This window comes from Fodinicurvata sp. EGI_FJ10296, assembly GCF_040712075.1.
Classification (GTDB): domain Bacteria; phylum Pseudomonadota; class Alphaproteobacteria; order DSM-16000; family Inquilinaceae; genus JBFCVL01.
On record NZ_JBFCVL010000001.1, the window covers coordinates 466,434 to 581,776 of the forward strand.

At 62.9% G+C, this 115,343-nt stretch carries 100 protein-coding genes (2 of these 100 cut by a window edge); 45 read left to right on the forward strand and 55 right to left on the reverse strand.

The window, feature by feature from the left end:
* The 4 genes from ABZ728_RS02120 to ABZ728_RS02135 all read right to left on the reverse strand — a co-directional run.
* Window positions 1-21: the start of a hypothetical protein gene (locus ABZ728_RS02120; protein WP_366653977.1), read on the reverse strand. Its footprint begins 453 nt before the window's first position; 21 of the gene's 474 nt are visible here — the first part of the coding sequence; it begins with the start codon at window positions 19-21; its stop codon lies beyond the left edge, outside the window.
* Window positions 2-490 carry a hypothetical protein gene (locus tag ABZ728_RS02125; protein ID WP_366653978.1) on the reverse strand — a complete coding sequence of 163 codons (489 nt, stop codon included), beginning with the start codon at window positions 488-490 and terminating at the stop codon, window positions 2-4. The genes ABZ728_RS02120 and ABZ728_RS02125 overlap by 20 nt, the downstream gene beginning before the upstream one ends.
* 177 nt (window positions 491-667) lie before the next feature.
* Window positions 668-1,777 carry a hypothetical protein gene (locus ABZ728_RS02130; RefSeq protein WP_366653979.1) on the reverse strand — a complete coding sequence of 370 codons (1,110 nt, stop codon included), beginning with the start codon at window positions 1,775-1,777 and terminating at the stop codon, window positions 668-670.
* Between the two features lie 3 nt (window positions 1,778-1,780).
* Window positions 1,781-2,440, reverse strand: a complete 660-nt coding sequence (locus ABZ728_RS02135; RefSeq protein WP_366653981.1) for a CsgG/HfaB family protein — start codon at window positions 2,438-2,440, stop codon at window positions 1,781-1,783.
* An 898-nt stretch (window positions 2,441-3,338) separates the two neighbouring features.
* Between ABZ728_RS02135 and ABZ728_RS02140 the strand changes: the two genes are divergently transcribed.
* A complete protein-coding gene (locus ABZ728_RS02140; protein ID WP_366653982.1) occupies window positions 3,339-3,983 on the forward strand; it encodes a LuxR C-terminal-related transcriptional regulator in 645 nt (214 codons plus the stop codon).
* Between the two features lie 52 nt (window positions 3,984-4,035).
* On the opposite strand, the gene ABZ728_RS02145 is transcribed toward ABZ728_RS02140, so the two are convergent.
* Window positions 4,036-4,593: a response regulator transcription factor gene (locus tag ABZ728_RS02145; RefSeq protein WP_366653983.1), complete on the reverse strand. Its 558-nt coding sequence runs from the start codon at window positions 4,591-4,593 to the stop codon at window positions 4,036-4,038.
* 664 nt (window positions 4,594-5,257) lie between these two features.
* Between ABZ728_RS02145 and ABZ728_RS02150 the strand changes: the two genes are divergently transcribed.
* Window positions 5,258-5,770 carry a hypothetical protein gene (locus ABZ728_RS02150; protein ID WP_366653984.1) on the forward strand — a complete coding sequence of 171 codons (513 nt, stop codon included), beginning with the start codon at window positions 5,258-5,260 and terminating at the stop codon, window positions 5,768-5,770.
* A 32-nt stretch (window positions 5,771-5,802) separates the two neighbouring features.
* Here the strand turns inward: ABZ728_RS02150 and ABZ728_RS02155 are convergent, their stop codons facing one another.
* From ABZ728_RS02155 to hslV, 5 genes are all read right to left on the reverse strand, one after another.
* Entirely contained in the window at window positions 5,803-6,477 is a 675-nt protein-coding gene (locus ABZ728_RS02155; RefSeq protein WP_366653985.1) for a response regulator transcription factor, read from the reverse strand.
* A gap of 390 nt (window positions 6,478-6,867) precedes the next feature.
* On the reverse strand, window positions 6,868-8,412 hold the full coding sequence (locus ABZ728_RS02160; RefSeq protein WP_366653986.1) for a PAS domain-containing sensor histidine kinase: 1,545 nt from the start codon (window positions 8,410-8,412) through the stop codon (window positions 6,868-6,870).
* Window positions 8,413-8,417: 5 nt separating this feature from the next.
* Window positions 8,418-9,452: an EAL domain-containing protein gene (locus ABZ728_RS02165; RefSeq protein ID WP_366653987.1), complete on the reverse strand. Its 1,035-nt coding sequence runs from the start codon at window positions 9,450-9,452 to the stop codon at window positions 8,418-8,420.
* A 175-nt stretch (window positions 9,453-9,627) separates the two neighbouring features.
* Window positions 9,628-10,935, reverse strand: a complete 1,308-nt coding sequence (gene hslU, locus ABZ728_RS02170; protein ID WP_366653988.1) for an ATP-dependent protease ATPase subunit HslU — start codon at window positions 10,933-10,935, stop codon at window positions 9,628-9,630.
* 1 nt (window position 10,936) lies between these two features.
* A complete protein-coding gene (gene hslV / locus ABZ728_RS02175; protein WP_366653989.1) occupies window positions 10,937-11,497 on the reverse strand; it encodes an ATP-dependent protease subunit HslV in 561 nt (186 codons plus the stop codon).
* 320 nt (window positions 11,498-11,817) lie between these two features.
* Between hslV and hisB the strand changes: the two genes are divergently transcribed.
* Genes hisB through ABZ728_RS02210 form a run of 7 tightly spaced genes read left to right on the forward strand, consistent with a single transcriptional unit; the run spans window position 11,818 to window position 15,948 of the window.
* The gene (hisB, locus tag ABZ728_RS02180; RefSeq protein WP_366653990.1) at window positions 11,818-12,438 is read left to right on the forward strand and encodes an imidazoleglycerol-phosphate dehydratase HisB; all 621 of its coding nucleotides are present in this window, start codon (window positions 11,818-11,820) and stop codon (window positions 12,436-12,438) included.
* Window positions 12,435-13,094 (forward strand): imidazole glycerol phosphate synthase subunit HisH, encoded by a 660-nt coding sequence (gene hisH, locus ABZ728_RS02185; RefSeq protein ID WP_366653992.1) that lies wholly within the window; start codon window positions 12,435-12,437, stop codon window positions 13,092-13,094. Before hisB ends, hisH begins: the two co-directional genes overlap by 4 nt.
* Entirely contained in the window at window positions 13,091-13,678 is a 588-nt protein-coding gene (locus ABZ728_RS02190; RefSeq protein WP_366653994.1) for a GNAT family N-acetyltransferase, read from the forward strand. Before hisH ends, ABZ728_RS02190 begins: the two co-directional genes overlap by 4 nt.
* The gene (hisA, locus tag ABZ728_RS02195) at window positions 13,675-14,412 is read left to right on the forward strand and encodes a 1-(5-phosphoribosyl)-5-[(5-phosphoribosylamino)methylideneamino]imidazole-4-carboxamide isomerase (protein ID WP_366653996.1); all 738 of its coding nucleotides are present in this window, start codon (window positions 13,675-13,677) and stop codon (window positions 14,410-14,412) included. The genes ABZ728_RS02190 and hisA overlap by 4 nt, the downstream gene beginning before the upstream one ends.
* Before the next feature lie 13 nt (window positions 14,413-14,425).
* Window positions 14,426-15,196: an imidazole glycerol phosphate synthase subunit HisF gene (gene hisF / locus ABZ728_RS02200; protein WP_366653998.1), complete on the forward strand. Its 771-nt coding sequence runs from the start codon at window positions 14,426-14,428 to the stop codon at window positions 15,194-15,196.
* Between the two features lie 15 nt (window positions 15,197-15,211).
* Entirely contained in the window at window positions 15,212-15,580 is a 369-nt protein-coding gene (locus ABZ728_RS02205; protein ID WP_366654000.1) for a phosphoribosyl-ATP diphosphatase, read from the forward strand.
* Complete coding sequence (locus ABZ728_RS02210) at window positions 15,577-15,948, forward strand: histidine triad nucleotide-binding protein (protein ID WP_366654002.1); 372 nt, start codon at window positions 15,577-15,579, stop codon at window positions 15,946-15,948. Before ABZ728_RS02205 ends, ABZ728_RS02210 begins: the two co-directional genes overlap by 4 nt.
* A gap of 91 nt (window positions 15,949-16,039) precedes the next feature.
* Here the strand turns inward: ABZ728_RS02210 and pnp are convergent, their stop codons facing one another.
* From pnp to ABZ728_RS02305, 19 genes are all read right to left on the reverse strand, one after another.
* On the reverse strand, window positions 16,040-18,151 hold the full coding sequence (gene pnp / locus ABZ728_RS02215; RefSeq protein ID WP_366654003.1) for a polyribonucleotide nucleotidyltransferase: 2,112 nt from the start codon (window positions 18,149-18,151) through the stop codon (window positions 16,040-16,042).
* A gap of 244 nt (window positions 18,152-18,395) precedes the next feature.
* Entirely contained in the window at window positions 18,396-18,665 is a 270-nt protein-coding gene (rpsO, locus tag ABZ728_RS02220; RefSeq protein WP_366654004.1) for a 30S ribosomal protein S15, read from the reverse strand.
* Window positions 18,666-18,678: 13 nt separating this feature from the next.
* Window positions 18,679-19,611, reverse strand: a complete 933-nt coding sequence (truB, locus tag ABZ728_RS02225) for a tRNA pseudouridine(55) synthase TruB (RefSeq protein WP_366654005.1) — start codon at window positions 19,609-19,611, stop codon at window positions 18,679-18,681.
* Window positions 19,611-20,123 (reverse strand): 30S ribosome-binding factor RbfA, encoded by a 513-nt coding sequence (gene rbfA, locus ABZ728_RS02230; protein ID WP_366654007.1) that lies wholly within the window; start codon window positions 20,121-20,123, stop codon window positions 19,611-19,613. The genes truB and rbfA overlap by 1 nt, the downstream gene beginning before the upstream one ends.
* A gap of 212 nt (window positions 20,124-20,335) precedes the next feature.
* Window positions 20,336-23,050 (reverse strand): translation initiation factor IF-2, encoded by a 2,715-nt coding sequence (infB, locus tag ABZ728_RS02235; RefSeq protein ID WP_366654008.1) that lies wholly within the window; start codon window positions 23,048-23,050, stop codon window positions 20,336-20,338.
* A gap of 127 nt (window positions 23,051-23,177) precedes the next feature.
* Window positions 23,178-23,834 (reverse strand): RNA-binding protein, encoded by a 657-nt coding sequence (locus ABZ728_RS02240; RefSeq protein WP_366654010.1) that lies wholly within the window; start codon window positions 23,832-23,834, stop codon window positions 23,178-23,180.
* A gap of 176 nt (window positions 23,835-24,010) precedes the next feature.
* On the reverse strand, window positions 24,011-25,513 hold the full coding sequence (nusA, locus tag ABZ728_RS02245) for a transcription termination factor NusA (RefSeq protein WP_366654011.1): 1,503 nt from the start codon (window positions 25,511-25,513) through the stop codon (window positions 24,011-24,013).
* 62 nt (window positions 25,514-25,575) lie between these two features.
* Window positions 25,576-26,145, reverse strand: coding sequence for a ribosome maturation factor RimP (rimP, locus tag ABZ728_RS02250; RefSeq protein WP_366654013.1), 570 nt, complete (start codon window positions 26,143-26,145; stop codon window positions 25,576-25,578).
* A 181-nt stretch (window positions 26,146-26,326) separates the two neighbouring features.
* A complete protein-coding gene (locus ABZ728_RS02255) occupies window positions 26,327-27,592 on the reverse strand; it encodes an MFS transporter (protein WP_366654014.1) in 1,266 nt (421 codons plus the stop codon).
* Complete coding sequence (locus ABZ728_RS02260) at window positions 27,589-28,338, reverse strand: tRNA (guanine(46)-N(7))-methyltransferase TrmB (RefSeq protein WP_366654016.1); 750 nt, start codon at window positions 28,336-28,338, stop codon at window positions 27,589-27,591. Before ABZ728_RS02260 ends, ABZ728_RS02255 begins: the two co-directional genes overlap by 4 nt.
* A gap of 230 nt (window positions 28,339-28,568) precedes the next feature.
* Window positions 28,569-29,072 carry a helix-turn-helix transcriptional regulator gene (locus ABZ728_RS02265; RefSeq protein ID WP_366654017.1) on the reverse strand — a complete coding sequence of 168 codons (504 nt, stop codon included), beginning with the start codon at window positions 29,070-29,072 and terminating at the stop codon, window positions 28,569-28,571.
* Window positions 29,073-29,189: 117 nt separating this feature from the next.
* Window positions 29,190-30,734 carry an apolipoprotein N-acyltransferase gene (gene lnt, locus ABZ728_RS02270; RefSeq protein WP_366654019.1) on the reverse strand — a complete coding sequence of 515 codons (1,545 nt, stop codon included), beginning with the start codon at window positions 30,732-30,734 and terminating at the stop codon, window positions 29,190-29,192.
* A complete protein-coding gene (locus ABZ728_RS02275; protein WP_366654021.1) occupies window positions 30,731-31,873 on the reverse strand; it encodes a hemolysin family protein in 1,143 nt (380 codons plus the stop codon). Before ABZ728_RS02275 ends, lnt begins: the two co-directional genes overlap by 4 nt.
* 23 nt (window positions 31,874-31,896) lie before the next feature.
* Window positions 31,897-32,454, reverse strand: a complete 558-nt coding sequence (gene ybeY, locus ABZ728_RS02280; protein ID WP_366654023.1) for an rRNA maturation RNase YbeY — start codon at window positions 32,452-32,454, stop codon at window positions 31,897-31,899.
* On the reverse strand, window positions 32,441-33,616 hold the full coding sequence (locus ABZ728_RS02285) for a PhoH family protein (protein WP_366654025.1): 1,176 nt from the start codon (window positions 33,614-33,616) through the stop codon (window positions 32,441-32,443). Before ABZ728_RS02285 ends, ybeY begins: the two co-directional genes overlap by 14 nt.
* A 17-nt stretch (window positions 33,617-33,633) precedes the next feature.
* Window positions 33,634-35,088: a tRNA (N6-isopentenyl adenosine(37)-C2)-methylthiotransferase MiaB gene (gene miaB / locus ABZ728_RS02290; protein ID WP_366654026.1), complete on the reverse strand. Its 1,455-nt coding sequence runs from the start codon at window positions 35,086-35,088 to the stop codon at window positions 33,634-33,636.
* Window positions 35,089-35,173: 85 nt separating this feature from the next.
* Entirely contained in the window at window positions 35,174-36,049 is an 876-nt protein-coding gene (locus ABZ728_RS02295; protein WP_366654028.1) for a lysophospholipid acyltransferase family protein, read from the reverse strand.
* Window positions 36,046-36,897 carry a GNAT family N-acyltransferase gene (locus ABZ728_RS02300; RefSeq protein WP_366654030.1) on the reverse strand — a complete coding sequence of 284 codons (852 nt, stop codon included), beginning with the start codon at window positions 36,895-36,897 and terminating at the stop codon, window positions 36,046-36,048. Before ABZ728_RS02300 ends, ABZ728_RS02295 begins: the two co-directional genes overlap by 4 nt.
* Window positions 36,898-37,155: 258 nt before the next feature.
* A complete protein-coding gene (locus ABZ728_RS02305; protein WP_366654032.1) occupies window positions 37,156-37,569 on the reverse strand; it encodes a MucR family transcriptional regulator in 414 nt (137 codons plus the stop codon).
* Window positions 37,570-37,754: 185 nt separating this feature from the next.
* Here ABZ728_RS02305 and ABZ728_RS02310 point away from each other — a divergent pair, with 185 nt between their 5' ends.
* Complete coding sequence (locus ABZ728_RS02310) at window positions 37,755-38,012, forward strand: sulfurtransferase TusA family protein (RefSeq protein ID WP_366654034.1); 258 nt, start codon at window positions 37,755-37,757, stop codon at window positions 38,010-38,012.
* 22 nt (window positions 38,013-38,034) lie between these two features.
* Here the strand turns inward: ABZ728_RS02310 and ABZ728_RS02315 are convergent, their stop codons facing one another.
* The 11 genes from ABZ728_RS02315 to ABZ728_RS02365 form a co-directional block, all read right to left on the reverse strand.
* On the reverse strand, window positions 38,035-38,556 hold the full coding sequence (locus tag ABZ728_RS02315; protein ID WP_366654036.1) for a GNAT family N-acetyltransferase: 522 nt from the start codon (window positions 38,554-38,556) through the stop codon (window positions 38,035-38,037).
* A complete protein-coding gene (gene tsaB / locus ABZ728_RS02320; RefSeq protein ID WP_366654038.1) occupies window positions 38,553-39,308 on the reverse strand; it encodes a tRNA (adenosine(37)-N6)-threonylcarbamoyltransferase complex dimerization subunit type 1 TsaB in 756 nt (251 codons plus the stop codon). Before tsaB ends, ABZ728_RS02315 begins: the two co-directional genes overlap by 4 nt.
* 52 nt (window positions 39,309-39,360) lie before the next feature.
* Window positions 39,361-40,236: a glucosaminidase domain-containing protein gene (locus ABZ728_RS02325; protein ID WP_366654040.1), complete on the reverse strand. Its 876-nt coding sequence runs from the start codon at window positions 40,234-40,236 to the stop codon at window positions 39,361-39,363.
* A 392-nt stretch (window positions 40,237-40,628) separates the two neighbouring features.
* A complete protein-coding gene (locus ABZ728_RS02330; protein ID WP_366654042.1) occupies window positions 40,629-41,201 on the reverse strand; it encodes a NifU family protein in 573 nt (190 codons plus the stop codon).
* Window positions 41,202-41,327: 126 nt separating this feature from the next.
* Window positions 41,328-41,867, reverse strand: coding sequence for a universal stress protein (locus ABZ728_RS02335; RefSeq protein WP_366654044.1), 540 nt, complete (start codon window positions 41,865-41,867; stop codon window positions 41,328-41,330).
* Window positions 41,868-41,934: 67 nt separating this feature from the next.
* Window positions 41,935-42,687: a TIGR02186 family protein gene (locus ABZ728_RS02340; protein ID WP_366654045.1), complete on the reverse strand. Its 753-nt coding sequence runs from the start codon at window positions 42,685-42,687 to the stop codon at window positions 41,935-41,937.
* A complete protein-coding gene (locus ABZ728_RS02345) occupies window positions 42,684-43,607 on the reverse strand; it encodes a sulfite exporter TauE/SafE family protein (RefSeq protein ID WP_366654046.1) in 924 nt (307 codons plus the stop codon). The genes ABZ728_RS02340 and ABZ728_RS02345 overlap by 4 nt, the downstream gene beginning before the upstream one ends.
* A gap of 62 nt (window positions 43,608-43,669) precedes the next feature.
* Window positions 43,670-44,674 carry a tryptophan--tRNA ligase gene (gene trpS, locus ABZ728_RS02350; protein WP_366654048.1) on the reverse strand — a complete coding sequence of 335 codons (1,005 nt, stop codon included), beginning with the start codon at window positions 44,672-44,674 and terminating at the stop codon, window positions 43,670-43,672.
* A 114-nt stretch (window positions 44,675-44,788) separates the two neighbouring features.
* Entirely contained in the window at window positions 44,789-46,426 is a 1,638-nt protein-coding gene (gene murJ, locus ABZ728_RS02355; RefSeq protein ID WP_366654050.1) for a murein biosynthesis integral membrane protein MurJ, read from the reverse strand.
* Window positions 46,423-49,365 (reverse strand): [protein-PII] uridylyltransferase, encoded by a 2,943-nt coding sequence (locus ABZ728_RS02360; protein ID WP_366654051.1) that lies wholly within the window; start codon window positions 49,363-49,365, stop codon window positions 46,423-46,425. The genes murJ and ABZ728_RS02360 overlap by 4 nt, the downstream gene beginning before the upstream one ends.
* A 40-nt stretch (window positions 49,366-49,405) precedes the next feature.
* Complete coding sequence (locus ABZ728_RS02365; protein ID WP_366654052.1) at window positions 49,406-50,194, reverse strand: hypothetical protein; 789 nt, start codon at window positions 50,192-50,194, stop codon at window positions 49,406-49,408.
* A gap of 153 nt (window positions 50,195-50,347) precedes the next feature.
* On the opposite strand from ABZ728_RS02365, the gene ABZ728_RS02370 reads away from it, so the two are divergent.
* On the forward strand, window positions 50,348-50,752 hold the full coding sequence (locus ABZ728_RS02370) for a hypothetical protein (protein WP_366654053.1): 405 nt from the start codon (window positions 50,348-50,350) through the stop codon (window positions 50,750-50,752).
* Here the strand turns inward: ABZ728_RS02370 and mutS are convergent.
* Window positions 50,749-53,556 carry a DNA mismatch repair protein MutS gene (mutS, locus tag ABZ728_RS02375; RefSeq protein ID WP_366654055.1) on the reverse strand — a complete coding sequence of 936 codons (2,808 nt, stop codon included), beginning with the start codon at window positions 53,554-53,556 and terminating at the stop codon, window positions 50,749-50,751. The genes ABZ728_RS02370 and mutS overlap by 4 nt on opposite strands.
* Before the next feature lie 329 nt (window positions 53,557-53,885).
* Between mutS and ABZ728_RS02380 the strand changes: the two genes are divergently transcribed.
* Together ABZ728_RS02380 and ABZ728_RS02385 are read left to right on the forward strand one after the other, a co-directional pair.
* On the forward strand, window positions 53,886-56,162 hold the full coding sequence (locus ABZ728_RS02380; protein WP_366654057.1) for an NADP-dependent malic enzyme: 2,277 nt from the start codon (window positions 53,886-53,888) through the stop codon (window positions 56,160-56,162).
* Between the two features lie 104 nt (window positions 56,163-56,266).
* A complete protein-coding gene (locus ABZ728_RS02385; RefSeq protein ID WP_366654058.1) occupies window positions 56,267-57,811 on the forward strand; it encodes an ATP-binding protein in 1,545 nt (514 codons plus the stop codon).
* Window positions 57,812-58,083: 272 nt separating this feature from the next.
* Here the strand turns inward: ABZ728_RS02385 and ABZ728_RS02390 are convergent, their stop codons facing one another.
* Window positions 58,084-59,970 (reverse strand): extracellular solute-binding protein, encoded by a 1,887-nt coding sequence (locus ABZ728_RS02390; RefSeq protein ID WP_366654059.1) that lies wholly within the window; start codon window positions 59,968-59,970, stop codon window positions 58,084-58,086.
* Between the two features lie 247 nt (window positions 59,971-60,217).
* Here ABZ728_RS02390 and ppa point away from each other — a divergent pair, with 247 nt between their 5' ends.
* The 8 genes from ppa to ABZ728_RS02430 all read left to right on the forward strand — a co-directional run bounded on the left by ppa (window position 60,218) and on the right by ABZ728_RS02430 (window position 70,898).
* Window positions 60,218-60,742, forward strand: coding sequence for an inorganic diphosphatase (gene ppa / locus ABZ728_RS02395; RefSeq protein WP_366654061.1), 525 nt, complete (start codon window positions 60,218-60,220; stop codon window positions 60,740-60,742).
* A gap of 136 nt (window positions 60,743-60,878) precedes the next feature.
* Window positions 60,879-63,617 (forward strand): bifunctional acetate--CoA ligase family protein/GNAT family N-acetyltransferase, encoded by a 2,739-nt coding sequence (locus ABZ728_RS02400; RefSeq protein ID WP_366654062.1) that lies wholly within the window; start codon window positions 60,879-60,881, stop codon window positions 63,615-63,617.
* A gap of 72 nt (window positions 63,618-63,689) precedes the next feature.
* Window positions 63,690-64,598, forward strand: a complete 909-nt coding sequence (locus ABZ728_RS02405; protein ID WP_366654063.1) for a LysR family transcriptional regulator — start codon at window positions 63,690-63,692, stop codon at window positions 64,596-64,598.
* A 230-nt stretch (window positions 64,599-64,828) separates the two neighbouring features.
* Window positions 64,829-65,302 (forward strand): formate dehydrogenase subunit gamma, encoded by a 474-nt coding sequence (locus tag ABZ728_RS02410; RefSeq protein ID WP_366654065.1) that lies wholly within the window; start codon window positions 64,829-64,831, stop codon window positions 65,300-65,302.
* Window positions 65,299-66,906, forward strand: coding sequence for an NADH-quinone oxidoreductase subunit NuoF (locus ABZ728_RS02415; RefSeq protein ID WP_366654067.1), 1,608 nt, complete (start codon window positions 65,299-65,301; stop codon window positions 66,904-66,906). The genes ABZ728_RS02410 and ABZ728_RS02415 overlap by 4 nt, the downstream gene beginning before the upstream one ends.
* 9 nt (window positions 66,907-66,915) lie before the next feature.
* Window positions 66,916-69,795 carry a formate dehydrogenase subunit alpha gene (gene fdhF / locus ABZ728_RS02420; RefSeq protein ID WP_366654068.1) on the forward strand — a complete coding sequence of 960 codons (2,880 nt, stop codon included), beginning with the start codon at window positions 66,916-66,918 and terminating at the stop codon, window positions 69,793-69,795.
* 7 nt (window positions 69,796-69,802) lie between these two features.
* The gene (gene fdhD, locus ABZ728_RS02425) at window positions 69,803-70,669 is read left to right on the forward strand and encodes a formate dehydrogenase accessory sulfurtransferase FdhD (protein WP_366654069.1); all 867 of its coding nucleotides are present in this window, start codon (window positions 69,803-69,805) and stop codon (window positions 70,667-70,669) included.
* A complete protein-coding gene (locus tag ABZ728_RS02430; RefSeq protein WP_366654071.1) occupies window positions 70,659-70,898 on the forward strand; it encodes a formate dehydrogenase subunit delta in 240 nt (79 codons plus the stop codon). The genes fdhD and ABZ728_RS02430 overlap by 11 nt, the downstream gene beginning before the upstream one ends.
* A 93-nt stretch (window positions 70,899-70,991) precedes the next feature.
* On the opposite strand, the gene ABZ728_RS02435 is transcribed toward ABZ728_RS02430, so the two are convergent.
* On the reverse strand, window positions 70,992-71,978 hold the full coding sequence (locus ABZ728_RS02435; protein ID WP_366654072.1) for an adenosine kinase: 987 nt from the start codon (window positions 71,976-71,978) through the stop codon (window positions 70,992-70,994).
* 224 nt (window positions 71,979-72,202) lie between these two features.
* On the opposite strand from ABZ728_RS02435, the gene ABZ728_RS02440 reads away from it, so the two are divergent.
* Together ABZ728_RS02440 and ABZ728_RS02445 are read left to right on the forward strand one after the other, a co-directional pair.
* The gene (locus ABZ728_RS02440) at window positions 72,203-72,877 is read left to right on the forward strand and encodes an EI24 domain-containing protein (protein ID WP_366654074.1); all 675 of its coding nucleotides are present in this window, start codon (window positions 72,203-72,205) and stop codon (window positions 72,875-72,877) included.
* Between the two features lie 267 nt (window positions 72,878-73,144).
* Complete coding sequence (locus tag ABZ728_RS02445) at window positions 73,145-73,741, forward strand: polymer-forming cytoskeletal protein (protein ID WP_366654075.1); 597 nt, start codon at window positions 73,145-73,147, stop codon at window positions 73,739-73,741.
* 17 nt (window positions 73,742-73,758) lie between these two features.
* On the opposite strand, the gene nth is transcribed toward ABZ728_RS02445, so the two are convergent.
* Window positions 73,759-74,430, reverse strand: coding sequence for an endonuclease III (gene nth / locus ABZ728_RS02450; RefSeq protein WP_366654076.1), 672 nt, complete (start codon window positions 74,428-74,430; stop codon window positions 73,759-73,761).
* Window positions 74,431-74,638: 208 nt separating this feature from the next.
* Here nth and ABZ728_RS02455 point away from each other — a divergent pair, with 208 nt between their 5' ends.
* Window positions 74,639-75,187, forward strand: a complete 549-nt coding sequence (locus ABZ728_RS02455) for a DUF2244 domain-containing protein (RefSeq protein WP_366654079.1) — start codon at window positions 74,639-74,641, stop codon at window positions 75,185-75,187.
* Window positions 75,188-75,219: 32 nt separating this feature from the next.
* Here ABZ728_RS02455 and dapB read toward each other — a convergent pair whose 3' ends face one another.
* The 6 genes from dapB to ABZ728_RS02485 all read right to left on the reverse strand — a co-directional run bounded on the left by dapB (window position 75,220) and on the right by ABZ728_RS02485 (window position 82,749).
* Entirely contained in the window at window positions 75,220-76,026 is an 807-nt protein-coding gene (gene dapB, locus ABZ728_RS02460) for a 4-hydroxy-tetrahydrodipicolinate reductase (RefSeq protein WP_366654082.1), read from the reverse strand.
* Window positions 76,027-76,110: 84 nt separating this feature from the next.
* A complete protein-coding gene (gene mdoH, locus ABZ728_RS02465) occupies window positions 76,111-78,180 on the reverse strand; it encodes a glucans biosynthesis glucosyltransferase MdoH (protein WP_366654084.1) in 2,070 nt (689 codons plus the stop codon).
* 17 nt (window positions 78,181-78,197) lie between these two features.
* Window positions 78,198-78,344, reverse strand: coding sequence for a hypothetical protein (locus tag ABZ728_RS02470; protein WP_366654085.1), 147 nt, complete (start codon window positions 78,342-78,344; stop codon window positions 78,198-78,200).
* 344 nt (window positions 78,345-78,688) lie between these two features.
* Window positions 78,689-79,819, reverse strand: coding sequence for a molecular chaperone DnaJ (gene dnaJ, locus ABZ728_RS02475; protein WP_366654086.1), 1,131 nt, complete (start codon window positions 79,817-79,819; stop codon window positions 78,689-78,691).
* Between the two features lie 137 nt (window positions 79,820-79,956).
* Window positions 79,957-81,882 (reverse strand): molecular chaperone DnaK, encoded by a 1,926-nt coding sequence (gene dnaK / locus ABZ728_RS02480; protein ID WP_366654087.1) that lies wholly within the window; start codon window positions 81,880-81,882, stop codon window positions 79,957-79,959.
* A gap of 222 nt (window positions 81,883-82,104) precedes the next feature.
* Window positions 82,105-82,749 (reverse strand): rhomboid family intramembrane serine protease, encoded by a 645-nt coding sequence (locus ABZ728_RS02485; protein WP_366654089.1) that lies wholly within the window; start codon window positions 82,747-82,749, stop codon window positions 82,105-82,107.
* 127 nt (window positions 82,750-82,876) lie between these two features.
* On the opposite strand from ABZ728_RS02485, the gene ABZ728_RS02490 reads away from it, so the two are divergent.
* On the forward strand, window positions 82,877-83,752 hold the full coding sequence (locus tag ABZ728_RS02490; RefSeq protein WP_366654091.1) for a DUF1848 domain-containing protein: 876 nt from the start codon (window positions 82,877-82,879) through the stop codon (window positions 83,750-83,752).
* Window positions 83,753-83,784: 32 nt separating this feature from the next.
* Here the strand turns inward: ABZ728_RS02490 and ABZ728_RS02495 are convergent, their stop codons facing one another.
* From ABZ728_RS02495 to hrcA, 3 genes are read right to left on the reverse strand one after another with little or no spacing between them, the layout of a single operon-like run.
* Window positions 83,785-84,054, reverse strand: coding sequence for a hypothetical protein (locus ABZ728_RS02495; protein WP_366654092.1), 270 nt, complete (start codon window positions 84,052-84,054; stop codon window positions 83,785-83,787).
* A gap of 10 nt (window positions 84,055-84,064) precedes the next feature.
* Entirely contained in the window at window positions 84,065-84,733 is a 669-nt protein-coding gene (grpE, locus tag ABZ728_RS02500; protein ID WP_366654093.1) for a nucleotide exchange factor GrpE, read from the reverse strand.
* On the reverse strand, window positions 84,730-85,788 hold the full coding sequence (hrcA, locus tag ABZ728_RS02505) for a heat-inducible transcriptional repressor HrcA (protein WP_366654346.1): 1,059 nt from the start codon (window positions 85,786-85,788) through the stop codon (window positions 84,730-84,732). The genes grpE and hrcA overlap by 4 nt, the downstream gene beginning before the upstream one ends.
* Window positions 85,789-86,008: 220 nt before the next feature.
* Between hrcA and rph the strand changes: the two genes are divergently transcribed.
* Window positions 86,009-86,746, forward strand: a complete 738-nt coding sequence (gene rph, locus ABZ728_RS02510; protein ID WP_366654094.1) for a ribonuclease PH — start codon at window positions 86,009-86,011, stop codon at window positions 86,744-86,746.
* Between the two features lie 29 nt (window positions 86,747-86,775).
* Here rph and ABZ728_RS02515 read toward each other — a convergent pair whose 3' ends face one another.
* Window positions 86,776-87,645 carry an NAD(P)-dependent oxidoreductase gene (locus ABZ728_RS02515; protein ID WP_366654095.1) on the reverse strand — a complete coding sequence of 290 codons (870 nt, stop codon included), beginning with the start codon at window positions 87,643-87,645 and terminating at the stop codon, window positions 86,776-86,778.
* A gap of 274 nt (window positions 87,646-87,919) precedes the next feature.
* Between ABZ728_RS02515 and rdgB the strand changes: the two genes are divergently transcribed.
* Together rdgB and hemW are read left to right on the forward strand one after the other, a co-directional pair.
* Entirely contained in the window at window positions 87,920-88,558 is a 639-nt protein-coding gene (gene rdgB / locus ABZ728_RS02520; RefSeq protein WP_366654096.1) for an RdgB/HAM1 family non-canonical purine NTP pyrophosphatase, read from the forward strand.
* 1 nt (window position 88,559) lies between these two features.
* Window positions 88,560-89,798 carry a radical SAM family heme chaperone HemW gene (gene hemW, locus ABZ728_RS02525; RefSeq protein WP_366654098.1) on the forward strand — a complete coding sequence of 413 codons (1,239 nt, stop codon included), beginning with the start codon at window positions 88,560-88,562 and terminating at the stop codon, window positions 89,796-89,798.
* Between the two features lie 72 nt (window positions 89,799-89,870).
* Here the strand turns inward: hemW and ABZ728_RS02530 are convergent, their stop codons facing one another.
* Complete coding sequence (locus ABZ728_RS02530; protein ID WP_366654099.1) at window positions 89,871-91,106, reverse strand: penicillin-binding protein activator; 1,236 nt, start codon at window positions 91,104-91,106, stop codon at window positions 89,871-89,873.
* An 89-nt stretch (window positions 91,107-91,195) separates the two neighbouring features.
* On the opposite strand from ABZ728_RS02530, the gene rsmI reads away from it, so the two are divergent.
* From rsmI to ABZ728_RS02615, 17 genes are all read left to right on the forward strand, one after another.
* A complete protein-coding gene (rsmI, locus tag ABZ728_RS02535) occupies window positions 91,196-92,182 on the forward strand; it encodes a 16S rRNA (cytidine(1402)-2'-O)-methyltransferase (protein WP_366654100.1) in 987 nt (328 codons plus the stop codon).
* Window positions 92,179-92,562, forward strand: a complete 384-nt coding sequence (locus ABZ728_RS02540; protein ID WP_366654101.1) for a YraN family protein — start codon at window positions 92,179-92,181, stop codon at window positions 92,560-92,562. The genes rsmI and ABZ728_RS02540 overlap by 4 nt, the downstream gene beginning before the upstream one ends.
* 86 nt (window positions 92,563-92,648) lie before the next feature.
* A complete protein-coding gene (locus ABZ728_RS02545) occupies window positions 92,649-93,284 on the forward strand; it encodes a BON domain-containing protein (RefSeq protein ID WP_366654103.1) in 636 nt (211 codons plus the stop codon).
* A 48-nt stretch (window positions 93,285-93,332) separates the two neighbouring features.
* On the forward strand, window positions 93,333-94,205 hold the full coding sequence (locus tag ABZ728_RS02550; protein WP_366654104.1) for a tetratricopeptide repeat protein: 873 nt from the start codon (window positions 93,333-93,335) through the stop codon (window positions 94,203-94,205).
* A gap of 71 nt (window positions 94,206-94,276) precedes the next feature.
* The gene (gene gshB, locus ABZ728_RS02555) at window positions 94,277-95,233 is read left to right on the forward strand and encodes a glutathione synthase (RefSeq protein ID WP_366654105.1); all 957 of its coding nucleotides are present in this window, start codon (window positions 94,277-94,279) and stop codon (window positions 95,231-95,233) included.
* Window positions 95,234-95,345: 112 nt separating this feature from the next.
* A complete protein-coding gene (locus tag ABZ728_RS02560; RefSeq protein WP_366654106.1) occupies window positions 95,346-96,893 on the forward strand; it encodes a YifB family Mg chelatase-like AAA ATPase in 1,548 nt (515 codons plus the stop codon).
* A gap of 121 nt (window positions 96,894-97,014) precedes the next feature.
* The gene (locus ABZ728_RS02565) at window positions 97,015-98,265 is read left to right on the forward strand and encodes an NYN domain-containing protein (RefSeq protein ID WP_366654108.1); all 1,251 of its coding nucleotides are present in this window, start codon (window positions 97,015-97,017) and stop codon (window positions 98,263-98,265) included.
* 156 nt (window positions 98,266-98,421) lie between these two features.
* Window positions 98,422-99,246 (forward strand): inositol monophosphatase, encoded by an 825-nt coding sequence (locus ABZ728_RS02570; RefSeq protein ID WP_366654110.1) that lies wholly within the window; start codon window positions 98,422-98,424, stop codon window positions 99,244-99,246.
* A 97-nt stretch (window positions 99,247-99,343) separates the two neighbouring features.
* Window positions 99,344-100,276, forward strand: a complete 933-nt coding sequence (locus ABZ728_RS02575) for an ion transporter (protein ID WP_366654112.1) — start codon at window positions 99,344-99,346, stop codon at window positions 100,274-100,276.
* A 72-nt stretch (window positions 100,277-100,348) separates the two neighbouring features.
* Complete coding sequence (ugpQ, locus tag ABZ728_RS02580) at window positions 100,349-101,086, forward strand: glycerophosphodiester phosphodiesterase (RefSeq protein WP_366654113.1); 738 nt, start codon at window positions 100,349-100,351, stop codon at window positions 101,084-101,086.
* A 194-nt stretch (window positions 101,087-101,280) separates the two neighbouring features.
* A complete protein-coding gene (locus ABZ728_RS02585; RefSeq protein ID WP_366654115.1) occupies window positions 101,281-102,543 on the forward strand; it encodes a hypothetical protein in 1,263 nt (420 codons plus the stop codon).
* Between the two features lie 113 nt (window positions 102,544-102,656).
* Window positions 102,657-104,852, forward strand: a complete 2,196-nt coding sequence (locus ABZ728_RS02590) for an alpha-1,4-glucan--maltose-1-phosphate maltosyltransferase (protein WP_366654116.1) — start codon at window positions 102,657-102,659, stop codon at window positions 104,850-104,852.
* A gap of 204 nt (window positions 104,853-105,056) precedes the next feature.
* Window positions 105,057-108,353: a maltose alpha-D-glucosyltransferase gene (gene treS, locus ABZ728_RS02595; protein WP_366654348.1), complete on the forward strand. Its 3,297-nt coding sequence runs from the start codon at window positions 105,057-105,059 to the stop codon at window positions 108,351-108,353.
* Window positions 108,354-108,434: 81 nt separating this feature from the next.
* On the forward strand, window positions 108,435-110,681 hold the full coding sequence (gene glgB / locus ABZ728_RS02600; RefSeq protein WP_366654117.1) for a 1,4-alpha-glucan branching protein GlgB: 2,247 nt from the start codon (window positions 108,435-108,437) through the stop codon (window positions 110,679-110,681).
* Window positions 110,681-112,888 (forward strand): glycogen debranching protein GlgX, encoded by a 2,208-nt coding sequence (gene glgX / locus ABZ728_RS02605; protein WP_366654118.1) that lies wholly within the window; start codon window positions 110,681-110,683, stop codon window positions 112,886-112,888. The genes glgB and glgX overlap by 1 nt, the downstream gene beginning before the upstream one ends.
* Complete coding sequence (malQ, locus tag ABZ728_RS02610) at window positions 112,878-115,124, forward strand: 4-alpha-glucanotransferase (RefSeq protein WP_366654119.1); 2,247 nt, start codon at window positions 112,878-112,880, stop codon at window positions 115,122-115,124. The genes glgX and malQ overlap by 11 nt, the downstream gene beginning before the upstream one ends.
* A gap of 66 nt (window positions 115,125-115,190) precedes the next feature.
* Window positions 115,191-115,343, forward strand: partial view of an ankyrin repeat domain-containing protein gene (locus ABZ728_RS02615; protein WP_366654120.1) — the 5' portion only. It continues 723 nt past the right edge of the window; only the first 153 of its 876 coding nucleotides appear in the window; its start codon is at window positions 115,191-115,193; its stop codon lies beyond the right edge, outside the window.

Sequence of the window (115,343 nt, forward strand, 5' to 3'; positions counted from 1 at the left end):
CTCAGTCAGTGCCAGCGTCATCTTCATCGACGTCGGGGCTGGTATTTGATGCCGCGCTGCTGGATCCGGTTGTTTCGCTGTCGACTGCTACCTGTGTGTTTGCTGCCGATCCCTGATTTCCCTGACTGTCCTGATCGGTGGTCTGCTGAACCGTACCGGTCGAGCCGTCGGAAAGGATCTGGCTGATCTCGTTCAGATTGCCGATCGAGGTCGACGAACTGTTATAGGTGTACGTCTCTACAAATTGTTCCAGGGCGCCCATGCCGCTGCCGCCGCCATTGCCGTTGATGCTGCTTTGGCGCTCGGCGTGCTGGAACTGTGCGGCGAGGCTGCGGTTGCGGGGTGTTGCACTCCAGGGCTGTTTGCCCATCTGCTGTGCGTGCGCTTCCTGCATGGCGAAGGGCGACGGTATATCCAGCCCGGTGGCGCCGGCCTCCAACAGGAAGAACCCCGAGACGGTGCCGCATAGTATCAAGGCCGTACGTTTCATGATCGTGTCTCCTGGCCGTTCGGCAATCATGGCCAAAGGCGCTCGTATGCGGTTGGCTGTCCGTTCGATGAACGCTGTCTGGCGTTAAACGTTGGCCATGCGGGGCGGGTCTCCCCACCCCGCAGGCCTGCCGCCACCCGATAAAGCCGCTCATCCGGTGGCGGACCTCGTTCCGGCTCAGTCGTCGATGGACGGTACGGAGACGGTGATGGACTTGTTGTTGCCGACAGCCGTGGCGACCGAGTTGGCGATCGGGCGGCCGAGTTCACCGAGGTTGGTGTAGCTGTTCAGGTAAACACCGCGGACATCCGACAAGGCGTTGGTGTTGGCGTAGGAGAACTGAACCACGTCGCCGATGAGCAGGCGGTCATCGCCTTCCGCCGCGACATCCACCGTCAGGTTGTTGACGACCGCGGTGGCGGTGCTGTCGACCGTCGCATTGTGGATATTACCAACCTGGGAGTCGGCATCGATTTCGGCTTGCTCAAGGATGCCGAGGATCGCGGCCGTGCCGAGTCCAGCGGCGACGACCAGGTTCGAGTTCACCCCGCTGTTCGCCAGATCGGCGGCAACACCATAGCTGGCGAGAGCGGCGATGGCGCCTTCGAGACTGTCGACATTGCCGTCACCAAAGGCGAACTGGCCTTCATGCAACTGCACCGACGTGTCGGTTTCGATCGCCGTGTTGTTGGCGACCGCCGTGGCGGCACTGATGACTTCCGGCAGCTCGGTCAGCGAGTCGAAGGAGTCGAGCGGGATCATGTCGCCGATGTCGAACTGTGACAGGTCGATGGTGATGCCCAGGGAGTTGAGCTGTGTCTCACAGCCGCTGACACCGATTCCATCGTCATCGCAATCAAGTGTGGCCGTTGTGCCGTCGGTCGCGGTGAATTTGACACCAGCATCCGTCAGTTCGAGCATCACGCCGCCTTCGGCACTCGCCAGGACTCCCGCGATACCTTCGAACTCGCCAAACGCCTGCCAGTCGACCATGATCTCGATCTCGCCTGGATCGAAGCCGTCGCTGGGCTGGTAATTGAAGATGTCGTTGACGTTGGACCGCGCCGTTTGGTCGCCGATCGACACCTGGAGGTCTTCCAGCATGGTCATGCCGGTCGGGTCCAGATCGATATTGATATCGACAACCTTGGTGATGTCTTCGTCGATATGGGCGTCCCAGGTCCAGTTCACTTCGTTGAACGCGGAGGCCGGAGCGGCGATCAGTGCCAGACCCAGGGCGGCGGCGGAAACGCCGGCATACAGACCCACTTTTTTGGAAATAATCATTGGTTAGCTCTCCCGAGTACGATTGCGATTGAGGGTGGCCGTGAAGAACTCGGTCTCTGCCAGTTCGCATTCGGGACTGGACGGGAGGCCGAGGAAGTCCGTCATGATCTGATGGGTGGCCATCTCCACGACGGACCGCACGCCGAGTTGAAGCGGTTCGTTTTCGATGCGACCGGCATCGAACTCGACGAGTTGGTCTCCGAAGAAGCGGAAGACGTTGGCTTCCACTTCGTATCCGGAAATCTGTTTCTGCAGGGTGGTCACATAGGGGACGTCGAAGGTGACGGGGTTCACGACCCGGAGGTCGAGGCCGACATTGATCACCACCGAGCGTCCGCCCAGACCGGCGCCGCCGACGTAAAGTCCGGCGCCCTGGCTGACGATGTTGTAGTTGAGCTCTGTCAGGGCCCCGAGCACGACGAAGTTGGAAGGTCTGACGGTCGGGCCCTGAGGATAAGTCCGGGGCATGAGGCCCTGGTTCACCATCTCGCGTTCGGCGAGCGGGATGCGCAGATCGAAGCGTTCGACGAGGCGCACCTTGCCGGTTCGCCACAGGGCGCTCATGACCATCTCGGTCACACCCTGGGTCATCACCATGCTGTCGCTCTCGGTGTCGCGCTGACCCGTCTTGTCCAGGATCTCTCCAACCGTAAAGGTCGGCACGTTGTCTCCCGGCAGCTCGGCGAGCTGCGACAGACATTGCGTATATGGCGTATAATTAGAAGTAACGGGATATGAAAAGCTTGGTTCAAAGCCGTTATCTTGAGTCGAAGCTACACCGGCGCATCCGGAAAGAAGCGTAGCCGATAGCAACGACACGGAAATGAATTTCGTGTTCATGATAACCTCTGTGCGGCTTCTATCATCGAGGATGTGGTCTTTCTGTGACAGTCAAACAGTACCAGCATAAATGACGATCCGGTAAGGAACGTACGGAATATTATTTGTTGCAAAGGTAATAGACGGCGTACTTCGAATAGCCCGGTCAGGGGCATCCGCGTCGAAGGCTATTCCGTGCATTCCGCTAATGGAGCGAACGCACCCGAAAGGACGCTCTCGGGTAGGGGCCATGAACCGCTGCGCCGCGACTGACTGCCTTTCGGAATAGTCAGGGGCGCAACAGTGCGCGCGGATTGACGATCGCGCCGCCCCCGTTGCCGTTTGGTCCGGCAATGTGGCTTCGGGCAGTGGGGGGCGGACGTTGCCGTTCGTTCGCCGGTCGTGAAATCCGGACGGCGAACGGAACAAGCCGAATTCGGTGGATCGGTATGGCGATCTGTATGACGCCTGGTCGACTGTTCGGATCGTCGATAATTCGAAAGAGTGGCGCCGCGCTATTTTCATCGTCGCCACCCGCCGGATGCGTCCTTGGATAGCAAGCGTGGTCCGCTACGATATATTCGATCTCCAAGCGCCTGATTGGGTTCGGATGAGCCCCCGTTCGACACCGATTGGCACTATCAGGCGTCGGATTGCCGATGCTCCCGTATGGCGCCCGACCCGCTCAATTTCCGCCGCATTGCAAGGAAATCGTGGGTCCGGCCAACAGTCGTGTCATTTGATGGACAATGAAACGGAACCGAGACTGTTTCTGGCCAGCCGGGATCCGATGATTGGCGGCTGGTTCGTTCATCGGTTGGCAGCTGCCGGCGTCAAGGTTTCGGTGGAGAAGCACGATTGGTGTACCCAGGGCGCCGAAATACCCGGCGCCGGGGACATGATCGTTCTCGGCCAGGCCGATATTCGAAGGCTGATGTCGAAGCCGGGCGCTGCAACGTTCGATGTGCGCATTCTGTTGGGGGTTTCGGCGCTGAATATCGGGAGCGTATTGTCGGCTCTGGCCCGGTTGGGCCGCCCCCGGCCCGGTGACGCGATCGTCGTCCTGGACAATCGCAATCAACCCCTCGGTCCCGTTGTCGCAGTGGCAACGGAAGGCTATCTGTCGCTACCCGCCGAAATTCTGGGACCTTTGGTCGAGGAAGCCGCATTCAGGCGCCTCGCCCTGACGCTTGAGCCGGACGAAGCGCGACTACTTTCGCTGCTGGCGCGCGGATTCAGCAACGCCAGAATCGCCGAGGCCGTCGGATGGCATCAAAGTCAGGTCAAGTCGCGGCTGCGGACTCTGATGCGGCGCCTCAACGTGGCGAATCGGACGGCCGCGGCTGTTGCTGCGTTCCGGTTGGGGCTGGACACGTTCCCGGACTAGCCAGATGAGGTCCGCGGTCGCGGCCGGTCACAGGGTTTCACGAGAAATGGCCTCAGCGCCGGGATGGCGATCGATCCGACATCCCGTTGCCTGAAAATCCGTTTCCGGGGACTCCGTGTCCCGAGACTCCGTGATTAAGGCCCCAGATCGCTGCCTGGGTGCGGTTGCGCGCCTTGATCTTGCGCAACAGGCTCTTCAGATGAACCTTTACCGTGCCCTCTGCGACGTCCAGCTTTCGGGCGATCGATTTGTTCGATTGGCCCTCAATCAGCCCGTGCAGGATTTCTGTTTCCCGCCGGGATAGCGTTTGCCCCAGTGGGTCCTCCCGGAGCGTGTCGAAGGCTTGCCGTGGGAATAGCGGGGCATCCGGCGCCTGATCGAGAGTCTCGGTGGCATCGGCGTCCAGGCCGGTGCTGACGAGGATGCTGGCGAGTTCGCTTGGGAACACCATTTCCCCCGTTTCCATCAGCAGCAGCGAATGTAGCAACGCATCAGGTGAAATGTCTTTGAGAAGATAGCCGCGAACGCCGCTGCGAAGGGCATCAGCCAGAGCATGAGGATCGACGGTATTCGCCAGCGCGACGATCCGCAGCCTCGGGGCATTCCGCACAATGGAAGAAACGGCATCCGACAGGGCCGGATCGACCCTCGCCCATTCGATCAGCAGAAAATCAGGATGTCGGCCTGCTTCTTCCCCCCTCAGAGAAAATCCCGTTAAATCCGCGGATTCCGCGACTACCGAGAATGGCCCCGACTCAAACAGTCGTTTGAGTCCTTCTCGAAACAATCGGCTGGGGTCGACTATATGGACACTGAACTGCTGCATTGTCGGCCTCCGGCGGGACTTAGCTTCTTGTCATTGTTGCATGAATGATTCCATGGCACCTATGCCGAGAAACTTTCATATCCGGAGTGTAATTATTTCGTATGATGTTAATCGGTGTCAAATCGTATTGCGAGTTTCGGTAAATTTTGGGTCAGATTCTTCGCGTCATCGGCGCAGGACTGGCTACGAGCCCAAACCTCGGCGGCTACCGGGTACTTTTGTGCTATTGGCTACCCCCTTTGGTACGTGATGTCGAGGAAGGGCGGCAAATACTACCTCTTTTGAACATGGCATAACGCAAAGGTATGCGGGTACTCCATCTCATAGACCCCGTTAACCATCTCCTTGGTAGAGTCTCGACCCATCGGCAAGACCGATTACCCGTTGGGGCTAGGCCAGTGGCATTCGTCACCGGTCTGCCGACAACCAGAACATCGATGAGGATGCTATGAAGAAACTTGCGCTAATTCTCGGGTCGGCCCTGATCGCAGCTTTGCCGGCGGGCGAAACCCTTGCACAGTGGAACAACGCGCCGTATGGGGCCGGTGCCGGGACGTCTAGCTTCTCGATGAGCAATGCCCACCGCCAGGTCATACTGGACGAGCGCGCCGGTACCTTGCCATCGGGTCAGGTCTATCGCGACCGCACCGGCAATCTGCTGGTTATCGAGCGGGGGGATGACAATCAGGCGATCGTGCGTGATCGTGCCGGCGTCGAAGTTCGGATCCCGCGGGGCCGGACGTGGCAGGGTCGCGGTTTCGGTTATGGGGGCCGTGACAGCAGCGGGTTCCGGTCCAGGTCATCGATCGGCGGAGGCCTGATCTTCTCCAGCTACGTGGCGTCCACCGATGTCGGGAACGCGTCGCTTGACATGTCCCAGATGCGTTCGGGGTCGTCATGGCAACCCGGCGTTTCGTCGGTTGCCATCTGGACGGAACAACTGGCGGCCATGGCCAACTAGGCCGCCCGTGCTGTCCCGGACCAGATAAGGTGTCAGCGCAGATCGTGCTCCAGGGCGGTGGCCATGCCGTGATTCATTGCCCAGATGGCTGCCTGCGTACGATTGGCGGCTTTGATCTTTCGCAGCAGCGCCTTGAGATGGACCTTCACCGTGCCCTCGGCGAGGTTGAGGTTGCTGGCGATGACCTTGTTGGGCTGTCCCTGAACGAGACAGTGCAGAATCTGCATTTCCCTGTCGGACAAGCCGTATTGCCGGACATCGGCCATCTCGATGTCCGGTCCATTTTGTTTGACCGTTGCGATCAGATAGGCTGCCAACTCGGTCGGAAATACGACCTCTCCCGTCCTGACCAGCATCAGTGACTGAATCAGCGCTTCGGGCGACATGTCACGCAACAGAAAGGCGTGGACACCCGTCCGCAAGGCGCTGATCAGCGCTTCGGAATTCATCTGGTCGCTCAATGCGACGATGCGCAACGCGCCGTGCTTTTTCAGCAAATCAATTTCTGCAAAGAAATCCGGATCGCCCGGAAGCCACTCCACGAGCACGAAGGCCTCATGGGCGCTGGTATCCTGGAGGCTGGGCAGAAGGTCCGAGAGCGTCCGCGCTTCGCTGAGGATTCTGAATGGTGTCGCTTCGAAAAGCCGGCGCATGCCCTCCCTGAAAAGGCGGCTCCGGTCAACGAGAATGATGCCTGGTCCTGACATTTCGATGCCCCTCATTATCTTGATTTTCCACTACGCTTAACCGTTTCTTAACCAATGCGACCATCATACTGTCTCAGGTGATGAATGAAAATTCCACTTTGGGGTGGTTTTCCGTCCTTTTTAATCTCACCTTATCCGAGATGTTGCTCCATTCGGGCCAGCAGGGTCGAACATCCGCTCGAAAGAGGTAGGAGAGTCAGGTGGGCCGACGGGTAATGCCATACTGAATTTCCCGGCCTGCGACTTGATCTGTCGAATCAGCCACTGCGAACGATTTTTACCAGCCGATTCTGTTCCGAGTCGCCCACCCGGTGTGCCTGCCGACGTCCAGTATCGACGGGGAAACGACTGGAAAACCTGCTGCCGTACGTTGTGCCGGCGGCGGTGTGTTCAGGTCGGATCCACGCGGTCGGCCGGAAAAACCAGCCGGACCGTCGTCCCGACGCCAAGCGCGCTGTCGATTTCGAGCCTTCCGCCATGCAACTCTATCAGTGAACGGGTGAGCGGAAGGCCCAGTCCCGTTCCTTCGAATGATCGGCTCAGGCGGTCGTCGGCTTGCTTGAAGGGCTGCAGCAAGGATTCGATGTTGGCGCTATCGATGCCGATTCCATTGTCCGTGACCGTCACCACGGCTTCGCCCTGCGGCGACCGGTGGCCGGAAATGGTCACGCGACCCCCTTTGTTCGTGAATTTCACCGCATTTGACAACAGGTTGATGATCATCTGGCGAAGTTTCTGCTCGTCCGCGAACAGGACCGGGAAATCCTCTGCGATGTCCTGATCGAGAGAGATCTGTTTGTTCTCCGCTTGCAGGGACAGCAGACGAATGCCGGCGCTGATCGTTTCCGACGGATCGAACCGGTCAGCCTGGACCATCATCTCTCCGGCTTCGAGCTTTACGACATCGAGAATGTCGTTGATGATCGACAGCAAGTGGCGGCCGCTCTGCAGCACGTCGGCGGCATAGTCCTTGTATTCCGGGCGCCCGATCGGCCCGAACAACTCGTCGCTCATGACTTCGGAGAAGCCGATGATCGCGTTCAACGGGGTGCGCAGTTCATGGCCGATCATGCCCAGGAATAGGCTCTTGGCACGATCCGCGTCGCGTGCCTGGGCGAGCGCGCCGTCCAGGCGCGCGTTCGTGGCCGTCAATTCCGTCAGTGCTTGCTCCAGTTCCAGCCTGTAGGCACCGGCCCGTTCCTCGGCGGCAAGCCTTTCGGTGACATCGGTGCCAGAGCCGCGAAAACCCTGGAACCCGCCCGCTTCGGCATCAAAGACCGGTATCCCGGACAACAGGTAGATGCGCTCCCCGCCCGCCGGACGCTCCAGCACGAACAGGACGTCCCGAAAGGGCGCCCGGGTCCGCAGTGTCGGTGGCCGGCGTCCGGAAGCGGGTCGGAATTGGCCGATGTCGAACAGCGATCTGCCGGTTAGCTCTGCGCAGGTTTCGATGTCGGTTCCAATGTCCCGCGTGACCGAGTGAACGATCGTCCAGTCTGTGTCCGTTTGCCATACCCAGTCGGAAACAGTTGATAGAAGCTCGTCGGACCGTTCCTTGACGGTGCCGAGTGCGGCCCGGAGTTCGGTTTCTATCGTCTGATCGTCGTAAACGCCCACCAGCGTGTCGCCACCATGGCCGGCAAGTTTCACATGCCGCCCGGACAGCGTCCGCTTTCGGCCGTCGATCTCGACCGACTCCCTTTGCCGGATCGGCGCCGAGGATCGGCGCAGGGCCGACAGCAAACGCGGGCTGATCCGCCGAAGGGGGTGGCCGTCCGAGCGGCGAAATATGTCGTTGAAGGCTTTGTTGGAATAGCGAATGACGCCGTCGGTGCCGGCTATGTAGACAGGGCTGCACAGTCCCAGCGCCATGGTGGCGATGTCGGCAGGAGGAAAGGTGTCAGAACCGTTGTCGTCTGCTTCGAAATCGGACATTCGGGCTATGCTTCGCCCGTTCTGGATGCGCGTGCCTGCCCGGCCGTCTCTGCGGCGCCGACGAGCGGCCCCTCAAGAAAGGTGGTCCCATGCTCATAGAGAAATATGGCATCGGGTTCGCCAGCGATGCCGCAGGCGACCGTATCGATCCGCAGCCGTTGCGCCATCTCCAGAAGCTTGCGGACCACGATGCTCTTGTACGGGTCGTCGGCGACACCTGTGGCGACCCGCGGAGAGATCCGGATCATGTCCGGCTTGACCTGGGAGAGCAGGTCCAGCGACGCCGCGCCGGACCCGACATCGTTCAGCGCCACCTGGAACCCGGCGTTGCGATAATATCTGAGAATTCCGCGCAAATGGTCGATGTCGACCGGATTGTCGTTCATGACCATGGTAAAAATGATCATCCCGGGGTCCAGATCGGCTTCCTTGACCGCGGCAACGGTGGTCCGCAGACAGAATTCCGGGTCGTAGATGGATGACGGCGAAAACGGGATGAAGGTCGGCTGTGTTGCTTTCGTGCGGCCGATCTCGCGGATTGCGGTGACGCGGGCTGCCCGGTCCACGGGGGCGAGAATGCAGGCATTGGCCGCGGTCCGGTAAATCTGGTCCGCGCCAATCAAATTGCCGCCAGAATCGGTGCCATGGAGGGTGGCGTTCAATGCGAACACATCGCTCCATTCCTCGGCGTGGACAACGGGGGACAGCGCGATCTGCAGCTGGGCCTGATCGACCATCGAAAGCAGCCAGCCGGCGTCGACGAAACTTGAAACGGCTTCCAGGCTGCGGGCGTCGGGAATGTCGGCCACGCCGGGCTCCACGCCCTGTTCCTTGACCAGAACGGTCGTTGCGCGCCGTTCTTCGCTGGAAAGAACGCCGGTTAACGCGACACTGGTGCGTTTGAACAGATCGACCGGGGCATCGAACGTAATCGCCCCGGTCTCATCGTCGATGACGAAGGGGGTGTCCAGTCCCGTCAGGACATCCCGGATCTTCGTGCCGCTGTGGCCGATCGGGGGCCAGACAAAATAACGGCGCACGCCGCTAATAACCGCCGGCGTAACCTCGCATTTCTGGCAGACCACCGTATTTCCCCTTGTGAGACGGCCTCGCGCTGCTGGTCGGGAAGGCCGTCATGCCCGATCAGGAAATCTTGATCGCACAAGGGAATTAACAAGCTCTTTCCATTCGCCTGTTTCGGCTGGAATTCGACGACTACAGGATGAACCGGCTGAGATCGCTGTCCTTGCTGAGATCGCCCACCCGCTGTTCGACCATGGCCGCATCGATCGTCACCGTTTCGCCCGTGCGATCGCTGGCTGTGTAGCTGATGTCGTCAAGAAGCCTCTCCAGCACCGTGTGCAGCCGCCGTGCCCCGATATTCTCAACCGACCGGTTGATCTCGGCCGCCAGCCGGGCCAGCGTGTCGATCGCGTCGTCGGTGAACTCAAGGATAACCCCCTCGGTATCGAGCAGGGCAATGTACTGCTTGATCAGACTGTAATCGGGTTCGACCAGGATCCGGCGCAGATCGGCCTCGGCCAATGCCTGCAGTTCCACCCGGATCGGCAGTCGGCCCTGCAGTTCCGGCAGCATGTCGGCCGGTTTGGACACATGAAAGGCCCCCGACGCGATGAACAGGATGTGATCGGTCGAAACGGTGCCGTGCTTCGTTGTGACCTGGGTGCCCTCGATCAGTGGCAGCAGATCGCGCTGAACGCCCTCGCGGCTGACATCCGCCCCGCCGCGATCGGAACGCGCCGTGATCTTGTCGATTTCGTCGAGGAAAACGATTCCGTTCTGTTCGACGGCCGAAATCGCTTCGCGCGTCACCTGCTCCTGATCGAGCAACTTGTCGGCTTCTTCCGCAATCAGAGGTTCGTAGCATTCGCCGACGGTCACCGAGCGGGTCTTGTTCCGGCCGCCCATCGCCTTGCCGAAAAGGTCGCCGAGATTGATCATGCCCATCTGGCCGCCCTGGCCGCCAGGCAGTTCCATGGTGGGGAACGGATTACTGGTGTCGGCCATCTCCACATCGATCTGGCGATCGTCGAGGGCGCCCTCGCGCAGCATCTTGCGGAATTTCTGGCGCGTTTCGGCGGCCGCGTTCTGGCCGACAAGGGCATCGATGACCCGCTCCTCGGCACGAACTTCGGCCTTGGAGTGCACGTCCCGGCGCAGCCGCTCGCGGGTCATGGTGATGGAGATCTCGACGAGATCGCGAACGATCTGCTCCACGTCGCGGCCTACATAGCCGACTTCGGTGAACTTGGTCGCTTCCACCTTGACGAAGGGCGCGTTGGCGAGGCGCGCGACCCGCCGCGCGATCTCGGTCTTGCCGACGCCGGTCGGGCCGATCATCAGAATGTTCTTCGGCAGCACTTCGCCGCGGATGTCCTCGGGGAGCTGCTGACGGCGCCACCGGGTTCGCAGGGCAATGGCGACGGCGCGCTTGGCCTCTTTCTGGCCGACGATATACCGATCGAGTTCGGAAACGATTTCACGGGGGCTGAAGTCGGTCATCTCAGAGTTTTTCCACGGTAAGAGAGTGATTCGTATAGACGCAGATGTCGGCGGCGACGCCCATCGCCTTGCGCGCAATGCTCTCGGCGTCCATGCCATCGATGTCATAGAGCGCTCGCGCCGCCGAAAGTGCCATGGGACCGCCGGAACCGATGGCGATGAGACCGTCATCGGGTTCCAGCACATCGCCCGTGCCGGTCAACAGCAGCGAGATATCCTTGTCGCATACGGCCATCATGGCTTCGAGCCGGCGCAGATAGCGGTCGGTCCGCCAGTCCTTTGCCATCTCGACGCAGGCCCGCATCAACTGACCCGGGTGCTGTTCGAGTTTCGCTTCAAGGCGTTCATAGAGGGCGAACGCATCGGCCGTCGATCCGGCGAAACCGGTCAGAACCGACCCCTGCGCCAGTCGGCGGACCTTGCGCGCCGTTCCTTTCATTACGGTGTTGCCGGCCGTGACCTGGCCATCCCCGGCAACGACGACGTCACCATCCTTGCGAATGGCCAGGATCGTCGTTCCGCGCCAACCCGTCGGGTCCCCGGATCCGTTCTGTCTGTCCATACACCTGTTCCCTGCTAGTTGCCCACGAAGCGGGTAAAGACGGAGCGGGTAAAGATATCGCCCCGACCCGCCGGGCCGCGAAGTCCGCTCACGAAACCGCAATTCCACTCGATATTCGCCGCGCCCGTCTTGCCACGGTCGCGGCGGTCCTGCCTCCATGTTGGAGGCCCCGGCAGTCGGATCAACCCCGTGCCCCGGGCGAGCGTCAGTCGGGTGTGGCGGTCCGGCGAAGCCGGCGTGCGGGGGCAGGATAGCCGGTTGACTGGCGGTGGCGCGAAGTTCCTGTTAAAAGTCCGGCACGCACCGGAAAAGGCATCGCAATGACCACCCGCACGGCAACCTATGATCGCAAGACCAACGAAACCCTCATCAGCGTCACGGTGGCGCTGGACGGCACAGGCCAAAGCCGCGTTGCAACAGGGATCGGCTTTTTCGATCACATGCTCGACCAGCTTTCGCGCCATTCGCTGATCGATCTGACGGTCGAGGTCGAAGGCGATCTCCATATCGACGCCCATCATACCGTCGAGGATACAGGTATCGTGCTGGGTCACGCGCTCGCCCGGGCGCTGGGCGACAAGGCCGGGATTCAGCGTTATGGAAATGCCCTGCTTCCGATGGACGACGCGCTGTGCCGCGCCGCTGTCGACCTGTCCGGGCGCCCCTGGCTGCACTGGAATGTGGCGTTCACGCAGCCCGCGCTCGGTTCGATGGATACAGAGGTCTTCAAGGAGTTTTTCCAGGCGCTGGCCAACGGCGCTGGTGCCAATATTCATATCGACATTCTTCATGGGGTCAACAACCACCATATGATCGAAGCGGCGTTCAAGGCATGTGCACGGGCCCTGCGCGCCGCCGTCGAGATCGACCCGCGGCGCCCGTCGGGTCTTGCCACCACCAAGGGACGCCTGGCCGACACGCCGGACGGCAGCACCGCATGAAGATCGCCATCATCGACTACGGCTCGGGCAATTTACGCTCGGCGGCAAAGGCAGTCGAACGCATGGCCGGTGAAGCCGGACGACCGGCGACCGTAGAAACCACCGCTGACCCGGCTGTGGTCGCTGCGGCGGATCGGGTGATCCTGCCCGGAGTCGGGGCGTTCGGCGACTGCCGCGCCGGCCTCGATGCCATTGACGGCATGATCGAGGCCATGGACTATGTCGGTCGCGACCGGGCGCGGCCATTTCTGGGCATCTGCGTCGGTATGCAACTTCTGGCCGATGTCGGCCGCGAGTATGGCGACCACCCGGGACTGGGCTGGATTTCCGGCGCCGTCACCGTGCTTCCCCCGGGCATGACCGACAGCGAGGGCCGCAAGCTGAAGATCCCGCATATGGGCTGGAATCAGCTGACGTTCCGGACGGAGACTCACCCGATCGTCCGGGGCCTGTCGTCCGGCGCTTATGCGTATTTCGTCCATTCCTATCGGTTCGAGCCGACGGCGGCCGCCGATGTGCTGGCCGAAACGCATCATGGTGTGCCGATTGCCGCCATTGTCGCCAACGGAACGGTGGTCGGCACGCAGTTCCATCCGGAAAAAAGCCAGGAGACCGGATTGACCATCCTGAAGAACTTCATCGAATGGTCGCCATGACCGATCACAACGACAGCGATCTCTCACAGCGGACAGATTTCGGCGTCGAGCGACTGTCGGAGTTTGCGGGCTCTGACCTCTACGACCTTTGCGATGCCGCCATTCTCGCCATCAAGGACGGCGGCGGCTTTGGCTGGGTATCGCCGCCGCCGCTCGAATCGCTCGAACGCTATTATCGTGGCGTGTTGTCGGTGCCGGGCCGCGAGTTGTTCGTGGCCCGGCTCGACGGCGTGATCTGCGGTTCGGCCCAACTGGTCAGGCCCAGCCCCAACAACGAGGCGCAGGCATTCGCCGCGACACTGGCGTCGTCTTTCATCGCGCCCTGGGCGCGGGGCCACGGATTGGCGCGCATGACCGTCGAGGCGGTAGAGGAAGCGGCCCGCGATGCCGCGTTCGACGTATTGTCGCTGGATGTGCGTGAAACCCAGAAAGCGGCGATCGAACTTTACAAATCGCTCGGCTATCGGTTCTGGGGCCGCAACCCGGTATATGCGCGGGTCGGCGGCCGCCTGATTGCCGGCGTCTACTATTACAAGGCCCTGAATCCCGAGCGGGTCCGGGTACTGGAGGATGGCAGCGGATGAGATTCTACCCGGCGATCGATCTCAAGGATGGCGACTGCGTTCGCCTATTGAAAGGCGACATGAACGCCGCGACCGTCTTCAATACCGATCCGGGCGCCCAGGCTGCTGCCTTCGAGGCTGTTGGCGCCGAATGGGTGCATGTCGTGGACCTCAACGGTGCGGTCGAGGGGCGCGCCGTCAACCGCGCGGCCGTGGAGTCGATCATTTCGCGCGTGACGATTCCGGTCCAGCTCGGCGGCGGCATCCGCTCGATGGAGGCGATTGACGCATGGCTGGCCGCCGGTGTGCGTCGCGTCGTGCTGGGAACGGTGGCGCTGCGGGACCCTGACCTGGTCAAGGCCGCCTGCGCACGGCATCCGGGACGAATCGCCGTCGGCATCGATGCGCGCGGCGGCCGGGTAGCGGTCGAGGGATGGGTGCAGACGTCGGAGACAACCGCGGAAGACCTGGCGCTGCGCTTCGAGGACAGCGGCGTTGCCGCGATCATCTATACCGATATCGATCGTGACGGCACACTGACCGGCGTGAATGCCGAGGCGACCGCGGCGTTGGCGCGGCGGACCGAAACGCCGGTCATCGCGTCCGGCGGCGTTTCCGGCCCCGGAGATCTTCGTGCTTTGATGGCATTGGAAGCTTCCGGGATCGAGGGCGTCATCTGTGGCCGGTCGCTCTATGACGGCCGTCTGGATCCGGCTTCCGCTGTCGCGATACTCGCCGGGCGGGCGCCGCAATGAAAGTAATTCAACGATGCTGACGAAACGCGTTATCCCCTGCCTCGACGTCAAGGATGGCCGCGTCGTCAAGGGCGTGAACTTCGTCGATCTGCGTGATGCCGGCGATCCGGTCGAGCAGGCGAAGGTCTACGACGCGGCGGGGGCGGACGAACTGACATTCCTCGACATTACCGCGTCCCACGAGAACCGCGGCATCATTTACGAAGTCATCGAACGCACGGCGGCGCAGGTCTTCATGCCGTTGACCGTGGGCGGTGGCGTTCGAACGCTGGAAGATATCCGGCGATTACTGCTGGCCGGCGCCGATAAGGTCTCGATCAACACAGCAGCCGTAAAAACGCCGGAGTTCGTCGCCGCAGCCGCCGAGAAATTCGGTCGACAATGCATCGTTGTGGCTGTCGATGCGAAGCGGACCGGTCCCGGCACCTGGGAGGTCTTCACCCACGGCGGGCGCAACCGGACCGGCCTGGAAGCGATCGACTGGTGCGCGCGCATGGCCGATCTGGGGGCAGGGGAGCTTTTGCTCACATCCATGGACCGGGATGGTACTGGTGAAGGTTTCGACGTGGATTTGCTGGCGCGGGTATCGGCTGCGGTGGAAATCCCGATCATCGCGTCCGGCGGTGCCGGAACGCTGGATCATCTGGTCCAGGGCGTAAAACAGGGCAACGCCGACGCCGTGCTTGCGGCCTCGATATTTCATTTCGGCACCTATACTATTGCCGAAGCCAAATCCCACATGGCCGACGCCGGCATCCCGGTACGGCCTGTAGCGCCGCGTTGAGAGTATCAGGGCCCAATGACAACACATGATCCCAAAGCCGCGACCAAGGGCGACATTCTCGATTCCATATACGAGGTCATTGCCTCGCGTCGGGGCGCCGATCCGGAAACATCCTACACGGCCAAGCTCTTCAGGGGCGGCCCGCCGAAGATGGGACAAAAGGTTGGCGAAGAAGCTGTCGAGGCGGTCGTTGAAATCATCCAGGGCAAGCCGCAGGCATTGGCCGAAGAAAGCGCCGATCTGTTGTTTCATCTGATGGTGGCCTGGGCGGAAACCGGCGTCAGGCCGGACGATGTCTGGCGCGTGCTCGAAAACCGGATGGGCACCAGCGGGGTCGACGAAAAAAAGCGGCGGGGGAAAGTCAGCGAGGAAAGCAGCAAATGACGAGGGACTACGACGATACCAATATTTTCGCTCGCATTCTCAGGGGCGAAATCCCTTGCGACAAGGTTTTCGAGGACGAGCATGTACTGGCGTTCAAGGATATCCAGCCACGCGCGCCTGTTCACGTTCTGGTAATCCCAAAGGGCCGCTACAGGTCGTTCGCCGATTTCAGCGCCAATGCATCAGAAGACGAAGTCGTCGCGCTTATTCGGGCGGCCGGCCGCATTGCGAAAGAAATGGGTGTCGAAGATCCCGGCTATCGGCTTTTGAGCAATGTCGGCGACGACGGCGGGCAGGAAGTGCCACACCTGCACTTTCACATTTTTGGTGGACGGGCTCTGGGCGCGATGCTGCCGAGTGCCGATTAGTACGGCACGATAGATATTCTCAATGATCTGTCAGGAAAGCACAGAGGGCGGTTGCCCGCCCTCTGGCCATCCATATGCGGCACTCCGATAATCAGGAGGCCGTTTCTCCTTCGATGAATTCGCCGGTTTCCTGATCGACGCGCTTCATCGACAGCTTCACTTTTCCGCGATCGTCGAAGCCGATCACGACCACCTTCACCGAATCGCCCTCGGCGACAACGTCGGAGACGGCCTTGACCCGTTCCGGGCGCAGTTCGGAAATGTGCACCAATCCATCCCGCGAGCCGAGGAAGTTGACGAAGGCACCGAAGTCCATGCACCGGACGACCTTGCCGGTGTAGATCTTGCCGATCTCAGGGACGGCAACGATGGACTGAATCCAGTCGATCGCCCTTTGCGCGGCTTCGGCGTCCGTCGAGGCGACCTTTACCGTGCCATCGTCATCGATATCGACCTTGGCGCCGGTGGTATCGACGATTTCACGGATCACCTTGCCGCCGGTGCCGATCACTTCGCGGATCTTGTCCTTGGGCACCTGCAGGGTGGTGATGCGCGGTGCGTTCTGGTTGACCTCTCCACGTGAGGTGTCGAGTGCCTTGGCCATCTCACCAAGAATGTGGATCCGGCCGTCGCGCGCCTGGTTGAGCGCGACTTCCATGATTTCCTTGGTGATCGACGTGATCTTGATGTCCATCTGGAGCGCGGTGATGCCGGCATCCGTCCCGGCCACCTTGAAGTCCATGTCGCCCAGGTGGTCTTCGTCGCCGAGAATGTCGCTGATGACGGCGTATTTGTCGCCTTCCTTGATCAGCCCCATGGCGATCCCGGCTGCCGGCCGCTTGATCGGGACACCCGCGTCCATCATTGACAATGATGTGCCGCAGACGGTGGCCATCGACGACGAGCCGTTGGACTCCGTGATTTCCGACACCACGCGAATGGTATAGGGGAAATCTTCCTTCGCCGGCATGATCGGGTTGATCGCCCGGTAAGCCAGCTTGCCGTGGCCGATCTCGCGGCGGCCGGGCGGCTTCATGAACTGCGCTTCGCCGACCGAGTAGGGCGGGAAGTTGTAGTGCAGCATGAAGTGTTCGCGGTAGCTGCCTTCGAGCTGGTCGATGATCTGTTCGTCCGAGCCGGTGCCAAGCGTGGTCACCACCAGAGCCTGCGTTTCGCCGCGCGTGAACAGGGCTGAACCGTGGAGACGCGGCAGAACGCCGACCTCGGAAACGATCGGCCGCACCGTGCGGGTATCGCGGCCGTCGATCCGCTGACCGGTTTCCAGGATGTTGGAGCGGACGATGTCGCTTTCCAGCGCCTTCATCACCGACGAAAAGGACGCCAGCGCGGCATCGTCGTCTGCGATGGCGGCCATGGCTTCCTGCTTGACGCCGGCAACCGCGTCCGTGCGTTCCTGCTTCGCCGTGATCCGATAAGCCTTGCGCAGCTTGTCGCCGACAGCGGTCATCAGCTTTTCCCGAACGGCGGAGGTATCCGACGTCGGAACCGCCCAGGGTTCCTTGGCGCATTCTTCGGCCAGATCGATGATCGCGTCGATGACCGGGATCATCTGTTCGTGGCCGAACGTGACGGCGCCCAGCATGACGTCCTCGGACAGCTCGTGAGCTTCGGACTCGACCATCATGACGCCCTGGTCCGTCCCGGCGACAACCAGATCGAGCGCGCTGTTCGGCAGCTCGTCGAGGCGCGGGTTCAGGACGTATTTGCCGTCAATATAGCCGACGCGGGCGCCGGCAATCGGGCCGAGGAACGGGATTCCCGACAGGGTGAGCGCCGCAGAGGCGCCGATCATGGCGACGATATCGGGATCGTTCTCAAGGTCGTGACTCAGCACGGTGCAGATGACCTGGGTCTCGTTGGAGAACCCCTTGGCGAACAGCGGACGAATGGGACGGTCGATCAGACGGGAAGTCAGTGTTTCCTTCTCGGCCGGACGTCCTTCTCTCTTGAAGAATCCGCCGGGGATCTTGCCTGCGGCAAACGCCTTTTCCTGGTAGTTCACCGTCAGCGGAAAGAAATCAATCCCGGGCTTCGCGGACTTCTGGGCCACGGCGGTGCACAATACCGTGGTTTCGCCGTAGGTCACCAGCACGGCGCCGTCGGCCTGACGGGCGATCTTGCCGGATTCGAGAATCAGCGGGCGTCCGCCCCACTCGATTTCCTTGCGGTGAATGTCGAACATATACTCTTCCTTCCATCGGATACCCCTCGCTCCCCATTGAGCGAACGGGTTGGCCAGCCCTTGCCGGCCGTCAGTTTCAGTGTTTCGTCTCTGTCAGAAATGGCAACGCCGCCGATGGCGAAAAGCCATCGGCGGCGCGTCACGGTCCTCAGCCCCGGGCAGAGCATCACCGTTGCCGTCTACAATATCGGGGTCGACGGCAATCGGATCGCACCTTTTTCCCGGGTCTTCGTCGATCATACGGTTAGCGACGGAGCTTCAGCCGCTGTACGACGGTGTCGTAGCGGGCCTTTTCCTTGCGCCGCAGATAATCCAGCAGACGTCGACGCAATCCGACCATCATGAGCAGACCGCGACGGCTGTGGTAGTCCTGCTTGTGGACCTTGAGGTGTTCGGTCAGATTGGTGATCCGTTCGGTCAGAATGGCCACCTGGACCTCCGGCGAACCGGTGTCCTTGTCGTCCTTGGCGAACTCTTTGATGAGTTCCTGTTTCCGTTCCTGGGTGATCGACATCGTTTTCTCCTGATCACAAAAGGTTCAATAGACGCACCGGCTGAATCTGGGCCGCGCCATACGTTGCCAGCGCGACCGGGGTCTGCCCGAGTAGCGCCAGAACAATGCCGTCGTCCGAAGTCTCCAGCGTCCGAAGACGCTGCAGGTCGGAACGTTTCAGCAGAGGCACCGGTTGTCCGTTTCGCAGCCGCTGCGCTTCCTGCTCTGTCACGGCCACCGCCGGGATGTCGTCCAGCGGGGTCTGTACAGGAAGCAAATGATCGTCCAACGTCCCTCGTTCAGCGGACGCCTCTAATTGATCCAGTGTCACGGCCACGTCAAGGGTAAACGCTCCGACGGCCAGACGCCGGATCTCCTGGATATGGGCGCAGGCACCCAGTTCCCTGGCGATATCTCTTGCCAGCGCCCGCATATATGTGCCCTTGCCGCATTTGACCGTAAGGATGGCCGATCGGGTGTCGGCGTCGTCCAGCTCAATGGAATGGATCGTAACCTGACGGGGTTTCGGCTCGACGGTCTTGCCCTCGCGGGCGAGATCGTAAGACCGTTGGCCGTCGATCTTCAGAGCAGAGTACACGGGCGGAATCTGGGTAATGGTGCCGACGAAGCGTGGCAGAACAGCCTTGACCTCTTCGCGCGCGGGTCGACGATCCGAGCGCGCCGTCACCGCTCCCTCGCGGTCGTCGGTGTCGGTTTCGCTGCCCCAGGCCACGGTGATGCGATAGACCTTTGTCTGATCGACCGTATAGGTCATGGTTTTGGTCGCTTCGCCGAATGCGATCGGCAGCATGCCGGTCGCGATCGGGTCCAGCGTGCCGCCATGGCCGGCCTTGGCCGCGTTGAACAGGTGACGCACCCTGTTCAGCGCCTGGGTGGATGTCATGTCAGCAGGTTTGTCGAAAGCGATCCAGCCGTGGACAGGACGTCCCTTGTTCTTCCGGCCCATCAGCTGTCTTCCCTGCCGGGCTCATCCTTGCGCGGCACGGTCTCGTCATCGCCGTCGGCGTCTTCGTTCCCGCCTTCAATCCCGCCTTCGATCCCGTCGTCTCCGAAGGCGACATCCGCAAGGGTCCGTTCGACGTTCGGTTCGAGCGAGCGCAACAGATTGTCCATGCGATCGGCATCATCGAACCGCGTATCGATCTCGAATCGCAGCGTCGGTGTAAATTTCAGCCGTACCTGCCGGCCGATCTGACCGCGCAGAAATGGCGTGGCGCGGCTGAGCGCCGCCAGTACCGTGTCCCTGTTCTCGCCGGCCAGCGGCATGATGAACACATGTGCCGAGCGGAGATTCGGCCCCATACGGACCTCGCTTACGGTCACCGATATACCGTCGAGATCGGGGTCGTGGATGTCATTTCGATTGAGTATGGCTGACAGCGTGTGGCGGACTTCTTCGCCAACGCGCAGCTGGCGCTGGGTCGGTTCCGTGCGCCCTTGCCTTTTCCGTGCCGGCATTGGGCCAGAACTCCTTTGCGGTATTGGCGGGTTCGGTATTAGCGGGTGCGGCATCGGCGGATGCGGTATCGGCAGCCCCCTTGGCAGCGGGCCGTGCGGCCCGATGCTAAGCCCGGAGGATCCGGCGGCAAACCGGCCGTCAGTGTACGCAGAGGTGTCTCCGGATTGGCGCCGCCGGGCCTATAGCGGTCCGGCGGCGCCAGACGCCGAATCTAGAGTTGGCGCGCCACTTCTTCGACCTCGAAACACTCAATGACGTCACCGGCCTGGATGTTCTCGTAGTTCTCGAATGCCATACCGCATTCGAACCCTTCCCGAACTTCCTTGACCTCGTCCTTGAACCGCTTGAGCGTCTTCAGACGGCCTTCGTGCACGACGACATTGTCGCGGAGCAACCGGACGCCGGCGCCTCGCTTGACCACGCCATCAGTGACCATACAGCCGGCAACCTTGCCGACCTTGGTGATGTTGAAGACCTCGCGGATGGCCGCATTGCCGATAAAGGTCTCGCGCATGACCGGGCTCAACATGCCGGTCAGGGCCGCCTTGATGTCGTCGATGACGTTATAGATCACGCTGTAATAGCGGATCTCGACACCATCGCGCCGCGCCGTTTCCCGAGCCTGTGGGTTGGCGCGAACATTGAAAGCGATGATCAGCGCGCCGGTTGAACTGGCCAGCGAAACGTCGCTCTCGTTGATCCCGCCAACCGCGGAGTGGAGCACGCGGACCTTGACCTCGACATTGTCGCCGGCCGCCTTCTCCAGACTTGAGACGATAGCTTCGACCGAACCCTGGACGTCGCCCTTGACGACAACCGGGAATTCCTTGGCCTCGCCTTCGGAAATCCGCGAGAAGATCTGCTCGACCGATCCCCGTGCGCCCGCCTGCAGGGCCGCATCCTTTTCACGCCGCTTGCGCTGGCGATATTCCGAAATCTCGCGCGCCTTGCTCTCGTTGTCGACGGTGACGAACAGATCGCCGGCGTTGGGTGCGCCCTGCATGCCGAGGACTTCTACCGGCTGCGCCGGTCCCGCATCCTCGATCTGTTGCCCGCGATCGTCGATCAGAGCCCGAACGCGCCCCCATTCGGAACCGGCAACGAAGACGTCGCCAACCCTCAGCGTGCCGCGCTGGATAAGCACCGTGGCGACAGGGCCGCGACCCCGTTCCAGCTTGGCCTCGATAACGACGCCTTCGGCGTTGCGATCCGGATTGGCCGTCAGTTCGAGAATTTCGGCCTGCAGGAGGATGGCTTCCTGAAGCTTGTCCAGTCCTTCCCGTGCCTTTGCCGAAACCTCGACGGTCTGGATATCGCCGCCGAGTTCCTCGGGGACCAACTCGTGTTGAAGGAGTTCGTTCCTCACCCGGTCCGGATCGGCATCGGGCAGATCGCACTTGTTGATCGCCACGATTATGGGGACACCAGCCGCTTTCGCGTGCCGAATCGCTTCGACCGTCTGCGGCATGATGCCGTCATCGGCGGCAACGACGAGCACGACGATATCGGTCGCGGTGGCGCCCCGTGCGCGCATTTCAGTGAACGCCTCGTGACCCGGCGTATCGATGAACGTCATCGCCTCGCCGGTGTTCAAGGTGATCATATAGGCGCCGATGTGCTGCGTGATACCGCCGGCTTCTCGGCCGGCGACGTCCGTAGACCTGAGCGCGTCGAGGAGCGAAGTCTTGCCGTGGTCGACATGGCCCATGACCGTCACGACAGGCGCTCTCGCGATCAGGCTTGCCGGATCGTCCGTACCCGCATCGAGTCCAATCTCGACATCGGCCTCGGAGACGCGACGGCTCTTGTGTCCGAATTCCTGCACAACCAGTTCCGCCGTGTCTGCGTCGATGGACTGCGTGATCGTCGCCATCACGCCCATCTTCATGAGGGACTTGATGACGTCGGCGGCCCGTTCGGCCATCCGGTTGGCCAGTTCCTGCACCGTGATGACGTCCGGAATGGTCACGTCGCGGACGATCTTCTCCTGCGACTGCCGAAGCATCTCGTTGCGCTGATTCTTTTGCCGGGCGCGGCGGACCGACGCCAGACTGCGTGTCTTGCCTTCGTCGCCAGAGAGCGCCTGCGTGACGGTCATTTTCGAACCGCGACGACGCTGATCGGTCCGTGTCCGGGTCGGCGCAGCCTTTTCCGGCTTCTTCCCGATGCCGCCGCGCTTGTTGGCGCCGCGATCTTCGGTGTCGGCTCCCGGAGGTCCCGAAGGGCGTGCCGTGCCGGACGGCCGTGCCGTCCGCGCCGGTGCCGTGCTGTCGGCCTCGATGTCCGCTTCCCTGGACTGCGCGGGGGTCGGCGCTTCCGGCTCGGCTTCCCGTCGCCGACGGTCTTCCTGCTCTTGCCGGAGTTCCTCGGCCTGACGGCGCTTCTGTTCTTCCTCCTCCTGGATATGGCGGAGTTCTTCCATTTCCCGTTCGCGCAGCGTCGCGGGATCAAGGGGCTTGCGCTCGATCGTCGGCTCGGGTTCGGCCGGAGCGGCATCCGCCTCCTGCTGCTTGCGCACAGCCTCTTCCGCCGCCGCCTGCTGAGCAGCAAGTGCACGGCTTTCCGAGTCCTCACGCATCAGCCGAAGCGCGCGTTCCCGGCTCTCCCGTTCGGCTGTCGTCAGCGTCCGGCCACCCGATCCACTGGACTTGCCGCCGCCACGCGGCGACTTCCCGGACGATCCGCCACCTTCGGCGGACCGGCGCGCCGCCGCACCGCCGTCGGCCAGATCACCTGCCGGGCCACGGTCGACGGCTTTTTCCAAGCTGCGTTTGCGCTTGACTTCGACCTGAACTGTCTTCGAGCGGCCATGGGAGAAGCTCTGGCGCACTTGATTGCCATCAGCGCCCTTGCGAAGCTCCAGCTTACCCTTGGCGCCGCCTAGGCTCAGCGTGGTCTTGCGATCCTGTTCCTTGCTATCCGTCATATCGTCCAGCGTACCCGCACAAATCCTTAATCCCCGAGGCTGGCGCATCGTCTGCTTTCAGCCTCCATCCGTCAAGCCGCAGTTTGGGGTGCAACCCTGCTCTGCCGGCGTCGTCCGTTTTTACCGCTCAGCCGGGGCGTTCTCCCCCGTCGGCGGCAAGGGCCACGCCGGTATATCGGCGTGCGTCGCGGCGCAAGCGCGTCGCGAGACCTCCCTTTGCCACAGCGACGTGAACAACGACATCGCGACCGAAGATCGAGCCGAGCGATGAGCCGGTGAAAGCTGTTATTTCGGCCGTTTTCGGCCCCGCGGCCGAGGCCAGCGATCGCGCGCGCCTCAGGCCGTCCGTGCCAGCGTCGCTGGCCGTCAGCAATATGTCGGCCTGGCCGTCGGCTACCGCTTTGCGCACCTTTTCGTAACCGGCAACAGCCCGTCCCGACCGGTTTGCCAGGCCGATCAGATCGAGGCATCGGCGACGGAGCGACCATTCGATCGTTTCCAGCAATCCGTTCGGTACCGTGACCGACCGTCGGGCGCCGCGTCCGAAAAGGCGTTTGGCGATTGCCTGTTCGATGATCGTCCGTTCGGCCCTGAGGTAGTAACCACGACCGGGCAAATTGTTGTCCAGGTCCGGTACCACCGTCCCATCGGGACCGGTGACGAATCGAATCAACCTCTCCTTGTCCAGCCGGTCGCCACTGACGAAGCAGCGCCGTACGGGATTGTGGCGGTCGTCCTCGTCGTCATCCTGCGAATCGGAGCCGCCCGAATCAGGCGGATTCACCTGCCCAGCACTCTCGCTCGGCGGTAGAGCCGTGCCGTTCCCGGCGTCGTTCGCAAGCGCTACGCTTGTCGTGTCATCAACCTTGCTCGTCAGGGTTCACCCCATGTTGGTATGATGTTCAATCGGAAACAGTGCCGACCCGGATTCGAATGTCGGACTCCCGATATGCCGGTGTTTCATGTCGTTTCTGCAGCCGCACCTTCGTCTGCGAACCAATGGGCACGGGCGGCCATGATCATCTCATTCGCCTTGTCGGTCGAAATGCTGTCCTCGCCCAGAATTTCCAGCAATTCGTCGCTGGCGAGATCGGCGAAATCATCGAGTGTCTTGACGCCGGCGTTGCCCAATTTGACCAGCTTCTGCGGATCCATGCCGGCGAGTTCAATCAGGTCGGCCGCGACGCCGAGATCGTGGATCTCTTCATAGACCGCGTTGTCGCGCTGGTCGATCCATGCCCGCGCGCGTTCCTGCAACTCGACCGCCACATCCTCATCGAAGCCCTCGATCTCTGTCAACTCCGGCAGATCGACGTAGGCGACTTCATCCACCGAGGTGAAGCCCTCCGTTACCAGCAAATGGGCAATCACGTCGTCGACGTCCAGGGCATCCATGAAATCCTGGCTGCGCTGCTGGAATTCAGCCGACCGGCGCTCGCTTTCCTCGGCTTCGGTCAGGATGTCGATTTCCCAGCCCGTCAACTGCGAGGCGAGTCGAACATTCTGGCCCCGCCGGCCAATGGCCAGCGACAATTGCTCGTCCGGGACCACAACTTCGATCCTGTTCTGATCGTCGTCCAGCACGACCTTGGTGACCTCGGCCGGCGCCAGCGCGTTCACGATGAAGGTCGCCGGCTCGGTCGCCCAGGGAATGATATCGATCTTTTCGCCCTGCAATTCGCCGACGACGGCCTGAACACGGCTACCGCGCATGCCGACGCAGGCGCCGACCGGGTCGATCGAACTGTCATGGCTGATGACCGCAATCTTGGCCCGCGAGCCCGGATCCCGCGCGACGGATTTGATCTCGATGATGCCGTCGTAAATCTCCGGCACCTCCATCGCGAACAGCCGCGCCATGAATTCCGGGCGCGTACGGGACAGGAAGATCTGCGGTCCGCGGGGTTCTTCACGGACATCGTAAATATAGCAGCGCACCCGGTCGCCGACCTTGTACGTCTCGCGCGGGAGCAGTTCGTCGCGCCGCATCAGGGCTTCTGCACGGCCAAGATCGACGGTGACATTGCCGTATTCCACGCGTTTGACCAGCCCGTTGACGACTTCGCCGACGCGGTCCTTGTAGTCGAGGAACTGGCGGTGTCGCTCGGCATCGCGGACGCGCTGGACGATGACCTGCTTTGCGGTCTGGGCCGCGATGCGGCCGAAATCGATCGGCGGCAGCGTGTCCGTTATGAAGCCGCCGATCTCGGAGGCCGGATCGCGACTCCTGGCGTCCTCAAGCCGGATCTGGACCGCGTCGTCCTCCACAGCTTCGACGACCTCGCGGTACCGAAGCAAACGAATATCGCCGGAACGCCGATCGATATGCGCACGAATGTCGTGTTCCTGCCCGTATTTCGAACGGCCGGCCTTCTGGATGGCCTGCTCCATCGCCACGAGAACTTCCTCGCGGTCGATGTTCTTTTCACGGGCGACGGCGTCGGCGACTTGAAGCAATTCCATGATCTTGTTCGCGTTCGTGCTATTCGAGACGATAGGAAGCAGGTTGCGGCATGGTGTACCGCCTAGGCAGGTGGTGGCCCTTCAGGTGGCGCGGACGCTGATGCGTCCGGCCCCCCCTTGCGGGCGTCATTGCCAGCCGCCAGCAGGGCGTCGGTCATCAGCAGCTTGGCCCGCACAATGAAATCGATCGGGATCGCATCGGCGGAAACCTCGACACCTTCCGGCAGACCGGTAACATCCTCTGCGGCAATCAGCACGGCATCGCCATCGGTACCCAGGATGCGCCCCCGAAACCGTTTGCGCCCGTCGACCGGCTCGCGCGTTTCGATCTTCGCATCGAAGCCCGCAAAACGGTCGAAATGTTCAAGACGCGTCAGTGGCCGGTCTACGCCGGGGGACGACACTTCGAGCGTATAGGCGTCCGTGATCGGATCTTCGACATCGAGGATCGCGGAGACGGCACGGCTGATGGCCGCGCAATCGTCGACCGTCATACCGACCCTGTCCTGGCGCTCGGCCAGAATCTGCAGCATGGGCCGTTGCTTGCCGCCGACGGTCAAACGGACGATTTCGTAGCCCATATCGGCAAGCGTCGGAGCGATCAATTGCTCAACGCGACGGTCGATTTCCATCAGAAAACCAATCAGCTTCAAAGGTGGCTGCCAGGCCCCACCGGCCCGAAAACAAAAAGGGCGGCCCACCCGGGCCACCCTTGCTAAGCCGGTCAGTTGTGAGCCGGCCTGGGATTTGTCGTAACTATAGTCTCCCGCCTGTCTCGACGCAATGGATTTTTCTTCGCCGCATCGGCTCTGCTCAGGGGTTGGCGGCCGACAGTATTTTCTGGCGCAGCCGCCACAGGAGCAGTGCCGCGACCAAAGATCCCCCCGCAAAGACCGGTATCGATGCCGCCCAGTCGTTTGCCGCAGGTCCTCGATCGACCAGAAAAGCGAGCACCGGGGCGGCGACAAGCACCGCCAGACTGCCGAACTGGGCGAGCAGACCATTGGCCAGCCGGAGTTGATCCGGCACGGGTGTGCTGAGCGGTATCAGGCCAAAGCATACCGAGCCACAGATGCCGCCGGCGAAGCCGAGCAGCAGGCTGGCCCCCACGATACCGGCAGCAGGTGTTGCGCCGCCATAGATGACCGCGGCCGACGCGCCGATGACAACAAAGCCGCCAATCGCCACTCGAATGCCGGTTTCCGGGCGGCGCATGGCGCGGGCGGCAACCAGCGCTCCGGGTATGTAGATCAACGCCACGGCGGCTGCGGCGGTGCCGGCGCTGCCGGCGCTCATGCCGGTGCTTTCTCGAAGAAACAGGGGCAGGAAACTGAGGAATCCGACATGCAGGAATGCAAAGCAGAAGAAGGCCGCCGCAACACCCACCGCAGCGGGATTGGCGAAGGCGAGGCGATGCTCGGCCAACAGTCGTGTCGGGAGCCTGGAAAGGCGGGGTGGCTCTGACCGTACGGGCTCTTCCAGAGAGACCGCCAGAAGACCCGCGAATCCCGCCGCCTGCATGGCGGCGCCCGCCAGGAAAACCGAGCGCCACGAGTCTAATGCCAGGATCAGGGGGGCGAGCTGATTCATCAGCGCCAGCCCCGTTGCAACGAAGCAGCCCCATAGCGCCAATGCCAGGGCACGATCCCGCCCCGCCGCGTTGAAGGCGATCAGCGCCGGGCAGGCGATCGTGATCACGAGATAGCCGATCCCCTCGACCGCACGGACGGCCAGCAGTCCGCTGCCACTGGATACGAATGCGCCGGCGAAGCTGGCCGCCGTTCCGAGCGCCAGCGCAACCAGCAATCCCTTCTTCATCGCGATCCGCCCCAGCAGGCTTCCGGCGGACAGGCCGAAGACGACGCTGACAAGGGTGATGACGGACATCGCCCATCCGATGGTGACCAGCGACAACCCAAGCTCAACGCCCAGCGTTTCCGCCAGAGGGGGGATCTTGCCGAGTTGAGCCGCCGCGGAGATGCCGATAGCGATCAGAAGGGCGATCGCCGCCCAGGGCGTCCGGAAGGCTGTCGCCTGGTCGGGGGCGGATTCCCTTTCGGCCGACTCGGCAGCGGTCATGATGGGGCCTGATTGCTCGGGCGGTTGTGCCGTGTGAAGGTGAAATAGCAGGGCTCGCCATGCAGGCGTTTTGCCTCGTACCGTGTCGGCGGCCAGCCTTCGGGACGGTTGCGCCAATCCCCAACGCCCGAGACTTCCCATGTGAAGGATGGATGCGGGCGTGCCTGCCTCAGCATCCAGTCGACCATGATCGGATGATCGCTGGCCATCCGCAGCGTCCCGCCGTCGGCCAGCAGCCGCGCCATTTCGTCAAGCGTTTCACGCTGCAGGAACCGGCGCCCGGCGTGGCGGCGCTTGGGCCACGGATCGGGAAACAGCAGATATACCCGGCTCAGGCTGGCATCCGCGAGCCGGCGCAGAACAGGCCCGGCATCGTCGCCATGCAGCCGAAGCCGGTTGACGATCCCGGTGCCCTCGACCTGACGCAGCAGGCTCGCCATGCCGTTGGTGAACGGTTCGCATCCGATCATCGCCAGATGCGGCGATGCTGACAGCAGAGCCAGCAGATGCTCGCCGCTGCCAAACCCGATTTCCAGGCCGACTTCATCGACACCGGGCGGAAACAGATCCATCGGCGCCAGTGCGCCGGTCCGGTTCGGTTCATCCGGAACCGCCAATGCGGGCAGAAGCGTTTGAAGGAGTGCGCGCTGGCCGTCTCTGAGCCCACGGCCGACGCGGCGGCCGTGAAAGCCGCCCATGCCGGATGAGGGCTGATTGGGAGGGACTGAATCCACCTTGCCGGTCATGCTGGGTCCGTACTTTCCTGTCCGCAATGGCCGCGTCAGAATCGGTCACCGATCTTTCGTGCCTTCCTTCGCGGCTCGCGCAATAGCGCCGACCGGACCGAAAGTCGACCGCGAATCGTCGAATCCGTGGCGGAAACCGGCTGATCGGCCCATCTGCGGACCCGATGGGAATGCCGCCGAGTGTGCCGGTTCCGTCCTGTCGCCGGAGATCGGGTCCCGGAACAGTCGGATCAGGCCGGTGTGTTTCCGTCGTCGGCGTGCGAGTCGTCATCGTCGTCGCCATGGCCGGCAAGGCTGCGGGTCAAGTCGAGGATCCGGCGCCGTACGGCCACGTCGCGTATCTGATAATAGCTGCGGATGAGTTCGAGTGTTTCCCGGCGCATCATCGGATCGTCATAGTCCGCGTCCTCGGCGACACCAAAGGCATCCTTGCCGGAGAGGGAGGGCGCGCCGTCAAAGAAATGGCCGACCGGAACCTGCAGTATGACGCTTAGCTCGTAAAGGCGGCTGGCGCCGATCCGGTTTGTGCCACGTTCGTATTTCTGGATCTGCTGAAACGTCAATCCGAGCAGGTCGCCCAGTTTTTCCTGCGACATGCCCAGCAGCGTCCGGCGTTGGCGCAGGCGGCCGCCGACATGAATGTCGATCGGGTTGGGAGCGGTATATTTGGGCCCGAGCGGGTTGCGGGCCGGTGTTGCCGGACCGCCGCAGGCGCCGGGTGGGGTGTCGATCATTGATCCTGCCTCGTTGCGCATTGACGATGACAGAGTCCTAGCGCGGCAAGAGTCAAGAAAACGTGAATACTGCGGCATTGATTCGCGCATATCGTGCAACTCAGGGCGCCGCCACGGTCAACGCCGTAATCGGTCGGCAGCAACAGCGACCGCACATCCAAGTAATAAAAGCCCGAACAGTGCCCAGTTCCCGACCACGCTGAACACTGTTCTGCTCGGCCATACACCCGGTAGTGTTGTGTCGATAATGCCCTGCTGGCCCAGCCCCAGACGCGACAGAACGCGGCCGGCCGAATCGACCACACCGCTGATCCCGGTATTTGCGACCCGCACCACCGGCATCCCTTCCTCGGCGGCTCGGACCCGGCTGATGGCGAAATGCTGATAGGGCCCGCTGGTATGGCCGTACCAGGCGTCATTCGTGACGTTCAGCAGCCATTCGGGCCGGTCGTCGGACCCGATGACACGTCCGGGAAAGATCACCTCGTAACAGATCAGCGGTCCGACCGGCGGGAGACCATCGAGGTGGAGCGTGCGCAGCCCGGGCCCCGGCGAGAAGTCGATGCGGCCCGGTGTGATCTTGTCGATCGGCAGCAGCGAGCGCAGCGGGACATACTCGCCGAACGGGACCAGATGGACCTTGTCGTAAGTCGCGACGACGTCACCCGATCCGTTCACGGCCGAAAGGCTGTTGTAGATCCGGCGCCCAGGGTCCGACCAATCGCCCTGCAGCCTTGGCGCGCCGGTCAGGATCAGCCCCTCCGGCGGAACGCTTTCGGCAATCATCGACCGGGCGCCGCCGTCCTGGGTAAGAAAATACGGGATCGCGGTTTCCGGCCAGATCACATGGGTGATATCGGTGGCGTCCTCCCGGCTCATGGTCAGCAGACGGTCGAAAATTGCCGGCCATTGGTCGGCATCCCATTTGCTTTCCTGCGCCACATTCGGCTGGACGAGGCGCAGCGTCACATCCGCGACCGCCGGACTGTCCTGGACAGCGGCGAGCCGCGCCCAACCGCCGATCGCGATCAGGGCAAACAGGGCGATGCCGGCGGCGGTGGCCCATCCCGATTGGCGGCTGGCGGCGCTACGTCGGGGGCCCAAGAGCAAACCATAGGGCAGAGCGGCGACCAGAATGGTCAGAAACGACAGACCGTGGATTCCGATCACGGAAACCGACTGCAGAACGGGCAACCACCCGGTCCAGCCGTAGCCCAGCAGGTTCCAGGGGAAGCCTGTCAGCATCACCCCGCGCAGTGCTTCGGCTGCACTGAAGATGACCGCGAAGGCGACGGCGCGGGCCGTCGGGTCCGCCAGCGGCAGGCGACGCCAGGCGAGGGCGACCAGCCCGGTCAGGATCGCCAGAAACGCAGGCAACCCGGCGATGGCAAAGGGGATCAGCCACCAGAAAGCGGCGAGATCGACCGTGAGTGCCCAGGCGATCCAGTAGAGACCGGACACGAACATTCCGAAACCGAATACCCAGCCCGTGAAAAATATCTCCCAGCGACCGTTGGCGGCGTCAATGAGTGCCAGCAGCCCCGGGATCAGGACCAACAGGACGGGGACCGCGAAGAACGGCGGCAGGGCAAGGGCAACCAGCGCACCGAGGAAAAGCGCCAGACCCAGGCGCCGCCAGCGCGGCACGGTCTCCAGCCTCATGCGGCCGGGCCGGCCGTCCCGGGTTGCCGATCGGGGCCATCGGACTCCGGGCCCACCGTGGATTTCGGCCCGGACGGCCCTTCCGGCTCGGGGGTGTGCTCGCGGCCTTCATGGCCGGTCCCGGCTGCATCGGGCGTAGGTGCTGCGCCCCTTTGGTTCTCGGTGGACAGGTCTGCTTCGCCTTTGGTGCGGGGGGCGGGATCCTGACGAACCACGAGGCGGCGGATCCGGCGCGGATCCGCGTCGACGATTTCGAATTCGAGGCCGGCGTCGTGCCTGATCAGTTCGCCGCGGCCCGGAATCCGGCCAGCCAGGGAGAAGACCAGTCCGCCGACGGTGTCGATGTCTTCCTCGTCCTCGGGGTCGACCAGCGTGCCGAATGTCTCCTCCAGAACCTCCAGAGGAACGCGCGCGTCAATGGCCCAGGTGCCGTCGCCGATATGGCGCATCTCCGGCGATTGATTGGTGTCGTGCTCGTCGGCGATGTCGCCGACGATTTCCTCGACGAGATCCTCGATCGTCACCAGACCATCGATGCCACCGAATTCGTCGACGACAAGTGCCAGATGCTGTCGTGACTCACGCATTTCGAAGAGCAGTTCCAGCACCGTCATGCTCGGCGCGACGATCAGGACGTCGCGGACGATTTCCTTGAGCTTGAATGACGGGGACGCCGCCATCTGCGCCAGAACATCCTTGATATGGACAATGCCGACGACATCATCGAGAGAGTCCCGATAGATTGGCAACCGGCTGTGAGGATGTTTGGCGAGCGCGTACAGCAATTCCTCCATCGTTGAGGAGACATCGACCGCGACGATATCCGCTCGGGGAATCATCACGTCATAGACGGTCAGTTCCCGCAGTCGGAGGATGTTGCCGATCAGATCGCGTTCCGCCGCCGGAATGGACGTGTCCAGTTCGCTGGACGTGTCGATCAGATCCTCGATGGCGTCGCGCCAGTCATTGTCCGCCCGCCCCTTAAGGCTGGCGGTCAGCCAGCCCCGGAACAGCCCGCCAAGGGTCGTGGATTGCTTCGAGGATCGAGAGGAAGGCTCCGCGTCGGCGCCGGCGCCATTTGCGCCACGATCATTGCCGCCGGAGGACTGCGTTTGTCGACTTATGGAAGTGTCCGTCATTGTGTGCCGTCGGCCGTACTGGCCTACGGGGTATCCTCCTGGTAAGGGTTGGGTATGGAAAACCGGGCGAGAACGTCGATTTCGATCCGCTCCATTTCCTCGGCTTCAGTGTCGGTCAGGTGGTCGTACCCCAGTAGATGCAGGACCCCATGCGCGATCAAATGCAACAGATGGTGCCGCACGGGGCATCCTTGAAGGTCAGCCTCCTGCAATATCGTGTCATAAGCCAGGACAAGGTCCCCGAGTTCGACCGGGACTCCGTCGGGTTGCGGGATCGGTTCCCCATCCTGAAGCGCAAATGACAGGACATTGGTCGCGTTGTCGCGGTCGCGATAGTCCCGATTCAGTGTCCGAACGGCTTCGTCATCGGTGAAGGTCAGCCCCAGACAGACATCGGTGCCGAGTTCGGGACCCCCTAGGCGCGGCCCGGCGGCCAACGCCGCATGCACGATGGGAGACACCAGATCGAGGGGCGCTTCGCCGAGAATGTCGTTCCATCGCTCATCATCGACGGTTAACGCGATATCGGCACCATCCCCGTTGTCATTGTCGCCGGTAGTCAGGATTTCACGATCGGCCATTGGTCGAGTCCGATATCGTCACCGGCGCGGCCGCACGGCCGGCCTCGCCGTCCTGAGGGATGTCCCGGTCGTCGCGCAGCCCGTCCTCCGCTACCCCGTTTTCCGGCAACACGTCCTTTGGCAGCCCGTCGATCGAGGCGTGCGGATTCTGCAGGCGACGCTCCGCACGCCCCTCGTGCCGGTTGCGATCCGCCTTTTCATAGGCGCGGACGATGCGCGCGACCAGTTCGTGCCGGACGACATCGGCGTCGCTGAACCGGACGAGAGACACCCCATCCATTCCGTCGAGAATGGACACCGCATCGGCCAGTCCGGATCGGGTGCCGTGGGGCAGATCGATCTGGCTGAGGTCGCCGGTTATGACCATGCGGCTGCCTTCGCCGAGTCGCGTCAGCACCATCCGCATCTGCATCGTGGTCGTATTCTGCGCCTCGTCGAGAATCACGTAAGCGTTCGACAGGGTACGCCCGCGCATGAACGCCAGCGGCGCGATCTCGATGACGGCATTCTCCATATGCTTTGTGACGGTCTCCATCGGCAATGTGTCGTACAACGCGTCGTAAAGAGGACGAAGATAGGGATCGACCTTTTCCTTCAGGTCGCCGGGCAGAAATCCCAGTCGTTCCCCGGCCTCGACGGCAGGACGCGACAGGACCAGACGCTCCACCCGCCCCTGAATCAGTAGCGAAACCCCGTAGGCAACAGCCAGATAGGTCTTGCCGGTTCCGGCCGGTCCGAGACCAAAGGCAAGGTCCGACTGGGACAGGGCGTCGATGTACTGCGCCTGCGTCACGGTTCGCGGCGTGATCAGCCGCTTTTTCGTTCGGATCAGGTTGTCAGTGCGGTTGAACCGGCTGAGGGCCGCCGTCGTTTCCGGTTCACCCGGCCCGGACTCCATCATCCGAATGACTGTGTCGATTTCAGCATTGCCGATGGTCAACCCCCGTTCCAAACGGTTCCATAGTGTTTTCAACACCGTAACGGCGCTGTCCGCGGCGCCTTGTGCGCCGATCACCGTAATCTCATTGCCCCGCGACGCCAGACGTACGCCCATCTGGTGTTCGATGCGAACCAGATGCGTATCGTGTTCTCCGTACAGGAGCGGGACCAAACGGTTATCATTGAACGAAACGGCGATGCGAGCTTCCGGCGCCTGCGTCAATCCTTATCCCTCTGGTCTTATCCCTCGGGCGAAGTGCGGCGTGGTGCGTGCGTGTCTGCATCGTCCACCCGGATACCGGCCGCCTGAACGCCGGTAACGATGTCGCCCCCAAGGCTATTGGGTCGCGCCCGGGTAATCAAGACATCTGCGACCCGACCCTGCAATCTGTCCGGGCATTGGGCGTGGACAGATTGCATGAAGGGCGACCGGCCGATCTTCTGTCCCGGATGACGACCGGGGCGTTCGAACAGAACCGGCATGGTCGCACCAATGCAACGGTCGTTGAAAGACTGTTGTTGCGCGTTCAATAGCTGTTGAAGGCTCTGCAACCGATCGTCGGCCACGTCGTGGGGCACAGGATCGCCCAATCCGGCCGCCGGCGTGCCCGGTCTGGGTGAGTATTTGAAGCTGTAGGCCTGTGCATAACCAACATCGTTGACCAGTCGAAGTGTCTGGGCAAAATCGGAATCGGTTTCACCGGGAAAACCGACAATGAAATCGGAACTCAGCGCCAGATCGGGCCGGGCAGTGCGCAGTTTGTCGACGATACGACGGTAGTCGTCGGATGTATGTTTCCTGTTCATTGCCTGCAGTAACCGGTCCGATCCGCTCTGGACCGGTAGATGCAGGAACGGCATCAAGGCCGGAACATCGCGATGGGCGGCAATCAGGTCGTCGTCCATGTCGCGGGGATGCGACGTCGTGTAGCGGAGGCGTTCCAGACCGTCGATCTCGGCCAGAGCGCGGCATAGCCGTCCCAGCCCCCATTCCCGGCCGTCCGGCCCCTCTGCGTGCAGGGCGTTGACGTTCTGGCCGAGCAGCGTGATTTCCCGGACGCCGCCGGCGACCATGCGGCGGGCTTCCTCAAGAATGGTGGCGACCGGTCGCGAGAATTCGGCCCCGCGTGTGTAGGGTACGACGCAGAAGGTGCAGAATTTGTCGCAGCCTTCTTGCACAGACAGAAAAGCCGAGGGTCCCTGAGACGCGAATTCCTCGGGCAGACTGTCGAATTTGCTTTCCGCCGGAAAATCCGTGTTCAGTATCGACTGGCCGGTGTCGCGTTCGATCCGTGCCAGCATTTCCGGCAGCGTGTGATAGGTCTGGGGTCCGAAAACCATCGAGACATACGGCGCACGGCGAAGAATTTCCTCGCCTTCGGCCTGGGCCACGCATCCGCCGACCGCAATGATCTGATCGTGGCGACCGGACTCGTCGCGCTGATCGCGCAGCCGCCCCAACTCGGAAAACACCTTTTCCGCCGCTTTTTCCCGGATGTGGCACGTATTCAAAATCACCATGTCGGCCTGATCCGGCCGGGATACCGGCTGAAAGCCAAGCGGCGCCAGGACGTCGGACATCCGTGCACTGTCATAGACGTTCATCTGGCAGCCATAGGTTTTGATATAGAGCCCGCGCTTCCGCGTGGCGCCGGCAGCTTCGTCGGGCGTGGCGGTTGGGGCGTCATCAAGCATGGTCGAATCCTGCATGGTCGATCCGGGATACTGTCAATGGCCCTGTTGTGGCGTGAATCGGGGGCGAGATCAAGGCGGGGCGCGATCAGGCGGCGGCGCGATCATCAGTGGCCGTGCACCGGCCCTTCTGCCCCCTTCTGCCGGACAGCAGGCCGGCCACGCCGTCGGCGACCTCGCACCAGCAATGATCGGCCAGTGCTTTCCGGTTGGTGAACCGGGCGGCCGATACTGGCTCGTGAAACGCGATCTGAACGCGAAGCCGTCCCATACCGATCATTGACCAGAGATGGGGAGCCAGATCCGTATCGCCATACCACGCATAAACCGCACGGTATTCCCGCCCCAGCGGAATGCCGTCCAGATGGGTTGGCACGATGGACACGGGCTGGACGGTGAGTGCCGGTGACGCCGTACCGGCGTGAACACCCGCGACACCGAACAGGGCTGACTTGAACGCAAGGGTCCGGTTGCCGTCGCTGCTGGTGCCTTCGGGAAACAGAATCATGCAGTCGCCCCGGTCCAGACGCGAACGCAGCGATTGGCTGTCTCTTTTTGCGTTCCGGGCTCTTCGGTCGACGAATACGGTATGTTGAAGACGGGCCAGAGTGCCGAAAAGCGGCCACGATCCCACTTCGGTCTTGGCGACGAAGCTGCCCTCGATCCGCGAGCCCAACACAGGGATATCCAGATACGATGAATGATTGCTGACGAACAGGGTCGGCCGGTGGCGGCTCACCCGGCCATGGACAACGACCTCGATGCCGAGAATGCGGCAGCAGAGTCGGTGATACCATACCGGCAAGCGGTAGCTGAGCGGCCGCCTGAAAATCACGGCCAGCCATTGAACGGGCAGCAGTGCCAGCGTCAGTAGCGCGTATGCGAGCAGCCGTACCGGCCCAAGGGCCGGGCTGCAGGCGGCATGCAACGCGTCTTTGTGGTACCGCCGGGGCTGAGGCGTCATGACGAGTAAATTGCGACCGGACGTTTCTCGCGTTTTTCATAGTGCCGATAGTATTTGGCCGTGACGAGATCGGTCTTCACCAGGATGCAGACATCAGTCGTATTGAACTGATGGTCGATGACCGCCCCGTCGCCCACCATTCCTCCGAGCCGAAGATATCCTTTGAGCAGCGGTGGAAGGGCAGTGAGCGCGCCGCGGTGATCGATTTCATCTGCCGGCATCAGATCGATACTGGTGTATCGCGAGTCGATCGCCCGGGGACGAAGCGGCGGAGGAGCGAGATGATGATGATGCAGATAGGACAGCGGAAGCTTCAAGGCGGCCGGTTCGACCCCTGGCAAGCTGCCGCAGCCGAACATCAGCTTGATGTCGTGATCAAAGACATAGGCCGCAATACCGCGCCACAACAGTTGCATGCACTGACCCGTTCTATGCCGGGCATCGACACAGGAGCGGCCTAGTTCCAGGACCTCGCCTGGCAGCGAAAGGATGCCGCCGATGTCGAACTCCGTGGCTGTGTAGAAGCCACCGCACCGCGCCGCCGCCTCGCGACGTATCAGCCTGTAGGTACCGACCACGGCGTCCGGTCCGCTTCCGATCGACCGGTCGAGCACAAGCATGTGATCGGCGACCGCGTCGTAATCATCGAAATCGCGTTCCAGGCGCGCCGTGTCACTGGACGGCCGGGCGGCCATCTCCTGATAGAAAATCCGATAGCGCAGGGCCTGCGCCGCATCGATCTCACGGCGCCCTTCAGCCAGTCGTACTTCGAGATCGCCGGCGCGAAGCGCCCATGAACAGCCGTTCGGGCTGGCCGACGATTGGTCGACGGATGCCTGGTCTACCATCTTCGCATCCCTTTCGGCGTCCCGATTTCATCCGGCGCCACCCTTGACGGGTTTGAGCCTGTCCGGCTCCCGTCGCATGGAGCCCCGCACGCGGGCTATCCTACGGTGCGATGTCGGGGTGGGGCAAGTGTCCTGAAGACCAGACCGGCTCATCGAGAAAGACCCGTGCCCGCTTGACCGGTGCCCGCTAGACGAACGAAGTACATGGCTTTTCACGTTGCGACGCAATGCCCCGACTGGCCTGGAGAGCGGCGCGAATCAGGCGTCCTTGCGCCCTCGGGTGCCGAGACCGATTTCTTTTGCGAGCATACTGCGCTGCTTTGCGTAATTTGGGGCAACCATGGGATAATCAGCCGACAATCCCCACCTTTCCCGGTAGTCTTCCGGCGTCATGTTATAGGCCGTTTTCAGATGGCGCTTGAGCATTTTTAGCTGCTTCCCATCTTCGAGGCAGACAATATAATCCGGATGCACGGATTTCTTGACGGGGACGGCGGGCTGTGGGCGCTCCTGCTGGGGGCTTGGCTCCCGACCGGCATTCGCCAGGCTCTTGTAGACCTGTTCGATCAACTGCGGCAGATCCGACATGGCGACCGTGTTGTTGCGGACATGCGCCGCCACGATCTGCGAGGTCAGAACAAGATACTCATTTGACGGTGCTTCGTTGGTCATCGACACCTCTCCGGTCTGATAGGACACCCTGCGCCTGCTTCTGTGAGGCTTCATGACCTGGTGGGGATAAAACTTCCCCTTGTGTATCTGTCCATGAAGACACCAAAAACATGCCCACTGGGTATATGGCTGCTGCCTAAATAATGCAAGAACCGCTATGAAGAAAGTAAGAGAAGGTTATCTCAATGAAAAAAAATCCTGACTACACCGTCGATATCACACAAGAGGTTTGCCCATTCACGTTCATTCGCACCAAGTTGGTTTTGGAACGAATGAAGACCGGCGAGATTCTGCACGTACGCCTGAAGGGCGAGGAGCCACTCGAAAACGTGCCCAAGGCTGTCAGGGAGATGGGCTCGACCATCCTGTCACTGGAGCCGGAACCAGAATCCGATACCGAGGGTGTCAAGATTCTTTCGATTGAGAAAGGTTCGGCACGATAGGAAGCTCCCGAGTCGGCATTTGTCATTCGGTGTCTTTGCCGGCAAGAGTCTTTTTCATAACGACGGCTGTGGCACCATATGTCGGATCTGTATAATAATTGAGTCGCCGTCCGGCAATTATATATCCCGCTTGGCGATAGAGGCACGTCGCCCGCTCGTTATTCTCTGCGACTTCAAGGAAGATAATCGCTGCCCCCAGTCGATGCGCCGCCTCTTCGCTCGCTGCGAGCAGGCGCCGGCCAATGCCTTTGCCGCGGTAATCGGGATCGACACAGATCGTCAACAGATCCGCCTGATCGCCAATCGCCCGGACGATTGCCAAACCCGAAAGGGTTCGCTGCCCTGTCCTGCCTTCGCAGCGCTCTCCTTCCCAGCATTGACAGGCGCCGATACCCAACGTGCCGACGATATCGAAGGATTTCTTCAGCGTCTCGCTGCTCCAGCCATCGGCGAAGCAACGACTGTGAAGTTGGGCGGCGCTCTGAAGATCGCTTTTGACAAGCGCGCACAGCACCGTGTTCTCCGAACCGGTCGGCGCGGTCACTGTTCGATGCCCCGCCCGGGCGGGGCCGCGACGGCGTCCGGGGGCCGAAGATAGAGGGGGGTCGGAATATCCGACGAGGACCGGGATCGTGCCTCCCATGCGAGGCGGGCGACGACGCCGCCGTCGATGGCATAAGGGGGTCGCCGTGCATCCGGCGAAACGGCGGGATGAAGATCGCAGAAGCGCCGCGCGCCGTCTCCGATCACGATCAATCCCCCGGGGGACTTCTCACGGTCCGTCATTTCCAGACCGGCGGGCGGCGCACAGATCATTTCGCCGCCGGAACCCAGCGACCAGGCGTCGAGCCCGCATTCGATCGGGTATAGCCGAAGATACATTTCCAGACGCCGACTTTCGATGGCGACTGCAAGCGATCCGCGCGTTGCTCCGATCGGCGGCGGCGCAAAAGCCAGGCCGGGCATCGCGGCATGCGCCAATGCATCGAAGGCATTGACGCCGACCACACCCGCTCCCGTTGCCAAGGAGAAGCCGGCGGCCGCAGCCAGCCCGATCCGAAGCCCTGTGAAAGCCCCGGGTCCTTCAATAACACCGATCAAGCCGATGCTGTCCGGCCTCCGAGCCGTTCGATCCAGTAGTGTGCGAATGGCCGGCAGCAGAGATTCGGCGTGTCCGCGGGCCATGGGTTGGCGAATTGACGCCAGGACGATGCCACACGGATCATCGTCGCGCGGTTCCCAAATGGCTGCCGTGCAAGCCGCGCCCGATGTGTCGATCGCCAATACGGTGGTCATCGTCTGTATATCCGGAATCTGGATACTTTAGGTCTGGACACTTGGCGCCGCTTCAGTCCATAGGCCGGTCGTCCGGTGTTTCAGCCAGTTGCGTCCGATGTGACAGACGGGCCGCGTCGGCCATGTGAAGGTCGTTCGAGCGTATCATCGTCTGAACGAAATCGACATAATCGGCGCCGCGCTCTGAATACCGCAATAAGCCTTCCGCCAATCTGACGCCGCTGACGGGCTCGCCCTCCGCCATCAGCGATGCGCGAAGCGCGCGCATGTCCCGATATGCTGGATGGGTATTCAGGTTGCGCATGTATGAAATCGTCGCGTCGGCAACGTCGCCGAATGCGGCATAGCGGCGCGGCTGGCCCGGCACGTCCCGCTGGGAGATCAAGCTGTCGGCCGCCGTCGTGATCTGACCGTACAGGGCATTGCCTTCACGAGCGAAACGTGACGTGCCCCACCCGCTTTCAATCGCCGCCTGAGCCAGAGCAAGACTCGGCGGGATCACGTCGGCCCGGCGCAGAAGCGTCTCGAAATCCGGCTCGTCGACCTCGTATCGGCTCAGCAACGTTTCGAGCCGGGCGCGCCGCTCCGGCCTGAGGCTCTCGGGATCGCCGGCAGACAATGCCTCCATCACCTGGATCTCGTGCCGTTCCGCGAGAATCCGGTCGTTTTCCCGCAGAACCAGCGGCAGGAGAATGCGAAAGAACAGGTGCTTGCGGTCGGCAACGGGTTCGACATCGGCAATGTCCGGAGGAATGGACAGGACCCGAATCCTGGGCACGGCCTCGTCATCTTCCACGACCCCCTCGTATGAGTACCCCAAGCGGGTAAACCGGTCGATCAGGGCGTCGGCCGAAGCGGTGTGGAGCACCAGTTCCGCGCTGGGTGTGGCTGGTGCGGCTCTCGGTGTCGACTCCGCAGCGAAAGGCATGATTGGGACCGGTGTTGCGCGATCCTGCGCCGAGGCCGTTATGGCCGATGGCCCGACGGATACCATCGTTGCCACCATTCCGAGGAGTACCGGCCCGATGGCATTGCGCAGTCGCAGTGCTGCGCGCAAGCCCGCGTGTGCTGGCTGGTGAGCGGCCCCCGTCTTTTCACCGGTGTTCTTTGGGCTGGTGTAAAATGGCATTTGTGATGAATGCTTCATAATAGGTCAATCTATCTATTGTGCGCGTATCGCCTGGACAATGCGATACACACCATACACCGTCCGGCGTTCCGCCGCAGGAGGATAAAGTGGGTAGCAGGGATGTCATTCGGACTGGCCCGCCCGGACATGGCCGAGCGGGTGCATTCGCAGTACGGCATCAATTCCGGTGACTAAACGGCGGCGCGGACTTCCTGAACATCGGGAATATAGTGGCGCAACAGGTTTTCGATTCCCGCTTTGAGCGTCATTGTCGAACTGGGGCAGCCCTGGCAGGACCCTTTGAGGCTCAGAAAGACGACGCCGTCTTCATATCCCTGAAATGTGATGTCGCCACCATCCTGGGCGACGGCGGGCCGAACGCGCGTATCCAGCAGTTCCTTGATCTGGACAACGATCTCATCATCTTCGGGTGTGCCGGTATGCATGGCATGGTCGGCCTCACCGTTGGCGTCGGCGCTGTCGTTCAGAATGGCGGCACCATTGGTGAAATGCTCCATGATCGCGCCGAGGATCGCCGGCTTGAGCAAATACCAATCCTTGTCATCCCGTTTCGACACGGTAAGGAAGTCGGCGCCGAAAAACACACCGGTAACGCCATCGATCCCGAACAGGCGTTCAGCCAGAGGCGAGCGGCGTGCTTCTTCTGCATCCGGAAAATTGGCGGTTCCACTGCCCAGAACGTCGCGTCCCGGCAGGAACTTCAGGCTCGCCGGATTCGGGGTCTGTTCGGTCTGGATAAACATGTCCTGTCTCTCTTGTCTGCGGTCCCGCGTAAGCTCGAAGATGGGCCTCGATCCGGTCCGGATCAAGGTTCGGCCATTGCGATCGGGTCCGGGCACGGATCAAACGCAAGAAGACGACGCTGCTTCTCAGGCCAGCAGGTCGATCTCACGGTCTGTCAGCTTGCCTGGCACGATCGTCACCGGAATGCGCAAAGTGCCGATCCTGCTCGTCGTCAGAAACTGAATCAACGGGCCGGGTCCTTCCTTGCCGGGTTTCGCACCCAGTACCAGAATGGAAATCGTAGGCTCTTCATCGATCAGCTTGACGAGTTCGTCGCGGCGCGTTCCTTCTCGCAGAAACAGGATCGGCATGCGGCCCGTCAGATCGTTGACGGTCTTTGCAACCCTCTGAAGCAGCATCTCGGCTTCCTGGCGCACTTCGGTCCGCATCATATCCTCGACAGCGGACCAGTGCTGAAATTCGGTCGGCTCGATGACAGCCAGCAGCGCGACGCGGCCGAAGGTGTGGCTGGCGCGCATGCAGGCAAACCGCAATGCCGCCTTCCATTCGTCGGTGTCGTCGATGACGACCAGAAAGACCCGCGGATGCTGATCGTCGATCCCGTCGCCGGATATGCCGTCGGGATCGGATTCGGGACCCGTTGGAAACGGAGACGTGTCGGCCATGGTGTCCTCCACCGGCAATTCGCCTGCCAACCCCGGGGCAGGCGGGGTGCTTGGGGGCATAGATGCGTCACGGACGGCGGAAAGGCAAACTCGCGAGCCATCCCGCCGTGATGGCGACCAGAATAGCAAGGATACCGTATAGCGCGGGACTGCCGTGAGCGAAGAGAAATATCTCGGCACCGACACCGACCTTGCGCACCGAAAGGGGCGTTGTCTGCGCGGCCGTCACGTTGCCGTCGGACAGCAGAAAGACGCTGACGAGATACTGCCCCGTGGGAACATTGTCAGGAAAGGCGAGGCGGGTTCGAAACAGGCGGCTGCCGAGAAATGACACCGGCTCGATCTCGATGCCATAAGTACCGGCGAACTGTTTGCGGCGGATCAGTGAGTCGCGGAAGCTGACGATCTCGTCGTCGTCCATCGACTCCCAATCGACCGGTCTGAGGTCGAGATTTTCGAGGCCGATGTCGTGCCGGTCCAGAATCGGGGGTGACGCGATCTCCTCCAGAGGCCGGCTCGCAGCGACGGCATAATACGACGGCGCGCGCTCGAACCGGGCCGAAGCGCGATTGACCCAAATGCCCAGAAAGCGCTCTTTTCGGCGCACCATGATCGTCTCGGTCGGGCCCCTGACCACCACGACGACATCGCCGGGTTCCTCGACAGCACCAAAAAGCACGACCTCGTCGCCGGTGAAGCCGGTGGTGATGGCGATCAGATGTTCCGACAGATCGGCCACGAGGGCCCGCGCCGGCGATGACACCGTGATGACCATCGCGACGGCGATCAGGCCGATCCACCGCGCCAGCCCGGCCATCATATTCCCCTTTCGGTGATGGTGATCTCATAGAGATCGTCAGGTTGCGAGACGAGTTCGTAGAACAGATTGGCGCATACCGTCAGAACGATCACCGCCAGCATGGCACGGGCCTGCTCGCCGCGGAGTTTCTCGGCGGCTTTGGAGCCGAACTGAGCGCCGATGACACCGCCGGCCAGCAGCAGCAGCGCGAGCACCACATCCACTGTCTGGTTCTGCGTTGCCTGAAGAAACGTTGCGATACCCGTCGCGAAGATGACCTGGAACAAACTGGTCCCCGCGACGACCGAGGCCGGCATGCCGAGCAGATAGATCATCGCCGGCACGAGAAAGAAGCCGCCGCCGATCCCCATGATTGCAACCATGAGGCCGCCCAGGAACCCGACCGACAACGGCAGCAGCGCCGAAATGTAGAGGCGCGAGCGTGGATATCGCATCTTGAAGGGAAGGCCGTGCGCCCAGGTGTGCCGATGCAATTTGTGCCGCGGGGTCGTCCCGCGCCGGGTCCGGAAGATCGTCCGGACGCTTTCCACCAGCATCAAACCGCCGATAATGCCGAGCGTTATGACATAGCTCAGCGAGATGACGAGATCGATCTGGCCCATGCGTTGGAGGATCCCGAAGACCCAAACGCCAAGTACGGTGCCGACGGTACTGCCGGCGATCATTACGACTCCGATACGAAAATCGACATTGCCGCGACGGCTGTGCGCCAGCACTCCCGATACCGAGGCAGCCACCAGCTGATTGGCCTGGGTGCCGACTGCAACCGCCGGGGGAACGCCAATGAAAATGAGCAGCGGCGTCATCATGAAGCCGCCGCCGACACCGAAGAGCCCGGACAGAAATCCGATCACACTGCCCATGCCAAGGATGAGCAGAACGTTGACGGTCATTTCCGCGATCGGCAGATAGATCTGCATGCGCTGTGCCCGAGAGGCTCCTTCTGCGGCCGGCGGCTCGTTCGAGCGGCCGGCCGTTGGATTCAGTCGATGTTGATCAATCCCATGGTGTCCTTCACGTCGGCAATCGTGCCCCGCGCGATCTCTCGCGCCCGAGCGCCGTTTTCCCGCAGTATGGCATCGAGCTGCGCCGGATCGGCAGTTAGTCGGTCGAGTTCCTGCGAGATTGGGCTCAGCACCGATACCGCGAGATCGGCCAGAGCCGCCTTGAACGTCGAGAACGATTCGCCGCCCCGTTCGGCAATGACCGCGTCAATGGTGGTATCGGCCAATGACGCATAGATCGTCAGCAGGTTGCGGGCTTCCGGGCGGCTGTCCATGTTCTCGCGGTCCGACGGCACCGGGTCCGGGTCGGTCCGGGCCTTGCGGATCTTCAGGGCAATGGTGTCGGCATCATCGGTCAGGCTGATCCGGCTGTAGTCCGAGCTGTCGGACTTGGACATCTTCTTCGAGCCGTCGCGCAGGCTCATGACCCGTGCGGCCTCACCCAGGATCTGAGGCTCCGGCAGGGGGAAATAGTCGCGCTCGAAGCGGTGATTGAAGCTGCCGGCGATTTCGCGGGTAAGCTCCAGATGCTGCTTCTGATCTTCACCCACCGGGACATGGGTCGCGTGATACAGCAGAATGTCAGCCGCCATCAGGACCGGATAGGCCAGCAGGCCGTGCATCGCCAGATCCTGATGCTTGCCGGCCTTGTCCTTGAACTGGGTCATCCGCTTGAGCCAGCCCATGGGCGTCAGGCAACTGAACAGCCATGCCAGTTCGGTGTGTTCGGGAACCTGGCTCTGCGCGAATAGGATCGATTTCTTCGGGTCGATGCCGACGGCGATCAGCGTGGCCAGCAGCTCCCGGGTATTCGCCCGCAGCGCCTGCGGATCCTGTGGAACCGTCAGAGCGTGAAGATCCACTGCGCAGAAGATGGTTTCGTAGTCCTCCGACTGAAGCCGCACCCAGTTTCGAACTGCACCGAGATAGTTGCCCAGATGCATCTTGTGCGTCGGCTGAATGCCGGAGAAAATCCGTTTCATCTCAAATCTACTGCTTTGCGGCTAATGGTGGGCGTCTGGAGGTGGTTCCCGGGAACGTCATGGGAGGAACGGCTGTTGCGTGCCAGCGGTTTTTGCCGCCGCAGGGCGTCAGGGTCAAGCTGCCTTTTTCCATATCAACCGTTTGACGTCCGACAACCGGACGCCGCCAAAGAGAGCGCCGGCCGCGAAATAGGTTGCAGCTCCCATTGCGACCAGTGCCATCAGGCCAATCGGCCCGGCCCAAAGCCCCGACGCCGTTCGCGCGCCGGCCTCGTCGCCCAGGGGTAGCCAACTGCCCAGGCCGGTCAGGAGGGCGGTGGCGAGCAACGCAATGCCAAGGACGGCGCCAGCAGCGATCTGCCCCAGGATGCGCCGCCTGGTTTCCGCGTCCAGACGAAACAGGCCCCGACGTCGCAGCCCCCGAACGAGAATGGCGACGTGAAGCCACGCGGTGAGGCCGGTGGCGAGAGCCAGACCGACATGCCCCAGATACCGGATCAGGATCAGGCTGAGCGATATGTTCATGACTGTGGCCACGATGGCCACCTTGACCGGGCTGGCCGTATCCTGGCGGGCGAAATAGACCGTCGAGAAAACCTTGACCATCACATAGGCGGGAATTCCGATGCCGTAGGCCGCCAGCGCGAGGGCTGTCGCACGCGTGGCCTCGGCATCGAAGGCGCCCCGCTGGAACAGGACAGTCAGGATCGGCTGCGGGATGACGATCAGCGCGACGGCCGATGGTATCGACAGCAGCAACGCAGCGTCGAGCGCGCGGTTCTGGGTCCGCAGGGCGGCGCTGGTATCTGCGGCTTCGACCTGGCGCGACAGCATGGGCAACAGGGCCGTTCCGATCGCGATTCCGATCACACCCAGCGGCAACTGATAGAGCCGGTCGGCATAGTACAAGTAGCTGATCGCGCCGGCTGGCAACAGGGACGCCAGCAGAATGTCGATGAATATGTTGATCTGGATGACTCCGGCGCCGAGAGCGCCGGGGGCCATCAAGCGAAACAGCTTGCGGATTCGGGCGTCAATTCGCGGGCGCGGCAGGCCCAGCCGGACACCGGCGCGGCGGCAGGCTTCGGCCAGCCACAGAAGCTGAACGATCCCCGCGATCAGGACGGCCCAGGCAAGGGCGTGGCCGACGGTCGCGACGATGCCCCACCCGATCAACGGCTCAGCGAGCAGCAGGGCCGCGATCAGGCACAGATTGAACAGGATCGGCGCGGCGGCGAAGGGCCCGTACCGACCGAGTGCATTCAGCACACCGCCCATCAAGGCGACCAGCGACATCAGTATCAGATAGGGAAAGGTGACGCGGCCCAACGTCACCGCCAGGTCGAACCGCTCGGCATCGTCGACGAATCCCGGTGCAATCACGGTCATGATTGCCGGCATGGCGATCACCGCAAGGATCGTAAGCGGCAACAGAACGGCGATCATCACAGCCAACGCGCGTTCCGCGAAGGCCACCGCGGGGTCGATTCCCTTCGATTCCAGGTCGGCGGAAAACATCGGCACGAAGGACACACTGAACGCGCCTTCGGCGAACAGGCGGCGGAACAGATTGGGCAGCTTCAATGCAACGAAGAAGGCATCGGCCACGACGCCGGCACCGAGCATGGCGGCGGTCAGAATATCGCGCACGAACCCGGCGATGCGGCTCAGCATGGTGAGCCCGCCGACCGTTGCGATCGCCCGGATCAGCGTCGGGGACCGGCCACGAATTGAAGTGTCGGCGGGGGTCATGGCTTTTGTGCCGTCTGACCCTGTGTCCCGGCAGGCATTCGGGGCCGCTTGCCCAGGCGCCGGCGCGCCGGACGCGTTGGCGCCGGTGCGGGCGGCACCGATCCGGGGTCGCCGTCGGCAAGCACCGCCGTCAGATGGCTTCGGATCTGTTCCAGCTTCGTTTCATTGGTGACCTTGAGGCCGAAAACATCCTTGACGTAGAAGACGTCGATGGCCCGTTCGCCAAAGGTCGAAATCTTGGCGCTGGATATCTGCAAAGCCATCCCGGACAGCGCACGCGTCAGATCGTACAGCAGTCCCGGACGGTCGCGGCCGTTGACCTCGATGACCGAATGCGTCCGGCTCGCGGCATTGTCGATCAGGACCCGCGGCTGAACCCGAAACACGTTCGTACGGGTCGGCAGACGCGACCGTTGACGCTCCAGTTCGGCGGTCGGGTCGATCGTTCCTGCAAGGCAACGGGACACGGTATCGCTGAGAGAGGCCAACGCATCGGGATCGTCGAATGGCAGTGTGTCGGCGCCGCCCTGAACATTGAACAGATCGATGGCAAGTCCGGTGGTCAGTGTGAAAATCTTCGCATCGACGATGTTCGCCCCGGCGACGGCCAGCGCGCCGGCGACCCGCGCGATCAGGCCGGGGTGGTCCGGCGTCAGCACGGTCACTTCCGTCGTGCCCTGATCGCCGACCGGCCGAGCGTCGACGATCAGCGGATCGTCCTGCCGTTCGGCGCGGACGACCAGTGCGGCGTGCCGGCAATGAGTATCGGTGTCCAGCGACAGCCAATAGGGCGGGTATCCCTTTCCCAGAAATGCCGCAACGGCGTCGTCGCTCCATCCGGCGGCGGTGAGGCGGGTCCGGATCGCCTCGTGCGCGGCGTTCACCCGCGATTCGGTGCCCTCGAAGTCGAAACCGTCGGCGATCAGGTGCCGGGTCCGGTTGTAAAGCTGACCGAGAAGCGATCCCTTCCACCCGTTCCATCGACCCGGCCCGACGGCCCGGATGTCGGCGCAGGTCAGCACAAGAAGCAGGCGGAGGCGTTCGGCCGATTCAACCAGCCCGACGAAATCGCGCACCGTCTGGTCGTCCTCGATGTCCCGCTTCAAAGCGGTGTCGTTCATGGCCAGGTGATTGAGCACCAGCCACTCGACCGTCTCGGTTTCTTCCGTCGAAAGACCCAGCCGGGGGCAGAGTTTGCGGGCAACTTTCGCGCCCAGAACAGAATGATCGCCGCCACGGCCCTTGGCGATGTCGTGCAGCAGCATGGCCACGAACAGCGCCCGGCGCGATTTGATCGACGGGAAGACGCTGGTCGCCAGCGGCATCTCGTCCGCGATCGCACCGTTTTCGATCCGGTGGAGGATGCCGATTGCGAACATCGTATGCTCATCGACGGTATAGACATGGTACATGTCGTATTGCATCTGGGCGACGACGCGGCCGAAATCGGGCAGGAAACGCGCCAGAACGCCGCTTTCGTTCATCCGCCGCAGCGCCTTCTCGGGGTCGTTGGGCGATGTCAGGATATCCAGGAACAGCGCGTTGGCGGCGGGGTCGTTGCGCAGCTTGTTGCCGATCAGTTTCAACGATCGCGTAATCGCCTTCAGCGCGGCCGGATGAATATCGAGATCCCGGTCCTGCGCAACGCGGAACAGCCGCAGCATGTCGATCGGTGTGTCGCGAAGATGCCGTTCGGAGGGAAATGTCAGGCGTTCGCGATCGACGACAAAGCCGTCGACTTCTTTGGCACCGCCGAGAAAAAACATGAAACGCCGGGGCTTGCGTCGGCTGTCGGCTTCCAGGGCGGCACAGAAGATGCGTGTAAGATCGCCGACATCCTTTGCGATCAGGAAATAGTGCTTCATGAACCGCTCGACGCCGCTGGCGCCGGCATGGTCGGTGTACCCCATCGCCGGTCCGATCTCGCGCTGAAGATCGAAGGTCAGCCGGTCTTCCTCGCGTCCGGTCAGATAGTGTAGATGGCAGCGCACGGCCCGGAAGAACGACAGGGCCTTGCGGAACCGGGCGGCTTCGTCGTCGTTCAGGACTCCGGCCGCCACCATGCCGTCGATATCCCGCACCTGAAAGAGATACTTGGCGATCCAGAACAGGCTCTGGAGGTCGCGCAGCCCGCCCTTTCCGTCCTTGACGTTTGGCTCCATCACGTAGCGGCTGTCGCCGAGTTTGCGATGGCGTGCGTCGCGTTCGGCCAGCTTGGCCTCGACGAAATCGGCCTTGCTGTCCGCGTCGACGATGTCCCGTTTGTATCGCTTGAAGAGCTCTTCGACCAGCGCCGGCTCGCCCCATAGCGGTCGGCATTCGAGCAGACTTGTGCGGATCGTCATGTCCGTTTTGCTCGTGCGAATGCAATCGTCGACGGATCTGACCGCATGGCCCACCCTGAGGCCGAGATCCCAAAGCAGATAGAGCATGAATTCCACGACCTGCTCTACCCGTGGCGTGCGCTTGTAGGGAAGCAGGAAGAGCAGGTCGATATCGGATTTGGGTGCCAGTTCACCGCGGCCATAGCCGCCCAGCGCGACAATGGCGAAGCGTTCGCCGGTCGTCGGATTGGGTGCGGGGAAGAGATGAAGGTCGGAAATATCAGCGAGCGTGCGGATGAGTTGGTCCAGAACATGCACCCGGTTCCGGACGCAGTCGTCACCGGTGCCGAAATCATTCAGAAACCGATTGCGCACCTCGGATTCGCCGCTTTTCAGCGCCGCCTTCATCAGGCCGAGCAGCGCCTGTCGCCCTTTGCCCGTCCGGCACTTGTCGGGGCCGCCGCATTCGACCGTCCAATCCGCGATACGGCTCTTGAGCGCCGCTGCGTCCAGCAAAGCGTCGCCATTGCTGACCGGCGGCGGCGCCCAATCGCCGATGGCGGCCGGGAAAAGCTGTCCCTCGCCGTGGTCCGTCGGTCGGAAGAAATTGAACATCTGTTCGATACTCGTCGTATGATCGGCGGTCGTGATCGCGCTAGCGGGGCTTTCGCATCGCCAACAGGGCTTCCCGGAGGATTTCCAGGACGGGCTTCAGCCGCTCGTCGACGGATTCGGCAATCAGGCGGCGCAACTCGTCCTCGGACAGGGTGCCGCCTGAGCCCGGAGCATCCGGCCCGAAACCCGGATCCGGTGACTCCGGCGGCGTTACGAACGCACCATCGATGCCGCCGCCCCAATCGAACGGGGAATCGGTGTCTTCCCGGTCCGAACCATTCCCGGCAATATCATTCGGCGAAAAACCATTCGGGACCGGTGCGCTCCCGACAAATCCATCGTCACCTGAATCGGCATCCGCCCAGACGTCGCCCGTGTCCGGCAGGACATGGGCTTCCGATGGCCCCCCAGCACCGTCCCCCCCAGCACCGTCCCCCGCCGTGTCTGCTTGCGGCATAACCGGCTGTTCCAGGAGAGGGCCATCACCGCGATGCGGGCTCGACAATGACGGCAGCGCCGGAGCCGATGTCCGTCCGGACACCGTTTCCTCCAACGCGCGGCGCAAATCGCCCAGATGCGACTTGAGGACCCGGACATCCTCTTTCAGTGCCGTGACCTCGGCCGCCAAACCGACGGCGCTGCCGGGGGCGCCGCCGGAATTGCCGGTGACGGCGCCGGTTTCGGCATCATCCAGGAAAACCCGCCAGGTCCCGTCGTCTGCCTTGTATCCCCGAGCAGCGCCACGTTGCAGACGTTTTCTCAATGCCTCGACAGACAGACCGAGCGTACGGGATGCTGTCGTTATATCGACCGTGGCGTCAGTCGCCATCAGGTAAAACCCTGTCCGGTTGTCTCGAATGTCCCGCCCGATATCATAACGATGTTGCGCCTCATGTCTAATACGATCAGCCTCTGATTGCTGATACCGGCATGACCGGGTTCCGGGTCGGTACTGGACGGGTCCCATGAGATAGAGGGTGTCATGGCGGATGACGGAAAGGATCCCGTAGAGCAGCCCGACGGCCGGAGCGCCAACGCCCGCCGTGTGGCCCGTCACAAGGCGCGGCTGGCCGAATCCGGCTTGAAGCAGGTCAATATCCAGGCCCCGGTTGCGGCACACCCGATCCTCAAGGATCTCGGCCGCCGGCTGAAGGCAGGCCAGCCGATTGAAGAGGCGCTGTTCGAACTCGCCGCCCGGCACGCCCGTGCTCCACAATCGCCGGAGGCGGCCGGTGCTGTGTCGTCGAGGCCGCCCGATACCGAAAGGGGCAACGGGCTGACCGGACGGCTGGGGCGCCTGTTCAGAGGGCGAAGCCAGCGCGGAGAAGGCAGCGACCTGTCCGATGACCCCGGCAGAGATCCGGACCCCGGTCGAAGCGAGAACTAGTCAGCCTGGTCTGCTGCATCCGAGCCTTCCGATATCAGTTTCTTCAAACGGTACATTGCATCCAGGGCATCGCGCGGCGTCATCGCGTCCGGGTCGGCCTCGGCGACAAGGCGCCGGATGGCAGCAACCTGCGGGTCTTCCGCCGCGGCATCAGCGGGCTCGTCGGGTAATGAGCCGAGCGGTACTGAGCCGGGACCGGGTTCCGGAACCGGCGCCGTGGTGTCTTCTGACTCCAGCCCGGCGAAGAGCGGAAGTGCCGCGGCGTCGTTCTCGCGCTGTCCGGATCGTTCCAGTGTGTCCAGGACGGTGCGGGCGCGAGTCAGAACGGCATTCGGCAGTCCCGCCAGCTTGGCCACATGCAGTCCGTAGGATCGGTCGGCGGCCCCCTCGCGGACCTCGTGAAGGAACACGATGTCGCCCTTCCATTCCCGAACCGCCATCGAACGGCATGTCAACGCCTTGAGCCGGTCGGCCAGGGCGGTCAGTTCGTGATAGTGGGTGGCGAAAAGGGCGCGGCAGCGATTGCGGTCATGCAGATGCTCAACGGTGGCCCAGGCGATTGAAAGTCCGTCATAGGTCGATGTGCCTCGGCCGATCTCGTCCAGGACGACCAACGACCGCGGCGTGGCCTGATGGAGAATTGCGGCCGTCTCGACCATTTCGACCATGAAGGTGGATCGGCCGCGCGCCAGATCGTCAGCGGCGCCGACGCGGCTGAACAATCTGTCGACGATGCCGATCTCGGCCTGATCGGCCGGCACATAACCCCCGATCTGCGCCATGATCGCGACCAGCGCGTTCTGACGCAGAAAGGTCGACTTGCCGGCCATGTTGGGTCCGGTCAGCAACCACAGACGCCGTGCCTGCGAAAGATCGCAATCATTGGCGACAAAAGTATCGCTGCTGCCGGCCAGGGCAGCCTCGACGACCGGATGGCGGCCCGAGACGATCCTGAACCGATGGCTCAGGTCCACTGTCGGACGGGTGTATCCCTGTTCCGCCGCGATTTCGGCGTGGGATGCAAAAACGTCGATCACGGCAAGTGCCGCCGCCATTTCCGCAACGCCGTCCGAGGCGGCGGTCACGGCGCCCGACAGTTGGGCGAACAAGTCGAGTTCCAGGGCGATGGCCCGGTCGCCCGCCTGGGCCAATGTCTTCTCCATTTCGGCCAGTTCGGTGGTCGTGAACCGGACTGCCGACGCGAGAGTCTGGCGATGGATGAAGGTCTGGGCCGCCGGTTCGGCCGTGAGCTTTTCGGCGTTCGTCGGCGACACCTCGATAAAATAGCCCAGAACGTTGTTGTGCTTGATTTTCAGCGTTCCGACGCCGCTAGCCTCGGCATAGCGATGCTGCAGGCCGGCGATCAGGCGCCTCCCTTCGTCGCGGGCTGTCCGCGTCTCGTCCAGATCCGGCGCGAAGCCCGGCGCAATGAAACCGCCGTCACGGGCCAGAACCGGAAGCGTCTGGGACAATGCCCTGGCCAGCTTGTCCATCAGATCGTCCAGCCCCGTCAGCCGGGACTGCGCCCTTGCCACTGCGTCGGGCAGCAGGTCGAGCCGGGGCATCGCCAGCAGGGTCGAGAGGCGCTGTGCCCCGCTCAGCCCGTCACGGATGGCGGCGAGATCGCGGGGGCCGCCGCGTCCGATCGTCAGCCGGGACAGGGCGCGTTCCATGTCCGGGATCGCGCGCAGGATCTCGCGCAGGTCGATCCGCAGATTACCGTCGTCGACGAAAAGCTGAACCGCGTCCAGCCGGCTGTTTATGGCCGCGGGATCGGTCGATGGCGCGGCGAGGTGCTGGGCCAGCAGCCGCGCCCCCGGCCCGGTGATCGTCCGGTCGAGGGTGGCAAGAAGACTGCCCGACCGCTCTCCGGACTGATTGCGGGTCAGTTCCAGACTGCGCCGTGTTGCCGCGTCAATCTCCATGGTGGCCCCGTCCGCACGGCGCTCCGGCGGGCACAGATGCGGCAGATGGCCTTGCTGGGTAAGGTCGATATATCCGACCAAAGCGCCGCATGCGGCAATCTCGCAGCGGTCGAAGGTGCCATAGGCGTCCAGCGTCTCGACCCCGTAAAGGGTGCAGAGCCGGTGAAGCGCGGACTCGCTGTTGAAGCGGGCCGCTGGCAGCAGCGTTACGCGGGAATCGCGCGGTTCAAGAATAGAGTGGATGTCGGCGTCCTGGCGCAAACTGTCGGCGATCAGGATTTCGCCCGGATCGAGACGGGCAAGTACGCTGTCCAGATGCTTGACGTCAGTGATCTCCAGCATCAGCCGGCCGACGGTGATGTCCGCTGCCGCGACACCAAACCGGCCACCAACGCGGGCGATGGCGACCAGATTGTTTGCCGCGCGGCTTTCCAGCAGCGTCTCCTCGGTCACGGTGCCGGGGGTTACGATCCTCACCACCTCACGGCGGACCAGCGTCTTGCCCGATCGTTTTTTGGCTTCAGCCGGCGATTCGACCTGATCGCAGATGGCGATCCGGAATCCCTGCCGGATCAGGCGGGCCAGGTAGCTCTCATGGGCATGCGCCGGCACGCCTGCCATCGGAATTTCGCCACCGCCGTGCTGGCCGCGCCGTGTCAGTGTAATGTCCAGCGCCCGGGCGGCTTTCACGGCATCATCGAAAAAAAGCTCGTAGAAATCGCCCATCCGGAAAAACACCAGGCAATCGGGATGTGCGGCCTTCGCGTCCAGATACTGGGCCATCATCGGACTGGCGTTGTCCGTCTGGCGGGGCGCGTCGACACCTTGCGGCCCGACCTCGTGGGATGATTCCGTCGGTGATTTTGCTGTGTCGGTCATGATCCGGGCGTGAGCTCGCAGTCTATAGCGATGACAAGGGGGGCAATGGCAGGGATTGGAATCGGTCAGCGCGAACCTATCACGGTCGTCCTGTTCGCCAAACACGGCAGAGCGCCAACCGCTTCCAAGAAGTTGTCGTCGGGGTACAACCATAAGTCCATTCGGTTATTGAACCGAGACGTCGCTCGATCCCGGTTTTGCCTTGACGAATCCCGGTGCGATCCTGCCAATTTGGAGAACTGCCCACACCGGCCGAAGGTTTGTCTGCTTTCGGCGGGTATTCCCATCTTTTGCACCGACAAGAAACAAGGTTAGGGAGACGACGGTTCATGGCCGGTAAATCGCTCGACGAAGAGGCTCTGGCGTTTCACGCGGCCAAAAGGCCGGGTAAGCTGGAAATCACCCCGACGAAGCCGCTGACGACACAGCACGATCTGTCGCTGGCGTATTCGCCCGGCGTCGCCGCGCCGTGCCTGGCGATCGCGGCCGATCCGCTCAAGGCATACGACTATACGGCCCGGGGCAATATGGTCGCGGTTATTTCCAACGGTACCGCCGTTCTCGGGCTGGGCGATCTGGGTGCGCTGGGCTCCAAGCCGGTGATGGAGGGCAAGGCCGTCCTGTTCAAGCGGTTTGCCGATATCGACGGTATCGACCTTGAAGTTGACACTCGTGATGTCGATGAATTCGTCAACTGCGTCCGATATCTGGGGCCGTCCTTCGGCGGCATCAATCTGGAGGATATCAAGGCGCCGGATTGCTTCATCATCGAGCAGCGCCTGCGGGAACTGATGGACATTCCGGTCTTCCACGACGACCAGCACGGCACCGCGATCATCGCCGCGGCCGGACTGATCAACGCGCTTGACCTGACCGGCCGACGGATCGAAGACATCAAGATGGTCGTCAACGGTGCCGGCGCGGCGGCAATCGCCTGTATCGAACTGTTCAAATCCATGGGTCTGCCGCCCGAACAGGTGATCATGTGCGACAGCAAGGGCGTCGTGTATCAGGGCCGCGAAGCCGGCATGAACCAGTGGAAGAGCGGCCACGCCGTCGCCACCGATGCCCGGACCCTGGAAGACGCACTCGACGGCGCGGATGTCTTCCTGGGTGTTTCCGTCAAGGGGGCGGTCACGCAGGACATGATCCGGCGCATGGCCGACAAGCCGATCATCTTCGGCCTGGCGAACCCTGATCCGGAGATTCTTCCCGACGAGGTCAAGGCGGTCCATCCCGAGGCCATCGTGGCGACCGGGCGGTCGGATTATCCCAACCAGGTGAACAATGTCCTGGGCTTCCCTTATATTTTCCGGGGCGCACTGGACGTCCGCGCGCGCACGATCAACGACGAGATGAAGATCGCTGCAGCACGTGCATTGGCCGAACTGGCGCGCGAAGATGTCCCTGACGAGGTTGACGCGGCCTATTCCGGCCGACGGCTTCGCTATGGTCCGGATTATATCATTCCGGTGCCGTTCGATCCTCGCCTGATCGTGGCCATTCCGATGGCAGTGGCCGAGGCGGCGATGAAAACCGGCGTTGCCAGCCAGCCACTGGAGAATATGGCGGCGTACCGCAAGGAACTGCTGGCGCGTCTCGACCCGACCGCTGACAGCCTGCACCTGATCTTCGAAGAGGTCCGGGCTTCGCCGAAACGGGTCGTCTTCGCCGAGGGCGAAGAAGAGCGCACGATCAGGGCCGCGGTCGCCTTTAGAAACGCCGGGCTGGGCACGCCGATTCTGGTGGGGCGCGAATCACATATCAAGGAAACGATGGCGTCCATCGGCCTTACCAATACCGATGCCTTCGAGATTCACAACGCCGCGCTCAGCAACAACAATACCCGCTATGCCGAGCGGCTTTATGCACGCATGCAGCGCCAGGGGATGCTTTTGCGCGACTGCCAGCGGATCATCAATCAGAACCGCAATTCTTTCGCCGCCGCCATGGTCGATGCCGGCGACGCCGACGGGATGGTGACCGGACTGACCCGCAGCTTCTCGGTCTGTTTCGAAGATATCAGCCGTGTTATCGAGGGCCGATCCGGCGACGTGATGTTTGGCCTGTCGATCCTCGTCAATCGGTCGCGGACGGTGTTCATTTCCGACACGACGGTGCATGAGCGTCCGGACCCGGAGACGCTGGCCCGTATAGCCGTTCAGGCGGCGCAGCGCGCGCGCGAGATGGGGCATCTTCCCCGCGTCGCGTTCCTCAGTTTCTCGAATTTTGGCCAGCCGATGCGTGAGCGGGCGCAGCATGTCCGGGACGCGGTTTCCCTTCTGGACCAGGACTCGGTCGATTTCGAATATGACGGCGAAATGACCGCCGAGGTGGCGCTGGATCACGATCTGATGCGCCGGCTCTACCCGTTCTGTCGTTTGACCGGTCCTGCCAATGTTTTGATCATGCCGGCGCTTCATGCGGCGAATATTTCTGCCAAGCTGCTGCAACAGATGGGTGGGGCGACCATGATCGGTCCCCTGCTGCAGGGCCTCTCGCGGCCGGCCCAGATCGTCCAGATGGGGGCCAATTCCGGCGATGTGGTGACGGCGGCCGCCCTGTCGGCGCATGAAGCGCTGATCCGGGATGGCAAGAAGGCCTGACGGCCTGACGCCAAAAGTTCACTTTTGCTGTGCGGCACCGGAGGCTATAGCCTTACGGTGCCGTATTGTTTCGGACAGATTGCGCAGCGAAAGAGTGATTGGCCATGCCACGGTCCGTGATCCGGCATTCGCGATTTCTGGCGATTATTGCGCTCGTATCGACGCCGGCGGCGATCGTCCTGCTCGCGCTCGTCGCGTTCGCCGGTCTGGCCCTGCATCATGCACTGTCGGGACTGGCCGTCATTGCGGTCGCGACCGCGGGCATACTGCATGTCTATTTCCGCGACGCCGAAAAGATCGCCCGCCAGCTCGATCGGCTCGGCGCGCCCGGCGCGCCGCTGCCGGTGCGTCCTCCTCGTCCGGAAAGCGATACCGGGCGGGCGATCTTCGCCGCCGTAGCCGGTCTGCAGCGGCAACTTCGCGCGCGCAACCGCGCTATGGAACTGGAAGCGGCGGCCGGGCGGTCGATCGTCGAAAGCCTTGACGATCCGGTGGTCGTCATCACTGCCGATCGGCGGATTGCCAGAGTAAACCCGGCGGCAACATCCCTTTACGGCGCCCGCCTCGTTGGCCGCGATGTCGGTGAGCGGTTGCGCAATCCCCGGATTCTCGCTGCCATCGATCGGGTCTTTTCCGGCGGGCCGGCGGAAGAACTGGAATATACCGAACCGGTACCGGTGGAGCGTGCTTTCGATATCCGCATCAAACCGTTTCCGGTCACCATCGATCCGATGATCGGCATCGACGGAACGGGGCCGGTCGAGGCGGTGCCGGCGGTCCTGGTTATGGTCCATGATGTCACTGCGGCGCTGCGCACGGACCGGATGCGCGCCGATTTCATCGCCAATGTCAGTCATGAACTGCGCACGCCGCTGGCGACCCTTGCCGGGTTCATCGAGACGCTCAGCGGGCCCGCGCGGGACGACTCAGCAGCGCGTGAGCGGTTTCTTGCGATCATGCAGCAGCAGACCGACCGGATGGCGCGGCTGGTGCAGGATCTGCTGTCCCTGTCGCGGATCGAGGTCGAGGAACACGCCCAGCCGCGCAAGCCGGTGGATGTTTCGGCCATTCTTTCCCGCGTGATCCAGAGCCTCGAAATGAAAGCGGCCGACCGGCACAGCCGCATCGTCCTGGACATGCCGGACGAACTGCCGAAGGTGGGCGGAGACGACGATCAGCTTTCGCAGGTTTTTCAGAACCTGATCGATAACGCGATCAAATACGGACGTCCGGAAACCGATGTTGAAGTTACCGTCGCCGTCGAAGACGATACGGCCCCGGTTCTGATTCCGGCGGCGGCGCGAGCGGCCAACAGCGCGCCGGGGCGGCGGCTGCGGGTGACGGTGCGCGACCATGGCGAGGGCATCGACCGCGTGCATCTTCCGCGCCTGACCGAACGGTTCTATCGAGTCGACCCGGCGCGGTCGCGCGCTGCCGGTGGAACCGGCCTCGGCCTTGCCATAGTAAAGCACATCATCAGCCGCCACCGCGGCCGGCTCGTCATCGACAGCGTTGTCGGCGAGGGGAGCACTTTTTCCGTCCTGCTGCCCGGTGCCGGACGACCGGTGCCAGTGACCCGTCCGGAATCGGTGCGCCCTGCGGAGCCGGCCATCGTTCAGCGGCGAAACGCCACGACGGCGGCCGAGTAGACGCGCCCGTATTGATCAGGGACGCATCTCCGCTCCTGATCGTCCCGGGCGCTTTTTCGTTTCCTGGCGAACGGACAAGGGGACAGCGCCCAAAGAATTCCCCCGCCCCGGACGCGATGCACCATGAAATGGTGCGTCGCAGAGCCGGGGCCCACACCATCAGCGCTCTCGCCTAGCGTGTGGATACCGGATGACGCTTCGCGCCTCCGGGGAGGAGAAAAGGGCGGATGCTGTGTCAATAAACACAGTTGCCGAAGGCGCGGTTCTCCACTCTACTCAACCTGTGGCGCCCACCAGGCGTTGACGGTCGCCAACTGGCCGTACATCGGCTGATAATCGACATAGGCCATAGGCTCCCAATAGGCGATGGTGTCGGTGCCCTGGTAGTACAAAGGTATGACGTAGTGGCCTGACAGCAGGACCCGATCCAGCGCCCGGGTTGCGGCAATCAGGTCCTCACGATCGATGGCGTCGGCGATTTCCACGATCAGGGCATCGACGACGGGGTCCTGAACGCCCGGATAGTTCCGCGTTCCAGTCACGTCGGCCGATCCCGATCCCCAGTACAGGTTCTGCTCGGCTCCCGGCGAGAGCGACGCGCCCCAATGGTGGATGATCATGTCGAAATCGTAGTCTTCTGTGCGGGCGACATATTGCGAGCTGTCGACGGTTCTCACCGTTGCCTCGACACCGAGGCGGCGCAGATTGCTGGCGAAACTCAGCGCGATGCGCTCGTCCGATGCTGACTGCAGCAGGATCTCGAACTGCATCGGCCTGCCGGTTTCGGAATTGACCAGCGCACCGTCACGCACTTCCCATCCGGCTTCGCGAAGCAGCCCGACGGCGGTGCGCAAATTGCCCCGGATGTTGCCGCTGCCGTCGGTAGACGGTGGCTCGTAAGCGCCTTCGAACACGCTGTCGGGAAGCTGATCGCGATAAGGTTCCAGCAGGTCCCGTTCGCGGTCGCTCAACGTCGGCGTATGGGCCAGTTCGGAATTGGCGAAGAAACTGGTGGTGCGGGTATAGAGACCACGCAGGTAGTTCTGGTTGACCCACTCGAAGTCGAAGGCGTGGGCGAGTGCCTCACGGACGCGGGGGTCGGCGAAGATGTTCTTGCGTGTGTTGAAGGCAAAGGCCCGCATGCCGGCCGGTCGGCTGTGCGGCGCTTCCAGCAAGGTCACGCGTTCGTCCCTGACAGCGGGGAAATCATATCCCGATGCCCATTGGTCGGCATTCGTCTCGAATCGGTAACCATATTCGCCGGCCCGAAACGCTTCCATTGCGATGGTGCCGTCGCGGAAATACTCGTAGCGCAGGTCGTCGAAATTGAACTGTCCCTGAAACTGTGGAAGGTCGTCACCCCACCAGTCCTCGATTCGTTCATAGCTGACCGACCGGCCGGGATTGGACTCGGTCAGCCGATACGGCCCACCGCCCAGTGGTACGTCCATGGTCGTGCGGTCGAACGGCACATCGCTGTAATAGGCTTCGCTGATCAAAGGCATCAGCGCCAGGATCAGCGGGGTCTCGCGGTCGGCCTCGTCATCGAGTTCGAAACGCACGGTATGGTCATCGATCCGATCGATCGTCTCGACGCGGCCATAGTTCCGGCGTCGGGCCGGAATGCCTTCGGTGCGATGGGTCTCCAGGCTGAAGATGACGTCGTCGGCGGTGATCGGCGTTCCGTCATGCCAACGGGCGTCCGGATTCAGATGAAAGGTGACCCAGGAGCGGTCCTCGGGCACTTCGATCCCTTCGGCGACATAGCCGTACATCGTGAAGGGCTCGTCCCAGGACCGGTACATCAGCGCCGGGAAATGATATTCGGTCAGCCCGGCCGCTGGCTGGCCGAGAATGATGAACGGGTTCATGCTGTCGAAACTGCCGACCAGACCGCGCGACAGCCTGCCGCCCTGGGGCGCATCGGGGTTTGCGAACGGAAAATGCTCGAAATCCGGCTCCATTTCCGGCTCCCCATGCATGGCGATGGCATGGGAAACGGTGGCGCTGGTCTCACCTCCGTCGGCCGAAGCTGTCCCGGCGGCGAGAACCGAACCGAGCGCAAGAGCAACGGGAAGGGACAGGCCCAGGGACAGGCCGAGGGACAGGTACGGGGATCGGCGGAACGTCCTGTTTTCGGCGAGAATGGTTCGCAGCATGATAATGTGTCGCTCGCGGTAGTGACTGACGGGACGAGGAATCCGACGCCGCCGGTGGCCCGTGCGGCGTGTCGAGGCAGTCTTTCCCACGACCGGGGGCGATGGCAAGGGAAAGCGATCCCGGCACCATGAACGGGGGCGGTTCGGGATTCGACGCAACCGGGATGGTCAATAGCGGCGCATATGCTGTATAGAGTGCGCCGCAAACCGATTCGTTTGATCGCAGAGAACAGGACACGAGTAGAAGATGAACATCGATCTCATTCCCGTCGGCGAGAACCCTCCCTGGGACGTCAACATGATCGTCGAGAACCCCGTAGCCGGCAATCGGGTCAAATACGAACTCGACAAGAAATCCGGGGCGATGTTCGTTGACCGGTTCCTGCATACAAATATGTATTATCCCGGCAATTACGGCTTCGTGCCGCATACGTTGTCTGGCGACGGTGATCCGGTCGACGTCCTGTGCGTCGGCGATGTCCAGGTTTTCCCGGGCAGTGTCCTGCGGGTCCGCCCCGTCGGCGTCCTGGTCATGACCGATGAAGCCGGCGAGGACGAGAAGATCGTCGCCGTGCCGGTCAGCAAGCTCTACCCCTTCTTCGACAAGGTGAAGACGGTCGGCGACCTCCCGGAGATCGAGCGGAGCCAGATCGGCCATTTCTTCAAGCATTACAAGGATCTGGAAAAGGACAAATGGGTGGACGTCAAGCGGTGGGGCGACGCCGACGAGGCGGCCGCGATGATCAAGGCCGGAATCGATCGCGCCGCCTGAGGACGCCGCAAACCCGACGCTTATTTTTACATCCGGTTTGGAACGGTTGACGGGAGTGCTATGTTGCGCTGCAGGCCCGGGTAGGAAGGGTTCCTGCGCGTCGCCGACACGAAACCGGCACTGAAGGGCGGCTGCCATGACGGTTCGCAATCTCGATTCCCTTTTCAAACCGAATTCCGTTGCCGTTATCGGAGCCAGCCGGAAGGCGCGGTCTGTCGGTCAGGTGGTGGCGCGCAACCTGCTCAACAGCGGTTTCGGTGGCCCGGTGATGCCGGTCAATCCGCGCGAAGCGTCGATCGAAAGCACGCTCAGCTACAAATCGGTCGCGGATCTGCCGACCGTTCCCGACCTGGCCGTGATCGTGACGCCCCCGGCCGCCGTGCCCGGCCTCATCGAAGAACTGGGCGCAAGGGGCACGCGCGGGGCCGTTGTGCTGACCGCCGGCTTTGGGGAAGGCGGCAGCGACGAGCATCAGGCCATCGGCCGCGATCTGCGCCAGCGTATGCTGGACGCCGCCAGGCCAAACCTGCTGCGGATCGTCGGGCCGAACTGCCTGGGCATCATGGTGCCGGGCATCGGACTCAACGCCAGTTTCGTGCACATTCCGCCACTCGCGGGCGATCTTGCCTTCGTTACCCAATCCGGGGCCGTCGCGACCTCGGTCGTCGACTGGGCAACCCATCGCGGCATCGGGTTTTCCCACGTCGTCACACTGGGTGACATGACCGACGTCGATTTCGGTGACATGCTGGATTACCTGGCGGCCGACCCCGGCGTCCGGGCGATTCTGATGTATGTCGAGTCGATTACCGATGCCCGCAAGTTCATGTCGGCCGGCCGTTCGGCTGCCCGGACCAAGCCGGTCGTGGTGATCAAATCCGGCCGCAATGCCGCCGCTGCCAAGGCGGCTGCCAGCCATACCGGCGCTCTGGCGGGGGCGGACCGCGTGTATGACGCCGCCTTCCGGCGCGCCGGGATGCTGCGTGTGTTCGACATGACAGAGCTGTTCGATGCCGTGGAAACGCTGGCGTCCGGCCTGAAGGTCACCGGGGACCGGCTGGCAATCGTGACCAATGGCGGCGGCATCGGCGTATTGGCAACGGAATCCCTCGTGGATGGCGGTGGACAGGTCGCCGAACTGGCACCGGAGACAATGGAGCGGTTGCACGCCGTGCTACCGCCGACATGGTCGCACGGTAACCCCGTCGATATCATCGGGGATGCGCCGGGCAGCCGCTATGCCGATGCACTGGAAACGGTGTTGGCTGATCCGAACAAGGACGGTGTCCTGGTGCTCAACTGCCCGACGGCCGTCGCCGATTCACTGGAAGCCGCCCAGGCCGTGGTCGATACAATCGCCCGATACAAGGCCACCGAACGCAATCGGCCGCTGCCGCCGGTCGTGACCAGCTGGCTGGGCGAGGGTGCGGCGGCCGATGCCCGCAAGCTGTTTGCCCGCCATCGCATTCCAACCTATCAAACGCCCGGACAGGCTGCCCGGGCTTTCATGCATCTGGTGCGCTATCGGCGCAATCAGGACCTGCTGATGGAAACGCCGGATGCCCTGCCGGCGGACCGGACGCCGCCCCGGACTCATGAGGCGCGCGCACTGCTGACATCGGCGCTGGAGGCTGGACGGGAATGGCTGAGCGAGCCCGAGGCCAAGGCCGTGCTGTCGGCTTACGATATTCCGGTCGTCCGGACGGTCCGCGTTGCGACGCCGGCCGAGGCCGAAGCCGCGGCGTCAGGCCTCAAGGCGCCGCTGGCGGTCAAGATCGTCTCCGACGACATCACGCACAAGTCCGACATCGGCGGCGTCCGCCTGAACCTCCAGACCGCCGAGGCCGTTGGCGAGGCCGCGGAAACCATGTCCCGCACCATCGCCCGGCTGCGGCCCGAAGCGCGGCTGTCGGGTTTCGCCGTGCAGGAGATGGCCGAGATGGCCGGCGCGCACGAACTGATCCTGGGCATTACCGGCGACGTCCTGTTCGGACCGGTCATCCTCTTCGGTCAGGGCGGGACGGCAGTCGAGGTTCTGAATGATACGGCCGTGGCTTTGCCGCCCCTGAACACCGTTCTGGCACGGGAACTCATGTCCCGGACCCGCGTCTGGAATCTCCTTCAGGGTTATCGCTCGCATCCGGCCGCCGATCTGGACGCTCTGGCTCAGGTCCTGGTCAAATTGTCCCGGCTGGCCGCCGATCTGTCCGAGGTTGCGGAACTCGATATCAATCCACTTCTGGCCGACGACAGCGGGGTCCTGGCCCTGGATGCTCGCATCCGGGTTCAGGCGCGCGTCGATCCGGGTGCGCGCCGCCTCGCCATCCGGCCCTATCCGTCCGATCTCGAAACCGATATCGGCAGCCGGGCCGGGCAGGAGTTCCGTATGCGGCCGATCCGGCCGGAAGACGAACCGCTGATCCAGGACATGCTCGCCCATTCGGCGCCCGAGGACATCCGGCTGCGTTTTTTCTCGCCGCTCAAGCAGCTCACCCACCAGATGGCGGCCCGGCTGACGCAGATCGACTACGACCGTGAGATGGCCTTCGTCGCGACGGCGGCGCCCGACGACCTTTCCGACGTCTCGGGCGCCGAAGCCATCTATGGCGTCGTCCGGATTTCGGCCGATCCCGACAACGAGAACGCGGAATACGGCATCATGGTCCGGTCCGATCTCAAGGGGCAGGGTCTTGGTACCGTGTTGATGCAGGAGATCATCGACTATGCGCGGGGCCGGGGGATCAAATCGATTCATGGCGATGTGCTGCGGGAAAACACATCGATGCTGGCAATGGCGGCGGAGATGGGATTCACGCGGCGTCAGGATGCCGACGATCCGGGTGTCGTGCGGGTAGAGATCGACCTGGCGCGGTGAGGCGGGCACAGTAGCGGCGTCGCCGAGGCAATCGAGCTTCGCTTGCAATCGCCAACCGGACCGCAGCGCCGTATGGATCTGATCAACAAGCTGGAATTCCTGATCGCCCTGTCGCGTGAGCGGCATTTCGGTCGTGCTGCCGCCGTTTGCCGCGTCACCCAGCCGACATTGTCGGCGGGATTGAAGCAGCTGGAGGACGATCTGGGCGTTCTGCTGGTTCAACGCGGGGCGCGCTTTCAGGGCTTCACGACCGAGGGCGAACGGGTACTGGACTGGGCCCGACGGTTGGTCGGCGACGCCCGGGCCATGCGTCAGGAAATCGCCGCTTCGCGCGAAAAGCTCAGCGGCCATCTGCGGATCGCGGCGATTCCCACAGCGCTGCCCATGATTCCGACGCTCACGACGCCCTACCGGGCGCTCTATCCCAACGTCAACTTTACCATTCTGTCGCGAACGTCTACCGCGGTTCTGGAACTGCTGGAGAATCTTGAGGTCGATGCCGGCGTGACCTATCTGGGCAACGAACCGGTCGGCCGTGTCGGTACGGTGCCGCTCTATCGCGAGCATTATCGTCTGTTGACGGCCTCCGACGCGCCGCTCGGTGATCGGCAGTCGGTGACATGGTCCGAGGTCGGCGGGCTGCCGCTGTGCCTACTTACACCCGACATGCAGAATCGGCGCATTATCGACCGGCTTCTGGTCGAAGCCGGCACGGCATCGTCGCCGACGCTGGAGTCCAACTCGATTGTCGTGCTCGTCGCCCATGTTCGAACGGGAAAGTGGGCCAGCATCATGCCGGCGAAGCTGGCCACAACGCTCGGCCTGACCGAAAAGGTCCGGGCGATTCCCATTGTCGGCCAGGAAAACGCCCAGACCGTCGGTCTGGTCGTCCCGCAGCGTGACCCGATGATGCCCTTGACGACGGCGCTCGTCCGGCTCGCCAGAACCGTCGCGCCCACCTTGAGCGACGAGGCCGATTGATAGAAGCCGGCTATCGAATTTTGTGACAGCGGCACGCAATGTTTCCGATACGACATATGCACAGCACAGGCTGAGTCTTGTGCCGAACGCCGCGTCGACGGAAGGGGCGGTGATGCGGGCTGAAACGCCATCTAATCGATTTTCTCTATTGAACCATGATGAAATCGCACTTGATTCGCCCTGCGGCGAGTCGCAGCCTGCCGTCATTATGCCTCGACGGGAGCGGTCGGATGACACGGGCGGAACCAATTCAGCAGCGCGAGATCGACGAGATCCTGCTGCGCTTCAGGGGCGTGGAGGGAGCAACCCTGCCCGTCCTGCACGCAATCCAGGGTGCCGTGGGTTTCATCCCGGAATCCGCTGTGCCGGCCATCGCCGCCTTTCTCAACCGGACGCGGGCCGAGATCCATGGCGTCATCAGCTTTTATCACGATTTCCGCTATGAGCCGGCCGGACGTCATGTGGTCAAGCTGTGCCGGGCCGAGGCCTGCCAGGCGATGGGCGGCGAGCGGCTGGCCGACATCGTGAAGCGCGATCTGGCGCTGGAATTCGATGAAACTTCCGGTGACGGTGCTGTCTCATTGGAATCGGTCTATTGCCTTGGCCTTTGCGCCTGCGCGCCGGCGGCCATGGTCGACGGCCGGCTGGTCGGGCGCCTGGACGAAGAGGGCGCAGGCGCGCTGGTCCGGGAGGTGCGGTCATGACGACACGCGTATTCGTCGCAACGGCTGATGCCGGCGCCTTGTCGGTCGGCGCCGAGGCGGTCGCCGATACGATAGGTGCCGAGGCGGCTGCCCGGTCACAGGATGTCACGATCGTGTCCACCGGGTCGCGCGGCCTTTACTGGCTGGAGCCGATGGTCGAAATCGAAGCGCCTGATGGTGGGCGCAGGGCCTATGGTCCTCTGACGCCCAAGGATATTCCGGGCCTGTTCGATGCGGGCTGGCTGGCGGTCGGGACGGCCGGGCAGGAATCCGGCCTGGCCCTGGGGCCGACGGAGGAAATCCCGTTTCTGAAACAGCAGAGCCGCTTCACCTTTGCCCGGTGCGGCATCGTCGATCCGGCGTCACTTGACGACTACCGCGCCCATGGCGGCCTGAAGGGGCTGACGGCGGCGGTCGACATGACGGCCGAGGCGATCGTGCAGGCGGTCACGGACTCTGGCCTGCGCGGGCGCGGCGGGGCCGGCTTTCCGACCGGCATCAAGTGGCGCACCGTGCTTCAGACGTCGGCGGACCGGAAATACATCGTCGCCAATGCCGACGAGGGCGACAGCGGCACTTTTGCCGACCGCATGCTGATGGAGGGCGATCCGTTCGTTTTGATCGAAGGCATGGCGATCGCCGGGCTGGCGGTCGAGGCGACCCACGGATACATTTATCTGCGCTCGGAATACCCCCACGCGATCGCGCGCATGAACCATGCCATCGGGACGGCGCGGGCGGCCGGTGTCCTGGGCACTGACGTTCTCGGATCGGGCCGGGCTTTCGACATCGACGTGCGCGTGGGTGCGGGATCGTATGTCTGCGGCGAGGAAACGGCCCTGCTGGAAAGCCTGGAAGGCCATCGCGGGCAGGTCAGGCCCAAGCCGCCGCTGCCGGCGCACGAGGGACTGTTCGGACGGCCGACGGTGATCAACAACGTCGTCACGCTGGCGTCGGTGCCGTTCGTGCTCGCCGAAGGGCCACAGGCGTATGCCGATGTGGGTTTCGGCCGGTCGCGGGGCACCATTCCGATCCAGCTTGCCGGCAATGTCCGCCATGGGGGTCTGTTCGAAGCCGCTTTCGGCATGACGCTGGGTACCCTGATCGACGATGTCGGGGGCGGCACGCTGTCTGGCCGTCCGGTCCGGGCCGTTCAGGTCGGCGGTCCGTTGGGCCCCTATTTCCCGCGGTCCCTGTTCGACACTCCCTTCGACTACGAGGCGTTCGCCGCGTCGGATGGCCTGATCGGTCACGGAGGCATCGTGGTCTTCGACGACACGGTCGATCTGGCGCATCAGGCGCGCTTTGCCATGGAATTCTGCGCCATCGAATCCTGCGGCAAATGTACGCCATGCCGGATCGGCTCGACGCGGGGGGTGGAATTGGTCGACCGGATCACGGCCAACCGAACCACCGGCAACCGATCCACTGACCACAGCGATCGCATGTCCGATATCACCCTGCTGGAAGACCTGTGCGAGACGATGAAGTATGGGTCGCTGTGCGCCCTGGGCGGCTTCGCGCCGTATCCGGTGATGAGCGCGCTGACCCATTTCCCGGAAGATTTCGGCGCTTCCCGGGAGCGCTCCACTGCTGCTGAATAGGAGGCGGCCATGTCCCTGATCACCGAACCGGATTACGGCACGCCCGCATCCGCCTCTTCTGAAACCGTTCATCTGACCATCGACGGCCGCGACGTGACCGTGCCGGCGGGAACCTCGGTCATGCGGGCCGCGCGCGAGCACGGCCTTCAAATCCCGAAGCTGTGCGCGACCGACATGGTGGAATCGTTCGGGTCCTGCCGCATGTGCCTGGTCGAGGTCGAGGGGCGGCGGGGGACGCCGGCCTCGTGCACGACGCCGGTGGCTGACGGCATGGTTGTCCGGACCCAGACCGAGCGTTTGAAGAAGCTGCGTCGCGGGGTCATGGAGCTTTATATCTCGGACCATCCGCTGGACTGCCTGACCTGTGCGGCCAACGGCGACTGCGAACTGCAGGACATGGCCGGGGCCGTCGGTCTGCGCGAAGTCCGCTATGGTATGGACGGCGCCAATCATGTCCATGCCGATCATCGGGGCCAGGAGAACCCGAACTTCCTGGCGAAGGACACCTCCAATCCCTATTTCGACTACGATCCGTCGAAATGCATCGTCTGCTCGCGCTGTGTCCGGGCCTGCGAAGAGGTCCAGGGCACCTTCGCGCTGACGATCGAGGGACGGGGATTCGACAGCCGCGTGTCGCCGGGAGTGCACGAGGCGTTTCTGGACTCCGAATGCGTCTCCTGCGGTGCGTGTGTCCAGGCCTGTCCGACCGCGACGCTGACGGAAAAATCCGTTGTGGAGATCGGTCAGCCGGAGCACTCGGTCGTGACGACCTGCGCCTATTGCGGCGTCGGCTGCGCCTTCAAGGCCGAGATGCGCGGCGAGGAGGTCGTGCGCATGGTGCCGTACAAGGACGGCAAGGCCAATCGGGGCCATTCGTGCGTCAAAGGCCGCTTTGCATGGGGCTATACCAGCCACAGCGACCGCATCCTCAACCCCATGGTCCGCGACCGCATTACCGATCCGTGGCGCGAGGTCAGCTGGGATGAGGCGTTCGACCATGTCGCGTCCCGTTTCAAGGCGATTCAGGCCGCGCATGGCGTCGATGCGATTGGCGGCATCACCTCGTCCAGATGCACGAACGAGGAGACCTATCTGGTTCAGAAGCTGATCCGGGCCGGGTTCGGCAACAACAATGTCGATACTTGCGCGCGCGTCTGTCACTCGCCGACCGGGTATGGGCTGAAAACCGCTTTCGGGACGTCGGCGGGCACCCAGGATTTCGACAGCGTCGAGCATACCGACGTGGCGGTCGTCATTGGCGCCAACCCCACCGACGGCCATCCGGTGTTTGCCTCGCGGCTTAAGAAGCGGCTGCGCGACGGTGCCAAATTGATCGTCATCGACCCGAGGCGTATCGATCTCGTTCGCACGCCCCATGTCGAGGCGAGCCATCATCTGCCGTTGAAGCCGGGCACCAATGTTGCCGTGCTGACGGCCATGGCCCATGTGATCGTGACCGAAGGGCTCGCCGACGAAACCTTCGTGCGGGAGCGCTGCGACTGGTCAGCCTATGAGCATTGGGCAGCGTTCGTCGCCGAACCGTGCAACAGTCCCGAAGCGGTGGAAGCCGTGTCCGGCGTGCCCGCGGATGCACTACGGGCGGCGGCGCGGCTCTACGCCACCGGCGGCAACGGGGCGATCTATTACGGTCTGGGCGTGACCGAGCACAGCCAGGGCACGACCACCGTGATGGCAATCGCCAATCTCGCGATGGCGACCGGCAATCTCGGCCGTCCGGGTGTCGGGGTCAATCCGCTGCGGGGGCAGAACAATGTCCAGGGCGCCTGCGATATGGGGTCGTTCCCCCATGAACTGCCGGGCTATCGGCATGTTTCCGACGATGCGACCCGCGACATTTTCGAGAAACTGTGGGGCACGCCGGTGTCCAGAGAGCCGGGACTGCGCATCCCGAACATGCTGGACGCCGCCGTCGACGGCACCTTCAAGGGCATCTATATCCAGGGGGAGGACATCGTCCAGTCCGACCCCGACACGGGGCATGTGACGGCCGGGCTCGCGGCGATGGACTGCGTCGTGGTTCACGACCTTTTCCTGAACGAAACAGCCAATTTCGCCCATGTCTTCCTGCCGGGATCGACGTTCCTGGAGAAAGACGGGACTTTCACCAACGCCGAACGGCGCATTCAGCGGGTCCGCAAGGTCATGACACCCAGGAACGGTCTGGCGGACTGGGAGGTGACCCAGCAGCTTGCCCGGGCCATGGGTCTGAGCATGAGCTATGGGCATCCATCCGAGATCATGGACGAAATCGCCGCGACGACTCCCAGTTTCGCCGGCGTATCCTATGACCGGCTTGAGGCCCTGACGTCGATCCAGTGGCCATGCAACGACAAGGCGCCCGAGGGGTCGCCGGTCATGCACACCGAGGGATTCGTGCGCGGGCAGGGCCTGTTCATGATCACCGAGTATGTGGCGACCGAGGAAAAGACCGGGCCGCGGTTTCCACTGTTGCTCACGACGGGACGCATCCTCAGCCAATACAATGTCGGCGCCCAGACGCGCCGGACGGCCAATACGGCCTGGCACCAGGAAGACGTGCTGGAGATTCACCCCCACGATGCCGAGCAGCGCGGCGTGCGCGAAGGGGACTGGGTTCGGCTGTCCAGCCGCAACGGCGAAACGACGCTGCGGGCGGTGGTCACGGACCGGGTGGCGCCGGGCGTGGTCTATACCACGTTCCACCATCCGATGACGCAGGCCAATGTCGTTACCGGCGACCTGTCGGATTGGGCGACCAATTGCCCGGAATACAAGGTGACCGCCGTCCAGGTGGCGCCGTCCAATGGTCCCTCCGAATGGCAGGCCTCGTACGAGGCCCATGCCCGCCTGAGCCGCCGGATCGCAGAGCCTGCGGAACCGGGAGAGTGACCGGACAATGGGGCAGGATGCGCGGCGCAGAGCGACCGAATCGACCATTGATGTGGCCATCTGGCGCCATGGCCGGCTGACGCGCGATCGCCGGGTCGTGGCCGAAGAAACGCCGGTCGCCCTCAGCTATAACGGTATCGCGCATGCGGTGATGATGGCGACGCCGGCCGATCTGGAAGATTTCGCCATCGGCTTCAGCCTGACCGAAGGCATCGTCGGTGCACCGGTCGAAATCGAATCTCTCTCCCTTTGCGAGATGGATGGCGGCCTCGACCTGCAGATGACGGTTGCGGGCGATGCCGCCGACCGTTTGTCGCAGCGCCGCCGCAGCATGGCAGGGCCTGTCGGTTGCGGACTGTGCGGGATCGACAGCATCGAACAGGCCATGCGTCCGTTGCCGCGCGTGCCCCGGGGCCGGACAGTGCCGGCAGCGGATATCGATCGGGCGATCGCCGCCCTGGTACCGCATCAGGCAATGAACCACCGCACGAGGGCGGTCCACGGCGCTGCGCATATTCCCTTGGGTGAGCCTCTCGACGGTGTCGGCATTATCGTGCGTGAGGATGTCGGGCGGCACAATGCGCTCGACAAGCTTGTCGGCGCCATGGCCCGCGCGGGACGCGCTGCCCCCGACGGGCTGGTTGTGGTGACGAGCCGGCTGTCGGTGGAAATGGTTCAGAAGGCGGCAATGATGGCCGCGCCGATCCTGATCGCTGTTTCCGCGCCGACCGCCCTGGCCATTCGCGCGGCCGAAGAGATTGGCCTCACGATCATATGCGTCGCCCGGTCCGACGGATTCGAGGTCGCGACGCATCCCTGGCGGGTCGGGTTCCCGCCATCGACCGCAAACGGAGCCGCAAGCGATGTCGCCTGACAAGACAATCCGCATGGCCAATCAGATCGCCGCGTTCTTCAACGCTCAAGGGACGTCGGCCGAGGCCGTGTCGGCTGTCGCCAACCACCTGAAGCAGTTCTGGGACCCGCGCATGCGGCGGAAGCTGATCGAATTGGTGGGAGATGACGGTGCCGCCGATCCGGCAGTGGTCGGCGCCGTCCGCCAATTGCGAGACGAAGAAGGCAGTGGGGGGCGTTTGCCCTCCTGACATGGGGGTGCGCAATTCCACCCCCACCAATTCCCGGGCGCTGCGCGGCACGGGAGTGACGCGCTGCTGACCCGGGAACTCGTGCGCCAGCTATCAGGCGGCCTTGGCGACCAGCTTGCTCAGATCGATCTCGGGCCGGGCGCCGAAATGGCCGATGACCTCGGCGGCGGCAAGACTTCCGAGACGCGCGCATTCCGGCAGCGCAAGACCCTCGGTCAATCCGTGCAGGAAGCCGGCGGCATAGAGATCGCCGGCGCCCGTGGTGTCGACGACCCTGTCGACCGAGGCGGCTTCGACCTGGTAGGTCTCCGTGCCGGCCACGACGACCGATCCCTTTTCGCTCCGCGTGACAACGGCGAGCTGGCAATCCTGGCGCACAGCACCCAACGCCTCTTCGACGGTCGGCACCTGATAGAGCGAGGTGATCTCGTTCTCGTTCGCGAACAATACGTCGATATGGCCGTTGACGAGGTCGCGGAAGCTCTCCCGGTGCCGGTCGACGCAGAAGCTGTCCGACAGGGTCAGTGAAACCTTGCGGCCCGCGCCATGCGCGATGTCGGCGGCCTTGATGAAGGCCTCCTTCGCCTTTGGCTTGTCCCAAAGATAACCTTCCATGTAGGTCACCTGGGCGTTCTCGACGAGCTTCTGGTCAACGTCCTCGGGGCCGAGTTCGGTACAGGCGCCGAGAAACGTGTTCATCGTCCGCTGCGCGTCCGGCGTCACCAGGATCAGGCATCGTGCCGTCGGCGTGGCGTCGGTCAGCGGCGAGGAATTGAAATCGACGCCGATGGCGCGGATGTCATGGGCGAAAACGGACCCCAACTGGTCGGAACCGACTTTGCCGATAAAGGCGCCTTTGCTGCCGAAGGAAGCAAGGCCCGCCATGGTATTGGCAGCGGATCCACCGGAAATCTCGATTCCGGACCCCATCTTCTGGTAGAGCGCTTCGGCCTGGTCGGCGTCGATGAGAGTCATCCCGCCCTTGTTCAAGGCGTTCGTCTCGATAAAGGCGTCGTCCGCCCGGCTGATCACGTCGACGATGGCGTTGCCGATACCTACCACTTTGAGGGGTGCGGTCATGGGCTGCTCCTGATTCTGTTTTAAGAAAATGCATCCTGTGTGCACTCGCAGCCGCAGTATAGGGGATCGATCCGAGATGACAACCGTCGAAAAGCGCCCTTGCCCGGTCCATCCTTCCGCGAAGCCGATCGGGAACGGAAGCGCGACGAACCCATGTTCGTCATTGGTGTTATTATAGCGCGCGGTACATATTATTATTTGCGACATAGGGTTAATACAGCAAGATGAGTGTTTTATTTAGATCATTCTCGCGCGCAGTGGGTCAGTTCGATGATCCGGCATTCTTTCGTGTTCTTGTCTATGCGATCGCGGGCAGTGCCCTTGCCCTCGCGGCCATGGTCGTGGGCTTCGTCTTCGCTGTCGACGCCATTGCGACCACGGGTCTGGCGTGGCTCGACGCCGTGATCAATCTTCTTGGCGGTCTGGCGGGTTTCGTTTTGGCCTATCTGATGTTCCCGGCGGTTGCCGGCCTGATCGTCGGCCTGTTCGTGGACGGCATCGCCGACGCGGTCGAGCGCCGCCATTACCCCGCCCTGGGGCCGACGCGCGACCTGGGCTATGTCAAGCCGCTGATTCTGGCGCTGAAGTTCCTGCCGGTTATTGTCATCGCCAATCTCGTCGGCCTTGTCGTGGTCTACCTCGTTCCAGGGATCAATCTCATCGCCTTCCTGTTGATCAACGGGTTCCTCCTCGGCCGCGAATTCTTCGACATGGTGGCGCTGCGCCGCCTGCCGCCGGAGGCCGTTGCCGCGCGCAGGCGGCAGCATGGCCCCTTAATTCTCATGGCGGGAATGGGGATCGCCCTATTGTTTTCCGTGCCAATCCTCAATATTCTGGCGCCGGTGGTCGGCGCTGCCACTATGGCGCATATATTTCAAATGCTTCCTTCCGGTGATTGAAAAGGGACATTAACAATTCATCTGGATGTTAACCGCTGATTTGTTAATATGCCGACGGACATCGCCCGCGTGGCGTGGGGGCGTCGTCCGATCCATCATCTCATCGTTCAGGGAGATCGTATCGTGTTCCGACGAAAAGGCCCTTCTCCCGGAGAACCGTCTCAGGAAAAGCAGCAATCGCGCCCGCCCGCCGGTGTCGGCGATCGGTCCTATCAAGGATCGACGGGTGCTTCAGGATCCACATCAGCCAGTAGCGAAGGGAGATCCATGTCAGGAACCAGAACGCCGCCCCCGGGTAAATCCGACATACCGCGCAGGCCGGGCGACACCTCCGCGACGGCCGGGCGTCGGCCAAGCGAGTCCGGCGAAACGACGGCCGACGACCCTCAGAGCCGGCGGCTGATTGTCGGCCGGGATATTTCCCTGACCGGCGAAATCAGTGCTTGCGACCATCTGATCGTCGAAGGCCGCATAGAAGCCCGGATCGGCGATTGCAAGACGCTGGATGTAGCCGATGGCGGCACCTTCAAGGGATCGGCAGATATTGGCGATGCCGACATTGCCGGCCGATTCGAAGGCGATCTCAGTGTTCAGAATCGCCTGACCCTGCGCGCTACCGGCGTGGTCAACGGCACGATCAAGTACGGTGAACTGGCTGTTGAGGCCGGTGGCCGGCTGATCGGGCAGACTGAGCCGATCAACGCGAACGAAACCGTGGTGACGCCGCTCGTCGATCCGGGACGTCGGTCGCAGTCGGCAGGGTCGTCCGGCGGTTCTGCCGGTTCGGCGCCCTCGGGTTCGGTATCGTCCTCCAGCAGTCACGCCCCTCAGCCTGTTCCGGCAGCGGAGCGGGGATCAAGCTGACGCTGGGCCGCAATTTGCTACGGCAATGCCTTGTCCGGATAGCGGCATAGGTCGCTGATCGGACAGGCGCCGCAAGCCGGTTTGCGCGCTTTGCAGATATAGCGTCCGTGGAGGATGAGCCAATGATGGGCGTGGTGGCGCCAGTGAGGCGGCACGACGGCCATAAGTTCGTTTTCCACGTGCACGACAGTTGCACCCGGCGCAAGGCCGGTACGATTGGCGACCCGGAATATGTGCGTGTCGACGGCGATCGTCGGCTCGCCGAATGCGATGTTCAGCACGACATTGGCGGTCTTGCGGCCCACCCCCGGCAGCGCCTCAAGAGCCTCCCGGTCGCGGGGGACCTGACCGCCGTGGTCGCGGACAAGAATTTGCGACAGGGCCGCGACGTTGCGGGCCTTGGCGTTGAACAGTCCGATGGTCCGAATATGATCGCGAATCCCCTCCTCACCTAAAGCAGCCATGGCTTCTGGCGTATCGGCGACCTGGAACAAAGCGCGTGTCGCCTTGTTGACTCCCTCATCCGTCGCCTGCGCCGAAAGCACCACGGCGACCAGAAGCGTAAACGGATTCGTATACTGAAGGTCGCTTCGCGGTTCGGGCATTCGCTCGGCGAGACGGGCGAACAGGGTTTCGATTTCCGGTGCCGTCAATCGACCAGATAGCGGTTCGTCCTGTTTCACTGACATTGGTACCGAAATCCTCTGTGGCAAATTGGATCCCTGGCCGGATCACCGACCGCGTCTTTCATGCGCCGGTGTCCAACCCTTGGGCCTGCAGCCGGGTGCGGCAAAACGAATGTGTAACCGAGGCCGGTGTGATGGATATACTTGCCCCTGCGACCGATGGCCAACCCGGACCTGCTATGCCGACACCAAAGGGATCCACGAACCTGAGATGACAGAGCGAGCGCGGCCTGATGCTTCTTTGACCCACTTTGTCGACGATCGCGGCAGCGAAAAGGTGCATTTCGATGCCATCCTGCATCCCAACCGATCGCTTTCGCAGGCGGGGTTCTATCTCGTCATGGCGATGGTGGGGTTGATCAGCCTGATCATGGGTACGGTTTTCCTGATCGCGGGCGCATGGCCCGTGTTCGGTTTCTATGGCCTGGATGTTGCCATCGTCTACTGGGCTTTCCGGCGAAACTATCATTCCGCGCGGATGTACGAATGCGTTCGGCTGACGGACGCCACCCTGGTGGTGGAACGTGTCGATACCCGTGGCCACCATCATAACTGGACGTTCCAGCCGCACTGGATGCAGATCCACATGGACGATCCGCCGCAGCACGAGAGCCAGATCCGGCTCGTCAGCCATGGACGGTCTCTGATTATCGGCAGTTTCCTCTCGCCGGAGGAGCGGCTGGATTTTGCCAACGCCCTGCGCCGGGCGCTTGCCCTGGTCAAGAATCCGCTCGCCGAATTACCGTCGGGGCACGCATAAAAGCAGCCGGAGCCCGAGCGCCGACGTCACGATCACAGGTCTCTCAATCCCAATACGTCGGCCATGCCGTATATGCCTGGTTTGCGGCCAACCAGCCATCGGGCCGCCTTGATGGCACCGCGGGCGAATATCCGCCGATCGGACGACTTGTGGCCAAGTTCGACCCGCTCACCGGGGCCGGCAAAAATCACGGTATGGTCGCCGACGACATCGCCGCCCCTCAGGCTGGCAAATCCGATATTACCCGGCCTGCGTTCCCCGGTATGCCCATCGCGCCCTCGGTCGGCCCGGTCATCCAGATTGACGCCCCGGCCATCTGCGGCTGACTGTCCCAGCAGCAACGCTGTTCCGGATGGTGCATCGATCTTGTGCCGGTGGTGCATCTCGACAATTTCGATATCGAAATCTTCATCGAGAATGGCGGCAACCCGTTGGGAAAGTGCGGCGAGCAGGTTGACGCCCATGCTCATATTCGCGCCGATCATGAGCGGCGTATGCCGGGCCGCCATGTCAAGGGCGGCGTGATCCTCCGCGCTGAGGCCGGTGGTGCCGATCACATGGGCGGTTTTGCCCTGCGCGGCGAGTTCGGCAAAGGCGCGTGTCGCCTCCGGGACGGTGAAATCGATCACGACGTCGGCCTCGGCGAACAGTGCAACGGCGTCATCGGTGACCGGAACACCGCAGGCGCTGGTTCCTGCCAGCAATCCGGCATCGGTTCCGACGGCGTCGGAGCCCGACCGAGCTACCGCGCCGGCAAGTTCGACGCATTCGGTTGCCAAAACCGCGGCAATGTTCATCCGCCCCATACGGCCTGCTGCCCCAACCACGCCAATTTTCATGATCGCTGTTCTCCCCTGAGCCGATGTTCTCGAATGTTGTCTTGCCTCCAGGGATAGACGATGCAGGCATCGCGTGCCAAGCAGCTATTCAGCCGGAATCGGCCTGGATTCCGTCGGAGTGGCGGACGCGAAGGCCAGACCGTCGGCCAGCGGGGTGCGCGGCATCAGGGGCCGAATGACCGAAACCGGGTCGGTCAGCAGCGCCATCTTGGCTGCCTGGTCCAGTGGCAGTCCGCGTGCCAACCTGAAGCGGGCGTCGTTGAGCAGGCGCATCCGGTCGCGGCCGACAGTGGCGGGGCGCCCCTGATGATAGACGTGCAGAACACGGCGATGGACGGCGTTCAGCGTCGGGTCGCTGAGCACATCGCGAAGCCCGTCGCGGTCGACCAATTGGTGGTTCGGATGGTGGGCCTGTCTCGACGCCAGGGCCATTGCCACGACGTCGGGCGCGGACCGTTCCGCAGGCGCCACGAAAAGCCCCACCGCCCGCGTTGCCGCGCCAAGCCAGACACTATCGGCCAGAACGATCAGTATCGGAGCGGCCAGAAGGGGTATGGCCACCGGCAGACCCCAGATCAGGGATCCGGTTGGTTTTCCATCGGCGTCCATCGCCCCGGCGCCGAACAGGATCAGGCCGGTTATCGCCACACCGGCCAGGAATGGCGGTAGCGCCAAGCGCATTTGCTCGCGCCGATACGAAGACGCAATGTTTCTGCGCTGTGTCGTCCAGCCGACCGCATGGCCGGCAAAGACAGCAACCACGGCCAGGCACTGATGAACCATCAGGATCGGGGCCAGAAATGCGGTCAAGGCGATTTCCAGCGGCGTTGCGACGAGCGCGAAGAAGCGGCCCGATCTGCCGCTCAGAAGCGAGTCGGCGAGCCCCACCAATCGCGGACCGACCAACAGGCAGAGCACGAGAACCAGCAGCGGGCCGATGACGGTCAACATTCCGTCGCCGGGCGCACCGACGGTGTCGAGCACGAGGCCGACGGCGATGAAGCCAAGCCATACCGGCGCGATCGCATAGCTCATTATGCCGGACATCAGGTGAAACCGGCTCATACCCTTCAGGCCGGGGCCGAACAGAATGCGGAGATGTTGAAGATTGCCCTGGCACCACCGTCGATCGCGGCGGGCGAACGCCGCCATGGTCGCGGGTGATTCCTCGTAGCTGCCGCCAAGATCGGGGGCGATACGGACCTCCCATCCGGCGCGGACCAGCAGCGCGGCCTCGACGAAGTCATGGCTCAGAATGTCGCCCCCCATGGGCGCCCTTCCGCGCAGCCGGGGCAGTCCGCAATGGCGAAGAAACGGCTCCATGCGAAAGATTGCGTTGTGTCCCCACGAGTTGCCATGGGGTCCGGACAGCAGGGCAAGGCCAGCCGTAAATACCGGGCCATAGGTGCCGCCGGCAAATTGCAGCAGGCGGTTGAACAGCGAGGTGCCATTCACGATCACGGGGGCGGTCTGGATCATGGCGACGGTCGGCGCCGCATCCATGCGGTCGATCAGGGCGCCGATTGTGCTGCCTTCCATAAGGCTGTCTGCGTCAAGAACGACCATGTAGTCGTAGCGCCGGCCCCATCGGCGGCAGAAGTCGGCGATATTGCCGCTCTTTCGCCCGGCGGTGTCCGGGCGTTTGCGGTAGAAGATCCGGCTGTCGCCGCCAAATTCGCGGCAAAGGCCGGCCCAGGCCTTTTCTTCCGCGACCCAGATATCCGGATCGGTGGTATCGCTGAGAATGAAAAAATCCACCCGGTCCTGGCGTCCGGCCGCCCGAACGGAGCGGACCATTGCGGCGATGTTACCGGCGACCATGTCAGGGTCTTCGTTGTGAATCGCAATCGCCACGACGGTCCGGCTGTCCTGCGCTTGCGGACTCCTGGCCTCAGCGTCCGGAGAGCGCCGCGGATGCCATCTGAGGGCCAGGAACCCGGCGATGGCGGTCCAGAACGCAAGGGCGATCCAGCCGGTCCCGATGGTGAACAGCACCAATGCCGAAAATATCAGGCCGACCGGACCGGTTTCCCAAAGCACACCCGCCAGCAGCCATGTTCCGACAGCAGTCGTCAGACCGGAAAGGCCGAATACTGTCCAGCGGGCAAGACGGATCGCCGCTTGGGTCGTTGCTGTGGTGTCTTCCGAAGTCATCATGGCGCCATGTGGGATCAGTCTGTGCGTCCGGTATGGCTGGCGCCGCCGAGAACGGTGCGGCGTCGGCTCCATTGGCTGATGGTCAGACGCCGCACGAAGCGCGAGACAGCGCGCGGCACGACCCGGCGGACCGCCCGCGGCTCCAGGCGTTGAACAGGCATGGAGGCTGGTGCCTCAGGCGGTGCGACGATGATTGCGTCAACGGGGATTGCGTCAACAGGGATCGCGTCAACCGGGGCAAATTCAACCGGGGTGTGCCTGGTTGCGTCCATAGAGAACTCCATTAACCGCGAGGATAAATGTTGGTGTTGCAAACCAACCAATATCGATCGTCGGCGCCGAGTCTCCAGAGGCAGGGGGAATAAAATCCGTGACGGACGCGTGATAAAGAGACCGGGGCGCCTCGGGGTGCCGATAAAATGGCCCTGCGGGGATCGTTCGGCCGGGTTCCGATCTCAGGGGGCGGGTCGCCACGACCAGCGGTCGCAGCGCCCCGCATCCCGGATCAATCCTTCAGGTCTTCGAAGAACTCCTTGACCTTCGAGAAGAATCCGTGGGTCTCGGGATGGCTTTTCTCGCCGCTACCTTCGCCGTCGAATTCTTCCAGAAGCTGTTTTTGCTGTTTTGTCAGAGATACGGGGATCTCGACCTGAAGCTGCACGTACATGTCGCCGCGCTGGTTGGACCGCAGCAACGACATGCCCTTGCCCTTCAGCCGGAACTGCGTGCCGGGCTGGCTGCCGGCCGGAACCGTCACCTTGGCCCGGCTGCCGTCGATGGTCGGCACATCGACGGAACCGCCCAAAGCGGCCTTCGTCATTGGCACCGGCACCTTGCAGTAGATGTCCGCGCCCTCGCGGCTGAAGAATCGATGCGGCTTTACGGACAGGAAGATATAAAGATCGCCCGGCGCCGCGCCGCGCATACCGGCTTCGCCCTCGCCGGCAAGACGAATGCGTGTCCCGTCATCGACACCGGCCGGAATGGTGACCTGAAGTGACTTTTCCTGGCGAACCCGCCCGGCGCCGCTGCACGCCTTGCAGGGATTGCTGATCACGCGCCCCATACCGGCGCAGGTCGGGCAGGTGCGTTCGATGGTAAAGAAACCCTGCTGTGCCCGGACCTTGCCAGCGCCCCGGCAGGTCGGGCAGGCGGTCGGTTCGGTCCCGGGCTCGGCGCCGTCGCCGTCGCAAGCTTCGCAGGTCACCGATGTCGGCACGCGAATGGAGGATTGTTTCCCCGCGAACGCTTCCTCCAGGGTGATTTCCATGTTGTAGCGCAGGTCGGCGCCTCGGCCGGTGCCGCGCCGACTGCGGCGGCCACCCATGGCCTCGCCGAACATTTCCTCGAAAATATCGGCGAATCCGCCGCCGAATCCGGCGCCGCCGGCTCCGGCTCCAGCGCCGCCCTCCTCGAACGCCGCATGCCCGTAACGGTCATAGGCCGCGCGTTTCTGATCGTCCTTGAGGACCTCGTATGCCTCGGAAACCTCTTTGAATCGCGCCTCAGCCTCGGCATCGTCCGGATTTCTGTCCGGATGATACTTCATCGCCATCTTGCGATAAGCTTTTTTGATTTCGTCCGCAGACGCGCTCTGCGAGACGCCGAGCAGCTCGTAATAGTCCTGCTTCGCCATGAATAGACTTATCCTCGTCGGATTGATCGCCGCGAGACCGTCGCGAGTGCGGCCGGTATATTAGCTGTAAACGGAAATAAGCGATAGACGCAACTCGGGCGCGCCCGATACCGGACGCGCCCGACCTGGCCTATTTATTACGCAGAGCGGCTTTTCTTATCGTCATCCACTTCTTCGAAATCGGCATCCACGACGCCGTCGTCAGCCTGTGCCTGTTCACCGCCGGAACCGGCATCGCCGCCGCTGTCGTCACCGCCGCCCTGATCCTTGTACAGGGCCTCGCCGATCTTCATCGCCGCCTGGGCAACGGCCGAGGTCTTTGTCTGGATGGCTTCGAGGTCTTCGCCGTCCTTGACGTCCTTCAGTTCCTGAAGCGCCGTTTCGACAGCGGACTTGTCGGCCGGATCGACCTTGTCCCCGGCTTCGGCGACCTGCTTTTCGGTCGAATGAATGATGGTCTCGGCCTGATTGCGCGCTTCGACGAGTTCGCGCCGCTTCTTGTCCGATTCCGCGTTGGACTCGGCTTCCTTGACCATGCGCTCGATTTCGTCCTCGTTCAGGCCGCCCGATGCCTGGATGCGGATGGTCTGTTCCTTGCCGGTCGCCTTGTCCTTGGCGGCCACGTTGACCAGACCGTTGGCATCGATGTCGAAAGTGACCTCGATCTGCGGAACGCCGCGCGGTGCACCGGGAATGCCGACCAGATCGAACTGCCCGAGGAGCTTGTTGTCCGCGGCCATTTCGCGTTCACCCTGGAAGACCCGGATGGTCACCGCCTGCTGATTGTCCTCGGCGGTCGAGAACACCTGGGACTTCTTCGTCGGGATCGTCGTATTCCGATCGATCAGCCGGGTGAAGACACCGCCGAGCGTCTCGATACCAAGCGACAGCGGCGTCACATCGAGGAGCAGGACATCCTTGACTTCGCCCTGCAGCACGCCGGCCTGAATGGCGGCACCGATCGCGACCACTTCGTCCGGGTTGACGCCGCGATGAGGCTCCTTGCCGAAGAAATTCTTGACCGCATCGAAGACCTTGGGCATCCGCGTCTGTCCACCGACGAGGATGACTTCGTCGACTTCGCTGGCCTTGAGGCCGGCATCCTTCAGCGCGGCCCGGCAGGGACCGATCGTCCGCTCGACCAGATCTTCAACCAGGCTTTCAAGCTTCGACCGCGACAGTTTGATGTTGAGGTGCTTGGGCCCGCTCTGGTCAGCCGTGATGAATGGCAGGTTGACGTCGGTCTGGCTGCTGGACGACAGCTCGATCTTGGCCTTTTCCGCCGCTTCCTTCAGGCGTTGCAGTGCCAGCTTGTCCTGGCGAAGGTCGATCCCGCTTTCCTTTTTGAACTCGTCGGCCAGATAGTCGACGATCTTGGCGTCGAAATCCTCACCGCCGAGGAAGGTATCGCCGTTGGTCGACTTCACCTCGAAGACGCCGTCGCCGATTTCCAGGATGGAGATATCGAAGGTACCGCCACCAAGGTCATAGACGGCAACCGTGCCGGTGCCCTTCTTTTCGAGCCCGTAGGCCAGCGCCGCGGCAGTCGGCTCGTTGATGATGCGCAGAACCTCAAGACCGGCGATCTTGCCGGCATCCTTGGTCGCCTGACGCTGACTGTCGTTGAAATAGGCCGGAACCGTGATGACCGCCTGGTCGACCGTTTCGCCGAGATAGGCTTCGGCGGTCTCTTTCATCTTCTGAAGGGTAAAGGCGCTGATCTGGCTTGGGGCATATTTCTCGCCGCGCGCGGAAACCCAGGCGTCGCCGTTTTCGCCCTCGACGATCTGGTACGGAACCAGATCCTTGTCCTTTTTCGTCATCGGGTCGCTGAACCGGCGCCCGATCAGTCGTTTGATGGCAAACAGGGTATTTTCAGGGTTGGTCACCGCCTGGCGCTTTGCCGACTGGCCGACCAGACGCTCACCATCCTCGGCGAACGCGACGATCGAGGGGGTCGTGCGCGCACCTTCGGCGTTCTCGATGACCTTTGCCTGCTTGCCGTCCATGACGGCGACGCATGAATTGGTCGTGCCCAAATCAATACCGATAACCTTACCCATAATCTTCCTCTCGTCTTGTGGCGAATTCCCGAAGGCCCCCGGGGCAATGACACCGGTTGAAGGCGCCTCCAGGTTTCCCAACAGGCTGTTGATCTCGAATTTGCTCCGTCGGGCCGGATGGCATGATCGCGTGGGCCATCGGATCGATGACCGTGCGATCGCCTGGCCGCCCCTACGATCACTGTGGATATAAGCGCGGCCATTCGGGCCTGCAACCAGCCATCATCGTTGCAATGTCACGAACGGCAGGAAAAATCCGACGACGAAGCCGCCGATATGGGCTTGCCAGGCGATGGCGGCGCCGTTAGCGGTCAGCCATTGCCCGCCGATTCCGATAACGAGATTGGCGGCAATCAGGATAAGCGCCATATTGATGGCGAAACGCCGGCGGGCCGAACCGGGCACACTGGTAATGACCATGGTCGCCAATACCGCTCCGATGCAGCCCGAAACGACGCCTGAAGCGCCGAACATCACGCTGAATTCGCCCCAACTCGCCAGCAATTGTGCCGCCGCTCCGCCGATCGCACTGGCCGCGACCAGCAAAACGAAACGCGACCGCCCCAGCATGCGCTCGGCCATACTGCCGAAGGCCAGCAGAAATCCGGCATTGGCCAAAATATGCAGCCCGTCTCGATGAATCAGCGCGTGGGTCAGAAGAGACGGCAGCGTCGCCCAGAATTCAGCCGATCCCGGATGCTGGAAAGCGGCGGCGAACCGTATCGGAATGACGCTGCCATTGATGACAATCCATTGGTGCAGCGTCTGGCCGCCGATCTGCAGCAGAAGGAATACCGCCCCGATCGCCGCCAGGTATATAAGCGTGATCGGGGGCACATTGAAGGCCGGGCCGCCGGCCGGCGGCAAAGCACCGCCCCCGTCCCGTTGAGAGGGACGAGTGCGAAAAGGGTTCGGTTCGGCATTCATGCGGACAGTATACCTATGACAACGGACAGGTCACGAATTGAGGCTCCTACCGGAAAGGTGAGCACGAATGATCGTTTCCGCCAGCTATAGAACCGATATTCCGGCCTTTTACGGGCCCTGGTTCCGCCAACGCCTGTCAGAGGGGTATTGCATGGTTCCAAACCCGTATGGCGGGCGGGACTACCGGGTGGATCTGACGCCCGCGGGCGTTGACGGATTCGTCTTCTGGACCCGCAATCCGGCACCGTTCGATGCGGCGCTGGACGATGTTCGACGCATGGAACGGCCGTTCGTCGTGCAGATGACGATCACCGGCTATCCCCGGCCGCTTGATCGATCGGTGATCGCGCCGGATCGCGCCATCGCACTGGTCCGCGATCTTTCCGATCGCTTCGGCCGACGCGCCGTCGTTTGGCGCTATGACCCGGTGCTGATTTCGGATCTGACCCCGCCGACCTTCCACATCGATACCGTGGACCGGCTGGCATCGGCGCTGGCCGGGTCGGTAGACGAGGTCGTGCTGTCGATGGCGACGATATACAAGAAGACGCGGACCAATCTCGACCGTCGGGCTCACCTGGACGGATTTGCATGGCGTGATCCTGATTTGACAGAAAAACAGGATCTGCTGGCCCGACTGGGCGGCATCGCAGCCCTCCACGGCATGACGCCGACGGTGTGCTCGCAGTCCGATCTGGTCACCGGGACCTTAAAGTCGGCCCGCTGCATCGACGCGGTACGGCTCTCCGATCTGGCCGGCCGGCCGCTCAAGGCCCCGGTGGCCGGCAACCGGCCCGGCTGCCTGTGCGCCCGGTCACGCGATATCGGCGTCTACGATACCTGCCCGCATGGATGCGTCTATTGCTATGCTGTTCGCAACCGGGACAAGGCGCAGGCCAATCACGCTGCGCATGCCCCGGGTGCACCGTCGCTTCGTCCCTGATCACATGCTTCTTATGATGCGCGGCACGTCCGCTATCGGTCGTCCCGGCCCTCGATATCGTCGTGGCCGTGGCGAGCGGAATAGAACGCCAGCGCCATAAGCCCGCCGCCCAGCAGCAGGGTGAAGACCGCCCCCAGAGCGAGGGCGATCAGGCCATGGGTCGATATGGCCGTGCCGCCGAGCGACGCCCAGATCTGCCAGGCGCCGGCAGTCCCGGCGCCGAGCAGGACGATCAGTACGATGATGATCGTCCAGGCGCCCCGGCTCAGGTGGCGGATGCTCGGCCAAAAGTCACGCCACATTCATTGATCCTCAGGCTGATGTGTCGACCCGCTGGGGCGGTTCACCGCTGGCAGCCACGGCAACCATCGCCGCCCGCAAAAGCCGCCCGTGGATGACGTAGCCGGGCGCCAATACCTGCACGACGGTGCCGCCGGGTTTGCCTGTCGCAGGAACTTCCATCATCGCCTGGTGGAAATTCGGGTCGAACTTCTCGTCCTGCGGATCGATCCGGGTGATGCCATGACGGTCAAAGGTGTCGATCAGGCCCTTTTCCGTCGCGGCAACGCCATCGACGATCTTTCGCAGATCCTCGCTGGCTTCGATCGTCTCTGCCGGCACCGCATCGAGGGCACGGCGCAGATTGTCGGCCACATCCAGCAGATCGCGCGCCAGCTTGGTCACGGCATATTTGGCCGTGTCTTCCTTTTCGCGTTCCGTCCGACGACGGATATTCTCGGTCTCGGCCATGGCGCGCAGAGCCTGATCGCGCAGCTTTTCGTTCTCGGCCGTCAGGCGGGCGATTTCGGCAGCGGCGTGATCGCTCTCGCCGTTGGCGTCTCCGGCATCGGATGCCGATTCGCTACCGGCCTGAGCACCGCCACCTGTCCGATCTGTCCGGTCTTCCGATTCCGGGTTTGCCGTGCCGGGCGCCGCGTCTTCGGCGGCCGGGTCAGTCCGCTTCGATTGTCCTGTACTCATCCTGTATGCTGCTCTTTTCTGTCCCAGAGTAGTCGGCCGATCAGCTTCGCGGTGTAATCGACCATCGGAATGATGCGCGCATAGTTCAGCCGGGTTGGACCGATCACGCCAATGGCGCCCACGATATGCTCCTGGCTGTTCTTATAAGGGGCGATCACCATGGAACACCCCGTATTGCGGAAGAGATTGTTCTCCGCACCGATGAATATCTGAACCCCATCGGCGGTGCCGGTCGCTTCCAGCAGCCGCGCCATGGCGTCCTTTGTTTCGAGCACCTCGAACAGGGTCTTGACCCGCTCCAGGTCGTCCAGTGCCGTAACGTCGGACAGCAGTCGGGATTGCCCCTTGACGATCAGGGTCCCGCCCGATCCGCCGTCGGTATAGGTGGCCAACCCGGCGTCGACCAGCTTTGCGGTCAGGCTGTCGAGTTGATCGCGCTGGCGCTGTGCTTCGTCGGCCACCTCCTTGCGGATCTCCGAGACCGTACGGCCGATGATCCGGCTGTTCAGATAGTTGGAGGCCTCGACCAGCGCCGATGGCGGCATGCCTGCCGGAATCTCCAATACCCTGTTTTCGACCAGACCGTCCTGATTGACGAGTACGACCAGTGCCCGTCCGGGCGACAGATGGACGAATTCGATATGTTTCAGCGGCCGGTCGCTCTTTGGTGCGACGACCAGACCGGCAGAATTCGTAAGTCCGCTCAGCGCTGTCGTCGCATCGCTGAGAACATCGCTCATCGACCGTTCGGCCGTAGCGCATTGAGCTTCCAGATTGCGCCGTTCCTCCTCGCCGACATCGCCGATCTCGAGCAGGCCATGGACAAACAGACGCAAGCCCAGATCCGTCGGTAACCGTCCTGCCGACGTATGCGGGGAGGCGATCAGTCCGAGATCCTCAAGATCCGCCATCACATTGCGAATCGTCGCGGGCGACAGATTGAGGCCCAGTCGACGCGAGATCGACCGCGAACCAATGGGTTCGCCCGTCTCGACATAGGCGTCGACGATATGTCGGAATATCTCGCGCGATCTCTCGTTGAGGTCGGCGAACATATCCTTGTGTGGCGGTAGCAGATCTTGAACCTGTGTCATGGCATTACGCCCGCTATGTAGGGACACCGCGTCACTGCGTCAACGTCGGTCAGCATCAAGAGAATGCCTGAAAAGCGGTAAGGTCAAGGCGCCTGAACGGTGCATCTGACGGTGCGTCTGGACGGGAGGGCCCTGAAGCGATAGCTTGCGGCCACCCAATCACAAGACGCGCGTGGCCTCCATGTCCATAGTATCCCGCCCTTCGGGGCGTGCTTCCGACCAGCTTCGGCCCATTACGCTGGAAACGAATTTCAGCAAACATGCCGAAGGGTCGTGCCTGGTTCGTTTCGGCGATACCCATGTCCTGTGCACGGCGTCGGTGGAAGCCCGCGTGCCATCCTTCCTCAAGAACACCGGCAAGGGTTGGGTGACGGCGGAATATGGCATGCTGCCCCGGTCGACCGACACGCGCACCGATCGCGAGGCCGCGCGCGGCCGCCAGACGGGGCGGACACAGGAAATCCAACGGCTAATTGGCCGGAGCCTGCGCGCCGTCACCGATCTGAAGGCGCTGGGCGAATATCAGGTCAAGCTTGACTGCGATGTCATCCAGGCCGACGGCGGCACCCGAACGGCGTCAGTGACCGGCGGCTATGTGGCTCTGGCACTGGCATTCCGACACATGGTGCGAATCGGTGCCATCACCCGCGTGCCACTGACGGGCCGGGTCGCTGCGGTATCCTGTGGGCTGTGGCAGGGTTCCGCGCTGCTCGATCTCGACTATGCCGAGGATAGCACCGCCGAGGCCGATGCCAATTTTGTCATGACGGATGCCATGGGGATCGTCGAGGTCCAGGGAACGGCCGAAGCCGATCCGTTCAGCGAATCGGACTTTCTGGCATTGCTGTCACTCGCCAAGAAGGGCATTGCCGAACTGGGCGTCCTTCAGGAGGCGGCGATCGAATCCGCGGCCCCCTGAGGCGGTTCTGAACGCGGCCTTGCCGATCTTCAGCTTTCGTCCCGCAGCACCGCGATGAGGCTGGACGTGTCGTATCGGTTGCCGCCCTTTGCCTGAACATGGGCATAGAACTGGTCGACCAGGGCGGTGACCGGCACGCGCGCCCCGTTGCTGCGTGCTTCTTCCAGGACGATTGACAGATCCTTGCGCATCCAGTCGACGGCAAAGCCGAAATCGAACTCGTTTTTCAGCATGGTTGGGCCGCGATTGTCCATCTGCCAGGATTGGGCGGCGCCCTTGGAAATGACGTCCAGCACCTTTTCGCCGTCCAGCCCGGCTTTCTGGGCGAAGTTCAGGCCTTCAGAAAGCGCCTGGACGAGACCCGCGATGCAGATCTGGTTGACCATCTTGGTCAACTGGCCAGCGCCGCTTTCACCCATCAGCTTGCATGACTTGGCAAAGCAATCGATCGCCGGCTTCACCCGGTCGAACGTCGCCTGATTGCCGCCGCACATGACCGTAAGGGCACCGTTTTCCGCGCCGGCCTGGCCACCTGATACCGGGGCATCGATGAAGCCGATGCCGGCATTGTCGCAGCGCTCGGCCAGTTCCCGCGCGAGATCGGCAGACGCAGTCGTGTGATCGACCAGAATCGTGCCGGAGGCCATTCCGGCCAGAGCGCCATCGTCGCCATAGACGACGGACCGGACATCGTCGTCATTGCCGACGCACATGAAAACGACTTCACATCCCTTGGCCGCGGAAGCCGGCGTCGCCGCGGCGGTAAGACCGTGTTCCCTGGCCAGGGCCTCGGCCTTGGACGCTGTCCGGTTATAGATGGTGACGTCGTGTCCGCCTTTGGCAAGATGGCGCGCCATCGGCGCCCCCATCACTCCCATACCCAAAAAGGCTGTCTTCATCGGATTTTCCTCGTCGTTCTGCATGCTTGGCCGTACTGGCGGGCCTACCGTCAGCGAGATATCACGGAACTGTAATCCCCTGGCGGTGGCGATCTTCGCGGCAGAACATAACATACGAAGGACCGTCGACAGAAAGGCACCGCATTTCGCATGCGAATACCTGCTTTGGAGCAATCGGCCGACCTCCGGCCTTTCGCGGTGCTGGTATCCGCGCTAAGGGAAGCAAGCGGCACCGTCGACATCGACGATTGCCGAAGAACTGGAGGTAAGACCAATGGCCCGACATTTTTCCGGCGATACGCTCGTCATCGCGAGCCACAATCCGGGCAAGGTTCGGGAGATCGCCGATCTGCTGAAGGATCGGGTAGCCCGCTTTCCCGGCGCGGCCGATCTCGACCTGCCGGAGCCTGAAGAAACGGGAGCGACGTTCGTCGAGAACGCGGTCCTCAAGGCCCGATCCGCGGCCGACGGCTCCGGTCTGCCGGCGCTGGCCGACGACAGTGGCCTTTCGGTCGCCGCGCTCGGGGGTGCCCCGGGGTTGTATTCGGCCCGCTGGGCGGTTCGGCCCGATGGAACGCGCGACTTCGCCTTTGCCATGGAACGCGTCAGGCAGGAACTGGTGGCGGCCGAGAGCGAACGGGGTCTGGATCGGGGCCGGGACCGGCGGGCATCGTTCCTTTGCGCTCTGGCGCTGGCCTGGCCCGATGGCGACGCAGAGGCGGTGGTTGGAACGGTCGATGGAACACTCGTGTTCCCGCCGCGCGGACTGGCCGGATTCGGCTATGATCCGATTTTCCTGCCTGACGGCCATAGCTTGACCTTTGGCGAAATGGAACCCGACGCCAAGCATGCCATCAGCCACCGTGCCGACGCGTTCGCCAAAATGCGCGAGCTGTGTTTCGGAGGGCGTTGACATGCAGACGGGTGATGGCGGTATCGACAGTGCCGACGGGAGCAGTTTCGTCGGTGAGACCGACGGGATCAGTCTTGTCGGTGAAACCGACGGGGGCGGTTTCGGGATCTATGTCCACTGGCCGTTCTGTGCCGCCAAGTGCCCGTACTGCGACTTCAACAGCCATGTGCGCGATGATATCGACCACGCGGCCTGGTCCGCGGCCCTGGTCCGCGAGCTTGACCATTTCGCGCGCGAAACCGGCGGTCGGCGCGTGAATTCGGTCTTCTTCGGCGGCGGCACCCCGTCATTGATGGCGCCGGCCAGTATCGCGGCCGTCCTCGAAGCCGTTGATCGGTCATGGAAATTGGCGCCGGATATCGAAATCACTCTCGAAGCCAACCCGACATCGGTCGAGGCCGCGCGCTTTGCGGGTTTCAAGGCTGCCGGCATCAACCGTGTATCGCTGGGTGTACAGTCATTGATCGACGCGGATCTGGCGGCGCTGGGCAGACAGCATTCCTCTGCCGAGGCCCTTGCCGCCGTTGACGTGGCCTCGCGGCATTTCGATCGATTCAGTTTCGATATGATTTATGGGCGTCCGGGGCAGACGGTGGAAGCGTGGGCTGATGAATTGTCCGGCGCCATCAGCCGCATGGGCGATCATGCGTCTGCCTATCAGTTGACCATCGAGCCGAGCACGGTTTTCGCTGGCCGCTATCGCCGCGGCGAGCTGGTAATGCCCGACGATGAAATTCAGGCCGGTCTGTTCGAGACCACGCGCGCGCTTCTGACCGCGTCCGGCCGGCCAGCCTATGAGGTATCGAACCATGCCCGCCCGGGCCAGGAATGCCGACATAATCTGGTGTACTGGCGCTATGGCGACTATGTCGGTGTCGGCCCCGGTGCCCACGGACGGTTGACGCTGCCGGACGGACGCTATGGAACGCGCACCCATCGGGCGCCGGAAGTCTGGCTGGAACGGGTACAGACCGGCGGCCATGGCGAACAGCCGCGCGAATCGATCGCGCCGGAAGATCAGGTGGCCGAAGCGCTGATGATGGGCCTCAGACTGGCCGAGGGTGTCCCTCTGGCCAGGCTGGAACGCTGTGCTGGCACCCCCGCCACGCAGATTCTGGATATGGCGGCCGTGGCGGCGCTGACGGATGGCGGATATCTGGCACCCTCGCGCGATCGGCTGATCGCCACGGATGCCGGCCAGGCCGTTCTTGATTCCGTCCTCGGACGTCTCCTGGCTTAAGCCGTGGGGCCTGACCGGGCTCGTCCGCGCGAGAGCCGCCGGGCCGCGGCTCTCGCCAAAATTGACAGTCGGTTAGAACATCTCGCTCAGGAACGTCGTCGGCGCATCCTGCCGCAGGCGCGGGCCGTTCGGCGTAACCTCCAGAACGGCGAGGCCGCGATCGATGAGGCCATTGTTCTGGAACCGGAATATTCCGTCCAGGCCTGCGAAGCCGCCGGGATCGGTCAGCGATTGCCGTCCGAACGGGTTGCCCTGCGGCTGGCGGGCCAGGATGGCTGCCATGGCCACAGAATCATACGCCAGCGTTGCCAGCCTCTCCGGCGCGCTGCCGAAAGTCTGCTGATAGCGATTCTCGAAATCGCGCCGCAGATTCGGATTGGGCGCGGCAAACCAGCCGCCGTGGACAGCCTCGATCCTGCCGATGGCACTGTCGTCCCAAAGCCCGGTGCCAAGCATCTGCGTCGGACCGGCGGCTTCGAGGATAAGGGACGCGATCGATTCCAGGGCCTGACCTGCGGCGGGGATCATGATGGCGTCGGGGTCCGCGTTGACGACTTCGGCGACCCGGTCGGCCACGTCGCTGCCGTCGCTGCCATAATAGGCCGTCGTTGCCAGTGTGCCACCGCGCCGGTTGGCGGCGTCGTTCAAGGACTGGGCGATCAACCGGCCATAGCGGCTGCCGGGCGCGATGACCGCGAACCGGCTCAGCCCGTTCTCGACGCTGTGGGCGACCACGCGGTCGACCTGCAATTCCGGCAGCAGGCCCATGACGAAGACATTGCTGTCGGCGCGTTCGGCGTCGGTCGTATAAGCGACGACATTGATGCCGGCTGATCGCGCGACCGGACCGACTTCGGCGACTTCTTCGCCCGTCAGGGGCCCGAGGATCAGGTCAACGCCCTGATTGACGACATCCTGTGCTGCACGCGCGGCGCCGGCGGCCGATCCGCCGGTATCGACGGGAACCAGTTCAAATCGGTCGTCGGCGGCATCGAACATGGCCATCTGTGCGGCATTCAGCATCGATTGCCCCAGCTCTTCGGCGCGGCCGGAGAGCGGAAGCAGCAGGCCGACGAGGATCTTCTCGTCGTCAATGACACGGCCGAACCTGTCGGTTCGCTCGCGCGGCTGCTCGACCGGCTGATCGCTCATTGGCGGGCCGCTCTGAATCGTCGGACCGCACGCCGCAACCACGACCGTGACCACCGCCAGACCAAGGGTCTGCAGAGAGCGCATAAGGGAGTTCGACCAGCGCCATGGCGTCGGCCGTATCGAATCGAGGCTTTTCAGACCGATCGTCGATGTCACAGACCCGTTCCTCCTGTTATCGTAACCGTTGCCGATGGGGATGATCCCGATCGGCGGCCGCATACTTTGTTCCGCAACGTGGTTGCCCCATGCCCGATACCAGCGAGCCTTCCCAATCTGACGATGCCGCCCGGGAGTTGCCGGAATCGGCGCCGGAGAAGATCCCCGAAACAACCGGGGACGGACTGGCGTCTATCGTGCCGCAATTGAAGGTAAAGCCCCTCGATGCCGGGCTTTACCTCACGGCGATGCCGATCGGCAATGCCGAAGACATAACGTTGCGGGCGCTTCGCGTACTGTCCACTGCCGCCGTCATTGTCTGCGAGGATACCAGACACAGTGGCCATTTGTTGACCCGCTATGGTATTGATACGCCCAGAATCCCCTATCACGAGCATAATGCCCTGCGCATGCGACCGCAGATCCTCCGGCGCATGGCCGAGGGGCAGGCGGTGGCGCTGATCTCGGACGCCGGCACGCCGCTGATCTCCGATCCGGGATACAAACTGGTCCGGGAAGCGCAGTCCATGGGCATTTTCGTGACATCGCTGCCTGGAGCCAGCGCCGCGACCGCCGGGCTGATCGTATCCGGCTTGCCGAGCGACCGGTTCATGTTCGCCGGATTCCCGCCGCCCAAAGCGGCATCCCGCGATCGCTATCTGGCCGATCTGGCCGCGATCGACACGACCCTTATCTTTTACGAGTCCGCCCGCCGGCTTCCGGCCTGTCTCGCCGGCATGGCGGCCGCGTTCGGCGCGCGCGACGCTGCGGTCGTGCGTGAATTGACCAAGCGGTTCGAGGAAGTCCGGCGCGGGCCGCTGACCGATCTGGCAGCGCATTACCGCGACGAGGGGCCGCCCAGGGGCGAAATCGTCGTCGTGGTCGGGCCGCCGAGTCCCGAAAGTCTGCAGGCGGAAAAGCCCACTGCCGAAGAAGCCCTGACGGCGGCCTTCGCGACCGGTGCCTCGCTTCGCGACGCCGTCGACCGCGCTACGTCCGTCACTGGCCTTCCACGGCGGACAGTTTATGCGTCGGCTCTTGCCATGAAGCGCACCGACACCGACGGCGTTGCATGAAGCAGGGCGCGAGCGCGGCGGGAAGGGCCCGGCAAGGTGCCGAAAGGCGCGGACGTCTTGCGGAGTCCCTGGCGGCCCTGTGGCTGCGGGCAAAGGGGTACCGGATCGTGGCGCGGCGCTTTCGGTGCCGCGCCGGGGAAGTCGACATTCTCGTTCGGCGGGGAGACCTGCTGGTCGCCGTCGAAGTGAAAGCGCGCAGCCGATCCGATACGGCCCTCGGTGGCGTAACCGCAAGGCAGCGTCGGCGGATCGAGCGGGCCGTCTCGGCCTATTGCGCGCGTGCGGGGCTTTCACTGTCGGTTCGTTTCGATGTCGTGGCCGTCGACCGCTTCTGCGTACCCCGCCACCATGTTGATGCATGGCGCCCGGAAATAGGCTAAAGCTCGGTTGTCCATTAATGACTAAGCTAACGGATGTTCGCTGGGTTCCATCGCGGCACGGTTTTGGCAGCAAGGGTTATGAGACAATGAGATTTCCTGCGTTGGCGCCGGTCGCGGCCGGCGGTATTCTGGTCGCTGCTCTTGGCCTGTCCGGATGTGTGCCTGTCGCCGCCGTCGGTGCCGGTGCGGCTGCCGGTGCCTTCGCCGCTCAGGAATTCGGCGGCAGCATGTCGCCGGAAGACGCAGCCATCGCCGACAATATTGCCGATCGGTGGAACGCGGTCGACGCGGATCTGGCGTCGCGCCTGACGGTTACGGTTTCGGGCGGCCGCGCGCTTGTGACGGGCCGGGTTTCCAACCCCAACCAGCGTGTTGAAGCGATACGCGCTGTCTGGGACGATCCGGACGTGGTCGAAGTCATAAACGAGGTCCAGCTTGCCGATGATGCGGGTCTTGCCCAGGCGGCCAGGGACGGCTGGATCGGGGCGCAGCTTCGGTCGCGGCTGACGGTCGACTCGGCTGTACGCGCGATCAACTACTCCATTGATGTGGTTGATGGGGTTGTATACCTGATGGGTGCAGCGCGATCGGCTGACGAGCGGGACAGAGTTGTCAACAATGCACGTCAGATCCCTTATGTTTCCAGGGTGGTCGACTATATTTCCATGAGGGAGCCCGCGACCGGCACATCGGGAGACGCGTCGGGGGATGCGGGGACCTGAGGCGCGCACTCGCCACGATGCGATTGGAGAGCAGATTTGGGGGTCGGTATGGAATACGATGTACTGCCCGAAGAGGCCGTAACCCGGCTTGAACTGGCCGGCGCGGTCTCCGATCCGCCGGCCGACGGGGCTATAGACGTGGCGGAAACCGCACTCGCGCTGGCCATGTGTCGTCAGGGCAACACGGACCTGACCTGGTATCGGTCGCATCTCAGGACGTTGGGCGACGATGTCGGGACCTACTACGCCGCAGAGGTCGAGCCCTACGGCGTCGATCCGGCGGTCAAGGCGCTGTCGACGGTCATATCGGAACTCCACGGATATCACGGCGACCAGCTGACCTATGACGACAGGCAGAATGCCGACCTCATCCGCGTGATCGACCGGCGCAAGGGGCTGCCGGTGTCGCTCGGGCTCATCTACATGCATGCCGCCCGGGCGCAAGGCTGGTCGATTTCCGGGCTCAATTTTCCCGGACATTTCCTCGTGCGCCTCGATATCGAGGGAGAGCGCGCGGTCCTGGACCCCTTCGCGGGCGGCGCCGTGCTGTCGCCGATGGACCTGAAGGAAAAATACATCGGGATGCTGGGCGATCGGGCGTCTTTCGGGCCGTCCAGGTATCGCCCGGTTTCAGACCGCGATGTTCTGTTGCGACTGCAGAACAATCTGAAGCTGAGATATCTGCGCGACGACCGGCCCGATCGGGCGCTGAATGTCCTTGAGACAATGCTCAAGATCGCGCCGGACCGCCCCTTCCTTTTGCGCGAGGCGGCGCTGATGAAGGCGGAACTGCAGATGACCGGCGAGGCGATCGCCGCTCTGGAGCGCTATTTGCACCTGATCGATGCCGTCCCGGGGCAGGAAGTCGAGCGTCGTCAGATGTGGTCGATGCTGCGCGACCTGAAGGCCCGCCCCGTTTAGTCCCGCCTTTTCCGCCCCGCTCCGGCCGGAACGGCCGGCACTTGCCGCGCCCGTGAACCAGGAATAGTGATATGAGTCTCTCCGTCGCGATCCAGATGGATCCCATCGACAACGTCAACATCGACGCCGACAGCACGTTCGCGATGGCGTTGGAAGCTCAGCGCCGCGGGCACCGTCTCTGGCACTATCTGCCTCAGGACCTCACTTTCGATGCCGGTGTGGTGCGCGCCGCGGCCCGCCCATTGAGTGTCCGCGCGGCGCAGGGCGATCACTTTACGCTCGGGGACAGCGAAAAGCTGGATCTGGCAAACGTCGACGTTGTGCTGATGCGCCAGGACCCGCCCTTCGACATGGGCTATATAACCGCGACCCACATTCTAGAGCACATTCATCCGGACACGCTGGTCGTCAACGATCCCTTCGAGGTCCGCAACGCGCCGGAAAAGCTGTTCGTCACCCATTTCATCGATTTCATGCCGCCGACCGTCATCACGAGCAGGCGCGAGGACATCGAGGCGTTTCGGCGTGACCATCGCGACATAATCGTCAAGCCGCTGTTCGGCAACGGCGGCGCCGGCGTCTTTCACCTGAAGCCGGATGACGAAAACCTCGGCGCCCTGCTCGAAATGTTCACGCAGATGTACCGCGAACCGGTCATCGTTCAGAAATACCTTCCCGAAATCAGGCAGGGCGACAAGCGCATCATCCTGATCGACGGTGAGCCAGCCGGCGCGGTGAGCCGCATACCGGCGGACGGCGAGAGCCGGGCCAACTTCCACGCCGGCGGCCGGGCCGATCGTGCCGATCTCACCGATCGCGAGCGCGCCATCTGCGAGCGCCTGGGCCCGGAACTGCGTAAGCGGGGCCTGATATTCGTCGGCATCGATATGATCGGCGACTATCTGACCGAAATCAATGTGACCTCACCGACAGGCATTCACGAGATCAACCGACTCAACGGCGTCAAGCTGGAAGCAAACCTCTGGGACGCCATTGAAGCGCGAAAGGCCGAAGCGCCGAAAGCCTGACGCCCCGGGCGACCTATCGGCGTAATTGTTTTTCCGATCCATTCCTCGCGCCTTGATTGTTTTCGGTTGCAATCGTAGTCTCCCATGGGTGTAACTCAGGGGAGAGCTTGCAGTGGTCGCTCGGATAAGCACAGTAGCGTTCCAGGGCATTGATACGCGCACGATCGAAACGCAGGTGCAGCTATCCGGCGGTTTGCCGGCCTTCACCATTGTCGGTTTGCCCGACAAGGCCGTCGGCGAAAGCCGGGAGCGCGTTCGCTCGGCGCTGCTGGCCATGGGGCTGTCGCTGCCGCCCAAGCGGATAACCGTGAATCTGGCTCCGGCGGATGTCGCCAAGGAAGGAAGCCATTTCGATCTGCCGATCGCACTGGGCCTGTTGGTGGCTACTGGCGTGCTCGCGGCGGAAGAAATGGAAGAGTATGTGGCGCTCGGCGAATTGGGTCTGGACGGGACGCTGCGCCCGGTCGCCGGCGTACTGCCGGCCGCGATCCATGCCAATGCAATGGAAAAGGGATTCATTTGTCCCGCATTCTGCGGGCCGGAAGCAGTATGGGCAGGCGACAGCGGAACCGGATTCGAAGTGCTGGCGCCGCCGACGCTTCTTCACCTGATCAACCATTTCAAGGGGACGCAGGTACTCTCCCGGCCGCAACCGACCCCCCTGGACGAGGCTGCGGCCGATCGCGGCGATCTCCGCGACGTCAAGGGGCAGGAATCGGCCAAGCGCGTCCTGGAAATCGCGGCGGCCGGTGGGCACAACCTGCTGATGGTGGGGCCGCCGGGTGCTGGAAAGTCGATGCTCGCCTCGCGTCTGCCGGGCCTCCTGCCAGAGACCGAACCTCATGAAATGCTCGATCTAAGCCGAATTCATTCCGTTGCCGGGATGCTCACCGACGGAAAGCTGGTGCGCCATCGCCCGTTTCGCGATCCGCACCATTCTGCTTCCTTGCCAGCGCTGGTCGGCGGTGGCAGCCGTGTCCGGCCGGGCGAAATCAGTCTTGCCCACCGCGGCGTTCTCTTCCTGGACGAGCTGCCGGAATTCAGCCGTCAGGCGCTGGAAAGCCTTCGTCAGCCGCTGGAAACCGGGCAGATCAGCATTGCCCGCGCCAATGCTCATGTGACCTTTCCGGCCCGTGTGCAGCTGGTTGCGGCGATGAATCCGTGCCGGTGCGGCTATCTCGGCGATCCGGGGCGGGCCTGCAGCCGCGCACCGCGCTGTGGTCAGGACTATCAAGCCAAGGTATCGGGCCCGATCCTGGACCGGATCGATCTCCATCTCGAGGTGCCCGCTGTTTCCGCTGCCGATCTTTCGTTGCCGCCACCACAGGAGGGGACGGCGGAAGTGGCCGCCCGCGTGCGACGGGCGCGGGCGATCCAGACACGACGTTATGCCGCCCATAACCAGGGCCCTACGGCCTCATTTGTCGAGACCAATGCCGATGCCGATGGTCAACTGCTCGGGAATGTGGCGACACCCGATGCCTCGGGTCGAGCGCTGCTGGCGGACGCCGCCGACAGATTCCGGTTGTCGGCCCGCGGTTGGCACCGGCTGCTCCGCGTCGCCCGGACAATCGCCGATCTCGACGGGTCGGAAACGGTGGGGCGGCCGCATATCGCCGAAGCCCTGGCCTATCGGAACAACGCGGTGGCGGTGGCGTGATGGCCAGCCGCGTCACGTCCGATATTCAATCAAAGGTTGTTTTACGCCCGCATCGGCAGCAGAATGTCGGCCTGAGAAGAAATGACGCCGGGGCGGGCTCCTAATGCGGTATGCGCTTTACTTGGACTGGGAGAATCTTTGGATTACGCATATCAAGGTCTGCTTTCCGAGGCTGCACGTCTCGGAGTTGAACCTGCCCAGGCCGATCGCGACCCACCAGGAACGGCAACTTCTGGCTGAGCTGCCGGATCTGATGATGCGGGCGCTGCGGGACAAGCTGGACTCCGTCCCGCGCTTCAGCAAGGCATTTGCGGTTTGGGAGAGCCTGAATTATTGCGACGACCTGCCGTCGCGCCTGCGGCAATGGAACATCAATCCGATCCAGAGCCTTGGCAAGGTCTATTACAAGAGTGGCAAGCGCAGCGTCAAGGAATCTTCAGATCGCGCATTGATCATCAAGGTGATAGAAGACGTGATGCTTCGGCCACACGCGCGACCGGAAGCCGTCGTCATCGCGACTGGCGATTTCGGATTCGTTCCATTGATAGAGTTCCTGATGGAACATACCGATATCGACGTCTATATTCTCTCTTATCGGGCGTGCCTGTCGCAACCGCTGGAACAGATGATCACGTCGGCATTCGACGCCGATCATGTCATCGTCCTCGATGACCACCCGGGCTTCGTCGCGCTGAACGAGCAGTGCCGGCAGCATTGGCCACCGGACCGGCCGGGCGACACGGACCTGCCGCCCGACGAGGATGAGAGCGACGGCATTTTCGTCGACGTGGTATCGGACGAGGAATTCCTTTTCGATCTCGCCCGCGCCTTGACCCGCGCCCGCATGCCCTACATCGATCCGGGACTGGTCGAGAACCGCTGGTGCAGCATGTGGGAGCAGCACAAAACCTATAGCGCCCGCGCCGCTTTGCTCTTCCGAAGGGCGGTCGAAGAAGGCATCGTCACCGTCGAAAGCGACGAGTTCGACGGACGGCAGGTGCGGACTGTGACCCTCAATCGCACGCATCCGGCTCTCGCGGCCCCCCTCAAGCGGCTGGACGACGAGGCGCAGGCCCCGGCGCCAACAGTGGCCGACGGTCCATCCGGCACCGAGACATCGCCCGCCCGCGTTCCCGACTCCGACCCCGGCTCGCCGGAGATTTCGCCCGCGATTCCGCCCGGCGCGGCCTTCGCAACAACGGCGTCGAGCGCCGAGCCGCAGCTGCCGCCGCTCCCGGAGCCGACTGGCCCAAATCCCGCTGGCTCAAATTCCGCGGGCCCGAAACCGGTGGAGATCGAATCGGCCGCCCCGGACGCGACGCATCCGGACCCGGCGAGCCCGGCGCAGCATCGAACGCCGCAGAACGCCTGACGAGGAACGGGCCCATGTATCGGCACTGCGGCGTTCCGGCCTGAATTCGGCGCGTCGGCAGGCATTGGAACCAAGCCGTAAATGGGGTACATGTGCACGCGCAATCGTCCGTACGCTGCGGACGTTGCCACTGCATCGCTGCCTGAGTGTTTGCCAATGCCTGCCTACCCTGATGTCGATACCATCGTCGCGGCGCTGAAGGATGCGGCCGATGCCGCGATCGTGCCCCGGTTCCGGTCGCTGCAGGCGGGCGAGATCCACGAGAAGGGCAAGGACGATCCGGTGACCATCGCCGACCGCGAGGCCGAGATATTGCTGACGCAAAGTCTTGCCGCGCTGTTGCCCGGGTCGGTCGTCGTCGGCGAAGAAGCGGTATCCGCCGATGAGGGCATACTGAAGCGGCTGGATGGCGATGCGCCGGTTTGGCTGGTCGATCCCGTGGATGGAACGGCCAATTTCGTGGCCGGCAAAGAGACCTTCGGCGTGATGACGGCCCTGGTGGTCTCCGGCGTGCCGGTTCTGAGTGTCATCTATGCCCCGATCAGTGGCTGGGTCGTTGCCGCCGAAAAAGGGGCAGGTGCCTATGCCGACGGCGAGCGGCTGCCTGTCAACGAAGACCCTGCCTCTTTCGAATCGCTGCGGGGTGCGGTCATGACCCATTTCATGCCAGAGACCATCGCACAACAGGTCGCCAGCCGGGCCGCGAGCCTGGGCGAGCGGCTTCGCGGATTGCGGGCCTGCGCATTCGAATATCCGGCCATCGCCACAGGGGACCGGGATTTCGCGCTGTTCAGCAAGACGATGCCTTGGGATCATGCGCCTGGTGCCGTGCTTCTGGGCGAAACGGGCGGCGCCATGCGGTATCTCGACGGCACCGACTATACGCCACGGTCACAACGCCGGGGGCTGCTGGCGGCGCGAAGCCCTGCGACATGGGACGCCGTAGCGGGGGGACTGTTCCCGGAGGGCGATCCCTATTAATTCTGAACATCGAGTTGAGATGCCAAGAGGGTGACCTCCTCCGGTCACCGCATCGGTACGTCTGTTCCAACGCCCCGCACCTCATTTGTGACCCGAGATGACCGAACCCCCGGCACGCCACTCTGACAACAGCACAGCCTTCAGCGCCGCCGACGAGTCGGGAACTCCCGCCAAAGCCGGGGAGACCCCGGCGACCGCACCGGAGGGGTTCCGGGGCCAGCTCGCCCGCTGGATTGAATCGGCGCCTGTACAGCGATTCATCACGGTCCTGATCCTGATTAATGCCGTCACGCTGGGCCTGGAGACAAGCAGGCAGGCAATGGATTTCGCCGGGCCTGTCCTTGTCGTTCTGGATCGGACGATCCTGTCCGTTTTCGTCGCCGAGCTTCTGATAAAGCTGGTTGCATTCCGGACTGCGTTCTTTCGTACCGGCTGGAACTGGTTCGATCTGATCGTCGTCGGCGTCGCACTGGTGCCCGCGACCGGTAGCTTGTCGGTGCTGCGGGCGTTCCGCATTCTGCGCATTCTGCGCCTGGTCTCGGTCGTGCCGGCCATGCGGCGCGTGGTGTCGGCCTTCGCAGCCGCCATTCCGGGCATGTTCTCGATCATTGCGGTGCTGATGCTGGTATTTTACGTGTCGGCCGTTCTGGCCACGAAACTCTTTGGCCAGCACCCGGATCCGGATATGCAGGAATGGTTCGGCACGATCGGGGCCTCGATGTATACGCTGTTCCAGATCATGACCCTGGAAAGCTGGTCGATGGCGATCGTCCGTCCGACGATGGAACTATTTCCATTGGCATGGCTTTTCTTCGTACCATTCATCATTCTGACCAGCTTCGCCGTCCTCAACCTTTTCATCGGCATCATCGTGGACGCCATGCGCAGCGTGCATGAAGCCGATATCGAGGAAAGCCGGCTGGAAGAGAAATCGGCGGCAGAGGACCGGGAGCGGCGCATCGCAGATGAACTCGCCGCGCTGCGCGAAGAGGTGTCGTCACTTCGAAGTTTTCTGTCGGGCCAGCGGTAATGGAACCGGCGTAGTGACCGATGGCTGCTGGCGACGAGAACCGAGGCACACGAAAGACGAGGCAGATCGGCAATGATCCTGGAATCCTGGCCTGAGGTTATCGGCCATCGCGGCGCCGCCATGATTGCGCCGGAAAATACGGTCGCAGGGGCCAGGGCAGCCGCGTCTGCCGGGGCGGCCATGATCGAGTTCGACGCCAAACTCAGCGCCGACGGTGTCGCCATGGTCATGCACGACGATACCGTGGACCGCACGACCGATGGCATCGGGTCCTTTGCCGGGAAGTCCCTCGGCGCCTTGCGCGCACTGGACGCGGGCGGGTGGTTCGATCCCGCTTTCGCCGGCGAACGCATTCCGACACTGGCCGACATGCTGGTCGCGTGCCTCGATCTGGGGCTGGCGGCGAACATCGAGATCAAGCCGACGCCGGGACGCGAGGACGACACGGCCAGAACGGTTCTGGAAACGGCCGCCTCGATCTGGCCTGCCGGCAAACCGGCGCCGTTGATCTCCAGCTTCCAACGGCGCTGCCTTACGGCGGCGGCCGAAATAATGCCAGACTGGCCGCGGGGCTATCTGATCGATCGGCTGCCCGAGGATTGGCAGGCCTTCGCCGACGCGATCGCCGCCGCAACCGTGAACATTTCCGACACCATGGCGACGCCGCCCGTGATCGCGGCTATCGCCGATACCGGGCGCGCGGTCATGGTCTATACGGTGAACGACCCGATTCGCGGCCGGGACCTCCTCAATATGGGGGCCGCATCCGTGATAACGGATTGTCCGGACCGTCTGTTGGTGGCGCTCTGAAGGGGCTGGATCTGCCAGAAGGGTCGCGGCCAGGCCGATTGGAGTCATGATGTTTCATTGACAGGAACCAGTGCGTCAATGACTGTGTCCGCTGGTTAGTGGACGGGTGATGCCATCTCCTTGACACACCGATCCGACACACGGATTTTGCGTGTTCGGCAGGATGACGTGCAAATAACGGAATGTGGGTAGCGATGAACGTGGTGCGATCGATTTCGGGAGGGTTGCTGGCCGGCTCGGCTCTGGCGCTTGTCGCGGCTGTGCCGGCATCGGGGTTGCTGGCCTCGGCAGTTGAGGCGCAGGAGGCGTTCGCGATCAATGCCAGCGGCTGGGAGGGAGGCGCATACGCCGAACCCGGGAGTGACAATTTCAGCCATTGCGGCATTTCGCGGGACATCACGGAGGATCTTACGGTCGTCTTCTCCCTGAACCCGCGACGCAACCTGAATGTCGGATTCCTGCGGCCGTCCTGGTCCATGGCAGAAGGCACCGAGGCTGACGTCACGCTCGACGTCGACGGCTCGCTTTCCCGCGACATCGGCGCTTTACCGGCATCGCCCAATCTTCTGATCGTTCCGCTCGGCCGAGACGCCGATCTGGTTGAGGCGCTGAAGCTCGGCCGGACGATGAATGCAGAGATCAATCACCCCGACGTCGAGGACGGTTCGATTTCCGTGCCGCTGACCGGCACCATGGTCGGGCTGAACGGCCTGGAAGATTGTATCGACACGGCGCTCGAAATGGGCGTTGCCGATGCATCCGCGCCGGAAACGCCGCAGGAAGTTCCGGGCATCGACCCGAGCGCGCCGATGGATCGGCAAACGCTGGCCGAACTGCTGCGGGCTGCCGGGTTCGAGGAAATCCGCTTTGCGCCGGAAGAACAGGTGCCCGAAGACGAACTCGAACTCAATCATGTATGGCAGGTGGGGCCGGTCGTCGGCGGTTTGCACCAGGTGCCGCGCGGTGGCCCCGAGGTCGAGATCGACGCCTTCGGTGATGCCTATGTGGACGTGCTTGCAGGCCGGTGTCCCGGCGCTCTCGAGACCGAAGTGTCCGAGACGCATATATTCGATAATGAGTACGCCCTTCGATACGACCTCGTCGAATGCACGGCCGACGAGGGTGCGGCATATGTCGCGCTGTTATTTACACTGGACGACTATCACTACTCTGCCTTCTTCCACGAAGGTGATCCCGAGAACCGTGGCGTGGCGGAGGAAGCGACGCTGCGCATCGATCAGGTTATCCGCAGCCTTGCCGGCTTCGACACGGCCGAACGTGTCGATGAAGAGGCCGGCGACGGAGAGGCGGCTTTCGGTGAGGGCGAACTGCCCGAAGAGGCTGAAGAGCCGCCTGCAGCCAGTGAATCTGAAACCGACGAATCTGAAGCTGGCGATTCTGGGTCCGGCGACTCTGGAACTGGCAGTTCGGGGGCTGAGGAAGTCGACCCGCAGTAATTCTGTGCGGTCGTTGCAACTTTTTGGTCGAGGGTGACGGGTCGCGGGTAGCGGAGCGGGAGGTCTTAGTGTAGGTGAAGGGCCGTGCGGTGGCATCAACGGAGAGTTGAACAGTGTCCCAACAGCCTGAGTCCGAAACGGACACGCTACGAAATGGTCGGGCGAATGGCCCGGGCAAGGATAAGGCCGCCGGCAAACCGGCCGCCCGCCCTTCGGCATCGTCGAGGTCGCCGAAAACGAAGGCGCCGCTGACCCGGGCGCTGGCCAAGCCAACGGCGGCGTCAAAGGCGCGGTTGCGCGATCTGGAGCCACGGCGTTTCGTTTTCGAGAATGTCGAGCCACAGGTTAATGCCGGGCGCTATCCGGTCAAGCGGGTGGTCGGGGATACCTTCGAGGTCTCTGCGGACATCGTCTGCGACGGGCACCTCGTCACCCGGGCCCATTTGCGGATCAGACGGGCGGGTGAAAAAGCGTGGTCGGCCGACGCGCCGATGACAATGATCGACAACGACCGCTGGGCAGGAGAGATCGTCCTTACCGAGAACGCCCGCCATCAGTACACGATTGGCGCCTGGGTCGATGACTTTGCGACATGGCGGCGCGACCTGCTCAAACGGCGGGACGCCGGGCAGTCGCTTTCGGTCGATCTCGACGAGGGGCGCCGGATCATCGAGCGGGCGGCCGACACCGTTTCCGCCGCAAAGCAGGACCGGTCCGACGCGGACCTGCTGAAGAACGCATTGAAGAGGGCGGGGGCGGCTTCGAGCGAAGAGGCGGCGGCGCTTGCCTTGATGGATGAGCGCGTTTTCGAGGCCATGGGCCGCTGGGGACCCCGTTCGGGCTATACCGAGCTGGATGCGCCGCTCGATCTGGTGGTGGATCCGCCAGCAGCACGGTTCGCCACCTGGTATGAAATGTTCTGGCGCAGTCAAGGTACGAATCCGGCAGCCTCCGCCACGGTCGACGACTGTATCGGCCGACTGGACTACATTGCCGATCTGGGCTTCGACGTCGTCTATCTGGTACCGCATCATCCGATCGGGGAAACCAACCGCAAGGGCCGCAACAATGCTGTCGTCGCCGGCCCCGACGATCCCGGAAGCCCCTATGCAATCGGACTGGCCGGAGCCGGCGAGAACGGCGGCGGCCATCTCGATGTCAATCCCGATTGGGGGACGCTGGCCGATTTCGACCGCTTCGTTGCGGCCTGCAAGGAACGGGGGCTTGAGGTAGCGATCGACTTCGCCATTCAATGCTCGCCCGATCATCCCTGGATCAAGGAGCATCCGGACTGGTTCCGCTGGCGGCCGGACGGCAGCATCAAGTTCGCCGAAAACCCGCCGAAGAAATACGAAGACATCGTCAATGTGGAATTCTATTACGGCCCGGACCATCCGCACGCCGGCGAAGCCATAGAAGAAGCGTGGATCGCGTGGCGCAATGTCGTGCTGTTCTGGATCCAGCACGGCGTCAGCATGTTCCGGGTCGACAACCCGCACACCAAGCCGCTGCCGTTCTGGGAATGGCTGATCCGCGATGTTCAGGAACGCTATCCGGACACGGTCTTCCTGGCTGAGGCGTTTACGCGCCCCAAGGTCATGGGCGCACTGGCCAAACTCGGTTTCACCCAGAGCTACAGCTATTTCACCTGGCGCAATAGCCGCGACGAGATGCGTACATATCTGGAAGAGTTGACGCAGGGTCCTCGCGCTGAGTACATGCGCGCCAATTTCTTTCCCAGTACGCCTGATATTCTGCCGTACGTACTGCAGCACGGCGGCAGGCCGGCCTTCCTGCAGCGAATCTTTCTTGCCGGCACCTTGTCCAGCGTCTACGGGATGTATAACGGCTATGAGCTGTGCGAGAACGCCGCCGTATCCAACAAGGAAGAGTACCTGTTCTCTGAAAAATACGAGTACAAGGTGCGCGACTGGGATGCACCCGGCAATATCAAGGATTGGGTGCGGAGCCTGAATGCAGCGCGGCACGAGACACCGGCACTCCAGCTGTACGACAATCTCCGGTTCCTGGACGCCGATAATCCGAACATACTCGTCTACCGCAAGAAAACGACGGGAACGGAAGGCCGCCCGGCCAGTTTCGTGTTATGTGCTGTGAACATGGATCCGCATGCCGGCCATGATACCTGGTTCGATTTCCCGCTGTGGGAATTCGGCCTGGGCGACCATGGAACACTGGCGCTGGAAGAGCTGTTCGACGGGGCCCGGTTCACATGGACCGGCAGACGTCAGCATGTCTGGATCAGCAATGACCGGCCCGCTTTCATGTGGCGCGTCACGTTGCCTTGACACCGCAAATCGTCAACGGACACGACAATAATCGCGGGGACCGGCGTGTCGCCGACCCCGAATGGTACAAGGGATGAGAACGGCTCGATGACGGACGCGACCAATACGAAGGCGGGATCTCTGAGCGAGGGGCGCGTGGTCCGTGCCGCCGAGGGGCGGGCCGGTCGGCCGGGTACGGTCTCTGCTACGATTGATGCAACCGGCATGACGGGAAGCGCGGCACAGGGCCAGGCGACAGAGGAAGATCTGCTCTGGTACAAAGACGCCATCATCTACGAAGTGCACGTGAAATCGTTCTTCGATGCCAACAATGACGGTATCGGTGATTTCCAGGGACTGATCGAGAAGCTCGATTATCTCAAGCATCTGGGTGTTACGGCGCTCTGGCTGTTGCCGTTTTACCCATCGCCGCTGCGTGACGATGGCTACGATATTGCCGATTACCGCAACGTCAATCCCTCCTACGGGACGATGCGGGATTTCCGTTCCTTCGTGAAGCTGGCCCACGAACAGGGCCTGAAGGTCATCACCGAGCTGGTCATCAACCACACCTCGGATCAGCACCCCTGGTTCCAGCGGGCCCGGCGGGCCTCCAAAGGGTCCAAATACCGGGACTGGTACGTCTGGTCGGACGACGACCGGCGATGGCCCGAGACCCGGATCATCTTTTCCGACACCGAGACGTCGAACTGGACCTGGGATCCCGTCGCCGGCCAATACTATTGGCATCGATTCTTTTCACACCAGCCCGACCTGAATTTCGACAACCCGCAGGTGATGAAGGCGGTGATCAGCGCCATGCGCTTCTGGCTGGACACCGGCGTCGACGGGCTGCGGCTGGACGCGATTCCGTATCTGGTCGAGCGTGACGGCACCAACAACGAGAACATCGACGAGACCCACGCCGTCCTCAAGGAGCTGCGCAAGGCGCTCGACGATTCCCATCCCCACGCCTTCTTTCTGGCGGAGGCGAATCAGTGGCCGGAAGACACGTTGCCCTATTTCGGTGACGGCGACGAATGCCATATGGGATTCCACTTCCCGCTGATGCCCCGGATGTTCATGGCCATGGCGCAGGAGGATCGGCATCCGATCACAGATATCATGCGGCAGACGCCGGAGATCCCGGAAAGCTGCCAATGGGCGATTTTCCTGCGCAACCACGACGAATTAACGCTCGAGATGGTCACCGACCGCGAGCGGGACTATCTCTGGCGCGTCTATGCCTCTGACCAACGGGCCCGGATCAATTTCGGCATCCGCCGCCGGCTGGCGCCACTGATGGACAACGATCGCCGCAAGATCGAGTTGCTGAACAGCCTGCTCTTTTCCATGCCCGGAACGCCGATCATCTATTACGGCGACGAGATCGGGATGGGGGACAATTTCTTCCTCGGCGATCGGGACGGCGTCCGTACCCCCATGCAATGGTCGCCCGACCGCAACGGCGGCTTTTCCCGCGCCGACCCCGCATTGCTCTACCTGCCGGCGATCATGGACCCGATCTATGGCTTTCAGGCGGTCAATGTCGAGGCGCAGAACCGAAGCTCGTCATCATTGCTGCACTGGATGCGCCGGATCATCGCGGTGCGCACGCAGCATCAGTGCTTCGGCCGGGGAACGATGACGTTCCTTTATCCCGGCAACCGCAAGATACTGGCCTATCTGCGCGAATACGGCGACGACATCGTGCTGTGCGTGGCCAATCTGTCCCGCCAGGCCCAGGCGGTCGAACTGGATCTGGCCGCCTATCGTACGCGGGTTCCGGTCGAACTGCTCGGCCGGGCGGCATTTCCGCCAATCGGCGATTTGCCGTATCTGCTGACGCTGCCTGCCTATGGGTTCTATTGGTTCGTCCTGACCGCCGAGGCGGACGCGCCATCCTGGCATGTCGAGACGGGCGAGATGCCGCCCGACTTCCACACCATCGTGATGCGGGGCGCCGCTGCCGGACTGCTCGACGGGCGGCCGGCAGCGGACCTGACCCAGAAGGTCCTGCCCGATGCGGTAAAGGGGCAGCGCTGGTTCGCACAGAAGGGCCGTCGGATTCGATCGATGACGCTGGCCGACGGTATCGTGATGTCCATGGGACGGGACGACGCCGTCTCGCTGCTGGTCGATATCGAATCCGATGCGCCGAACGACCCAGGCGCCCGTTATTTCGTGCCGCTTGCAATGGTCTGGGAGGAAACCCGGATCGCCCAGGCGGGGACGCTGGCGAAGGTGCGGCGTGGCGCGAAGGTCGGCATTATCGCCGACGCGTTGGGAGAATCCGACTTCGTCCACGCGCTTATCAACGCGATGCGCAACGGCAAGCAACTGGCCGGCCGAACGGGACATCTTGAATGCCGGGCAGGTCAGACACTGTCGGAAATGCCCGCGCAGCCGGACGAGCCTGTGCGCCGTATGGGCGTGGAACAGTCGAACACGTCGTTGGTTATCGGCGACCGTATGGTCCTGAAGGTCCTGCGCCGCCTGATGCCGGGCATCCACCCGGAGATCGAGATCGTCCGGTTCCTTACCGAACGGGCGGGATTCGACCGCGTGCCGGCGTATCTCGGCAATATCGACTACGTCGACGCTTCGGGGGACTCCATGGCCGTGGGGCTGCTGCAGGCTTTCGTGCGCAACCAGGGCGACGGCTGGCATTTCACCCAGGACTATCTGACACGGGAACTGGATGAACTGCGGCTGACACAGATGGACGAATCGGGCCCGGCGCCGGTCGACCCGGTGGAGCGGTTCGCCGTCTACCTTCAGTCGGCCACGATCATGGGCCGCCGTACGGCCGAACTCCACAAGGCTCTCGCGTCTGCGCCCGACGAACCCGATTTCGCACCGGAGCCCTTTGCCGAGGACGACCTTGCGTCTCTGAAGGAGCGGGTTCGCACGCAGCTGGAAAAGGCAATGAACGCCCTTTCTGCCGGCGGTCTTGCCGATGCCGCAAAGGGCCATGCCCAGGAACTGCTCAACCGGCGGGCGGATCTGGAATCAGCAATCGACGATCTGGCAGCCGGGCCCGCCGCCGGCCAAAGAATCCGGCACCACGGCGACCTCCACCTTGGGCAGATTCTGCTCGATCAGGCGGATTTCCTGTTCGTTGACTTCGAGGGCGAGCCGACACGCCCGGTTTCGGAGCGTCGTGCCAAGGCCCTGCCGCTGCGCGATGTCGCGGGAATGGTGCGCAGCTTCGATTATGCCGCCTGGTCGGTTTTGCTGACGCTGGAGACCGAGATCCCCGGATCGTTCGACAGATTGGCCGAGCTGGTGCGCCAATGGCGGGCCCTGACCCGCGAAGCCTATATAACGGCATATTTCGTCACGATGGGCGATAATGCCTGTCTGCCGGAAGACCGGTCGGCGGCTGAACGGCTGCTCGAACTGTTCGTAATGGAAAAGGCGCTCTATGAAGTTGTCTACGAGGCGGAGAACAGGCCCACCTGGTTGCGAATCCCCGTTCAGGGCCTATTGTCGTTGCTCGACAGGCGCAGTTCCGAATGACACCCTGATGGACGGTCTGCCGCCGCTGGAGATCCCGGCTTTCGAACGGCCGTCCTGGTGACGCCGCAAGCGAGGAATGCCATGACTTACGAAGCGTCCACCGCTGATGTCGATGCAATCGTCAACGGCGAGCATGGAGATCCGTTCGCGGTTCTCGGGCCCCATCAGGTTCGTGTGGCCGGTGAAGACGAGGGCGCTCCACTGCGCGACGCGCTCGTTATCCGCGCTTTCCTGCCCGAGGCGCGGCGCGTCGATATCGTCAATGCCGAAGACGGTGCGGCCATCGCGTCACTGGCGCGGCGGCACGACGGCGGCTTTTTCGAGGGACTTGCCGCCGACCGGACGGGCTTCTTTGCCTATCGCCTGCGGGTCCAGTATCCCGACGCAACAGTCGAGGTTGAGGACCCTTACCGGTTTCCGGCCGTGCTGGGCGAACTGGATGTGTACTATATCGCCGAGGGTACGCATGTTCAGAGCTTCGAGAAAATGGGGGCCCATCCCGGTTCGTCGGAGGGCGTTTCCGGGACCAGCTTTTGCGTCTGGGCGCCGAACGCAAAGCGGGTCTCGGTTGTCGGTGACTTCAATTTCTGGGATGGGCGCCGGCATCCGATGCGACTTCGCCACGGCTGCGGCGTCTGGGAAATATTCCTTCCCGGTGTCGAAGTCGGCCATCGCTACAAATTCGAACTAAAAGCCGCCGACGGTACGGTGCTGCCGCTCAAGGCGGACCCCTACGCGTTTCAGGCCGAGCTGCGGCCGGCGACGGCCTCGATCGTGCACGGCTTGCCATCGATCCAGTGGTCCGACGGCCAGTGGATGGCGGACCGGGCCCGGCGACAGAGCCGGGACGCGCCGATCTCGATCTACGAGGTGCATGCCGGTTCCTGGCAGCGCAAGGGCGACGAGCCGGAAGACTGGCTCAGCTATTCCGAATTGGCCGATCGGCTGATCCCCTATGTCCGGGATATGGGGTTCACGCATATCGAACTCATGCCGATGCACGAATTTCCGTTCGACGGGTCGTGGGGCTATCAGCCGGTCAGCCTGTATGCGCCGACGTCTCGCTATGGCGATCCCGAGGACTTCCAGCGGTTTGTCGATCGTGCGCACGCCGAGGGAATCGGTATCATCCTGGACTGGGTGCCGGGACATTTCCCATCCGATGCTCATGGTCTCGGCCAGTTCGACGGCACGCCGCTTTATGAGCATGCCGATCCGCGCGAGGGATTTCATCGCGACTGGAACACGCTGATTTACAATTTTGGCCGTCAGGAAGTGCTGACATACCTGCTCGGCAATGCGCTCTACTGGATGGAACGATTCCATATCGACGCGCTCCGGGTCGATGCCGTGGCGTCGATGCTCTATCGCGACTACAGCCGCGAGCACGACGAGTGGGTGCCCAATGTCCATGGCGGCCGCGAGAATCTGGAAGCGATACATCTGCTCAAACGGATGAACGAAGAAGTCTTCGGCCGGCATCCCGGCGCGACGACGATCGCGGAAGAAAGCACGGCCTGGCCCGGCGTATCGCGGCCGGTTTATCTTGGCGGCCTTGGATTCGGCTACAAGTGGAATATGGGATGGATGCACGATACGCTTGAGTACATGAAGGAAGATCCCATTCACCGGGCCTACCATCACAACGAAATCACCTTCTCGCTCGTTTATGCGTTTTCCGAGAATTACGTGCTGCCACTCAGCCACGACGAGGTTGTTCACGGCAAGGGATCGTTGATGGACCGCATGCCCGGCGATGCCTGGCAGAAATTCGCCAATCTGCGATGCTATTTCAGTTTCATGTGGACGCATCCGGGCAAGAAACTTCTGTTCATGGGATTGGAATTCGGCCAGTGGCGCGAGTGGAGCCATGAACGGTCGCTGGACTGGCACCTCCTGGACGAAAATCCCGGACACAGTGGCGTCCAGGCACTGGTCCGCGACTTGAACCGCGTATACCGCACCTATCCGGCGCTCCATGTCCTGGACAGCGACCCGGACGGATTCGAGTGGATCGAGGGCGATGACCGGGCCAATACGGCGCTGGCATTCCTGCGCAAGGGGCGGGCACCCGCCGAACGACTTCTCGTGGCCTGCAACTTCACCCCGATAGCCCGCTACGACTATCGCCTTGGCGTTCCCGAAACCGGGTCCTGGCGGGTGATCCTGAACTCCGACTCCAGGGTTTACGGCGGCAGCGGCGTCGATGCTACCGGTGACGCCGAGGGCCGCATCGCGGCCGAAGCGAAACCGGGCCAGGGCCGCAGCCAATCGATCTCGATCACGCTTCCACCATTGGCGACCGTCATTCTGAGCTACGAGGGCTGATGACGACGATCGCTGAAGACCTGGCGGCGCCTGCGGTCACTGTGCGCCATCATGCGCGTGTCCTGCCAGGGTTACCTTATCCATTGGGCGCGACCTGGGATGGGTGTGGCGTCAATTTCGCCCTTTTCACCGAGAACGCGACCCGGGTGGATCTTTGCCTGTTCGACCGATCGGGCCGAAAGCAGATGGAAGTCGTGCCGCTGCCGGAGCATACAGACGGCGTCTGGCATGGTTATTTGCCGGATGGGCGGCCGGGGCTGCTGTACGGCTATCGTGTCCACGGCCCCTATGACCCGCAGAACGGACATCGCTTCAACGCCAACAAGCTGTTGATCGATCCCTATGCGCGGGCCCTGTCAGGTGTGTTCCGGTGGGCAGACGCGCATTGCGGCTACCGTGTCGGTTCGCCCAAAGCGGATATGTCTTTCGACCGCCGCGACAATGCCCGGTATCTCCCGAAATGCCGGGTCGTCGACACGGCCTTCACCTGGGGGCTGTCGCCGAAGCCGGCGGTGCCCTGGGATCGGACGATTGTCTACGAGGCGCATGTGCGCGGCATGACCATGCAGCGCCCGGACGTCCCGACTAGCCTGCGAGGCACCTTCAGCGGTCTCGCCGCGCCGGGTGTAATCGACCACCTCCGCTCCATCGGTGTTACCGCCGTGGAACTCTTGCCCATCCATGCCATCATGGATGACCGGTTCCTCACTGCCCAGGGACTGCGGAATTACTGGGGCTATTCGACACTGAATTTTTTTGCGCCCGAACCTCGCTACATGAGCAACGGCTCGTTGATGGAGTTCAAGGCGATGGTCAACCAGCTGCACGAGGCGGGGATCGAGGTACTGCTCGACGTCGTCTACAACCATACCTGCGAAGGAAGCGAACTCGGGCCGACGTTGAGCTTTCGCGGCATCGACAATGCCGCGTACTATCGTCTTTTGCCCGGGAACAAGCGGTACTATATCAACGAGACCGGCTGCGGGAATACGCTGAACATTACGCACCCGCGGGTTCTGCAGATGGTGATGGATAGCCTGCGCTACTGGGTCACCGAAATGGGCGTCGACGGCTTCCGCTTCGATCTGGCGTCGACGCTGGGCCGCGAGGCCGACGGGTTTGACCCGAAAAGCGGGTTCTTCGACGCCATCCGCCAGGACCCCGTTCTGAGCAGGGCAAAGCTGATTGCCGAACCCTGGGATATCGGTCCCGGCGGCTATCAACTGGGCCGCTATCCCTCCGGTTGGTCGGAATGGAACGATCGCTACCGGGATTGCATCCGTCGCTATTGGCGTGGCGACCACGGCATGTTGCCGGAACTGGCGGCCCGTTTGTCCGGCTCGGCGGACCTGTTCGACCACCACGGCCGACGGTCGCATGCCAGCATCAATTTCGTCGCCTGTCACGACGGGTTCACGACGGCGGATCTGGTCAGTTACGACCGCAAGCACAACCAGGCCAATGGTGAAGCCAATACCGACGGCCATGACGGCAATCACAGTTCCAATCACGGCGTCGAGGGGCCGACGGCCAATCCTGCGATCAAGGCCGTCAGGGCGCGGCAGATCCGCAACATGCTGGCAACGGTTTTTCTGTCCCAGGGGACCCCGATGCTTCTGGCGGGCGATGAAGTCGGCAACAGCCAGTCGGGCAACAACAACGCCTATTGTCAGGACAATCCCATAAGCTGGATCGACTGGGAAAGCGCCCCCGACGAGGGGCGTGCCCTGACGGCGTTTGTCGGACGGCTGGCCGAGCTGCGCGCGGCGCACCCGGTTTTGCGTCGGCCTCGGTTTCTCCATGGCCAGGACCAGTCCCGCTTTGCGACCGAGGACATTGTCTGGATCACGCCTTCAGGTTCGCACAAGACTGAAACCGAGTGGCGCGATCACTTTGCGCGGAGCGTCGGCGTGATCCTTGCCGGGGATGCCGGACACTACCCTGATCCCGACGGGACGCCTGCGGTCGACGACGTCCTGCTCATTCTGCTGAATGCTCATACGGAATCCGTCCGTTTTACCGTGCCGTCACTGCCCGGTGGGAAGAGTTGGGCGTGCCTCCTCGATACCGCATGGGACGGACCGGTTGCCGAAATGCCGCCGGTCAGGGTGCGCCCCGGCGGTTCCCATCACCGTGCCGACCGGTCGCTCGCAGTCTTCAAACTCGAGCCGGCGGCCGATTCTCCCGAGGCTGGCCATGGAAAATAATGCAGCGGACGGCGGTGACGCCGTACTGGACGCGCTGACCGCCGCGGCGGGCGTTGCGCCGGGCTTTCACGATATCTGGGGTCGCGAGTATGCTGCCTCTGACGAAACGAAATGCGCCCTGTTGCAGGCGCTTGGCTATCGCGTCGACACCGAAGACGATCGACGAGCCGCCCTCGAATTCGCCAATAACCGGCCCTGGTCGCGGCTGATCGATCCCGTTGTCATCATCGCGTCGGAAGCCGGGCCACCGGCCGTCGATATTGCGGTCGCAGACGGGCGGGATGGACTGAACTGGACGATTCGGACCGAGGATGGCTCCGAACTCCATGGGCAAGCGTCACGCGCGGCGCTGCCTGTCCTGGACAGGCGTCCGGATATTCCCGGACGAGGCGCGGTCACCCGGTACCGTCTCGACCTCCACGCGACACTGCCCGAAGGATACCATCAGCTGGTGATCGACGACGGTGGCGGGCCGGACGGCGGGGCATGGGGCGAAACCACGCTCATCGTTGCGCCGCCCCGCTGTTGGACACCCCAGGACACCACCGGCGATGCCCGGCTCTGGGGCGTATCTTGCCAGCTCTATTCGCTGATGGAAGACGGCGACGATGGTATCGGAACGTTTTCACATCTGAAGCGCTTTGCCACGGACATGGCAAGGGCCGGCGCCGATACCATCGGTTTGAATCCCCTCCATTCGCTTTATCCGGTGGAACCCGCTGCTGCCAGCCCCTATTCGCCGTCCAGCAGAGACTTTCTCAATCCGATGTATATCGATATTCACGCGATTCCCGAGGCCGGCGCTGCCGACCTTGCGCAGTTGCCGGTTGTCGGGGCGGACGATCTCATCGATTACGATGTCGTTGCCCGTCGTGCCTGGCGCGGGCTGGAAGCGGTTTTTGCGGCCTTCCGGCGTTTGCACCCCGAGGGGGGCGGCAGCGAGAGAGAGGCCGCGTTCAAAGCCTTCCGGGATGGCGGTGGAGAAGCCGGCGCCGAATTGCAGGCCCGGGCGTTGCACGATTTCGCCTTGTTCATGGCCATACAGGAAAGCAAGGCCGGCGACGACTTGTCGTCGATGCCCTGGTGGGCATGGGGGGAGGCTTTCGCTCATCCGGAAGCGCCCGGCAGCCGCGCCTTCGCCGAAACTCACGCCGAGCGAGTTCACTTTCACCAGTGGTGCCAGTTCATCGCCGACGAGCAACTGGGCGATGCGGCAAACGCTGCCGACGCGGCGGGGCTGCGCCTGGGCCTCTACCGCGACCTTGCAATCGGGGTGGGGCCGGCATCGGCTGCGGCCTGGGCCGATCCTCAGGCGCTGGTCCGGGGCGTGTCGGTCGGGGCCCCGCCCGATCTTCTGAACCGGAAGGGCCAGGACTGGGGGTTGGCGCCGCTGGACCCGCTGTATCTGAGGGAAACGGCATTCAAGCCGCTGATTCAGGGGTTGCGGGCCAATATGCGCCACGCCGGGGCCATTCGCATCGACCATGTCATGGGGCTGATGCACCTTTACTGGATTCCCGCCGGTCGGCCGGCCGACGAGGGTACCTATGTCTCCTATCCGTTCGAGGAGATGCTGAGAATCCTGGCGCTGGAAAGCCGGCGCCACAAGGCCATCGTCATCGGCGAGGATCTCGGCACGGTGCCGGAAGGCTTCCGCGACCGGATGACGGCGGCGGGCGTCCTCTCATACAAGGTCATGCCATTCGAACGGGTTGGCGACGGCCTGTTCAAGCGCGGAACGAGCTATTCACCGCTGTCGGTATGCACCTTCGGAACGCACGATCTGCCGACGGTCGACGGATGGTGGAGCGGCCGGGACGTCGCGTGGCGAAGCCATATCGGCCACCACGGCAGTGAAGAAGACCGCGACGCCGATGCGCGTTCGCGGTCGGTCGATCGCCAGCGACTGATCGACGCGCTGGTCGATGCCGGTGTCTGGCCGCCGGACCGGGCGGTCGATATCGAGACACCCGAACCCATGTCGCAGCCCCTTCGTGAGGCCATTCATGCCTTTCTTGCACGAGCCGACTCGTGTCTCATGGTCGTCCAGATCGAGGACGCGCTGGCATTGGTCGATCAGATGAATCTTCCCGGAACGACCGTCGAGCACCCCAACTGGCGTCGCCGCCTGCCAAGGGCGGTATCGAATCTTGCCGAGGTGCCGTCGGTGCGGGGCGTGCTGGACACTGTGGCGTCAATTCGCGGCCGCCACGGCGTCGGCGGCGAAAACGCTTGAGGGGAATCGGCAAACCGGTAACCATGGTGATGGTCGTATGAAGTCCCGCTGAGGAGAGGATCATTCGTGGCGAACCGAGGTCGCCGGCGCGCTGTGTCCGTTCAGGAGCCGTGGCTGCAATGGCCGGCCGGGCGTCTGGTGGCGGTCGTGTTGATCGTGGGGGCGTTGACGGCTTGCGGTTCGCTGTCGCAGCGGGACGGTGACCGACTTCCGGATGCC

Coding starts and splice junctions, on each gene's coding strand:
- ABZ728_RS02125 (WP_366653978.1), bottom strand. CDS start 490: ATGAAACGTACGGCCTTGATACTATGCGGCACCGTCTCGGGGTTCTTC.
- ABZ728_RS02130 (WP_366653979.1), bottom strand. CDS start 1,777: ATGATTATTTCCAAAAAAGTGGGTCTGTATGCCGGCGTTTCCGCCGCC.
- ABZ728_RS02140 (WP_366653982.1), top strand. CDS start 3,339: ATGGACAATGAAACGGAACCGAGACTGTTTCTGGCCAGCCGGGATCCG.
- ABZ728_RS02150 (WP_366653984.1), top strand. CDS start 5,258: ATGAAGAAACTTGCGCTAATTCTCGGGTCGGCCCTGATCGCAGCTTTG.
- ABZ728_RS02155 (WP_366653985.1), bottom strand. CDS start 6,477: ATGTCAGGACCAGGCATCATTCTCGTTGACCGGAGCCGCCTTTTCAGG.
- ABZ728_RS02160 (WP_366653986.1), bottom strand. CDS start 8,412: ATGTCCGATTTCGAAGCAGACGACAACGGTTCTGACACCTTTCCTCCT.
- hslU (WP_366653988.1), bottom strand. CDS start 10,935: ATGACCGACTTCAGCCCCCGTGAAATCGTTTCCGAACTCGATCGGTAT.
- hslV (WP_366653989.1), bottom strand. CDS start 11,497: ATGGACAGACAGAACGGATCCGGGGACCCGACGGGTTGGCGCGGAACG.
- hisB (WP_366653990.1), top strand. CDS start 11,818: ATGACCACCCGCACGGCAACCTATGATCGCAAGACCAACGAAACCCTC.
- hisH (WP_366653992.1), top strand. CDS start 12,435: ATGAAGATCGCCATCATCGACTACGGCTCGGGCAATTTACGCTCGGCG.
- ABZ728_RS02190 (WP_366653994.1), top strand. CDS start 13,091: ATGACCGATCACAACGACAGCGATCTCTCACAGCGGACAGATTTCGGC.
- hisA (WP_366653996.1), top strand. CDS start 13,675: ATGAGATTCTACCCGGCGATCGATCTCAAGGATGGCGACTGCGTTCGC.
- hisF (WP_366653998.1), top strand. CDS start 14,426: ATGCTGACGAAACGCGTTATCCCCTGCCTCGACGTCAAGGATGGCCGC.
- ABZ728_RS02205 (WP_366654000.1), top strand. CDS start 15,212: ATGACAACACATGATCCCAAAGCCGCGACCAAGGGCGACATTCTCGAT.
- ABZ728_RS02210 (WP_366654002.1), top strand. CDS start 15,577: ATGACGAGGGACTACGACGATACCAATATTTTCGCTCGCATTCTCAGG.
- pnp (WP_366654003.1), bottom strand. CDS start 18,151: ATGTTCGACATTCACCGCAAGGAAATCGAGTGGGGCGGACGCCCGCTG.
- rpsO (WP_366654004.1), bottom strand. CDS start 18,665: ATGTCGATCACCCAGGAACGGAAACAGGAACTCATCAAAGAGTTCGCC.
- truB (WP_366654005.1), bottom strand. CDS start 19,611: ATGGGCCGGAAGAACAAGGGACGTCCTGTCCACGGCTGGATCGCTTTC.
- rbfA (WP_366654007.1), bottom strand. CDS start 20,123: ATGCCGGCACGGAAAAGGCAAGGGCGCACGGAACCGACCCAGCGCCAG.
- infB (WP_366654008.1), bottom strand. CDS start 23,050: ATGACGGATAGCAAGGAACAGGATCGCAAGACCACGCTGAGCCTAGGC.
- nusA (WP_366654011.1), bottom strand. CDS start 25,513: ATGGAATTGCTTCAAGTCGCCGACGCCGTCGCCCGTGAAAAGAACATC.
- rimP (WP_366654013.1), bottom strand. CDS start 26,145: ATGGAAATCGACCGTCGCGTTGAGCAATTGATCGCTCCGACGCTTGCC.
- ABZ728_RS02255 (WP_366654014.1), bottom strand. CDS start 27,592: ATGACCGCTGCCGAGTCGGCCGAAAGGGAATCCGCCCCCGACCAGGCG.
- ABZ728_RS02260 (WP_366654016.1), bottom strand. CDS start 28,338: ATGACCGGCAAGGTGGATTCAGTCCCTCCCAATCAGCCCTCATCCGGC.
- ABZ728_RS02265 (WP_366654017.1), bottom strand. CDS start 29,072: ATGATCGACACCCCACCCGGCGCCTGCGGCGGTCCGGCAACACCGGCC.
- lnt (WP_366654019.1), bottom strand. CDS start 30,734: ATGAGGCTGGAGACCGTGCCGCGCTGGCGGCGCCTGGGTCTGGCGCTT.
- ABZ728_RS02275 (WP_366654021.1), bottom strand. CDS start 31,873: ATGACGGACACTTCCATAAGTCGACAAACGCAGTCCTCCGGCGGCAAT.
- ybeY (WP_366654023.1), bottom strand. CDS start 32,454: ATGGCCGATCGTGAAATCCTGACTACCGGCGACAATGACAACGGGGAT.
- miaB (WP_366654026.1), bottom strand. CDS start 35,088: ATGCTTGATGACGCCCCAACCGCCACGCCCGACGAAGCTGCCGGCGCC.
- ABZ728_RS02295 (WP_366654028.1), bottom strand. CDS start 36,049: ATGACGCCTCAGCCCCGGCGGTACCACAAAGACGCGTTGCATGCCGCC.
- ABZ728_RS02300 (WP_366654030.1), bottom strand. CDS start 36,897: ATGGTAGACCAGGCATCCGTCGACCAATCGTCGGCCAGCCCGAACGGC.
- ABZ728_RS02305 (WP_366654032.1), bottom strand. CDS start 37,569: ATGACCAACGAAGCACCGTCAAATGAGTATCTTGTTCTGACCTCGCAG.
- ABZ728_RS02310 (WP_366654034.1), top strand. CDS start 37,755: ATGAAAAAAAATCCTGACTACACCGTCGATATCACACAAGAGGTTTGC.
- tsaB (WP_366654038.1), bottom strand. CDS start 39,308: ATGACCACCGTATTGGCGATCGACACATCGGGCGCGGCTTGCACGGCA.
- ABZ728_RS02325 (WP_366654040.1), bottom strand. CDS start 40,236: ATGCCTTTCGCTGCGGAGTCGACACCGAGAGCCGCACCAGCCACACCC.
- ABZ728_RS02330 (WP_366654042.1), bottom strand. CDS start 41,201: ATGTTTATCCAGACCGAACAGACCCCGAATCCGGCGAGCCTGAAGTTC.
- ABZ728_RS02335 (WP_366654044.1), bottom strand. CDS start 41,867: ATGGCCGACACGTCTCCGTTTCCAACGGGTCCCGAATCCGATCCCGAC.
- ABZ728_RS02340 (WP_366654045.1), bottom strand. CDS start 42,687: ATGATGGCCGGGCTGGCGCGGTGGATCGGCCTGATCGCCGTCGCGATG.
- ABZ728_RS02345 (WP_366654046.1), bottom strand. CDS start 43,607: ATGCAGATCTATCTGCCGATCGCGGAAATGACCGTCAACGTTCTGCTC.
- trpS (WP_366654048.1), bottom strand. CDS start 44,674: ATGAAACGGATTTTCTCCGGCATTCAGCCGACGCACAAGATGCATCTG.
- murJ (WP_366654050.1), bottom strand. CDS start 46,426: ATGACCCCCGCCGACACTTCAATTCGTGGCCGGTCCCCGACGCTGATC.
- ABZ728_RS02360 (WP_366654051.1), bottom strand. CDS start 49,365: ATGTTCAATTTCTTCCGACCGACGGACCACGGCGAGGGACAGCTTTTC.
- ABZ728_RS02365 (WP_366654052.1), bottom strand. CDS start 50,194: ATGGCGACTGACGCCACGGTCGATATAACGACAGCATCCCGTACGCTC.
- ABZ728_RS02370 (WP_366654053.1), top strand. CDS start 50,348: ATGGCGGATGACGGAAAGGATCCCGTAGAGCAGCCCGACGGCCGGAGC.
- mutS (WP_366654055.1), bottom strand. CDS start 53,556: ATGACCGACACAGCAAAATCACCGACGGAATCATCCCACGAGGTCGGG.
- ABZ728_RS02380 (WP_366654057.1), top strand. CDS start 53,886: ATGGCCGGTAAATCGCTCGACGAAGAGGCTCTGGCGTTTCACGCGGCC.
- ABZ728_RS02385 (WP_366654058.1), top strand. CDS start 56,267: ATGCCACGGTCCGTGATCCGGCATTCGCGATTTCTGGCGATTATTGCG.
- ABZ728_RS02390 (WP_366654059.1), bottom strand. CDS start 59,970: ATGCTGCGAACCATTCTCGCCGAAAACAGGACGTTCCGCCGATCCCCG.
- ppa (WP_366654061.1), top strand. CDS start 60,218: ATGAACATCGATCTCATTCCCGTCGGCGAGAACCCTCCCTGGGACGTC.
- ABZ728_RS02400 (WP_366654062.1), top strand. CDS start 60,879: ATGACGGTTCGCAATCTCGATTCCCTTTTCAAACCGAATTCCGTTGCC.
- ABZ728_RS02405 (WP_366654063.1), top strand. CDS start 63,690: ATGGATCTGATCAACAAGCTGGAATTCCTGATCGCCCTGTCGCGTGAG.
- ABZ728_RS02410 (WP_366654065.1), top strand. CDS start 64,829: ATGACACGGGCGGAACCAATTCAGCAGCGCGAGATCGACGAGATCCTG.
- ABZ728_RS02415 (WP_366654067.1), top strand. CDS start 65,299: ATGACGACACGCGTATTCGTCGCAACGGCTGATGCCGGCGCCTTGTCG.
- fdhF (WP_366654068.1), top strand. CDS start 66,916: ATGTCCCTGATCACCGAACCGGATTACGGCACGCCCGCATCCGCCTCT.
- fdhD (WP_366654069.1), top strand. CDS start 69,803: ATGGGGCAGGATGCGCGGCGCAGAGCGACCGAATCGACCATTGATGTG.
- ABZ728_RS02430 (WP_366654071.1), top strand. CDS start 70,659: ATGTCGCCTGACAAGACAATCCGCATGGCCAATCAGATCGCCGCGTTC.
- ABZ728_RS02435 (WP_366654072.1), bottom strand. CDS start 71,978: ATGACCGCACCCCTCAAAGTGGTAGGTATCGGCAACGCCATCGTCGAC.
- ABZ728_RS02440 (WP_366654074.1), top strand. CDS start 72,203: ATGAGTGTTTTATTTAGATCATTCTCGCGCGCAGTGGGTCAGTTCGAT.
- ABZ728_RS02445 (WP_366654075.1), top strand. CDS start 73,145: ATGTCAGGAACCAGAACGCCGCCCCCGGGTAAATCCGACATACCGCGC.
- nth (WP_366654076.1), bottom strand. CDS start 74,430: ATGTCAGTGAAACAGGACGAACCGCTATCTGGTCGATTGACGGCACCG.
- ABZ728_RS02455 (WP_366654079.1), top strand. CDS start 74,639: ATGACAGAGCGAGCGCGGCCTGATGCTTCTTTGACCCACTTTGTCGAC.
- dapB (WP_366654082.1), bottom strand. CDS start 76,026: ATGAAAATTGGCGTGGTTGGGGCAGCAGGCCGTATGGGGCGGATGAAC.
- mdoH (WP_366654084.1), bottom strand. CDS start 78,180: ATGACTTCGGAAGACACCACAGCAACGACCCAAGCGGCGATCCGTCTT.
- ABZ728_RS02470 (WP_366654085.1), bottom strand. CDS start 78,344: ATGCCTGTTCAACGCCTGGAGCCGCGGGCGGTCCGCCGGGTCGTGCCG.
- dnaJ (WP_366654086.1), bottom strand. CDS start 79,819: ATGGCGAAGCAGGACTATTACGAGCTGCTCGGCGTCTCGCAGAGCGCG.
- dnaK (WP_366654087.1), bottom strand. CDS start 81,882: ATGGGTAAGGTTATCGGTATTGATTTGGGCACGACCAATTCATGCGTC.
- ABZ728_RS02490 (WP_366654091.1), top strand. CDS start 82,877: ATGATCGTTTCCGCCAGCTATAGAACCGATATTCCGGCCTTTTACGGG.
- ABZ728_RS02495 (WP_366654092.1), bottom strand. CDS start 84,054: ATGTGGCGTGACTTTTGGCCGAGCATCCGCCACCTGAGCCGGGGCGCC.
- grpE (WP_366654093.1), bottom strand. CDS start 84,733: ATGAGTACAGGACAATCGAAGCGGACTGACCCGGCCGCCGAAGACGCG.
- hrcA (WP_366654346.1), bottom strand. CDS start 85,788: ATGTTCGCCGACCTCAACGAGAGATCGCGCGAGATATTCCGACATATC.
- rph (WP_366654094.1), top strand. CDS start 86,009: ATGTCCATAGTATCCCGCCCTTCGGGGCGTGCTTCCGACCAGCTTCGG.
- ABZ728_RS02515 (WP_366654095.1), bottom strand. CDS start 87,645: ATGAAGACAGCCTTTTTGGGTATGGGAGTGATGGGGGCGCCGATGGCG.
- rdgB (WP_366654096.1), top strand. CDS start 87,920: ATGGCCCGACATTTTTCCGGCGATACGCTCGTCATCGCGAGCCACAAT.
- hemW (WP_366654098.1), top strand. CDS start 88,560: ATGCAGACGGGTGATGGCGGTATCGACAGTGCCGACGGGAGCAGTTTC.
- rsmI (WP_366654100.1), top strand. CDS start 91,196: ATGCCCGATACCAGCGAGCCTTCCCAATCTGACGATGCCGCCCGGGAG.
- ABZ728_RS02540 (WP_366654101.1), top strand. CDS start 92,179: ATGAAGCAGGGCGCGAGCGCGGCGGGAAGGGCCCGGCAAGGTGCCGAA.
- ABZ728_RS02545 (WP_366654103.1), top strand. CDS start 92,649: ATGAGATTTCCTGCGTTGGCGCCGGTCGCGGCCGGCGGTATTCTGGTC.
- ABZ728_RS02550 (WP_366654104.1), top strand. CDS start 93,333: ATGGAATACGATGTACTGCCCGAAGAGGCCGTAACCCGGCTTGAACTG.
- gshB (WP_366654105.1), top strand. CDS start 94,277: ATGAGTCTCTCCGTCGCGATCCAGATGGATCCCATCGACAACGTCAAC.
- ABZ728_RS02570 (WP_366654110.1), top strand. CDS start 98,422: ATGCCTGCCTACCCTGATGTCGATACCATCGTCGCGGCGCTGAAGGAT.
- ABZ728_RS02575 (WP_366654112.1), top strand. CDS start 99,344: ATGACCGAACCCCCGGCACGCCACTCTGACAACAGCACAGCCTTCAGC.
- ugpQ (WP_366654113.1), top strand. CDS start 100,349: ATGATCCTGGAATCCTGGCCTGAGGTTATCGGCCATCGCGGCGCCGCC.
- ABZ728_RS02585 (WP_366654115.1), top strand. CDS start 101,281: ATGAACGTGGTGCGATCGATTTCGGGAGGGTTGCTGGCCGGCTCGGCT.
- treS (WP_366654348.1), top strand. CDS start 105,057: ATGACGGGAAGCGCGGCACAGGGCCAGGCGACAGAGGAAGATCTGCTC.
- glgB (WP_366654117.1), top strand. CDS start 108,435: ATGACTTACGAAGCGTCCACCGCTGATGTCGATGCAATCGTCAACGGC.
- glgX (WP_366654118.1), top strand. CDS start 110,681: ATGACGACGATCGCTGAAGACCTGGCGGCGCCTGCGGTCACTGTGCGC.
- malQ (WP_366654119.1), top strand. CDS start 112,878: ATGGAAAATAATGCAGCGGACGGCGGTGACGCCGTACTGGACGCGCTG.